The sequence below is a fragment of the Jannaschia sp. M317 genome (assembly GCF_025141175.1).
In the GTDB taxonomy this organism is placed as follows: Bacteria; Pseudomonadota; Alphaproteobacteria; order Rhodobacterales; family Rhodobacteraceae; genus Jannaschia.
Window position 1 is genome coordinate 2,168,328 of sequence record NZ_CP081155.1, and the last position, 113,281, is coordinate 2,281,608.

Consider the following 113,281-nt stretch of genomic DNA (forward strand, 5'->3'; position numbering starts at 1 on the left):
GCTGCGGATCATCGCCAACCTCTTCCCCGAGGATCTGCACCTTGTGCTGCCCGCAGGCGTGGAGCTTGACACCCTGGCCGATCTCGAAGGCAAGCGCGTCGGGATCGCGCAGGCCGGATCCGGCACGCAGGTCGCCGTGCTTCAGATGCTGGAAATCTGGGGCATCACCCGCGACAACATCGACGAGGCGGAACTGAACCAGAACCAGTCAGCGGAACGTCTGGCCGATGGTCAGCTCGATGCGTATTTCTATGCTGCCGGCTGGCCGGTTGCCGCGATGGTGCAGCTTGCCTCGACCAAGGGTATGGCGCTGCATTCCTTCAGCGACGAAGATCTGGCCAAGATCAACGCGGTCATCCCCGCCTATATTCCGTCGGTCATTCCCGGCGGCGTCTACGAAGGGATCGACACCGACACCAAGACGCCTGCCGTCTCGGCTCTGCTGGTGACCTCGTCGGACCTGAGCGAAGAGCTGATCCATGGCATCACCGAGGCGATGTGGAACGACAGCAGCCGCAAGATGCTCGACAATGGCCACGCCAAGGGCAAGCAGATCACGCCTGACAGCGCGCTCAACGGAATGGAAAGCCTGGGCGTGCCGCTGCACCCCGGAGCAGAGCGTTTCTACCGCGAAGCCGGTCTGCTGAAGTAATCGGCCCAACATCCGGGGCGGCCATTCGCGTGGCCGCCCACCCCCCATTGGCATCATGTGCAAGGAAGACATCGCGATGAGTACGCCCAGCGAAGACGGTACATTAAGCGCGGAAGAGCTTGCGGCGATTGAAGCCAAGTACGACGAAGGCGCCGCGACGCGCCAGGTCGGGCAGAAAGCGGCGCTGCTGCTGCGCGTGGTCGCGCTGGTCTTTGCGATCTACCATTACCTGACCGCAGGCTTTGGCCTGCCTGCCGACCACTGGCATCTGGGTTGGCACCTGTCCGGTCTGTTCATTCTGACCTACGCCCTGCACCCGCTGGTCAAGACCCGGAACAGCCTGACTTTCCGCACCGGTTTCGGCCGTATCGACGGCATCCCGATCTACGATATCCTGCTGATGATCCTGGGCGTTGCGGCGGCGCTGTATGTCGGGGTCGCCTGGCGCGGACTGCCGGCGCTTGGCATCTCGGAGATGACCTTCCGCATGGGCAATCCGAACACCTATGACGTGGTGTTCGCCTGCATCCTGATCGTTCTGGTCCTGGATATCGCACGGCGCACGTTGGGCTGGGTCCTGCCAGCGATCATCAGTCTCTTCATCGTCTACGCCCTGTTCGGGCGGTATTTTTCCGGCCTGCTCCAACATCCGGGCGTGGGGTTCCAGACCTTTGTGTCGTCGATGTATTTCCCGCAGGAAGGCATCTTTGGCGTGACCTTGTGGGTCGTCTCGACGATCGTGTTCCACTTCGTGCTGTTCGGCGTGATCGCACAGCGCACCGGGCTGGGTCAGTTGTTCATTGACAACGCGACGATCCTGGCCGGGCGCTATACCGGCGGCCCTGCCAAGGTGTCGGTCGTCTCGTCCGCTTTCTTCGGCACGATTTCCGGGTCTTCGGTGGCGAACACCGTCTCGACAGGCGCGTTGACCATCCCGAACATGAAACGGCTGGGCTATCCGGCGCATTTCGCGGGCGGGGTCGAGGCCGCGGCCTCGGCAGGGGGCCAGATCACGCCCCCGATCATGGGTGCGGCCGCCTTTATCATGGCGGAGTTTCTGGAGCTTCCCTACACCACCATCGTGATCGCCGCGATCTTTCCCGCGGTGCTGCATTACGTAGGCGTCTTTACGGTCGTCCACCTGATGGCACGCAAGCTGGGCCTCAAGGGGCTCGCCAAGGAGCAGCTGCCGCAACTGGCCGCCGTCTGGCGGGAAGGCTGGGCCAATGTCGTGCCTCTGGTCGGCCTGCTCTGGGTGCTGTTCAGCGGCTATACGCCTTATATGGCGGCCTTCTGTGGCATATCGTTGGCCGTTGTCGCGGCATGTCGCGGATGCGGGAACCGATCACGATGGTCTACGCCCTGGCTTTCGCGGGTTTTGCGATATGGAAGTTCATGGGCGGCGGTTTTGAGCTTTCGACCACCATCCTGCTTGTGCTGGGCACGGTTCTGGCCACGCTGAACCCGCAACGGCGCGTGTCCTTGCCGGAAATGTCCGTGTCCGTCGAAACCGGGGTGAAATACGCCTTGGCGGTCGGCGCAGCCTCTGCTGCGGTGGGCATCGTGGTCGGGGTCATCAACACCACCGGCGTCGGGTTCCGCATCGGCTTTATGGTGACGCAGGGCACAGGGACCCTGGCCGCCGATATCTACAACCTGCTGTCGTTCGGTGACTTCGCTCTTTTTGCGGTCGAGGATCTGCAGCTGTTCCTGTCGTTGGTCTTCATTGCTATCGCCTGCATTCTGATGGGGGCGGGGGTGCCGACGACGGCGCTGTATATCATGCTGGTTTCGGTCGCCCAGCCGGCGCTGGCGCAGCTTGGCGTGCCGCCAATCGCAAGCCATCTGTTCGTCCTTTACTACGGTGTCGTGGCCGAGATCACGCCACCAGTCTGCACCTCGGCCTATGCCGCCGCAGCCATCGCCAACGCGCCACCGTTCAAGACTGGCATCTCGGCCTTTACGCTGGGTCTGGGCAAGATCGTCGCGCCCATGGCCTTTGTCTACGCACCGGTTCTGCTGTTCGTGTCCTCGACCGGGTTCGACCTGTGGGAGTTCACCTATAGCGCGGCCAGTTGCATTGCGGGCGTTGTTGCCCTGTCGGCTGCGGTCGTGGGCTTTTGGCTGGTGCCGATGGGGGTGATCAACAGGATCCTCTGTGCGATTGCCGGGCTGGTATTCATCGCGCCCTCTCTCTCGGCGGACTTGCTGGCCCTGATCATCGCTAGCCCCGCGATCATCACACAGGTGATCGGACGCCATCAAAGCAGGGCCGTGGCGTCCTGAGATGCCGGACACACCGCTTCATATCGGGATCGTGGGTGGCGGAATCGTCGGCATCTGCACGGCCCTGGCCCTGCAGGAGGCGGGGCAGCGCGTCACCCTGATCGACCGCGACCCCCCGGGTCAGGCCACGTCCTTTGGCAATGCCGGGATCATTTCGCCCTGGTCGATCGTCCCGCAAGCCATGCCGGGGATCTGGCGGAAACTTCCGGGCATGCTCTTGCGCCCGGACGGACCTGCGGCCGTCTCCTTGCGGCACGGGCCGGGGTATCTGCCCTGGCTCGCGCGGTTCCTGCGGCAGAGCACGCCGGACCGGGTGCGCGCGGCCTCGGATGCGATGCACTATCTCTGCGCGGATTCCATATCGCTTTACCGGCATCATCTTGGCGGCACCGGGCATGAGGACCTGATCGCGGATGCGATATATGTGCATGCGTTCCGTGATGCCGCGGCAGCGGACCTCGATGCGCAGGGCTACAGGATTCGCCGTGATGCCGGTGCGCAGATCGAGGCAATCGGCACCGCAGACCTCCGCGACCTGGAGCCGGACCTGGCCCCGGACTTCAAGGCCGCGATCCTCATCAGGGGGCAGGCGCGCGCGCGCGATCCCGGACGTCTGGGAACCGTGCTGGCCGAAAAGATCGCACGGCTGGGCGGGGCCGTCCTGCGTGAAACCGTGCTGGATCTGCGCCCGATCGACCGTGCCTGGCAGGTCGTCACAGACGCCACAACGCATCGGTTCGACAAGGTGGTGATTGCCGCCGGTGTCTGGTCGGCCGAAATCCTGAAGCGTCTGGGCCTGCGCGTGCCACTTGCGGCGGAACGCGGATACCACGTCGCCTATTCGGAAACCGCGGCACGGCTCAACAACTCGGTCATGGACGTGAGCGCGATGGCGGTGGCCAGCACGATGACCGGGGGCCTGCGGGTTGCAGGCACGGCTGAATTCGCGGGCATCTCTTCGCCGCCCAGTCCCAGACGGGTCAGGAACCTGCAACGGATCGCGGAAAGAATGGTGCCGTCCCTGAAGGGAGAAACGTTCAAATCATGGATGGGCATCCGGCCCTCGTTTCCCGACAGCCTTCCGTTGATCCAGGAATTCGCGCAACATCCCGGCCTGATCGGGGCCTTCGGCCACAGCCATTATGGGCTGATGATGGCACCTAAGACGGGCCGCATCGTGGCAGATATCGTGCGCCGGGCCCGGATCAACATGGATCAATCTGCCTTTGGCATAGAACGCTTTTAGCTGGATGGCTGCCTTGCGCACGCCGTCAGGATCACGCGGACCACCATGACCATCTGTCGGACGAACGGTCCCGGTTTGACCGCCCAGACGGCGTGACACTGACGTTCTGCGTCAGTCTTGCCGCGCAAGACTGACCGACTGCGCCCCCTGTCGGGCACGTTTTTGCTTGCCTCCGGGGGTTTCGGACCACACCTCCGAATGGACAGTCGCAGGAGGGGCGCATGCGTGACCAGATGATCGAGATTTTCAAGGCCGGTGTGCGCCGCGCCGATCCCGAGGCCGCCGTGACGTCCGCCCTGGCAGAGGCAGAGGCCCCCGATCTTGTCCTTGCATTGGGCAAGGCCGCCGTTGCCATGGCGCGCGCAGCCTTGATCCGGTTCCCCGGGACCGAGTGTCTTGTGGTCACCAACCCCGAGAACGCCGCAGACCTGTCCGGCGCACGGGTCTTTCTGGGCGGGCACCCGGTGCCGGATGCGGGTTCGGAAAGGGCGGGACAGGCCCTGCTGGATGCAGCCCGCGATCTGGGTCAGGGGCAGACGGCCTTGATCCTCGTCTCCGGTGGGGGGTCGGCCCTGGCGGTGGCCCCGGTCGAAGGTGTGACGCTTGCGGAAAAGGCCGAGGTTTCGCGCCTGTTGCTGGGGGCCGGGCTGGATATTCGGGCGATGAACCTGGTGCGTCAGAACCTGAGCCGGCTCAAGGGGGGGGGACTGGCGCGGGCCCTGGCACCCGCCAAGGGCCGCGCGCTGATCCTGTCGGATGTGGTGGGCGATGATCTGGCGGCCATCGCCTCGGGGCCGACGGTGCCGCCATTGGGGGACGCCGCCGCGGCGCGCCGTCTGTTGGAAGGCGTGGACCTCTGGACCCGCCTCCCGGCCAGTTGCCGCGAGGCGCTGACCCAGGGCACGGCACAGGACACCCCGGACCTGCCCGCGCGGCTGATCGGATCGAACCGTCTGTCTGCCGAGGCAATGCTGGCCGTGGCCCCGGCCGCCCGTCTCGACCCCGTGCCGTTGGAAGGCGACGTGGCCGAGGCCGCCGCCCGCGTCGTGTCGGCTGCGCAGGCGGGTCCGGGAATGACCCTCTGGGGGGGGGAGACGACGGTGGTTCTACGCGGCGACGGGCGTGGCGGGCGCAATCAGGAATTGGCTCTGCGGGTGGCGCAGGCGTTGGACGGGCTGGGCCGTCGCTGGGCTTTTCTGTCGGGCGGCACCGACGGGCGTGACGGGCCGACCGATGCGGCGGGCGCGCTGGTCGACGACGGCACCCTTGCACGGGCGCAGGCCGCAGGGCTGAACGTGGCCGCCCATCTGGCGCGCAACGACAGCTATCCGCTGCTGGCGGCGACGGGTGACCTGTTGATTATCGGCGGTACGGGCACAAATGTGGCTGACCTGCAAATCCTGCACGTCGCTGACTGACCCGGAGCCGCCGCCATGATCCTGAAGACCCTTGCCCTGGGCTCGCTTGGCCTTGCCATCGCCGTCGGCACCTATGTCCGTATGGCTCCGCTGGACCCCGATGTCTGGCATACGGACCCTGAAACGGCGGAACGACCCGGCACGCCGAACGATTTCCTGCTGGGACCGGGCGGCGATGTACCCGCCTTGGCCACGGACGTGGGGCCGACCGCCTTGTTCAACCGCCTGGACCGGGACCTGATGCGCCAGCCGGGGGTGTCCGTTCTGAAACTCGACCCGGTCGCGCATTTGTATACCTACGTGCAGCGCAGCAAGCTCATGGGATACCCGGACATCATCAACATCCGGGTCACGCCAGAAGGGCAGGGCAGCCGCCTCTCGATCTGGAGCAGGTCGCGCTATGGCCAGTCGGATCTTGGTGTGAACAAGGCGCGGGTCGAGGCCATGCTGACCCGCACTGGTCTGTCCTAGGGCGCACCCGCCGTCCGGTCGCGCAGCTGCCCGACATCGGTCAGGCCGGTTTGCGCCATGGCGATGCTCATCTCGTCGCTCAACACATCCCAAAGCCGGTGCAATCCGGCCTCGCCACCCGCCGCGATGGCGAATTGCAGAACCCGTCCGAAAAACGCGAAATCCGCTCCCTGGGCCAGCGCGCGCAACACGTCTTCGCCGGACCGCAGGCCGCTGTCGTAAAACAGCGGAAAGTCGGGGCCGACCGCCTGTCGGATCAGGGGCAGGCGGGTGATCGGTGGCGGCGCGCTTTGCAATTGGCGCGATCCGTGGCTGGAGACCTGAATGGCATCCACGCCCGCCGCCTGAAGCGCCACGGCGTCATCCACGTTCAAGACACCCTTGACCACCAGCTTGCCGGGCCAGGCGTCGCGCATCCGCGCCAGCGTGTCCCAATCGGCGCGCGCGCGGCTTTCGGTGCGGTCAAAGGCGTAGCCGTCCATCTGGAAATTGGCCATCTGCGGCTTGCCAGCCCAGACCTGCGACAGCGACCAGTGGGGGTGCAGCGCGAAATCCACGAACTGCCGGGGGCCGATCGAGAATGGCATCTTGAAGCCATGGCGCAATTCGCGCGGGCGGCGGCCCACTTCGGGGACATCGACGGTCATGACAAGGGTGCGATAGCCAGCCGTCTTGGCCCGTTCGATCAATTTGAACGTGCCCGCCCCGTCGCCGGAAAAGTAGAGCTGGAACCAGGCATGGCCGTCGGCCACCTCGATGATCCGTTCCAACGGGGTCGAGGCGACGGTGCTGACGCCGTGGGGCACGTGATAGCGTGCCGCCAGGCGCGCCAGCATCAGGTCGGCACCGGGCGCGCTCAGGTTGCACATCCCCATGGGGGCGATGCCAAAGGGGCGCTGTGCCTCTGCTCCGAACAGGTCGACGGCCAGATTGCGGCTGGAGACATCGCGCAGGATGCGCGGCTCCAGCGTCAGCGCGGCCAGCGCGGCGCGGTTCTGCGCCGCCCCGCTTTCATCGCCCGCCGCCCCGTCGATATAGTCAAAGACCATCCACGGCAGACGCCTGCGCGCCAGCCGCCGCGCATCCTCGGCCGAATGGATATCCGCCGCCCCCAAGTCAGACGCCCCCGGTGCGGCGCATCAGGTGCTGCTCTGGTTCGGGCCCGCGCTGCGATAGACATGCACCGCGCAGGGCGCGTGGCGGACGACGCGCGCGGCGGTGGACCCCAGTAGATAGTCGCTGAACCCCGGTTTGTGCGATCCCAGCACGATGCAATCGACGCCGTGCTGCGTCGCGTAGTCGATGATGCTGCGATAGGTGTGGCCTACGATCATTTCGGCGGTCACCCCGTCCAGCGCCTCGGTCCGCTGGGTCAGCAGGGCGCGGGCGCGGGCCTGCCCCTCCTGAATCACGCTGGCGTCAAGGTAGGCCGCAACCGAGCTTTGCGCCGCCTCGTAGACATGCAGCGCGACAATCTGGCCCGAGGTGCCCGCAAGACAGCGCGCAATGGCGAGAGTGTGGTCCGAGATGCCGTGATCCAGCGCCATCGGGACGAGAACCTTGTCATACATAGCGTGCCTCCTTGTCGGTGTGTCGTGTCAGGCCCAGGGGTCCAGAATGATCTTGGGCACCGCTGCCCGACCGCTTCGCAGATCTCCGAACGCCTCTGCACCCTGCGCCAGCGGGCGCAGTTCGGTCCAGTCCAGAGCGCCCAGCCGCCCGTCGAAAATCGCCGCGGCGGTGTCGCGGAAATCCTGTGCGGTATAGGTATAGGTGCCGATGAAGGTGATTTCCTGCAAGGTGGCGCGGCGCACATCCAGGCCGGGCGCGTCATCCCCCAACCCGACATGGGCAATCACCCCGCCCGGTTCGACGCAGGCGGTTGCGGCCTTGCGGGTCACGCCGAACCCCACCGCGTCGATCACCATGGCAAACTGGCCTGTCGCCTCTGGCACCACGACCTCGCCGCAGCGGTCGCGCAGAAAGGTGCGGCGCGCCTCCGACGGCTCTGCGATGGTGATGTCGGACAGGCCCATGGCCCGCAAGGCCAGCGCCGCCGCCAGCCCGATCGCGCCGCCCCCGATGACCAGGGCCCGGCGTTCCATCGCCGGGTGCAGCGCCGCAAGCGCCAGGCGCGCGGCATGCCAGCTTACGGCCAGCGGTTCGGCCAGGGCGGCGCGGGCCAGGGGCACGCCCTCGGGCACCTCGACCAGGTTTCGCGCGGGCATGGCGACATATTGGGCAAAGGCCCCTTCGCGCGGCTGCATCGAAATGATCTGCCGCTCCGGGCAAAGGTTCTCGCGCCCGGCACGGCAGGCGGGGCAGGTCATGCAGGTCACCAGCGGGTTGACCGTGACGCGGGTGCCGTCCATCGGCCCGCCCTCGATCACGCCTGCGGCTTCGTGGCCCAGGATCAGGGGCGCGGGGCGGCGGGCGTCGTGGCCCAGATAGGCGTGCATGTCCGACCCGCAGATGCCCACGGCGGCGACCTGGATCAGGTGTTCGTCCGGGGCAGGGGTGGCGTCCGGCACGTCGCGGAATGCCAGCGTTTCGACCCCTTCATAGACCAGTGCCTTCATTTCGCGGTAAACCCCCCATCGACCATCAGAACCTGCCCCGTGACATAAGACGACGCCTCGGAGCAGAGGAACAGGATCGGCCCGTCGATATCGTCCAGCCGGCCATTGCGGCCCAGACAGGTCTGGGCCGCGTTGCGCCCGGCGCGGTCCGGGTCGTCGAACACCGCCGCCGTCAATTCGGTCGGAAAGAACCCCGGCCCGATAGCGTTGGCGGTGATGCCATGGGGGGACCAGGCCTCGGCCATGGCGCGGGTCAGTTGGCCGATGCCGCCCTTGGTCGCGCCATAGGCGATGCCGCCGGGAAAAGCGCGCGTCGTCTGGAGCGACGCGAAGTTGACGATCCGGCCCCAGCCCTTGTCCTTCATCGGCCCGATCAACGCCCGGCTGAGGAAGAAGGGGGCCGACAGGTTCAGCGCCAGCGTCACGTCCCAGCCGTCTTCGGTCACGTCGTCGGCGGCCTGTCGGGTATTGATGCCGGCGGCGTGGATCACGATGTCGGGCGCGCCGAAGGGGGCCGCGATGGCGGCGGCCAGATCGTTCAGGCCGTCGCGATCCGCCACGTCGCCCACAACCCGCGCGGCCCGCGCGCCGATATCAGCGCACATCGCGTCCAGGGCTTCCGCCCGGCGTGCGACCCCCACGACACGCGCCCCGGCCCCGGCCAGGGCCACGGCGGCCCGCCGCCCGAGGCCGGAGCTGGCCCCGGTGACACAAGCCACCCGACCAGTCAGATCGAACAGGGGGGCCGCCACGTCCATCACTCCTCCGCGGTCAGATCGAAGTTTTCGCCGGGGAAGTACTTGGCCAGCCGCACGTCGGCGGCGCGGGCATGCCCCTCCATCCCTTCCAGCCGGGAAATGCGGGCGGTTGCGATGGCCACGTCCTTCGACGCATCGCGCGTCGTCCGCTGCCAGGTCACGATCTTCATGTACTTGTGCACCGACAGCCCGCCGGTATAGCCAGCGGCCCCCGAGGTCGGCAGCACGTGGTTGGTGCCCGATGCCTTGTCGCCGTAGGACACCGTAGTTTCCTCGCCCAGGAACAGCGATCCGTAGCAGGTCAGAGTCTCCAGCCACCAATCCAGATCCTCGGCCTGAACGGTCAGATGTTCGGGGGCGTATTCGTCGCTGCAGGCGGCCATGTCGGTGCGGTCGGGGCAAACGATGACCTCGGCGTAGTCGCGCCAGGCGGCCTCCGCGTTCTGGCGGTTCAGGTCGGGCAGGTCGGCGATCAGGTCGGGCACGCGGGCCATGACGTCCACCGCCAAGGCACGGTCGTCGGTGACCAGCCAGACCGGAGAGTTGTAGCCGTGTTCGGCCTGCGACACGAGGTCGGTGGCCACGATGTGCGGGTCCGCCGTCTTGTCCGCCAGGATCAGGCTGTCGGTCGGGCCCGCGATCATGTCGATGCCCACGCGCCCGAACAGGATGCGCTTGGCCTCGGCGACGAACTGGTTGCCGGGACCCACCAGGATGTTCGCCTTCGGCAGGCCGAACAGGCCAAAGGTCATCGCAGCCACGCCCTGCACGCCGCCCATGGCCATGATCTTGTCGGCCCCGCAGATGTGGGCCGCATAGACGATGGCCGGTGCCACGCCGACGCCGGGGCGGGGCGGGGAACAGGCGGTGATATGCTTGCAGCCCGCGACCTTGGCCGTGGTCACCGTCATGATGGCGCTGGCGATATGGCTGTAGCGCCCGCCCGGAACGTAACATCCTGCCGCATCCACGGGGATCGCCTTTTGCCCGGCGACGAAGCCCGGCGAGATTTCCATTTCCACATCTGCCACCGTGCTTTTCTGCAACTCGGCAAAGCGTTTGACGTTGTCGTGGGCAAAGCGGATGTCGGATTTCAGTTTCTCGGGCACCAGGGCGATGGCCGCGTCTATCTCGTCCTGCGACAGCAGCACGCTGCCCTCGTAGCGGTCGAATTTGGCGGCGTATTCCATCGCCTTGGCATCGCCGCCCGCCTCGATATCAGACAGGATCGACACCACCGTGTCATGGACGTCCGACGCGCCGGACGCTGCGGTCAGGGTCGCCTTCTTGAGATACTCGCGGGTCATCGGTCTAGGGTCCTATTTATAGATGTCTGGAAGCAGGGTCGTCGAGACGGCCGGCACGTATGCGATGAACAATACCACAACGAACATGCAAAGCACGAAGGGCACTGCGCGCGCCGCGATCTTGAGGATCGATTCACCGGTGATCCCCGAGACGACGAACAGGTTGAGGCCCAGCGGCGGCGTGATGAATCCCACACCCAGGGCCGTGATCATCATGATGCAGAACTGAATTTCGTTCATGCCGATGTTTTCGGCCAGCGGTTGCAGGATCGGGGCCAGGATCACGATGTTCGGTGTCGTCTCCATCACGCAGCCGGCGGCGATCAGGATACCGATCATCAGCAGGATCAGAACCCAGGGCTCATTGGTCAGGCTCGTGGCCGAAGCGACGAAGCCTTGCGGGACGCCCATGATGGCCAGCGCTTCGGCCAGGGGGGCCGAGAAGGCGATGATCGGCAGGATCACCCCGTTCACCTTGGCGGAACTGATCAGCATCGCCGGGAAATCCGCGAACCGCAGGGTGCGCAGCCCGAAGCCCATCAGGATCGTGACGATCACTGCCGTGGCCCCCGCCTCGGTCGGGGTCAGCCGGCCCGAGAAGATGCCGTAGAAGATGATGCCGGGAACGATAAAGGCATACCAGCCGGACTTGAGCGACTGGCCCAGGTTGCTCAGCCATTCGCCGAAGGTCAGGTTGCCGCCGCCCTCGTAGGAATGGATCCGGTTCATCACGAGGTTGGTGATCAGGATCGCAAACAGGATGCACAGACCGGGGATCAGCGCGGCGAGGAACAGCGTCGAGGCCGAGATACCCAGCACCAAGCCGATGATGATGTAGGCGATGGATGGCGGGATCAGGATGCCCGTGCAGGCCCCCGCTGCCACCAGCGCGCAGGCATAGGGCCGGGGATAGCCCGCCTCGACCAGGCGCGCGATGGTCATGCGGCCCACGGCCGCGGCCCCCGCCGCGTCCGAGCCGGAAATCGCGGCGAACATGCCGCAGACCAGCACCGTGGCAGAGCCGAAGCCGCCCTTGGTGAAACAGGTCAGCGCCTCGGCCACGTCCAGGAACTTGCGACTGAGCCCGGTTCGGACCAGCACGTCCCCCGTCAGGATGAACAGCGGAATGGCGGTCAGCGCGAACGCGTCGATCCCGGTGAACAGCCGCTCGCCCACCAGGCTCAGCGGCAGGTCGCCCGACATCAGCAGCATCAGGATGGCCGAGCTGCCGATCGCGGCCCAGACCGGCACGGCCAGCGCGATCAACGCGACGAAAATGAGGACCGGCAGGTAGAAATCCCATCCCAGCTCGACGGTCTGCGCAGCGGTGTTCCAAAGCATCTTGCAGCCCCCTCAGTCGAACAAGGTGTCGCCTTCGTAGACGGGCTGGCCCGTCCGGAAGGACACGTAGTCACGGTGGAGCGACTGGATCAGACGCCAGATCATCAGCCCGAAGCCCAGCGGCACGGCCATCAGAAACCACACCTTGGAAATCCGAAGCCCATCGGTCACCGACCCGAACTTGGCCGAGACATGCACAGATTCGAACGACCAGTAGAGCGCGATGACCGCCACGATCATCATCATGATGTCCCCGAACATGTAGAGCAGGGCCTTGGGCCGCTGCGGCAGGTAATGCATGATGACGTCGATGCGGATATGCGCGCGTTCCTTGACCGCGGCGGCCGCCCCGACCCAGGCCAGATAGATGAACGAATAGCGGACGATCTCCTCTCCCCAGATGGAGGAGTAGGCGAATATCTCTCGGCGCAGCACCTCGATCGCCATGGTGATGACCAGCATCACGTAGAAGATCAGCAGCAGCCAGCGTTCGGCGTTTTTGTCGATCACGCGCAGGCGGTCCATATCCGGTCCCTCCGGGCTCCACGGTCGGCACGACTTGCCCGCAACGGGGCCATGCGATCCGTGCTACGAATGGAAAGTCCGGGCACCCGGAAAGGGGTGCCCGGCAAAGGCGTCAGGCGTCGTGGACGTAGTATTTGCCCTGCGTGCCCGCGGCCTCTTCCATCATGTCGAAGGCCTCCATCGAGCCTGCGAGGTCGACTTTGAACTCGTCCCATTCGGACCGTTGGTAGCCGCCGGCGTCCTTCCATTCGGCCAGCTGATCGTCGCTGAGCGAGTGGAACTCGACCCCGGCCTTGACCAGTTCGGCCATGGCATAGGCCCGCGCCGAGGGCACCTTGGCCAGGTTCTGGTGCGCGGTCATCTCCGAGCCCCACATGATGCCTTCCTGCACGTCGGCGGGCATCGAGTTGAACCATTCCAGGTTGCACGAATAGACCTGACTGTCCGGCACCGCCTGGGTGAAAGTCACGTGGCTCAGGATATCCTTGAAGCCGAACACGAACAGCGCGCCGACCGACGGATCGAGGGCGTCGGCCACGCCCTGCTGGATCGCCGAGGGCGTTTCCCCCCAGGCCACCGGCGTCGGGTTGGCGCCGACCATGCGGTAATACTGCTGCAACATCGCGGAACCGGGCACGCGGAACTTCACGCCGCTCAGGTCGCCCGGTGTCAGAACCGCACCTGCTCCGCCTTTGCGCACGGCCACGACGCGCGGGTCGATATTGACGTAGAACAGGGGCTTGAAACCGTTTTCTTCGATCTTGGGCGTGACGTTCGAATTCCAGAAATCCGAGGTCACGAGGTTGGTGAACCGCTGATTGGACCCGCAAAGGTAGGGCATGTTGATCAGGTCGACCGTCGAGGCAAACGGCGCGAAGTTCGACAACGAATGCTGCGCCGCCTGGATCGTGCCGCCCTGGACGGCCTGCACCAATGCGCCACCCGCGCCCAGCTGTCCGCCGGGGGCCAGCTTGACATAGACCTTGCCGTTGGTGGCGTTCTGGATGTTCTCCTTCAGGTCCAGCTGCATGATCGGATAGCTGCGCGACGCGCCCAGCACATAGGCCGTGGCGATCGTCATCTTGTGCTCTGCGGCGTTCTCGCGCTCGCGCTCCTCGTTGGCGGCTTGCGCGGCGGCCTCCGTGGACCAGAGCGTGCCGGCGGCTCCGGCGACGACTGCGGCGGTGAACCCGGTCGTGGACGCGATCTTCAGAAAGTTGCGGCGCTCGACCGAGGCCAGCTCCGTGCGGTCTTTAGTATCCATTTGGTCTCCTCCCATGAAACCTATTGGCTGCCGTCCTCCTGCGACCGGTCAGCCTCCTTCTTCAGGATCGCAACGACGAAAAGCAGCGACGCGACGAACAGGACCAACATCTCTCCGACGTCCCCAAGGAACGCATTGTTCGCAAAAGCCCCGAGCGCCACGTTCAGAAAGAACAGGGCGAACACGATGAATGAGCCGATGAGAAACACGGGCGAGCCTCCAACTCTGTCTGATCCCAAGAATACTGTAAGCGCTTACAGTCGATTCTTGCAAGCGCTTACAGTCACGATCTGCAAGGGCTTGCAGAAACAGGGCTGCGGGGCCTTGTTCTAGGCAGTATGATCGGACCAACCGTCCAGAGGACCCGCCGCAGATGTTTGTGCCGCCACCGATTCCCACGCTCGAAGATGTTGCCCGCGTGGCTGGCGTGTCGACCGCGACGGTCTCGCGCTGTCTCAATGGCAAGGGCATGGTGTCGGCCAAGTCGCGCGACAAGGTGATGCAGGCGGTCGAGGCGCTAGGCTACACGCCCAACTTCGGGGCCCGCGCCATGGCCGCCAAGCGCACCCATACGATCGGCGCCGTGATCCCGACGATGGAAAACGCCATCTTCGCGCGTGGACTTCAGGCGTTTCAGGAAACGCTGCACGGGCACGGCTACAACCTGCTGCTGTCCAGCAGCGCCTACCGCCCGGAATTGGAAGCAGAGCAGATCCGCGCCCTGATTGCGCGCGGGGCCGATGGTCTGCTGCTGATCGGCTATGCACGAGACGCGGCGGTCTACGACATGCTGTCGCGCCGGGGGATTCCCACCATGCTGGCCTGGGCGTCCCTTCCGGATAGTCCGCATCCCTCGGTGGGCTTCGACAATCGCGGCTCCATGCGGCACCTGGCGGATGCTGTGCTGGGGCTGGGGCACCGGCGCATGGCCGTGATTTCCGGCATCGTTGCGGGCAATGACCGCGCGGCCTGCCGTCTTGCGGGCATTCGCGACAGCTGGACGGCCCATGGCTTCGACCTTGCCGATCTGGCCGTGATCGAGACGCCCTATGGCGTCGAAAACGGGGCCGCTGCGCTGGCTCAGCATATGCAGGCTGCGACCCCGCCCAGTGTCGTGATGTGCGGCAATGATGTTCTGGCTGCGGGCGCGATTGCGCGGGCGCGCGACATGGGGCTGGATCTGCCGGGGGATCTGTCGATCACCGGGTTCGACGACATTGAACTTGCGCGCCTGGTGACGCCCGCTTTGACGACGGTCCATGTTCCGCACCGCGAAATGGGCCGCACCGCCGCGCGTGAGCTTGTCAACCTGATCGAGGGGCGCTCCGGACAGACCCGGACCGAGCTTGCGGCCACTGTGGTGATGCGCTCTTCGCTGGGCCCGCCCGCGTCCTAGCCGCGTGGTTCCATTGCCTGCATCCCAGCCCGACGGCCTTCACGCCACCTGACCGCAACGGTTCTCGAAACGACAACGCACCGTCACGCGCGACGACACAGCACCGCGTGCAGGTTAATGTGGCAGCGGACTACCCCGTTTCCCATTGCATGAGCCCGAGATGACCGTCCCACCCCGCCTTGCCCTGATCCACGCCACGCGCCTGTCCATCGACCCGGTCGAGGATGCGGCGCGGCGGCTCTGGCCGGAGGCGGAGACGGTGTCCCTGCTGGACGAGGCCCTGTCGCGGGACCGGCAGCGGGACATCGGCCTGACGGATGCATTGTCGGACCGGATCGGCGTGCTGGCGCGTTATGCCGAAGGGGCAGGGGCGGCGGGGATCCTGTTTACCTGCTCTGCCTTTGGTCCCGCGATCGAGGCCGCCGCCACCCGCGCCACCGTCCCCGTGCGCAAACCCAATGCCGCGATGTTCGATGCGGCTCTGGACCACGGCCCGCGCATCGTCCTGCTGCACAGCTTCGCCCCCTCGGCCCGCACCCTCCTGCCGGAGTTGGAGGCCGCGGCCCTTGCGCGTGGCGTCACGATCCAGGCCCAGGCGCGTTTCTGTCCCGATGCGATGGCGGCAAAGGCCGCAGGCGACATCGCCCGCCACGACCAGCTGATTGCGGATGCAGCGGCGGCGGTTGATGGGGCCGACGTGATCCTGCTGGCCCAATTCTCGATGGCGAGCGCGGCGCCTGCGGCGCGGGCCCGCACCGGCACGCCGATATTGACCAGCCCCGAAGCCGCCATCCTGGATATGCGCCGCCGTCTGTCGCCCGTGGGCAGTTGACGTCCAGGTGTCAGGCGGGCGCGGGCAGCCAGCGCCGACCGGGACGATATTTGGTCAAGCTGATTTCCCCGTGACGACGGTCGCCCAACCGCAGGGTCGCTTCGCGCAACACTTCGATCCCGTCACCCGCATCGCGCGGCAGGGCGGCCCCGTCCAGCGGGCGGCCTACCGTCACCCGATAGGGCTGCACGTCCTTGTTCAGCGTTTCGTGGAACAAGGTGATGTCGCGCAACGTCGGGTGAACCGCGTCGAAGGCATAGAACATGGCCGAGTTGCGCGCGCAGATATGCACCGGGATCACCGGCAGCCTGAACTTGCGCGCGATCATCGCGGCCGAGGCCATCCAGGGGCGCTCATGCAGTTGCAGGCCACGCCGTTTCGCCAGCCGCCCCGACGGAAAGATGACGCCCAGTCGCCCGGCGTCCAATGCCTCCCGTGTCAGCTTCATCGTTTCGCGGGTCTTGGCCACCGTGCGCAGATCTTCGCGCCATTCGACGGGGACGATGATGTCGGCAAACTGGGGCACGACCCGCAGGATGTCGCTGTTGGCATAGTAGAACGCATCGGGCCTGCGACGCAGCAACAGGTCGTGCAGGATGATCCCGTCCGCAATGCCGGTCGGGTGGTTCGCCACGATCAGGGCAGGCCCGTCGGTGGGCACGTTGTCCAACCCGGTGACGGTGACGCGACGGGCGATGCGTCGCGCCAGGTCGGCCATGATCTCCGGCACGGTCTGGTCGATATAGTGCGTCCCGATCTCGACCGAGCGTTGATAGGCCAGCAGCCGGTCCAGGATGGGCCAGGCCGCGCGGGCCGGGATCGAGCCGTTGAACAGCCAGGGGGCTCGTTCGGCGATGAGGGGATCGAGACGGTCGCGCATGGTGCCTCCCACCACAGAGGTATGACGGGCGTGTGACGCCGCGTCCTTTCTCTGCTCATCTAGGTGGCAGGGTAGGGCAATTCCACTCAAAACGCCATCCGCGACCGGGCGGGCGGGGGCCCGCTTGGCGTTGGCGGATCGTCACCGAAGCGTCACGCCCAGGTGATCCGCGCGTCACGCTTTGGCGGTCTGACACGCGCATCGACCCTCAAACCCCGGAGCCCCCATGCGCCCCCTTTTCCTGTCTGCCCTGACCGTCCTCGCCAGCCCGGCCCTGGCGGAACCCTTTGCCATCGTTGCCCTGGGCGATGCGCCCTATGGGGATCCGGCCGAGGTCTATGCCCCCTTCGAGACGCTGATCGACACGATCAACGCCACTGCGCCCGATCTGGTGCTGCATGTGGGCGACACGAAATCCGGCGGGACCGAATGCTCCGACCAGATGCTGGACGATCAACTGGCCTTTCTGAACCGGTTCGCCGCGCCCACGCTCTATGCGCCGGGTGACAACGAATGGACCGACTGCCACCGCGCCAAGGCGGGCGGTTTTGATCCGCTCGACCGTCTGGACCGGATCCGTCAGACCTATTTCGCCGCGCCCGAAACCAGCTTTGGCATGGCCCATGTCACCGTCGAAAGCCAGGCCGACGCAGGCTACCCCGAGAACGCGCGCCTGATGCACAAGGACGTCATGGTGATGACCGCCCATGTCGTCGGGTCCAACAACAACTTCGAGGTGCGCGACCCCGCCGCCGTGGCCGAATTCTTTGCCCGCGACGCAGCCAATGTCACCTGGTTGCGCGACAGCTTTGCCGCCGCGCAGGAGGCCGAGGCGCTGGTGCTGGCAATTCATGCCGACATGTTCGAATTCGACTTTGGCCCCGCCTGGTCGCCCGAAGGCTGGCTGCGCCACTCCGGCTTCCAGAATTTCGGACCCGCGCTGATCGAAGAGGCGGCGGCCTTCGGCAAGCCTGTGCTGCTGATCTACGGCGACAGCCACCGGTTTCGACAGTCCCGGCCCTTTGCCGACGGCGCGCCGAACCTGATGGCGGTCGAGGTGCCTGGCGCCGCGAACATGCACGCCCTGACGATCGGCGTGGATACGGATGCACCAGGTATCTTCAGCGTCTCGCTGCTGCGGAACCCGGCGCTGGACGGATAATGTGCGGGCGGCGCGGGGCCTTCTCCGCGCCGCTACCGACCGCCCGAGACGTCCAGCACGCTATCGGTGACATAGCTGGCGTGATCGCTCAGCAGCCAGAGCACGGCGCGCGCCACTTCGTCCGCCGTGCCCGCGCGGCGCATCGGCAGGCTGGGGGCCAGGCGGTCGACGCGATCCGGCTCTCCGCCCTTGGCGTGGATATCCGTGGCGATGATGCCCGGCCGAACGGCGGTGACGCGAATGCCACGCGGGGCAAGTTCCTGCGCCAACCCCTTGGAGAAGACCTCCAGCCCGCCCTTGGTCGCGGCGTAGTCGACGTATTGGTTCGGGCTGCCGAACTTTGCCGCCACGGACGAGATGTTGACGATGGCCGCCCCCTCGTGCATCCGCCGCGCCGCCTGACCGGCGACCAACATCGGTGACGTCAGGTTCACCGCCACGATCCGCGCAACCCGGGCGGCGGTGAATTCGGTGACTGGCTGCGCCCGGTCCAACACGCCCGCGTTGTTGACCAACCCATCCAGACGATCATGGGCCGCATCGAACTGTGCGAACAGGTCGGTGACCGTCTCAGGATCACTCAGGTCCGAGCGGAGCAGAGAGACCCGCGCGCCCCTGGCCCGCGCGGCCAGGGCGGTGGCTTCGACCCCGGCCCGGTTGCCGTTGTAGTGCAGCGCCAGATCGTGATCTGAGGCGGCCATCACGGCAGTCGCGGCCCCGATCCCCGAGGAGGCGCCCGTGATCAGCAGGGTCTTCCGGGTCATGTCTGTCCCTTTCGGTTGCGGCCGGGCGGTCAAATCCTTGGAAGGATTTGATCAATTTCTTCCAAGAAATTGACCCGGTCGAGGGGGCGGTGTCAGGCCAGCATCCGATCGATCATTTCGCCCAGATCGCGACTCGTCTCGGCGTGTTGCAGCCTTTCCAGCTGCGCACGGATCAAACCCTGCCGATCCGCGTCGTAGCGTCGCCAGGTGTCAAAGGCCGTCGACATCCGCGCCGTTGTTTGCGGGTTCGACGCGTCAAGCTTCAGCAGCCAATCCGCCAGGAACCGATAACCAGACCCGTCGGCGGTGTGGAATCCCGCAGGATTGCCCGACGTCAGCCCTCCGATGACGGACCGGAACCGGTTCGGGTTCGTCATATCGAAATCGGCATGCCGGGTCAGACCGGTTGCGACGCCCACCGCGCGGTCAGGGGCAGCATGGGCGACCTGGGCCGTGAACCACTTGTCCATGACCAGGCGGTCGTGCTGCCAATCTGCCTCGAACTGCCCCGCGACCGACGGATCACCCGCCTCCAGCAGGCAGGCAAAGGCGGCCATGCGGTCGGTCATGTTGTCCGCCGCGTCATAGGCCGCCCGCGCCGCTGCGCCGTCGTCCAAAAGCGTCTGGAACTTGAGCAGCTGCGCCGACAGCGCCCGTTTGCCCGCGTCCTCTGCCTTCGGGTCGAAGGGGCCGAGGATGTGCATGGCGTCGCGCAACACGGGCAGGTCGTGGGCCAGCCGCCCGGCGACGGCCACCGCCGCCGCCTTCCGGGCGGCATGGATCGCGTCGGGGTCCGGCACCACGCCCATCTGGTGCAGGGTCTGCGCCAGATCGTCCTCGGAAGGCAGGCCAAGCGCCAGCGCGCGGAACGCCGGATCGGCGGTGTCGTCGCAGGCCAGCGTCGCCACGGCATCCAGCCAGGCCGCGTCGAACCCGGCGCCTTCGGTCACCGCGCGAATGATACGCGACTTGGCCAGTGTCCGCCCGGCTTCCCAGCGGTTGAACGGGTCGCTGTCGTGGGCCAACAGGATCAGGCGGTCCGCCTCCGGCTGGTCGAAGTCCAGCACCACCGGCGCTGAAAAGCCGCGCAGCATCGAAAGGACGGGGCGGTCTGGCAGGGCCACCTCCAGCGTGGCGGTGGCCTCTGACAGCTCGAAAACCTCGGTCGCACGGACCTCTTTGCCCCGTGCATCCAGCAGGCCCCAGGCCAGCGGGATCACCATCGGGGCCTTATCGGTCTGCCCCGGAGTGTCGGGAACGTCCTGTCTGATATCAAGACGATAGAGGCCGTTGTTAAAGTCCTCGCGCAGTGTCACGCGCGGCGTGCCCGCCTGCGAATACCACAACTGGAACTGCGTCAGATCGCGGCCTGTCACCTCTGCGAAGCAAGCCAGCCAATCCTCGATCGTGCAGGCCTGTCCGTCATGGCGGTCGAAATACAGCTGACAGCCGGCGTCGTAGGCGTCCGGCCCGATCAGGGTGCGCAGCATGCCGATGACCTCGGCCCCCTTGTCGTAGACGGTCGAGGTGTAGAAATTGTTGATCTCGACGAAGCTTTCGGGCCGAACGGGGTGCGCCAGCGGGCCCGCATCCTCCCGGAATTGGCGGGTGCGGAGTTTCAGGACATCCGAAATGCGTTTCACAGCCGGATCGCGCGCGTCGCAGGTGAACTGCTGGTCGCGAAAGACCGTCAGCCCCTCTTTCAGGCACAGTTGAAACCAGTCGCGGCAGGTGATCCGATTGCCGGTCCAGTTGTGGAAGTATTCGTGCGCCACGACGCTTTCGATCCACTCATAGGTCGCATCGGTCGCGGTGTCGGGACTGGCCAGGACATAGGCGCTGTTGAAGACGTTCAGGCCCTTGTTCTCCATTGCCCCCATGTTGAAATCGTCCACCGCGACGATGTTGAACACCGACAGGTCGTAGGCGCGGCCATAGACCTCCTCGTCCCAGGCCATGGACCGTTTGAGCGCGTCCATCGCATAGCCGGTGCGCCCCTCGTCGCCCGGGCGCACCCAGATGTTCAGCGCCACCTCGCGCCCGTCCATCGTGGTAAAGGTGTCGGATGTCGCCACCAGGTTCCCGGCCACCAGGGCGAACAGATAGGTCGGCTTGGGCCAGGGATCGTGCCATTTGCCTGGCGCGACCTCATCACCGTTGGACAAGAGGACGGGCAGATCCGCCTCGATCTCCACGTCGTAGGTGGCCATCACGTCGGGGCAGTCCAGCATCCAGGTGATGCGGCGGAACCCCTCGGCCTCGCACTGGGTGCAATACATGCCGTTCGACATATAGAGCCCGTCAAACGCCTTGTTCGTCTCGGGTGAAATGCGCACCACGGTTTCCAGCAGAAAGGCATCGGGGGCGTCATGCAGGGTCAGGGTCGTGTCGGTTACGGTATAGCGATCCTCGGCCAGCGGCTCTCCGTCCAGCGCGAGAGAGACCAGATCCAGCTGTTCGCCATTCAGAACCATCTCGCCCGGACCCTGCCTCCGACAGGTCAGGCGCGCCATGACCTCGGTCGCCCGCGGATCGAGGCGGACATGCATATCCACATGGGTGACGGTGACTGGCACCGGCGCATAGTCGGAGAGGTGGATCGTCTGGTCCGGGGACGAGGGGGTGGCGTCGCGCATGGGGGTCTCCTTTGGCGTCAAGCTAGGGTCGGGGAAAGGCGGGGACCAGAGCGAAAAGCACCGTGACTTGACCGGCCACGGCGCTAATTCCCGGGTCGGGCGACGGCGGGGGCAGGCGATGGGCCGAATGACACGCAAGGGCGATTTGCCCACCAAGACGTGCCAGACGTGCGGTCGGCCCTTTGCCTGGCGGCGCAAATGGGCGGATGTCTGGGACGAGGTAAAATACTGCTCGGACCGGTGTCGCCGAAAGCGGTAAAAAAATCTTACCAATCCTGTTGCCGATAGGAAACTTCTGCGTTAGATGCGTCACAACATCTCAGGAGGCTCCCATGACCCGCATCGACAAATCCGGCCTTCAGGTCGCCCCCGAACTGGCCACCTTCGTCGACAACCAGGCATTGCCGGGCACCGGGATCGACGCGCAGGCGTTCTGGTCCGGTTTCGCCCAGCTTGTCGGTGATCTCGCCCCGAAGAACGCCGCTTTTCTGGCCGATAGAGAGGCCATTCAGGTCAAGATCGACGACTGGCACCGCAGCCGTGCCGGTCAGCCCCACGACGCCGCAGCCTACACCGCGTTTCTGCACGAGATCGGCTACCTCGTCCCCGAAGGTCCCGATTTCACCATCGAGACCGCCGGAGTCGATCCCGAAATCGCCAGCACTCCGGGCCCGCAGTTGGTCGTGCCGATCACCAATGCGCGCTATGCGCTGAATGCGGCGAACGCGCGTTGGGGCAACCTGTATGACGCGCTTTATGGTACGGACGCCATCGGTGATGCGCCGATGGGCAAGGGATATGATGCGGCGCGCGGTGCGCGGGTGATTGCCTGGGGCAAGGATTTCCTTGATCGCGCGGTACCGCTTGCCTCCGGCTCTTGGGCGGAAGTGACGGATCTGGGCGTGTCGGGCGGTGCGCTGACCGGTGTGACCCTGGCGAACCCGGATGCCTATCGCGGCTGGGTCGATGACAATGGCACCCTGCGTATCCTTTTGCAGAACAACGGCTTGGGTGTCATTCTTGTCCTGACCCGCGATGGCGCCATCGGTCGCGACGACCCCATGGGGCTGGATGCAATCCACCTGGAATCGGCCCTATCGGCCATCATGGACTGCGAGGATTCGGTCGCCTGCGTCGACGCCGAGGACAAGGTTCAGGCCTATTCCAACTGGCTGGGCCTGATGCGTGGCGACCTGAGCGAAGAGGTATCCAAAGGGGGCACCACCTTCACCCGGACGTTGAATCCGGACATGGAATTCAACGGTCCCGACGGCGTGTTCTCGGTCAAGGGCCGCGCGCTCATGCTCATCCGTAATGTGGGCCACCTGATGACCAACCCGGCCATCCTGCTGCCTGACGGCTCCGAAATCCCCGAAGGATTGATGGACGCCGCGATTACCACGCTGATCGCGATGCACGACCTGGCGCGCGACGGGGGCAATTCCGTCACCGGCTCCGTCTACGTCGTCAAACCCAAGATGCACGGCCCCGCCGAAGTGGCCTTTGCGGACGAGATCTTCAGCCGGGTCGAGGCGATGCTGGGCCTGCCTGCGAATACCGTCAAACTGGGCATCATGGACGAGGAGAGGCGGACCTCTGCCAACCTCAAGGAATGTATCCGCGCCGCCAGGTCGCGCGTGGCCTTCATCAACACGGGCTTCCTGGATCGCACCGGGGACGAGATCCACACCAGCATGGAAGCGGGGCCGATGCTGCCCAAGGGCGAGATGAAATCGACCCCCTGGATCGCGGCCTACGAAGACCGCAACGTCGACATCGGCCTGGCCTGCGGGCTGAAGGGGCGTGCGCAGATTGGCAAAGGCATGTGGGCCATGCCCGACATGATGCAGGCTATGCTGGAGCAAAAAATCGGCCACCCGAAATCGGGCGCGACCTGCGCCTGGGTTCCGTCGCCCACCGCCGCCACATTGCACGCGACCCATTACCACGCGGTCGACGTTCTGGCCCGCCAGGATGAACTGGCAGCAGGCGGCGCGCGCGGCACGCTGGCCGATCTGCTGACCATCCCGGTGATGGAGGGGCGCAACCTGTCCGACGCCGAGGTCACAGCCGAGATCGAGAACAACGCCCAGGGCATCCTGGGCTACGTCGTGCGGTGGGTCGACGAGGGGATCGGTTGTTCCAAGGTGCCGGACATCAACGATGTGGGCCTGATGGAAGACCGCGCCACCTGCCGGATTTCTTCGCAGGCGCTGGCCAACTGGTTGCACCACGGCGTCGTCACGCCCGACCAGGTCGAGGCGGGCATGCAGAAGATGGCCGCAAAGGTCGACGCCCAGAACGCGGGAACCCCCGGCTATGTGCCGATGGCGCCCGGTTTCGACGGGGTCGCCTACAAGGCGGCGCAGGACCTGGTGTTCCAGGGTCGCGTCCAGCCGTCGGGCTATACCGAGCCGGTGCTGCACCGCCGCCGGTTGGAGCTGAAGGCCAGCTGACCGTTCCGCTGCCGGGGCGCGGGGGGCGGCGTGAACCCCGCCCTACGGTCCCGCGCGTCAGCCGTAGGGCGGGGTTCACGCCGCCCTCCCACATTACAGGAGAGACCATGACCGATCTGACTCAATCCCAGGCCCGCACCATCATCGATGCCACCTTTGCCAAGGGGCAGGAAATGGGACTGAATCCCCTGTCCGTTGCAGTGCTGGACGCCGGGGGACATCTGAAGGCGTTCGACCGCCAGGATGGCGCCTCTCCGGGGCGGTATGGCATCGCGCAGGGCAAGGCCTATGGTGCCGTCATGCTGGGGATGCCCGGCTCCGCGCAGATGGCCCGCGCCGAAAGCCAGGCCTATTTCATGGCCGCCGTGAACGGCGTCTTCGGCGGGCAGGTCGTGCCGGTGCCGGGGGGCATCCTGCTCAAGGACGGGGACCGGGTGATCGGGGCCGTGGGCGTGACCGGCGACACCTCGGACAACGACGCCGAGGCCGGGCTGGCCGGGATTGCCGCCGCCGGCCTTACGGGCGCAGCCTGACGCGCAGGGCCTCTGGCCCGCGCAACCCGACCCGGCGCAACCAGCGAGGCGGCGGGCCATCCAGCACCACATCCGGATAGCGGGTCAGCAGGACGCGCAGCGCCTCTGCCACCTCTGCGCGGGCCAGTTGCAGGCCCAGACAGACATGCGGGCCAAAGCCGAACCCCAGATGCGGGTTCGGCAATCGGGTCGGGTCGAAGTGTTCCGGTGCCTCGATCCGGTCCGGGTCATGGTTCGCTGCCAGCAGAAAGGCCGTGATCTTGTCACCCTTGGTCAGGCGAACGCCCTGAAAATCGCAGGTCTCGCGGACAAAATGCAGCTTGGTCATCATCACCGGCGACCAGAAACGCATCGCTTCCTCCACGAAGGTCGCCATTCGCGCCGGGTCGGACAGACTCGCCCTCAGCTCCGGGCGGTGCATCAGCGTGAGCAGGCAATCGTTGATCAGGTGCACCGTCGTCTCGTGCCCCGCCACAAACAGCATCATGACCATGGCCAAAAGCTCTTCCTCGCTCAGCCGGTCCCCGCCGTCCCGCGCCGCGACCAGGTCCGACATCAGGCCTGCGCGCGGATGCAGCCGCACATCCGCCAGCTGCGCGCGGATCAGACGCATCACCCCACCCATCCGCAGCAGCGCGATCAACATCTGAGGCGCACCCGTCGCCCCCGACAACGGGGCCAGCCCGCGCCGCAGCGCGGGGCGCGCGGCCTCGGACAGACCAAGCAACTCGCAAATCACCTCAAACGGCAGGGGGCGGGTGTAGTGCGGCACCAGATCAATGGGGCGCGCGGGATCGATCCGATCCAGCAGCACCTCTGCCCGCGCGGCGATGGCCGGGCGCAGATCGTCCATCGCGGTCCGCGCAAAGGCGGCAGACACGAGGCGGCGCAGGCGCGCGTGATCATCCCCGTCCTTCAGGATCATGGTCTGCAGCAGTGGCGCGATGCGGCGGGGCATCCACCAGAAACTTTGCGCCAAGGATTTGCCCGTGGCGCCGCGGCTGTCGCGAACGAAGCGCGCGTCATCCTTCAACAAAGCCCGCGCTGCGGCGTCGGTGGTCGTCATCCAGACCGGCCCGATCAGGGGCAGGCGCATCCGGGCAACGGGTCCGTCGGCCCGCAGTCGCGCCAGGGCAGAAACCGGATCGGTCAGAAAAGCGGTGCTGCGCAGATCAATCATGCACAACAGATAGGCATTTGTCAGATCGTGCGCCAGCGAAGGCGGACCCGTGCTTTGGCGCCGCTATGCGCGGGCGCGCAGGCGCGGTAGACATTCGGCAACCGGAGGACCTCAATGCGCCCGATCGTCGGCATTATTTCGAACCACTACCTGATCAACGATCAGTATCCTGCCCACGCCAATGGCAAGATGAATACCGATGCCGTGGCCGAGGTCGCGGGGGCCATGCCGCTGTCCTTTCCGGGCGACCCGGATGCCGTGACAATCGAAGAACTGCTGGAGGTATTCGATGGCTTCCTGCTGACCGGGGGGCGCCCGAACATCCACCCCGAGGAATACGGCGAAGAAGAGACCGAGGCGCATGGCACCTTTGACCGGGGTCGCGACCGCGTGGCCCTGCCGCTGATCCGCGCCTGCGTGGACCGCGGGCAGCCGGTCCTGGGCATTTGCCGCGGCTTTCAGGAACTGGCCGTTGCCATGGGGTCGACCCTGCACCCCGAGATCCGTGACTTGCCGGGCCGGATGAACCACCGCATGCCACCTGACGGCACGATCGAGGAAAAGTTCGCCCTGCGCCACGAGGTGCGCTTTACCTCGGGCGGCCCGTTCGCGCGCCTGATGGGGGCAGAGACGGTGATGACCAATACCCTGCACGGGCAGGGGGTCAAACAGGCGGGGCCGCGCGTCAAGGTCGACGGCTGGGCCCCCGACGACACGCCCGAAGCGATCTGGATCGAGGGCGCGCCGGGGTTCGCGATGGCGGTGCAATGGCACCCTGAATGGAACGCCGGAGACGACCCCGTCTCGCGCCCTTTGTTCGAGGCTTTTGGCGCCGCCTGCCGCGACTGGCGTGCCGGGCGGACGGCCCCCCTGCGCGCGGTCGGCTGACGGGCGTTTCGGCGAAAGCTCTGTCCCCTCAGCCGTAGGTCTCCAACATCTGCAGCAAGTCGTCGTGGGTGTTGATCTCGTCAACCGGCTTGTCCTGCCGCCAGCGCAGCATGCGCGGAAAACGCAGCGCCACGCCGGACTTGTGCCGCGTGCTGCGTTGTATCCCCTCGAACCCGATTTCGAACACCAGCTCGGGCGGCACCTGTCGCACGGGGCCAAAACGTGCCTGCGTGTTGCGCCGCACCCAGGCGGTGATCTTGCGGAATTCTGCGTCGGTCAGGCCGGAATAGGCCTTGGTAAAAGGCACCAACTCGTTCCCTTTGGCCACCGCAAAGGTGAAATCGGTGTAAAGGTTCGCGCGTCGCCCATGCCCGGCCTGAGCGTAGATCATGACGGCGTCGATAGTCAGGGGGTCCAGCTTCCACTTCCACCAGTCGCCGCGTTTGCGCCCGACGTGGTAGGCGGAGGTCTTGCGCTTCAGCATCAGCCCCTCGGCCTGGGCGTCGCGCGCGCCGGCGCGGGTCTTGGCCAAGGCATCCCAGCTTTCGAACGGCACCAGCGGCGACAGGGCGACGGGGCCCTCGGGCGGCAGGCCGGCGAGCATCGCCTGCAGCCGCGCGCGCCGCGCCGCGAAGGGCAAGGCGCGCAGGTCTTTGCCCGCGTCCTCGAGCAGGTCATAGGCGCGCAGGATCACCGGGGCCTCTGCCAGCAGTTTTTTCGGCACCGTCTTGCGCCCGATCCGAGGTTGCAGGGCGTTGAAGCTGCGCGGCTGCCCGGTCGCCGCATCCCAGACCAGGACCTCTCCGTCGAGGACCGTGCCGTCCGGCAGGAAATCGCCCGCCCGCGCAAACTCCGGGAAGCGGTCGGTCATCAGCTCCTCGCCGCGCGACCACAGATGATGGGTGCCGCCGCGCAAGATCAGCTGACCCCGGATCCCGTCCCATTTCCATTCCGCCAGCCAATCTTCGGGCGGGCCCAGATCGTCGGGATTATCGTCCAGCCCATGTGCCAGGCAAAACGGATAGGGTCGGCTGAGATCCGCGTCAGGGTCGGGGGCGGTGATCAGGGCACCGTAGCTGGTCGTCTCGGGCGTCCATTTGCCCATCAGGCGATGCGCCAGCTCTGCCTCCGGGATGGCGGTGGCTTGCGACAGGGCGCGGGTCATCAGCTTTTGACTGACACCCACGCGAAATCCGCCCGTGATCAGCTTGTTGAACACGAACCGTTCTGCCCCTGCCAACCGGTCCCAGGCGTCTTCGACAAAGGCGCGTTTGTCGCTGTCGTCCGCCGACGACAGCGCGCGAATGTCGGCGATCCAATCCGACAGCGGCCGATCCGCCTGTCGTGCGGGGGGCGGCAGGACCAGGTGCATCGTTTCGGCCAGATCGCCCACGACGTCATAGCTGGCGCGGAACAACCAGTCCGGCAGCCCCGCCTTGGCCGCGGCCCATTCCGCAAGGCGCGTGGCCGTCACGGTCCGCTTGGGCCGCCGCCCGGACAGAAGTGCGATTGTCCAGAGGCGGTCGTCCTCGGGGGCCTCGCGAAAGTAGTCCGCCAGCGCAGCGGTCTTGACCGAGGTCTTGGTCGTCTGGTCCAGCGCCGTGAAAGCCTGCGCGAACCGTTTCATGTCAGCACCTTCTTGAGCCGCAGCAGCGCCGCCTCTGCCGCGGCCGACCGCCCCACGGCCAGATGATAGACATGCGGCACGCCATGTTCCACAAAGGTCGAAACCCGCGCGCCGTCTTCGCGCAGGCGTCGGGCGATGGCCTGTCCGTCGCGTTCCAACACCTCGCGCGATGACAGTTCGATATGCACGGGCGGCGCGTTCGGATATCGGCCGAGGATCGGCGACAGGCGCGGATCACGCGCATCGGCACCGGCGACATAGGCCGCGCGGCACCGGGTCAGAAAGGCGGCGGGCATCAGCATCTCGTCACACTCCGGCGCGTCGCGGCCTTCGCGCAGGTCAACGGCGGGCGAAATCAGGGTGACGGACAGCGGCGGTTTTTCCCGCGCCAGCATGTCCTGCAAGACGACCAGCGCCAGATTGCCGCCCGCGCTGTCCCCTGCCAGGTGGAACGGGCCGGGCATGGCGCGGGCCACGGCGGTGCAATCGTCCGGCGCGGCGGGAAACGGGTTTTCGGGTGCCAGGCGATAGTCGGGCAGCCAGACCTCCAACCCGGTTTCCTGCGCCATGCGGTCGGCAAAGGCCGCGTGGGTCTGGGGCGATCCGATGATGAACCCGCCCCCATGCAGCCAGAGCAGCCGCCCGCGTGCCTCCGCAGGCCGCGACACACGGGTGCGGATACCTGCCACATCCTCCCACACGACAGAGGCGGCGGCCGGGCGGGCGTTTAGACGGGCGCTGATTTCGAACAGGGTCCGCTGCGCCGCGATGGGCAGAGGCAGCGCCAGAAGAGGGCGATCGATGTAGCGCGTGGTCATCCGGCGCAGGCGGTCGAAGGCACGGCTCATGCGGCGGCCTCCGCCCCGCCTGCCTGGCTGTCGGGCTGGTCCAGGTTTTCGCCTTCGTATTCCGTCTTGACCACTGCGGCATCATAGCCCTGCTCGGACAGCCATTGTTGAAAGGTCGCGGTATATCCGTGGGTTGCGAATATACGCTCTGCCCCCGTTTCGCGGATCGCGGCATTCAGCCCGGCCCAGTCGGCATGGTCCGAGATGACAAACCCCCGGTCCGCCGCCCGCCGCCGCCGCACCCCGCGCAGGGCCATCCAGCCAGACGCGATGCCGGTGGACACCGGGCCGAACCTGCGCAGCCAGTTGCCCGCCAGGGCCGACGGCGGGGCGACGATCAGGGCACCGGGATACGACTTGAGGTCGGTGTCGGGCGTCACGCGTATCGTGTCGGGCAGGGGCAAGCCTTGGGCGCGCAGCACCGCGTTGGTGTTTTCGACCGCCGCGTGGGTCAGGATCGGCCCGATCGAGGGGTCGACCATGGCCATGACGCGCTGTGCCTTGCCCAGCGAATAGGCCCCGATTGCCGCATGTTTGCCCTCTGCGCGGCAGGTCTGCCACCAGGCGTTCAGTTCGGATGCCAGCTCGGCTTCGGGGCGCCAGTCAAAGACCGGCAGGCCAAAGGTGCATTCGGTGATGAAGGCGTGGCAGCGCACCGGCTCGAACGGTTCCGACAAGGGGTCCGGGCCGGTCTTGTAGTCGCCCGAAACGACCCAGACCTCGCCTTTGTGCGCGACACGGATCTGGGCAGATCCTGGGACGTGGCCCGCGGGGTGAAAGCTGACGGTGGCGTCGCCGATCTGTCGGCTTTCGCCAAAGGCGATCCCCTCTAGCGTAATGTCGCCCAACCGGTGCCGCATCACCGGCGCCGCAGCGTGGGTGGCCAGATAGCGGGCGTGGCCCGGTCGCGCGTGGTCCGCGTGACCATGGGTGATCAGCGCCCGGTCGACGGGACGCCAGGGATCGATGAAGAAATCACCGGCGGGGCAATAGATGCCTTCGGAGCGGAATTCGAGAACCATGGGCAGAGGATAGCGCGCTCTGCGCGCGAGACGAGTGGGCGTGACGCCCCGGGCTTGATCGTTCCAGAGGGGAGGCAGGGCGCGGGGGGGGTACAAGGAATATCCACACGGGCGAAGCATAAACGGCACGGCCACGTCAGACCCTGTTCCGTCGCTGTCCGGTCCAGATGTTCCGCCGCATCCTGCCCAACGGGCGATGCCGACTGATCCCTTGCCCGCGCGACCGAGGCCGCCCGAGACAGGCGCAGCGGGTCAGCTATCGGGGGCGTTCAAAGTCAGTTCGCCCTCTTCCTCCAGGCGGCGGATTTCGCTGACGATGGCGGACATGGCCTCTTCGGCGGCGTCGGTGGCTACCTTGCCACCCTCGGCCATGTCTTCGCGCATCTGGTCAGCCAACCTGCTGGAGATGGAGCCGAGGATGAACTCGACGACCGGGGCCAGATCGGGCGGGGCCCCGGCCAGGGCCTGGGTGACAACGGCGGCATCAACCCCACGCAGGACGCGCGGCACGTCGCGCGGGTCGATACGATCTGGAATATTCTCGAAACTAAAGATTTCCGCACGGACGCGCACGGCGAAATCCGGGTCGCTTTCGTCCAGACGGTCCAGCAAGGCACGGCGAATGCCAGAGGTGGCGGCGTTGAGGATGTCGCCCACGCGCGCCACCGCGGCGGTGTCAAAGGCGGGGGGTTTGCGCGCGCCGCTTTGGCGACCCAATGCGTTGCCGATCATGGAAACAGCCTCGGGGGAGACGTCCTCCGTCCGGCCAAAGGCCACGGCGATACCGTCGCACCGGTCCTGGGGCAACGTCCCCAAAAGCAGCGCGGCCTTGGCCGGGGGCAGCTTGGACAGCATGATGGCGCAGACCTCGTCGCTTTCGTCTTGCATCATCGCGGCCAGGATGCCGGTATCAAGGTTGGCAACCTCGGCCCAGGCGGCCTGACCCAGTGACCCGACGGCCCCGCCGAAGTCCGCCAATAGCGCCTCGACCACCTCGAGAGACAGGCTGCCGTCCATCAAGGTCAGGATGCGGTCGACGTCGCGCGGGAAATGCAGGCCGATGGAATCAAGCTCGGACGCGAATTCCGCGACTGTCTGGGCCAAGGTTTCCCGATCGACGAAGCGCAGCGAGGACATGTCGCGGACCAATTGTTTCTGCTGTTCGGCCGGTAGGCTGCGAATACCCGGATCGGCCCCGCCGGTGATCAGCAGCCGTACGATGACGGCCGCCTTTTGCCCCTTGGTCAGCCCCCGACGACGGGCAGAGGGCGGCAGGTTGACAGGGCTGAGATCGGACATGGCAGACGGCTCGCGCAAAGAAGCTGTGCCGTGTTATCGCCCGCGCCGTCTTAACAAAACGTTGCGGGCGCGCCGATCAGTGGGAATAGCCGCGCCCGGTGCGCAGCGCCTCGGCCAGCGACGTCTCGGCCCAGGTGCCCCGGCCACCGGCCTGCCGGATCATCGCGAGCTGCAGTCGCGCGCCGTCGGCGTCGCCCTGTTCGACCAGACCCTGGCCCAGATAGCTGCGCGCCAGCCGGTAGTCGGGATCAATGTCCAACGCCGCTTCATAGAGGGCACGGCCCGCGTCGAAATCGCCCGCCTTGCGCGTGGCAAAGCCGCGCAGGGTCAGGACCTCGGGCGTGTTTGCGCGGGTGACGGCGGCCAGGACGCGCAGCGCATCGGCAGGGCGATCATAGGCCACCAATTCGCGCGCGGCGTCGATGCGGGTGGCATCGTCAAGACGGCTGTCGCGGCTATCGACGCAGGCCTGATGCGTGTCGTCCCAAACCTGCGCCCCGGTGCAATCCGCAGAGGTCTGCGTCTGGACCGGCGGGGTCGGGTCCTCACCCGCGGCAAAGGCGGCAAGGGGCAGGCAGGTCAGCAGGGCGAGGGGGCGGATCATGGGGGGTCTCCGGCAAGGCAAAGGGGCGGCACCCTCAACTAGGTGCCGCCCCTTTGCCATTCGTCAAGACACGAGCCTGCGAGATCAGCCGATCAGGCCTGCGGTTTCTTCGGCCCCGATCATCAGGTTCAGGTTCTGGACAGCGGTGCCGGAGGCCCCCTTGCCCAGGTTGTCGAGCACGGCGATCACCGTCACGCGCCCTGCGCCGTCGCCCTGAACCGACAGGACCATCTGGTTGGTATCGTTGACCATCTGCGGATCGACCCGCGCGCCTGCCGCCTGCACCGATACAAAGGGATCGCCCGCGTAGAAATCGCGCAGCGCCGCCTCGATCCGGGCGTGTCCGGCGACCTGGCCGGGCAGAAGATCGGCGTGCAAATGCAGTTGCACCGCCATGCCCTGCGCATAGGCCCCGACCGACGGCTGGAACAGGGGTTTGCGGGTCAGATGTCCGTATTCCATGATTTCGGGCACGTGTTTGTGGCTTTGGCCCGTTGCATACAGGAAATAGGCCGGGGCGGTGCCGTCCTCGTACTCCGCGATCAGGGACTTGCCGCCGCCGGTATAGCCGGACACGCCGGTCAGCACCGCCGCGCTGTCGGGGGACAGGATGCCCGCGTCGACCAGAGGCCGGATCATGGAAATCGCGCCGGTTGCGAAACAGCCCACATTGGCGACCCGCCGCGCGTCGCGGATGCGCGCCCGCTGGCCCGGCAGTTCGGGCATGCCATAGGTCCAGCCCTCGGCCACGCGGTGCGCGGTCGAAGCGTCGATGATCCGGGTGTCGCCTGCCAGCGTCACCGCCTGGCGCGCGGCATCGTCCGGCAGGCAGAGGATCGCAACATCGGCTGCGGCAAAGGCGTCGCGGCGCGCGCCTTCGTCCTTGCGGCGGTCCGCATCAACCGAGACCAGACGGATATCGTCGCGCGCCGCCAGGCGGTCACGGATCTGCAGGCCGGTGGTTCCGGCTTCGCCGTCGATAAATACGGATGTGGGCATGGCTTCGCCTCCGTCGCTGGGGTCAGGCTGGGGATAGGCGACCGGCGGGGCGCTGGCAAGCGCGGTGGACATCCGAACACTCCCGAAAGACAGGCAGTTGCGGGCCCGCGACCCCGAAGGGCGGTGGTTCCCGGAGCCGCGCGGCACCCGATTGCGCCACGCGGCGGGCCACCGGTGGTCCGGGGGAACCTGCTGCGGCGGTCGGGCGTCACCCCGACCGCAGATGTCATGACAGCGACGTATATCGGGCAGAGCGGTTAAGGATCCATGAACATCGGCCCAGACGTTGCACCCGCGCGGGCAGGGGGGTAGGGGCATGGCCCATGCGTATTCTCTTTCTTGGCGATGTCATGGGGCGTGCGGGCCGCACTGCCGTGACCGAACGGCTGCCCGGTCTGCGCGCCGACTGGCGGCTGGACGCGGTGGTGATCAACGGAGAGAACGCCTCCTCCGGGCGGGGGCTGAACACGGCGCAGGCCAAGGCGCTGTTCGCTGCCGGGGCGGATGTCGTGACCCTTGGCGATCATGCCTTCGACCAAAAGGACATGATGCAGGCGATCGGCGAAGACAGCCGTATCCTGCGCCCGATCAACTACGCCAAGGCGGCCCCAGGGGCGGGGGCGCGGATCTTTGATATCGGCGGCAAGAAGCTGCTGGTGGCGCAGGTTCTGGGCCGGGTGTTCATGTCGCGCAACTATGACGATCCGTTCGATCCCGTTGACCGCATTCTGAAGGCGCATCCCCTGGGGCGCGCAGTGCAGGCGATCCTGATCGACATGCATTGCGAGGCGACGTCGGAAAAGATGGCGATGGGCCATTTCTGCGATGGGCGCGCATCGGTCGTGGTGGGCACCCATACCCATGTGCCCACGGCGGATGCCACGATCCTGCCTGGCGGCACCGCTTATCAGACCGATGCGGGCATGTGCGGCGACTACAATTCGGTGATCGGCATGCATAAGGCGGAGCCGCTGCGCCGCTTTGTCGTCGGCATGACCAAGGACCGGTTCGAGCCGGCCAATGGCGAAGCCACGCTTTGCGGGCTGTTTGTTGACACCGATGAGACTACGGGTCTCGCCCGTGAGGTGGTGCAGGTCCGTGTTGGCGGACGGTTGTCGCAATCGGGGCCGCAGCGCCCTGCATGACGCTTTGCGTCACGGCACGGATGTGGTTCTGCTTGAGGTCGCGGCGCGCCTTGCGTCGAAACCGGAGAGACGCGGATGACCTGGTTTGATCTGCCGCAGATGACTCAGGCCTGGGTCACGCTGGCCACGCTTGCGGTCATGCTGATCCTGTTTGTGCGGGAAACCTATCCGACCGAGGTTGTGGCCATGGCCGGGGCCGCGTTCCTGCTGGTCATGGGCATCCTGCCCTACGACGCGGGCATCGAGGTCTTGTCGAACCCGGCCCCCTGGACGATCGCCGCGATGTTCCTGTTGATGGGGGCGCTGGTGCGGACTGGCGCGCTGGATTGGTTCACCCGCTTTGCCGAGGCCCGCGCGGCGACGCAGCCAAAGTTGGCCATGGGCATCCTTTTGGGCTTCGTCCTGGTTGCGTCGGCCTTTGTGGCCAATACGCCCGTCGTGGTCGTGATGATCCCGGTCTTTGTGCAACTGGCTGGAACCTTGGGCGTCATGCCATCCAAGCTGTTGATCCCGCTGAGCTATGCATCGATCCTGGGCGGCACGATCACCTTGATTGGCACCTCGACCAACCTGTTGGTGGACGGGGTCGCGCGGGCGCAAGGGTTGGAGCCGTTCACAATCTTCGAGGTCTCGCCGCTGGCCATCCCGGTGGCGCTGGCGGGGTTGGCGTATCTTTATGTGTTCGGCCGCCACCTCTTGCCTGACCGGACCTCCATGGCGGCGATGCTGGGCCGCAAGAAGGGCGCGAAGTTCTTTGCCGAAGCCGTGATCCCGCCCGAGTCGAACCTGATCGGCCGCGAAGCGCTGGACGTGCAGTTGTTCAAGCGGCCCGGCGTGCGCCTGATCGACGTGCTGCGTGGCGATGCATCGTTGCGGCGCGATCTGAAGCAGGTGACGCTGGAGGTGGGCGACCGTGTCGTCCTGCGTACCGAAATGGCGGAGCTGCTGACGTTGCAAAGAAACAAGTCGCTGAAGCGGCTGGACCAGGTGGGCGCGGTCGAGACATCCACCGTCGAAGTGTTGATCACGCCGGATGCCAAACTGGTCGGGCGGCGTCTGGGCGCGTTGCGCCTGCGGCGGCGCTACGGGGTCTATCCCCTTGCGCTGCACCGTCGGGATCGGAACATCTCGGGCCAGTTGGACGAGGTGGTGCTACGCGTCGGTGACACGCTGCTGCTGGAGGGATCGGCCGACGATATTCATCGCTTTGCCCAGGATGTGAACCTGGTAGAGGTGAACCAGCCGACGGAGCGGGCCTATCGTCGGGAACAGCTGTGGATTCCGATGGCCGCCGTCTGCGCAATCGTCATCCTGTCGGCCTTCAACCTGGCCCCGATCTTTGCGTTGGCCGTGGTCGGCGCTGTCCTCGTGCTTTTGACCCGCTGCGTTGACGCGGAGGAGGCCTTTGGCTTCGTCGACGGACGCCTTCTGGCGATGATCTTCGCAATGTTGGCGGTGGGAACGGCGTTACAGGCGTCCGGCGCGGTGCAGATGATCGTGGACTGGATTTCACCTGCGCTTGCCGGCTTGCCGCCCCCCGCCCTGATCTTTGCGATCATGGCGATGACGATGGTGTTGACGGAACTGGTCAGCAACAATGCCGTGGCGGTGGTCGTCACGCCGGTGGCGATTGCCTTGGCGCAATCGCTTGGCCTTGATCCGCGCCCCATGGTCGTTGCGGTGATGGTGGCGGCCAGTTGTGCCTTTTCAACACCCATCGGCTATCAGACGAACACGTTGGTCTATGGACCTGGGGGCTACCGGTTTACGGACTTCGCCAAAGTGGGTATCGGCATGAATGTCATCGTGGCCCTGGTCTCGGCGGCGTTGATTCCCCTGATCTGGCCGCTCTAGGTCGGATGCCTGCCCCTTTCGGAGGTCCAATGCGCCCCTCGCTTCTGCTACTCGCCCTGCCGTTCCTGTCTGCCTGTGTCGTGGAGGGCAGCGGCATCGGGCCCGCGGCCGAGCCGGGAAAGCTGGGCATCGTTGACGCGGTTGCCTCGCCCTCGCGCCTGGTCGTGCGTCTGTCCGACGGCACCCGCTGCGTCGCACCGCGCCCCGAAGAGGCGCGCGCCGGCTGGTCCGGCGTCACCGCCGAGTGTGGGTATGCGCTGCCGTTCCAGGTCACCTTCAAGCAGGGCGGCGCGCCGACCCGGTTCCTGATCGAGGATCCCAGCGGCATCCCGCAGGCCGAAGACGGTCGCCCCGGTCCCCGTGCCGAGACCTTCATCACCGATGTCGATGGTCAGCGCCGTCTGTTCATCACGCCGCTGGGGGACAACGTCCAGTTCAACCCGGCCACCTGATCCTTGGGGCCGGGGGCTATTCCCCGGCCATCCGCAGGCTGTCGCGATCAGGCGGAGAGGCGGGTTTGCGGCCCGCTGGAAACGGCCGTCCCTGGGCCTGCAGGCGTGACAGCGCGTCATTGAGGCGACGCCGTGCCGCTTCGGCCCCGGTCGCGTCCAGCATTTCCCCCGCAAAGACGGCCTGCAACCAGGGCCGGTCCATCAGGTCCAGCTTGCGCATGAGATTGCCCAGCCAGACCGGATCGTGCTGCCGCGCCCGCCAGAGTTTGGCCCAGCCGAGCGTCGTCAGGTCGGTTTCCGCCGCCGCCTGGACGACCGGCAACAGCAGGTCCATCGCCTCCAGCCGTTCGCGCAGACGCGCGCCGCCGTGGCGCGCGGGCAGTTGGGTGATGTGCGGGCCCCGGAACAGGCTGGCGTGCATCGCATCCGGTGTCTCGGTCGGGTCGGACAGCAGATAGACCTGCTGCGCCGCGTCCAGGGCGTCGGGCGCATAGCCATAGCGCGGCCCGAACGACAGGGCGCGGTCGCGATGAAACCGCGTTTCCCACGGGACCAGCGCGGGGTCGCGGGTGGCATAGGGGGCGATCAGGACCACGGTCGCGCCGGGGGCCGCAAGGCTGTAGGTCGCGGCCCCGTACCCGGCTACCCCCGTCCCGAGAAAGATCACCCGGTCGTAGTCGTCGAACAGCCCCTCGTCGGTCATCTCGTCGAAGAAGTCGATGACCTCGGGCGCACGATACCAGGTGCGCCCGTCTGCCATCAGCGTCAGGGTTGCCCAGCCTTCCGACCGGGCCTGGCGGACGCTCCAGGGCAGGTGCTCGGGGCGGGCGGCGACGGTATCCCGGCTTTCGAATTCCACGATCAGCGTTTCGTTGCCGGGGCGGAACTGCGCGACATGGGCCTGGCCCAGGTCGCGCGACCAAGCCTCCTGCGCCGCTGTGTCGGGCGCGGGGCGGGGCGGGTCGTCCGGGGCAGGGGTCTGGTCGTCCATCTCGCATCCTGTTGTCGGGGCCGATGCCGCAGGGTCGATGCATTATAGGTCGAATTTTCCTAAAGTTCTGGCACAAAGTTGCCTCTTTTGCCCGATACTTGCGCGGTATTGTTCGCAGAACGGCGACGACCGCGCGATTGCGGTGGCACCGTTTGGCCATTGGTATCAATCGGAGGGTTCATGCCCCGCCCCGTTTTGTCCGAGTCTTTGCCCCCTTGGCGGCGTGGCCGCAGTGGCGCGTCAGTTGGCGGACCGATGACATGACGGGTTCGTCGGTCACCCTGCGACACCTCTGCGGGTCCGACCGGGATGGCGTCCGCCTGCTGGATGTTCTGGTCGGGGCCAGGTCAGGCGATGGCCATCCGGTCTGGTTGACCTTTGCTGGGGGCACGCCGGTGGGGCGGTTGACCGCGCGCAACGGCCTGAACCTGCAAGACGCGACACGGGTGCAGGGCGGCCTGTTGGTGCGCGCCCGGTGGACGGGCGGGACGGCTCTGCCGTTGCCGTTGGATGGTCCGGCTGCGACCGTGTCCTTTGCTCAGCCCGAGCCGGAGATCATGGCGGGGCGGCGTGTCCTGCTGGCTGTGCGCGGGGCGGAGACGCCTCGGGATGTGGCCGATTGGCTGCGCTACCACGCGGCACAGGGCTGTGACGGGGCGGTGATCCTGGATCTGTCGGGGACGCTGGCGTCCGACCTGCGCGCCGCTCTGGCTCATGGAATCGCCGGGCCGGATCGGGTGGTGATCGTAACCTCGCCGCTGCCGCTTTCGGCATCTGATGGAACACTGGCCGAGCCGATCGTTCTGGAGGCGTTGCGATGGCGGTTCCTGCAGGCCGCGTCTGCGGTCATCCACTTGCGGGTTTCCGATGTCTTGGCCGAGGCATCTGCCGACACCTTCGCGCAGACGCTTGCCGCTGCCGAATTCGGAGCGCTGCCTCTGACGGGGCGGGCGATCGTGCCTTGGGCAGTTCCCCGAGGCGAGGGCGCGCGTCACGGCGATCACTGTTGCATCGGGCCTGACACGCCGGGGCTGCGCAGCTGGGCCTGCGACCCCGCCCGCCTGCCGGCGCAGGCCCCCTGGCGGACCGAGGATATTGGTGGCCTCGACCTGTCGGGCGCACGCGCGCTGACCTTTGATCGGGCGCTGTATCTGGACGCGGGGACGGTGGGGCCGTCGAACCTGCGCGCGGATCCGGGTCTTGTCCGTCGGGCGCGGCGCAGTTTCGATCACATGCCGCTGTTGCCGGACAGTGACGCGTCCCCGGCTCTGCCAGCGGCTCTGCCGGGGCGCATCCTGTTGGTTTCGGCGGTCGATGTCGGGACATCGGATGACGCGCTGCTGGCCTGGGTGGCGCAGCATCGACAGGTCGGAGTCGACGATCTGTTGGTCTATGACTGCGGTGCGCTGCCGGTGGTGGCCGAAAGGTTGGCGCAGCTGCACGCCAAAGGGGTGTTGCGGACGCTGCCTGCGGTGTCAGGGTCGGCGGCCCGTCAATCTGCAGACAGCCACCCGTTGCGCGCCCGTGCCGGTTGGGTGATGTGGCTGGACATCGGGACGGTTCTGACGACGATCCCGCCGGGACCGCTGGCCGCCGTTCTGCCCCGGTTCGGCATGGCCGACCTGATTGCCATGGATGCACCGGACGGGCAGGGGCCGCGCTGTCTGTGCCGCAATCTGCCGCCCTATCAGGCGCTTGGCGCGCAGGGGCCAGAGGGTATGAATGACGCGCAATGGTCTCGGCAAAGCCCGGTCGACGCGATGGGGCACCCCTGGGCACCTGGCGCGCAGGGTGCGACGGACGACACCGCGCCGCTACGCTTGCGCCAGCCTCGGGATGTGCCGGGGATCAGGGCCGCCGTGGCCGACCTGTTGGCGCGATTGGACGCGGGCTAGCCATCGCAGACTTCGCGCAGGCGTTGCCAGGACGGGTCGTCCAGGGCCGGGATCATCTCTCCGGGGGCATCGGCACCCAGCGATTGACCCGTGGCCACCTGATAGGGTCCCCAATCCAGCGCCGCCGCGTTGAAGCCGCTGCGCAGCACCGATCCGTTCGCCAGCGGCGGTGCGTCCAGCAGCAATCCCTCGATGTGCTGGGTGATGTCGGCGGGGGCGATGGTTCCGGCAGTCAGCATCCTGATCAACGACAAGGGGCCGACGTCGCGCAGAAAGTCGACCAGTGGCGGCGACACCCGTGCCGTGATCGCCGCGGCCAGAACGTGCCCGGCCGCCAGGTTGGGATCGTCCTGGGTCACGAGAATTCCGTCCGACAGCACCAGTAACCCCCCCGGCAGGGCCAGGGCCGGATGCGGCAGGTCGCGCAGCACCTCCAGCCGGGCGGGGGTCGTGGGCAGGATGCGCGCCTGCAACTGCTCCAAAGCCTCGCGCCCGGTGATCGTCTCGCAGGGCGGGCCGGTCAGCAGCGTCAGTTCATCAAGCATCAGCCGACCGATTTCGACCCGCTTCGACGGAGGCAAAAGCCCCGCCGCCTGATCACGCAACGCCCCCGGAAGCCAGGTGATCGCAAAACCCACGGCCAGACCCAGACCCAGACCGGTCAGGACCCTGCGCAGGCGGCCGGGCCGTTGGCGCCCGCGGCCCACGGCGGCGACGACACGGTCGAGGGCGGCGATCATCTCCGGCTCTTCGATCTCCAACTCTTCGTCTTCGCGGCGGCTGGGGGCGTAACGGGCGGGCACCTCGGTTCCGTTCAGCCGCACCAACGCGGGCAGGGACCAATGCGACAGCGCGCTGCCACTTCGGTCTTGCACGACCAGTTCCGCCTCGCCGATCGAGACGTAGACCTCCTGCCGCTGTGCACCCGCATCAGGACGCCACAGGCCCGTGGTTTCTAACCGGTCAAGCCCTTCTATCGCGGTCATTTTCCTGCCGCCCGCTCCCGAAGGACGAATTTCTGGATCTTACCGGTCGACGTCTTTGGCAACGGGCCAAAAATCACGGCCTTTGGTGTCTTGAACCCGGCCAGACGCGCACGCACAAAGGCGATCAGGTCCGCTTCGCTGACGTCGGATCCCGGTTTCAGTTCCACAAAGGCGCAGGGCACTTCGCCCCATTTGTCGTCGGGCCGCGCAACCACGGCGCACAGGTCGACCGCCTCGTGATGCATCAGCGCGCCTTCGACCTCGACGCTGCTGACGTTCTCGCCGCCCGAAATGATGATGTCCTTGGCCCGGTCCTGGATCTGGATATAGCCGTCCGGGTGTTTGACTGCGATGTCGCCGGACCGGAACCAACCGCCGGCGAACGCCTCCTGCGTGGCGTCGGGGTTGCGATAATAGCCCTTCATGACGGCATTCCCGCGCAAGGCGATCTCTCCTTGTGTGGCGGCGTCGGCGCGGACGGGGGCGCCGTCGTCGCCAAAGACCTCCAAGCCTTCCATCATCGGAAAGGCCACGCCCTGCCGCGCCTTGAGCGCGGCCTGTTCAGGCGCTGCCATCGCATCCCAATCGCCCGGTTGCCAGACGTTTTCTGTCACATGTCCGTAGGTTTCCGTCAGGCCGTAAACATGGGTCACGTTGAAGCCCAAGGCCTGCATCTTGCCCAGGGTCGCCGCAGGGGGCGGGGCCCCGGCGGTGAAGACCTCGACGTGTTGGTCGAAGGTCCGCCGCTGATCCTCGGGCGCATTCACCAACGCGTTCAGCACGATGGGCGCGCCGCCGAAATGGGTCACCCCTTCGTCCGCAAGGGCGTCGAATATCGCGGGCGCGGACACGTCCCGGCAGCAGACTACGGTGCCGCCCACCAGCGGCATCATCCAGGCATGGCACCAGCCGTTGCAGTGAAACATCGGCACAATGGTCAGAAGACGGGGATAGAGCACCATGCGCCAGCTGACGACGGTGCCCATGGTGATCAGATAGGCCCCGCGATGGTGATAGACGACGCCCTTGGGCCGCCCCGTCGTACCGGAGGTGTAGTTGAGGGCCAGACTTTCCCATTCGTCCTGCGGCAGGTGCCAGTCAAAGGCAGGGTCACCGCCCGCAATGACGTCCTCGTAGGTTGGATGCTTTCCCGACGCGGGATGGCCAGCCGCCGGATCCGGAACCTCGATCAGGGCGGGCGGATCGTCCAGCGATGCCGCTGCCGCCTCGGCCAGGTCCAGGAACTGGCTGTCGACCAACACGACCTTCGCCCCCCCGTGCCCAAAGATGTAGGCCACCGTGTCCACATCCAGCCGAGTGTTGATCGTGTTCAGAACCGCCCCGCAGGCGGGCACGCCAAAGGCAGCCTCGACCTGTGCGGGCACGTTGGGCAGCAGTGTCGCGACGACATCGCCGGGCACGACCCCGCGCGCCGACAGGGCCGAGGCGAGGCAGGTGACCCGGTCTCGATAGTCGGCATAGGTCCGGCGGGTCGCGCCGTAGACCAGCGCTTCGCGCCCCGGCCAGATCTGCGCCGCCCGGTTCAGATGCGACAGAGGTGTCAGCGCCACATGGTTGGCCGCACATCTGTCCAACCCGGTTTCGTCCCTCAACCAGCCCATCGCATACCTCCCCGTATTGCGCCGCCTCATCCTGCGGTCGATAGTGAGTCAGCCGGACCTGGAGGACAAGAGCAATGGACAACCGACCGGCCTTTGCCGCGCTGCATATACTGGCCGCCATGGCGGTGCTTGGGTTCGTCGACCAATACGTCAAACTGCTCGCGCAGGAGACGAGCCTTTGGTCGTTCCACATCCTGCGCACCATCATGATCTGGGCAATCGTGGGTGCCTGGCTGCTGGTGACCGGTCGTCGCCTGCGGGTGCGCAACTGGCGCGGACTGATCGGGCGGTCGGCTTCCATGTCGACGGCAATGATCATCTATTTCGGCGCGCTTGGGTTTTTGCCGGTCGCACAGGTGGCGGCGGGTCTGTTTACCGCGCCGATCTGGGTTCTGGTGTTTTCCGTGGCGTTCTTCGGACTGCGCATCGGGCCGATCCGGGTTCTGGCGGTCGCAATGGGGTTCGCGGGCGTCGTTCTCGTGCTGTCGCCGGACCCGGCCACGGTTTCACCATTCGTGTTCCTGCCCGCGCTGGCCGGCGCCTTCTATGCGCTGGCGGTTATCGCGACGCGGGAATGGTGCGCGGGCGAGGGGGCCGTGGAACTGGCGTTGGGGATCTTTACCTTCATGGGCCTTTGGGGTGTCGGCGGGGTGCTGGTGATGGGGCATGGCACCGATTACCTGACCCTGGGTTGGGTATCGCCCACACCATTGGTCCTGGGCCTGAGCCTGTTGCAGGCGGTCGGCAGCCTGCTGGGCGTGGTCCTGTTGACGCGCGGCTACCAACTGGCCGAGGCTTCGCTGGTGTCGGTGTTCGAATATTCGCTGCTGCTCTTCTCAGCCGTCTTTGGCTGGCTTATCTGGGGCGACATGCTGGGGCCGCTGGGTTTTGCGGGTCTGGCGTTGATCGCCTGCGCGGGCAGCCTGATCGCCCTGAGGGGGGAGCGGCGGGCGGCGGCGTGATCCGCCGCCCGTGCCTTACCGCAACGTCCAGGTCTGCTGGGACGAGGTGCCGCGCTTTTCCTGCATGACGACGACATTGCCGCGAATATAGAGCAGCTTGCAGTCCCTCTCGAACTCCAATCCGTCGATCCGGGTGCGATGGCACAGGGCACCTTCGTTCCAGACCCATCCGCCGCTGATCCGCGATCGGTCGCGTTGGCCGCCGATCCCACCGTTTCCGGCAAAGATCAGCGTGCCGCCAAAGTCGTCCACCAGCGTTCGGTCCGCCACGAATTGCCGGAACGCCCGTTCCGAAGAGATCCGCGTGAAATCAAGGGCCTGAGCAGCCCCTGTGCTGGCGATGATGGCCGCAAGGGCCAAGGCTAGAGGTTTCATTTCCCGTTCCCATTCTTTTGGGGGGCTTCACCGATGATCTTGCCGGTGGATTGGGGCGGGTCTGTGAAACAGTCGGGATCGTTTTGCGAAACGATCACGGCAAAAGTGGATAGGGGCGCGTTAAGGTTAACGCGCCCCTGGTGACGCTGCCTGGCATTCTTCTCGGCGAAAATACTCCACGGGGGTGTGGGGGTGTGAAACCCCCACTCCGCCCGTGCGGCCGGGTTCAGGCGGCGCGGGCCTGATCGCTGCCGTAGAAACTGCGCCCGTCTTCGGCCATCTGCCGCAGCAGATCGGGCGTGGCGAACCGGTCGCCGTGGGTCGCGGAGAGCGTGTCGCAGGTCTCCGTCGCCCAGGCCGCGCCCACGATGTCCAGCCAGCTGAACGGGCCGCCCGACCAGGGCATGAAGCCCCAGCCCAGGATCGCGCCCACGTCGCCTTCGCGGATGTCTTCCAGCACGCCTTCCTCCAGCGCGCGCACGGCCTCCAAGACCTGGGCCAGGATCATGCGGTTCTGGACCTCGTGCAGCTCCGGCTGTTGCTCGGCCAGGGGATAGCGGGCACCCAATTCGGACCAGAGACCCTGACGCTTGCCCTTGGCATCATAGTCGTAGAAGCCCGCACCCCCCTTGCGGCCCAGACGGCCCGCGTCGGCAAAGGCGAACAGCACATCGTCAACCGCGCCATCGGGATAGGCATCGCCCATCGCCGCCCGCGTCGCCTTGGCGATCTTGACGCCCAGGTCGATAGAGGTCTCGTCCACCAATTGCAGCGGGCCCAGTGGCATTCCCAGCAGCTTGGCGGCGTTTTCGATCAGGGTCGGATTGACCCCCTCGGCCACCATGCGGATGCCTTCGTTGATGTAGGGGATAATGCAGCGGTTGGCGTAGAAGAACCGCGCATCGTTGACGACGATCGGCGTTTTGCGGATCTGGCGCACGTAATCCAGCGCCTTGGCCACCGCGCGGTCGCCGGTCTGCTTGCCTTTGATGATCTCGACCAGCAGCATCTTGTCGACGGGGCTGAAGAAGTGGATGCCGATGAACTGCTCGGGCCGCGCGCTGGCGCGGGCCAGATCTGTGATGGGCAAGGTAGAGGTGTTGGTGGCGAAAATCGTATTCTCGCCCACCACGGCCTCGATCTTTTGCGTCATCTCGGCCTTGACGCCCACGTCCTCGAAGACCGCCTCGACGATCAGGTCGCAGTCCTTGAGCGCATTCAGATCGGTGGTCGCCGTGATGCGGCCCAGCACCTCGGCCTTCTTCTCCTCGGTGACCTTCTTGCGGGCCATGCCCTTGTCCAGAATGCCTTCGGAATAGGATTTGCCCTTGTCGGCGGCGGCTTGTTCGCGGTCGATCAACACCACTTCGATGCCCGCATTGGCAGAAACATAGGCGATGCCCGCGCCCATCATGCCTGCGCCGATCACGCCGACCTTGCTGACCTTTTCATCGGCGACATCCGGGCGGTTGGCCCCCTTTTCCAACGCCTCCTTGTTGATGAAGAGCGAGCGGATCATCGCCTCGGACGAGGGGTTCATCAGGACGTGGGTGAACCAGCGTGCCTCGATCTTGAGCGCGGTGTCAAAGGGCACCATGGCCCCTTCGTAGACCGACGACAGCAGCGCCTTGGCCGCCGGATAGACGCCCTGCGTCTTGCCGTTGACCATGGCCGATGCGCCCACGAAGGTCATGAAACCCGCCGGGTGATAGGGCGCACCGCCGGGCATCTTGTACCCCTTGGCGTCCCAGGGTTTGACGAGGTCGGCGTCCTTGGCGGACAGAACCCAGGCGCGGGCGTCGGCCATCGGATCGGCGCTGACCTCATCGATCAGGCCCGCGGCCTTGGCTTTTCTCGGATCGCTCAGCTTGCCCTCCAGCAGGAAGGGAGAGGCGGCCATCGCGCCCATCTTGCGCGCCAGGCGGGTCGTGCCGCCCATGCCGGGGAAGATGCCGACCAAAATTTCGGGCAGGCCGATCTTGGCCTTCGGGTTGTCAGCGGCAAAGATGCGGTGGCAGGCCAGCGGGATCTCGAACCCGATGCCCAACGCGGTGCCCGGCAGGACACAGGCGACAGGCTTGCCACCCTTCAGCGTCTTGGGGTCCATGCCCGCACGCTCGATCCTGCGCAGGATGCCGTGGGACTTCATCAGACCTTCCATCAGACCTGCCGCCGGATCATCGCCGGACATCGCCTTCATCTTGGCGATGACGTTCAGATCCATGCCGCCCGCGAAAGTGTCCTTGCCCGAGGTGATGATGACGCCCTTCACGGCCTCGTCGGCCAGCGCCTGCGTCACGCAGGCATCCAACTCGTCCCAGCCTTCCAGGCTGAGCACGTTCATCGATTTGTTTTTGACGTCCCATGTGATCGTGGCGATGCCATCAGCGTCGGTAGAAAGGGTAAAGTCGGTCATCGGAATCTCCGTGTATGTCGGGGGCGGGCGTTGGGGCCGCGCGGGTATCAGGTGTCGATGGACGCGCGCGGTTCGCTCAGGTCCGGATGCAAGAGGTTGATTTTCGTCGGGTCCACTTCGGTCAGAATGCCGATGCCCCGCCAGAGGTGGTCCTGGATTTCCAGCGTCATGCGCCCTTGGTACGGCGGCACCAGATAGGTTCCGCCGTTCAGCACGAATGTCATGTGCCGACCGATGATCCGTGACGGAGAGGCCACGTCGAATTCCGCCGACAGACAGACCCGGTGATAGGCGCTGGCCCCCATATCCAGAAGCCGCTGCTTGGCCAGGCGCGACGTTTCGGCCAATTCTTCGGGCGCGCGCACGATCTGTTGGCGGTCGCTGTAGATCATCGTGTGCGGGTAATGCATCATCTGCGCGACACGGTCGTGATCCTCGGACCACATCGCTTCGGACACGGTGTCCAGATGCCGCTGATAGATGTCCCTGGCGCTTTGGCTCATTGGTCTTTCCTTGTTGTCGGCGGCCCGCCGCGCAGGTCATCCTCGGACAGTTGTTCCCACCCATGTGACGGACTGATGACCCCGGCATCCGCGTTGCGGACATAGGCCCGCAGCCCGGCGCACAGCCAGCGACCGTTCACCCGTTCCAGGGCCATGTCGGCCTCGTAGGGCGGAATGACGTAGGTGCCACCACGCAGCACATAGGTCCGGTGCCGGCCCACAATCCGATCCGGATTGAGGGGGTCGAATTCCGCCGCCAGGCAGAGCCGGTGATACCCCTGCGCGCCCAGCCTCTCGAGGCTATCGCGCTGCGATCTGAGCGACAGGATCATCTGTTCGGCGTTCTCGACCTGCACACCCTTGTCGTTGGTCTCCATCCGGCTGGGGAACAGTAGATGGCGGCAGACACCCTCATAATCGCGCGCCCACAGAAGGTTTGTCACCTCGTCCAGGTTCGTCTGATAGATGTCGGCCGCCGTGGTCATCAGACCCGCTCGATGATGGTGGCGGCCCCCATGCCTGAGGCGACGCACAACGTGGCCAGACCGGTTTCCTTGTCCGACCGCTCCAACTCGTCCAGGAGGGTGCCGATGATGATGGCCCCCGAGGCACCCAGCGGATGGCCCATCGCGATGGCCCCGCCGTTCACGTTGAGTTTCGAGTGATCCACGTCGAAGGCCTGCATGAAACGCAGCACGACCGACGAGAACGCTTCGTTCACCTCGAACAGGTCGATGTCGCCGATAGCCATGCCGTTGTCGGCCAGGATCTTTTCCGTGACGGGCACCGGACCGGTCAGCATGATGGTCGGATCGGTCCCGATCTTGGCGGTGGCGCGGATGCGGGCGCGGGGTGTCAGACCCCATTTCTCGCCGAACGCCTTGCTGCCGATCAGCACACCTGCCGCACCGTCCACGATGCCCGACGAATTGCCGGCGGTGTGGATGTGGTTGATGTGGCCGAGGTGCGGATACTTCATCAGCGCGACCTTGTCGAAACCGGGCATGACCTCACCCATGGCCTGGAACGCGGGGTTCAGCGCGCCCAGCGACTGCATGTCTGTGCCGGGGCGGATGTATTCGTCGTGGTCCAGGATCGGCAGGCCGTTGATGTCACGCACAGTGATGATCGACCCGTCGAAGCGCTTCGCCTCCCAGGCGGCGAGGGCGCGTTTCTGGCTTTCGACGGCAAAGGCATCGGCATCGTCGCGGCTAAATCCGTATTCGGTTGCGATGATGTCGGCGCTGATGCCTTGGGGCACGAAATAGCTGTTCATCGCGATCGAGGGATCGACCGCAACGGCGGCTCCGTCCGAGCCCATGGGAACACGGCTCATCATTTCGACACCGCCGGCGATATAGCCGTCGCCGGCCCCGCCGCGCACCTGGTTGGCGGCCAGGTTCACCGCCTCCATTCCGCTCGCGCAGAAGCGGTTGATCGACAGGCCGGGGATGCGTTCATCCAGGTCCGAGGCCAGAACGGCGGTCCGCGCCAGGCAGCCGCCCTGTTCCATGACCTGCGTGGCATTGCCCCAGATCACATCCTCGACGGCGTGGCCTTCGAACCCGCTGCGCGCCTTCAGAGCGTCCAGAACCTGCGCCGACAGCCGCGCGGCGGTCACTTCGTGCAGGCTGCCATCCTTGCGGCCCTTGCCGCGCGGGGTGCGGATGGCGTCGTAGATATAGGCGTCGGTCATCGGGGTCTCCTCACAGCCCGCGGTCGGAGGGCCGACCGGGCATTAGATCATAGGGATGTTTCCAGCCGGGCAGGGCGGCGATGCGATCCAGCCAGGCGTCTATATGGGGCCAGTCGGCGCGGTCGAAGCCGAAGGGTTCGGGGTAAAAAAGATAGCCGCAGCACGAGAGGTCGGCGTTGGTCAGACCATCGCCCACGATCCAGTCGCGCCCCTCCAGATGACGGTCGAGCGTCTCGTAAGCGGCCTTCAGGCGGCCACGCGCAAAGGCGATGACCTCGGCCGGCCGCTTGTCCTCGGGCAGGAAGTTCATCAGGAACCGGGTCATCCCGGCCTGCGAGCTGAGCTTGTGATTGTCCCACAAGACCCAACGCAGTACTTCGTATCGATCGGGCCCCTGGCCACCGAATTTTCCGGTCCTGTCGGTGATCCATTGCTGAATGGCACCCGATTGGCTGAGCCGGGTGTCGCCGTCGACCAGTACCGGGGCCTCGCCCATCGCGTTCTCGGCGCGCCATTGGGGTGTGCGGGCCTGGCCACCAAAGAAATCGACGAAGACCGGTTCCCAATCCAGCCCGGACAATTCCAGCGCCAGCGCGGCCTTGTAGCTGTTCCCGCTCTCTCCGAAGCAGTGAAGCTTGATGGTCATGTGCCGCGTCCTCCCTGACGTACGGTGCCTGTTGCTACGATCGGAGCGGGGGTTTCACACCCCCGCACCCCCGTAGTGTATTTTCGCCGAGAAGAAGACCGGGGCCTCTTCCGCGTTAGTGGCGCGTTAACCTTAACGTGCCATGAAGATCTCGCGGCACAGGCTGGAGAGCCGTCGGCCGTCCGAGGAGAAGCCGTCTGGTTTCTCTCCGGCCCCCTCAAGTACCTTGCACGACCTGGTGACAGGGGGCCGGTTTTCTTCTCGGCGAAAATACTCCCGCCGGAGGCTCCCGTCCGGTCAACCTGCCGTGTCCTTCGCCTCTCTTTTTGCCAACATGTCTTTATGCAGCCGCAAGCGATGCGGCAGGTTTTCGCGGTGGGTGACGCTGTCGAAGTTCTCGAACAGGAACGACAGCGCCTCGCCCTCGCTCAGACCGGCCTCCTCCGCGAAGCTTCGCAAGCGGCGGTATCCGGGTTCGGACATCTGCGCGGGGAAGCGGCGGGTGAGGCGTTGAGGTCTGGGCATGGGCTCTCCTTCGTAGGGCGGCGTTCACGCCGCCCTCCGGTTTCAGAAGGCGGTGGAGTCGAGGGCCATGACGACCTCCGGTCCGGTCTGGATACGGGCCAGGTGCATCGACGTGGCTGGCAGTTGCCGGGCCATGTAGTAGCGCCCGGTCGCGATCTTTGCCTCAAGGAAGTCGCGGTCTGCACCGTCTTCCTTCAGTTTTTCCATCGCGGCCTTGGCCATCTTGCCCCACATCAGGCCCAGGACCACATGCCCCATCATGTGCATGAAGTCGTAGGACCCCGACAGCGCGGCGTTCGGGTTTTTCATCCCGTTCCGCATGAAGTACATGCCCGCCGCCTGCAGATCCTTGGACGCGGCCTTGAGCGGCTCGACGAAGCCCTTCATCGCCTCGTCGTCCTTATGCTCGGCGCAGAAGCCCTTGATCAGATCGAAAAAGGCCATGACATGCTTGCCGCCGTCCTGGGCCAGCTTGCGCCCGACCAGGTCCAGCGCCTGCACGCCGTTGGCGCCTTCGTAGATCATGGCGATGCGGGCGTCGCGGACGAATTGGGACATGCCCCATTCCTCGATGAAACCGTGGCCGCCATAGACCTGCTGGGCGTTGGTGGCCATCTCATAACCCTTGTCGGTCAGAAAGCCCTTGAGCACGGGGGTCAGCAGCGAAACCAGCCCCTCGGCGTCCTTGTCGTGCATCCGCATGTCGCGGTCGATCATCGTCGCGCCCCAGTAGGTAAAGGCGCGGGCCCCTTCGACGAAGCTTTTCTGCTCCATCAGGTTGCGGCGGATGTCCGGGTGCACGATCAGCGGGTCGGCCGGGCCGTCAGGATTCTTGACGCCGGTGACGTCGCGCCCCTGCAGCCGGTCGACGGCATAGGCAAGCGCGTTCTGATAGGCGATCTCTGCCTGGGCATAGCCCTGCAAGCCGACGCCCAGACGCGCCTCGTTCATCATCGTGAACATGGCCCGCATGCCCTTGTGCAGGTCGCCCAACAGCCAGCCGGTGGCCCCGTCATAGTTCATGACACAGGTGGAATTGCCGTGGATGCCCATCTTTTCTTCGATCTTGCCGACCGAGACACCGTTGCGGGCACCAAGGTTGCCGTCGTCATCGACCATGATCTTGGGCACGATGAACAGCGACACGCCCTTGATGCCTGCGGGGGCATCCGGGGTCTTGGCCAGGACCAGGTGGACGATGTTCTCGGCCATGTCGTGATCACCGGCGGAGATAAAGATCTTCTGTCCCGTGATCTGATAGGATCCGTCATCTTGCGGCACGGCCTTGGTGCGCATCATGCCCAGATCGGTGCCGGCGTGTGGCTCCGTCAGGTTCATGGTGCCGGTCCACTCGCAGGAGTTCATCTTGGGCAGCCACTTGGCCTTTTGCGCATCGGTGCCGTGGGCCGCGATGGCCGACGCGGCGCCGTGGGTCAGGCCGTAGTACATGTTGAAGGCCATGTTGGCCGCCGACAGCACTTCGCCCACGATGGTGTAGCTGATGTAGGGCAGGCCCTGGCCGCCGTATTCCTCGGCTGCGTCCAGCGCGGTCCAGCCGCCATCGCGGAGCTGATCGAAGGCGTCCTTGAACCCGTCGGGCGTGCGCACGACACCGTTTTCCAGGGCGCAGCCCTGCTGATCGCCGACCGCGTTCAGCGGGTGAATGACTTCGGTGGCCAGGGTGCCCACGGCGTCCAGGATGGCGCCGGTAAAGTCGCGATCCATGTCAGCATAGCCCGGAACGTCCTGCTCCGAGATCTTGAGCAGATCGTGCAGAACGAACTGCATGTCCTTGGTGGGGGCGGTGTAGCTGGGCATTCCTGTCCTCCTGTCAGGTCGAACCCCTGAGGGTCCGTCGTATGTCTTAGCCGGCCTTGCGGGGCTGCATCTGGGCGAGCATCTTTTCGCCCCAGCGCAGCTGTTCCTCCAGGTCGGCGATGGCGGTGTTGAGCTCGTCCCGCTGGGCCACCATCTGGGCCAGGCGAGCACGGCCCACGTCGTAGGTGCGGGCGAACTGGGTGAACTGTCCGTCGCCCAGATCGTAGAGATCGAGAAGCTGCCGGATTTCTTCCAGCGAGAAGCCGAAGCGCTTGCCGCGCAGGATCAGCTTCAGCCGGGCGCGGTCACGGCGCGTGAACAGACGTTTCTGTCCCTGGCGCTGCGGAAACAGCAGCTCCTTTGCCTCGTAAAAGCGAAGCGTGCGGGGGGTGACGTCATAGGCGTCGCACATTTCACGGATCGTCATCAAAGCGTCGGACATTCCCAGGTCATCCTCGAATAGGGTCGCAGTTCGGTGGTGCCGAGATGCAAACCTGAAACCGCTGATACAAGACTGGGTGACGTTTACGTAACTCGGACGTTACGTCAAATCAAAGTTTACGTAACTTCCCATCGCGTCAATCGGGTTTCGCGACATTTTGTGACCTTGCGGAACCCGCCATTGGCGCGCGGATTTTAACAAAAGTTAGGCCATTGAAGACGGTTTGGACGCGCTCAGCGCGGCGATTCGCAGTGAGGCGCGGGCCTTCCCTCAGGACGCGCCCTTGAGATCCGCCTTGACTTTGTCGCGCAGCACGGAAAGCTCCGCGATGGCGGCTTCGAGGTGGCGCTGGCGTTCGGCCAGCTCTTCCAGCTGACCGTCGGCCAGCTTGATCCAGGCTTCCATCTGCATGCGGCCTTCGGGGTCCGCATCGTAAAGCTCCAGCCATTGACGGATTTCTTCGAGGGAAAAGCCGAACTTGCGGCCCCGCATGATCAGTGTCATCCGCGCCACCTCGCGCGGGTGATAGAACCGCGACCTGCCGTCGCGCTCGGGAAACAGCAATTCGATGTATTCGTAGTGGCGCAGCGTGCGGGGCGTCACGTCGAACCGCGCGCACATCTCTTTGAAAGTCAGCTTGTCCGGCATTGATCCCCCCTGCGAGGGGTCAGATTGGCATGGGTTTCCGATCCTGTCCATCAAGGGCTTGCCGGGGTGCCGGGCCTGCGGCAAGGGTAATCCATGACCAATGACAGCATTCAGGACGCCCGTGCCCGCGCCGCGCGTCAGTTCATCTCCGCCTTGCCCCATTGCCGGGCACTGGGCATGGAATTGCAGGACATCGCCGAAGGCATGGCGGCCATTTCGCTGCCCTGGTCCCCTGATCTGGTGGGCGAGCCATCGACCGGTGTGATCCATGGCGGTGCCGTGTCGACCCTGATGGATACCTGCGGCGGGGCGGCGGTGCTGTCGCATCCCGCATCGCCCATTTCCACGGCGACGATGGACCTTCGGATCGATTACATGCGTGCCGCGCGTCCCAACCAGACGATCACGGCACGGGCCACCTGCCATCACGTGACCCGCTCTGTGGCCTTTGTGCGGGCGGAGGCGTTTGACGAAGACGGCGAAGGGCCGGTAGCCGTCGCCAACGGCGCGTTCACCGTGAGTTTTCCGAAATGAAGCGCCCCGAACCCATTCAGGTCGTCAAGCAGCGCCGCGATGCAGCCTTGGCGGCCTTGGTCGAGGGCGTTCCCTATATCCGCTTTCTGGGCATCACCTTCGACCGGCGCGGCGATGAGCTGACGGGTGTGCTGCACTACGATGACAAACTGATCGGCAATCCAATCCTGCCGGCGCTGCACGGCGGCGTCACGGCGGCTTTTCTGGAGGTGACGGCGATCGTCACGCTAAGCTGGGCCATGCTTTGGGACGACCTGGAGGAAGGGCGCCTGGATGTCGCAACCCTGTCGCATGAAACCTTGCCGCGTTTGCCCAAGACGATCGATTTCAGCGTCGATTACCTGCGATCCGGCCTGCCGCGCGACGCCTATGCACGGGCGCGTATCAACCGGTCCGGTCGGCGCTATGCCTCGGTGCACGTCGAGGGGTGGCAGGACAATCGCGACAAGCTGTTCGCCCAGGCAACCGGTCATTTCCTGATGCCCCGGCGCGAGGGGTGAACGCGACCCCGGACCTGACCCACCGGCGCATTCTCAAGATCGCCGTGCCGGTCGTCCTGTCCAACGCGACGGTGCCGATCCTGGGGGCAGTGGACACCGGCGTCGTCGGACAGCTGGGCGAGGCCGCGCCGATCGGGGCGGTGGCGGTCGGGGCGATCATACTCACCTCGGTCTATTGGATCTTTGGCTTTCTGCGCATGGGGACGACGGGCCTTGCGGCGCAGGCACTGGGCGCGTCCGATCACGCCGAACTGGTCGCCCTGCTGATGCGGGCATTGTTGATCGCAGGCGCGGCGGGTCTGGTCCTGATCCTGGGGCAAGGGGCGATCTTTACGGCGGGTTTCGCCCTGTCCCCGGCAGAGCCCTTGGTCGAAGACCTGGCGCGCGACTACATGTCGATCCGCATCTGGTCGGCACCGGCGGCGATTGCGGTCTATGGCATCACCGGGTGGCTGATCGCACAGGAACGGACCGGCGCGGTTCTGGCCGTGCAGCTGGCGATGAACGGGGTCAATATCCTGCTGGACCTTTGGTTCGTTCTGGGCCTCGATTGGGGGGTGACCGGCGTGGCCTGGGCCACGTTCCTGGCGGAATGGTCGGGCGCGGCGCTTGGCCTGTGGTTCTGCCGCGCGGCGTTTCGGGGCGGCGCCTGGCGCGATCGGGCACGGGTCTTCGACGGCGGGCGGCTGCGGCGGATGGCTTCGGTCAATGGCGACATCCTGATCCGGTCAGTCCTGTTGCAGGCGACCTTTGTGACCTTCGTGTTCTGGGGCGCGGATTTCGGGACCGAGACCCTGGCCGCAAATCAGGTCTTGCTGCAATTCGTCTATATCACCGCCTACGCGCTGGATGGTTTTGCCTTTGCGGCAGAGGCGCTGATCGGGCGGTATTTCGGCGCGGGCGACCGGGCGCGGTTGCGGCGGGCGGTTCTGATGACCGGGGGCTGGGGCGTAGGGACCTCGGCGCTGGTGGCCCTTGGATATGCGCTGGCGGGCGGCTGGGGGATTGCGGTGATGGCGGTGGATCCGGGCGTGCGGGCGGCGGCGTCGGCCTATCTGCCCTGGGCGGTGCTGGCCCCGCTCCTGGGGGTCTGGCCGTTCATGCTGGACGGCGTATTCATCGGGGCCACCAGAACGCGGGACATGCGCAACATGATGGTGCTGAGCTTTGTCGCCTATGTCGCGGCCTTGCTGGTGCTGGTGCCCTGGCTGGGGAACCACGGGCTCTGGGCGGCGCTGATGGTGTCCTTTGCGGTGCGCGGGATCACGCTGGCCGCGCGCTATCCGGCGCTGGAACGGGCGGCGGCCTGAAGCCCGCCCTACGGCTGACGATCGTGAGGGTAGGGCGGGCTTCAGGCCGCCCTGGTTTCCGGGCCGTGCGCAGGGCTCAAAGCCAGCGGTCCCGGTCGGTGCCTACGGCCTCGGCGACATTGGTGAACCCGTCGCGGGCAAGCAGGCGGTCAAGGCCGGTGGCCACGGTCGCGGGCAGGGTGATGCCTTCGAACACGAGCGCGGTATACAGCTGCACGGCAGAGGCACCGGCGCGGATCTTGGCATAGGCCTGATCGGCGGTCGCCACGCCGCCCACGCCGATCAACGGCTTGTCCGTCAGGGTCGAAAGACGGGCAAGGACACGCGTCGATGTCTCGAACAAGGGGGCGCCGGACAGGCCGCCCGCCTCTGTCGCATGGGGCGACGACAGGCCCGTCCGGTTCAGCGTCGTATTGGTCGCGATGATGGCATCGACGTCCCTGGCCACGGTGGCGATGTCGGCCAGTTCCGCGTCGGTCAGGTCCGGTGCGATTTTCAGAAAGACGGGAATGCGACGGGGCAGGGCGTCGCGGGCCGCGATGACGCCGGACAACAGCGCCGAAAGCGCCTCGGCACCCTGCAGATCGCGCAGACGTTCGGTGTTCGGGCTGCTGACGTTGACGGTCGCAAAATCCACATGCGCGCCGCAGGTGGTCAGGACGCTGGCAAAATCCAGTGCCTTGTCGGCGCTGTCCTTGTTGGCCCCGAGGTTCAGGCCGATGACGGTGCCCTTGGGGCGCGCGGCCAGACGGGCGGCGATGGCCTCTGCGCCCTCGTTGTTGAAACCGAAACGGTTGATCGCCGCGCGGTCCTGCGTCAGGCGGAACAGGCGTGGTTTGGGGTTTCCGGGTTGCGGGCGGGGGGTGGCGGCCCCGACCTCCAGAAAGCCGAAGGCGCATCCCGCCAGGCCCGTCAGCGCGGTTGCATTCTTGTCGAATCCGGCCGCCAGCCCCACCGGGTTTGGCAGATCCAGCCCCGCCACCGTCGTGGCCAGGCGCGGCGACGTCAGCGGCCCGCCCTTGGGCCCGAGACCCAGGCGCAGCGCCTGGATCGCCAGACCATGCGCCCGTTCCGGGTCGACCCGGTGCAGCGCAGACAATGCCAACCGGTCGATCATGCCATGCCCGCCGGAAATTGATGCGCCCCATCCACCAGCGGCAGCGGTTGCGCCCAGGCCACCTGATCGAGGCGCAGCGGCGCGTAAAGGTGCGGGAACTCGGCCCCGCCACGGGACACTTCCCACCGCAGGTTGTCGGCCACGGCGGCATCGTCGACGCCGATCAGCCACAGCCCCTCGACGTCGGCGAAATGTCTGGCCGCGGTTTCGGCCACCTGCCCGGCAGTGGAGAAATGAATATAGCCGTCGGCCAGGTCAATCGGCGCGCCCTGGGTGGTACCATCGGCGCGCAGCGCCTGCCATTCGGGCGTTCTGAAAAGCTTGTAGATCATGGCTCCGCCCTCTGCCGTCTGCATCTCGCCGCGTCAAGTTGGCCGGGACGTCATATGCCTTTGACAGTGGCGTGAGACCTGCGCACCATCGCGTCATCCAACTAGGGGGTTTTACCAATGAACCGACTTCTCACGGCAACGGCCGCACTTGCGCTGACGACCGGGATGGCATCTGCGGATGGCCACGCGGCCTATACGCTGCACGTCCTGCATATCAACGACCTGCACAGCCGGATCGAGCCGGTCAGCAAGTACGACGGCACCTGCGGTGCCGAGGACGACGCGGCGGGCGAATGTTTCGGTGGCGTGGCGCGGATCAAGACCTTCATCGATGGCAAGCGCGCAGAACTGGCGGGAGAGAACGTCATCGTGCTGGACGCGGGCGACCAGTTCCAGGGCTCGCTGATGTACACGACCTACAAGGGCGACGTGGAAGCCGAGATGATGAACGCCATCGGCTTCGACGCCATGGCCGTGGGCAACCACGAATTCGACGACGGCCCGGCGCAGCTTGCCGAATTCGTGGACGAGGTGGATGTGCCGCTCGTCTCCGGCAACCTGGACCTGAGCCAGTCGAACCTGCTGAACGGCAAGATCGAGGATCACCTGATTCTCGAGATCGGCGGCGAGAAGATCGGCATCGTGTCTGCGCTGGCGACCGACACGGTCGAAACCTCCAGCCCCGGCCCGAACGTCATCTTTCAGGACGAAATCGACAGCCTGCAAGCTGACGTCGATGCCCTGACAGAGATGGGCGTGACCAAGATCATCGCCCTGACCCATGTCGGCCTGCCTGCGGACAAGCGCATCGCCGAAGGGACGACCGGTCTGGACGCCATCGTGGGCGGTCACAGCCACACCAAGTTCTCGAACTCCGAAGAGGGGGCCGAGGCCTATCCGACCGAGGTGAACGGCGTGCCGATCGTGCAGGCCTATGCCTATTCCAAATACGTGGGTCACCTGACCCTGGCGTTCGACGGCGAGGGCAATGTCATCGACGCCTCCGGCGACACCTATCTGCTGGACGCCTCGGTCACCCCGGACGAGGGCATCGCCGCCCGCGTGGCCGAACTGGCCGGTCCCATCGAAGAGCTGAAGTCCACCGTCATCGGTGAGGCGACCGACGTCATCGAAGGGTCGCGCGACGTCTGCCGCGCCGTGGAATGTGCCATGGGCAACCTGGTGGCCGACGCCATGCTGGACCGCGTCAAGGACCAGGGCGTGACCATCGCGATCCAGAACGGCGGCGGTCTGCGTGCGTCCATCGACGGGGGCGAGATCACCATGGGCGAAGTTCTGACGGTCCTGCCGTTCCAGAACACCTTGGCGACCTTCAGCGCGACGGGCCAGGACATGATCGACGCGTTGGAAAACGGCGTGGGCCAGGTCGAGGACGGTGCAGGCCGCTTCCCGCAGGTTGCTGGCATGTCGTTCGCCTTTGATCTGTCGGCCGAACCGGGCAGCCGTGTCAGCGACGTCATGGTCGGCGGCGCGCCCATCGACCCGGCGGCGACCTATCAGGTGGTGACCAACAACTATGTCCGCAACGGCGGCGACGGCTATGGCATGTTCGCCGACGCCGCCGATGCCTATGACTTCGGTCCGGGTCTCGAAGTGGTGGTGGCCGACTACATCGCCGAACTGGGGGGCACCTACACGCCCTATACCGACGGGCGCATCGCTCTGAAATGATGTGTTCTGCCACCTAGGCAGGCGGTTCCGTTCTTAGAAAATGACAATGCCGGGTGGAAACATCCGGCATTGTCGTGCATCTGCTTTGCGTGCCGTGGCGGACGGCACCAATCGAGGACAGGCGCATGCGAATTGCACCCCTGCACGGCGCGCGATGATCGCGCCGCAACCCCAGAACCAGACGGCCCGGATTGAAGCGATCGAACGGTTCCAGCTGGGCGCGAACGCGCACTCCGAAAAGATGGATTCGTTGGTCGAGCTTGCAGCACAGATCACTGATTGCCCCATCGCGCTGGTCTCGATCGTGCACGAACAGGATCAGAGGTTCGAGGCGGTCTGCGGATTGGACATCGACGGGACGCGCCTCGAATCCTCGATCTGTTCGCACGCCATCCTGCAAGAAGAGTTGCTGGAGATCCCCGATTGTCGTCTGGACATGCGGACGCGGGACAACCCCCTGGTCACCAACGCAGAAGACCCGCTGGTCTTTTACGCGGGGGCGCAGATCGCCACGCCAGAGGGGATCACGCTGGGCACGCTGTGCGTGCTGGACCGCAAACCGCGGCGGCTGGGTGATCATCAACGTCGGGCGCTGCGCATCCTTGCGAAGCAGGCGATGCATCTGCTCGAACTCCATGACGCGATGCGCGTCGCCGACAGCTTGCGGCGCGAGGCGGATCACCGGGTCAAGAATTCGCTCAGCTCCATCTCGGCGGTTGCCCGGATGAGCGCGGCGCTGGCCGATAGTGACGAGGTGCGCGCGGCGCTGGAACAGGTGCATACCCGCATCGAAGCAACCGCCCGCCTGCACGGAGAACTGTATCGTCAGGACATGGGCGAGCACGATATCGAGGTGTCCGACTATCTGGACAGGGTCATGGGGCATCTATTCGAAATCGCCGCGCCGGATGTCGATGTGTCCTTTGCCTTTGAACCCGTCCGTCTGCCCAGCCAATCGGCGGCGGCCCTAGGGTTGTTGGTCAACGAAATGGTCAGCAACGCCTTCAAGCACGGCTTCCCCGAGGGGACGGCCGGGCGAGTGTCCGTCACGGGCAAACGGATTGGCCGCGACCGCTATGCGCTGGCGTGCGAAGACGACGGCGTGGGGGCCGCGGCGGCACCCAGCACCTCTGGCCTGGGGGGGCGGCTGATGGCGGCCTCGGCGCGGCAATTGGATGGTGAGGTGGAAACCGGGCCGGGCCCAGGCGGTCGGGGATACGTCGCGCAGGTTGTGCTGACCCTGCCCGGGGCCTGATCCATGTGCGGCCGTTATGCGCTGACCCTGCCGCAAGAGGCGATGGTGCAGATGTTCGACGCAGCTCCGGCGAATGACCTGCCACAGGGGCCGCGTTGGAACGTCTGTCCAACGACCCAGATCCCGGTGGTGCGTGCGGGGGGCGAGGGCCGGGCGCTGGTGTCGATGCGGTGGGGGTTTCTGCCGCACTGGTATACGTCGCCCACGGATGGCCCGCTGCTGATCAATGCCCGCGCCGAGACGGTGGCCGAGAAGCCGGCCTTTCGCACGGCGTGCCGGGAACGTCGCTGTCTGATCCCTGCCGACGGGTTCTATGAATGGACCAAGGCGGCGGATGGCACGCGGCTGCCGTGGTATTTCACGCAGGCGGACGGGGCCCCGATGGTCTTTGCCGGGATCTGGCAGGACTGGGGGCCGGAAAACCTGGCCACCTGCGCGATCGTCAGCTGCGCCGCCGGGCCGACCATGTCCGAAATCCACCACCGGGAGCCGGTGACCCTGGCCCCGTCGGATTGGGGCCTGTGGCTGGGCGAAGAAGGCAAGGGAGCCGCGCGGCTGATGCAAGCCGCCCCGGAAGGGCGGGTGCGCAGGCACCGGGTGTCGCGCGCGGTGAATTCGAACCGGGCCGAGGGACCGGAGTTGATCGAGCCGCTGATCGACGAGGACGACATCTGACCCCTGAATGTGGCGCGACCCGCGCTTGGGACGCGGGCCGACCAGTCTTGGAGAGAGAGACGAGAGATCCGACCGGAGGATCGAAGGGGGGAGGGTAGATCAACCCCTGCCGGATCGTCGCCTTGGGTTCAGGCTGCCCGTCAAATGCGGCACGAATGCGGCGAGGGGGCGCCCAAGTGAAGGAAATCCGCCCGAATTGGGCGGATTGTTTCTTTTCTGGCGCTCTTGGCCGATGTCACCGAAGGTCCGGCGGCGTCGCCTCGGCCCCAAGATCGGCGGTCACCGTGTCCAGTGCGATCACCTCGGTCCGCTTTTCGCCCAGACGGCGCAGGGTCACGGTGCGGTCCTCGACCTCTTTCTTGCCGATGGCGAGAATGACGGGGACCTTGCCCAGCGAATGTTCGCGGACCTTGTAGTTGATCTTTTCGTTGCGGATGTCCGCCTCGGCGCGCACGCCTGCGCGGGTCAGGGCCGCCACGACCTCGGCCACGTAGTCATCTGCCTCGGACACGATTGAGGCGACGACGACCTGCCGCGGGGCCAGCCAGAACGGCAGTTTGCCCGCGTGTTCCTCGATCAGGATGCCGATGAACCGCTCAAAGCTGCCCAGCGTGGCGCGGTGCAGCATGACCGGGCGATGCTTGTCGCCATCCTCGCCGATATAGGTCGCGTCCAGACGTTCCGGCAGGACGAAATCGACCTGATGGGTGCCGCATTGCCAATCGCGACCGATGGCGTCGGTCAGCACGAATTCCAGCTTGGGACCATAGAAGGCCCCTTCGCCGGGGTTGACCTCCGGCTCGATGCCGGCGGCGCGGGTGGCGTGCAGCAGGGCGGTTTCGGCCTTGTCCCAGACCTCGTCCGACCCGGAGCGGACCTCGGGGCGGGTCGAGAATTTCACCTTGAAATCGGTAAATCCCAGATCGCGATACATCGACGACAGAAAGTCGATGTAGACGCGCGTTTCGCTTTCGATCTGGTCTTCGCGGCAGAAGATGTGGCCATCGTCCTGGGTGAAGCCGCGCACCCGCATGATGCCATGCAGGGCTCCCGACGGCTCATAGCGCGCGCAGGACCCGAACTCGGCCATGCGCAGGGGCAGGTCGCGGTAGGATTTCAGGCCCTGGTTGAAGATCTGCACGTGGCAGGGGCAGTTCATCGGCTTGAGCGCGTTGACCGCCTTTTCGCGGGCATGTTCCTCGTCCACTTCGACGATGAACATGTTTTCCTGATACTTTTCCCAGTGGCCCGATGCGACCCAGAGCTTGCGGTCCACGACCTGCGGGGTGTTCACCTCGACATAGCCGCCGGCGCGTTGCTTGCGGCGGACGAAGTCCTGCAACGTCGTGTAGATCGTCCAACCGTTCGGGTGCCAGAAGACCTGGCCCGGGGCCTCTTCCTGCATGTGATAGAGGTCCATTTCGCGACCAAGCCGGCGGTGATCGCGGGCCTCTGCCTCCTCCAGAAACTTCTGGTGGGCCTTCAGGTCCTCGCGATTGCGAAAGGCGATGCCATAGATGCGCTGCAACTGCGGACGCGTGTTGTCGCCCAGCCAATAGGCAGAGGACACGCGCGTCAGTTTGAAGCCGTCCGCCGGAATCTGGCCCGTGTGTTGCAGGTGCGGGCCACGGCACAGATCCTGCCAGTCGCCGTGCCAATACATGCGGATCGGCTCGTCGCCGGGAATCCGGTCCAGCAATTCGACCTTATAGGGCTCGCCGCTGTCGACGTAATGCTGGCGGGCGCGGGCGCGGTCCCAGACCTCTGTGCGGACCGGGTCGCGGGCGGCAATGATACGCTTCATCTCGGACTCGATCTGGCCCAGATCCTCGGGGGTGAACGGCTCTTCGCGGTCGAAGTCGTAGAACCAGCCGAAATCGCGCACCGGGCCGATGGTGACCTTCACGTCCGGCCAGATCGCCTGCACGGCACGGGCCATGACATGCGCCAGGTCGTGGCGGATCAGCTCCAGCGCGGGGGCCTCGTCCTGCATGGTGTTGATCGCTATGGCGGCGTCGGTCTCGATCGGCCAGGCCAGATCCCAGTGCACGCCATCGACCTGTGCCGAGATCGCCTTTTTGGAGAGAGACTTGGAGATTCCCTCGGCCACCTCGCGCGGGGTGATCCCGGTGGGATATTCGGCGGCGCGGCCATCGGGGAAGGTCAGGGTGATCTGGGACATCGCATGTGTCCTCCGTCGTTTTGGCGCCCACGGAACGCCCGGTTGCGGGGTAATTGTGCGGCGCTTTTGGCGGCGGGTTTGATCGGCGTCAAGGCGCGGCGGCGGCGCGGGGCGCAAACTGCCCCCAACAACCCGAGGAGGCTGCCATGAATACGATCCTAGTTGCGAGCGACCTGAGCGCCCGATCCGACCGCGCGGTCCTGCGCGCCGCCCACCTTGCCGCAGAGGAAGGGGCCGATCTGATCGTGCTGCATGTCGTGGACGAAGACCTGCCCGGGGCCCTGCTCCAGACCCGCTGCGAAGAGGCGGAAACGGTGCTGCGCGCCATGATCGGCGAAAGCGCGGTGCTGGTCGATCTTGCCGTGACCGTCCTGGTCGAGGCCGGACATCTGGACCGGTTGCTGCCGCAGATCGTGCGCGATCGAAAGGTGGATCTTGTGGTGCTGGGCACCCACCGCAGCCGGGGCCTGGCAGAGATCCTGGGCGCACCGACCCTGACCCGTCTGCTGCGCGGGGTGGAGGTTCCGGTGCTGGTCGCGACGGGCCGGACAGAGGTGCCCTATGACAAGATCACCGTCGGCTGGGATTTTTCGCCCGCCAGCGCGGCGGCGGCGACATTGGCCCGCAGGCTGGCCCCTGAGGCACAGATCACGTTGGTCCACGCATGGCAGGACGCCTGTGCGGGCGTGCCCTATGCCTTTGAGACGGGCGGCACGGTTTCCCCTTTGGCGTTGGAGCAGTTGACCTCTGAGATGGCGCGCGAGGCGGTCAAGCTGTCGGATGGCGGCCCTGCGATGGGGTGCGAGTTGGTGGTCGGCCCGGCAGGACATGTGATGCACAAACGCGCCGAGGCAGGCGAGGCGGATCTGATCGCCCTGGGCCGCCACGCCCGCAGCGGGATCGCGCGGCTCTTGCTTGGTGCCACGGCCGAGGATCTGGCCGTGCATGTGCCCTGTGATGTGCTGATCGCGCCACCTGAATAACGGTTGCGCTGTCCGTAATCTGCGACGCGGGTGATCGCGCGCCGGATCATACCGGTGCGCGGGACCGTGTCGCGCCGTCCGCTGTGCAACGGGGCGAGGCCCCGAAATCCGCGCGCGGCCCGGGATGGGACGCGCATCGTCGCCGCCTGACCGGATGCGCGCGCGGGGTTGCCCTTACGGCGGACGCGTGAAACAGGAAGGAGCCAACCGATATCCCGCACCCGGAGAGACCCGATGGAGATTCGTGAGGCCCTGACCTTCGATGATGTTCTGCTTGTTCCTGCTGAAAGCCAGGTTCTACCCGGCACTGCCGACACCCGCACGCGGGTCACCAAATCCATCGCGCTGAACATCCCGCTGCTCAGCTCGGCCATGGACACCGTGACCGAGGCGCGCATGGCCATTGCCATGGCCCAGGCGGGCGGTATGGGTGTGATCCATCGCAATCTGGACATCGAAACCCAGCAAAAAGCCGTGCGCCGGGTCAAACGGTTCGAGAGCGGGGTGGTCTATAACCCGATCACCCTGACCCCGGATCAGACCCTGGCCGACGCCAAGGCGATGCAGGAACGCTATCGTATCACCGGGTTCCCGGTCGTGCGCGAGGGACGCGTTGTCGGCATCGTCACTAACCGGGACATGCGCTTTGCCACCGACGACGCGACGCCTGTGCATGCGATGATGACCTCTGACGATCTTGCCATGGTGCAGGAGCCGGTGAACATCGCCGAAGCCCGCAGCCTGATGCACGCGCGCCGGATCGAAAAGCTGCTGGTCGTCAACAAGGACGGCAAGTTGACCGGTCTGATGACGATCAAGGATCTGGAACAGGCGGTGCTGAACCCGCAGGCCTGCAAGGACAACCTGGGCCGGCTGCGGGTCGCCGCTGCGACGACTGTGGGCGATGCGGGGTTTGAGCGCTCCGAAGCGTTGATCGCGGCGGGTTGCGACCTGATCGTGGTCGATACCGCGCACGGTCACAGCGAAGGCGTGGGCATCGCTGTCGACCGGATCAAACGTCTGTCGAACGACGTGCAGGTCGTGGCGGGCAACGTCGCCACCGCCGAAGGGACGCGCGCCCTGATCGGTGCAGGTGCGGATGCGGTCAAGGTGGGGATCGGTCCCGGGTCCATCTGCACCACGCGGATCGTCGCGGGTGTGGGTGTGCCACAGCTGACGGCCATCATGGACAGCGCCTCGGCGGCAGGGGACGTGCCGATCATCGCGGACGGCGGCATCAAGTTCTCGGGCGATTTCGCCAAGGCGATTGCGGCGGGCGCCTCTTGCGCGATGGTCGGCTCGATGATCGCGGGCACGGACGAAAGCCCGGGAGAGGTGATCCTGTATCAGGGCAGGTCGTTCAAATCCTATCGCGGCATGGGGTCGATGGCCGCCATGGCACGGGGGTCTGCGGATCGCTATTTCCAGAAGGACGCCGCCTCGGACAAGCTGGTCCCCGAAGGGATCGAGGGGCAGGTGGCCTACAAGGGTAGTGCGGGCGCGGTGATCCACCAACTGGTCGGCGGATTGCGTGCGGCGATGGGCTATACCGGCTGCGCGACGGTCGACGACATGCGCGGATCCTGCCGGTTCGTAAAGATCACCGGCGCGGGCCTGAAGGAAAGCCATGTCCATGACGTTCAGATCACCCGCGAAAGCCCGAACTACCGTGCCAGCTGAGGGCATTGTCGCCGCCCCTGTGACGGGGGCGGACGGGGCGCTCTGGTGTCTCCGGGACGGTGCGGTCACCTTTCCGGCAGCGGTGTTCGCACCCCTGACCGGAGCAGAGATCGCGGCCAGGCTGGACGCGGCGGGGGCCACGGCCCCGGAGGCTGCGTTCAACGCCTTTCTCTTTCGGGGGAACGACGGTGCCTTGACGCTGATCGACGCTGGCTGCGGGGCCGAGATGGGCGCGCAAGGCGGGGCCTTGCCCGGCCGACTTGCCGCCTTGGGGATTGCGCCGGGTGACATTTCCCGCCTGGTCCTGACCCATCTGCATGGCGACCACTGCGGTGGTGCGCTGGATGGGGACGTGGCGGTTTTCCCGAACGCGGAAATCCTGCTTCACCCCGCCGAGGACGCCTGGGCCAAGGCCCAGGACCGCACCGGCGCGCGGTTCCTGAGGGCCTATGGCGACCGCGTCGTCACGGTCGAGGAAGGGGCCGTGATCTGTCCGGGTCTGTCGGTCTGGGCCCCGTCTGGCCGCGGTCATATCCGGGGACACACACCGGGACACATCGGCCTGTGCGTTGGGACCGACCTGGTGATCGCAGGCGACATTCTGCACGCAGAGGCCCTGCAGCTCGCGGATCCGGACGTAAGCGTCACCTACGACGAAGACCCGGCCGAGGCCCGCGCCAGCCGCTGGGCCGCGCTGTCCACGATTGCGCGCGGTGGCCTGCGGTTTTCGGGCGGGCATGTCCTGGGCCCCGACAGTTTTGCACGTCTCACCCGCGCCGGTGACGGTTTCACCAAGGTGGCAGCATGACGCCCGGTGCGCGCGTTCAAGCCGCCATCGAGGTGTTGGAGGCTGTCCTGGCCGGTGCCCCCGCCGAGCGGGAGCTGACGGCCTGGGCCCGTGGCAGCCGCTATGCCGGGTCCAAGGACCGCGCCGCCGTGCGTGATCACGTCTTTGACGCGCTGCGTCGCCTCCGCTCTGCCGCCTGGGCAGGTGGTTTGGGCGATGTTCCGCCCGAAGCGATGCAGGCCCGTCCCCTGATGGCTGGGCTGCTGCGGACGCAAGGAATTGATCCGGAGGGGCTTTTCACAGGTCAGGGACACGCGCCAGCCGCTTTGGATGCCCTGCCGGAACCCGGGCCCGCGCCCGAGGCGATTGCCCTGGATTGCCCCGATTGGTTGCTGCCGCTGATGCGCGACGCCCTGGCCGATACCACCGGACCGATATTGTCGGCGCTGCGCGACCGTGCCCCGGTGATCTTGCGCGCCAACAACGTGCGGATCGACCGTGACGCCCTGCGCGCCCGTCTGGCCGCAGAAGGTGTCGAGACCTGTCCCCATCCCCTGTCCCCCTCCGCCCTGGAGGTGGAGGGCCCGGTGCGCGGTTTGGCCATCAAGCCCAGCTTTCTCGAGGGCCTGTTCGAATTGCAGGACGCCGGATCGCAGGCCCTGATCGACCGGCTGCCGGATCCAAGGGGGCAGCGCATCCTAGATCTCTGTGCCGGCGGTGGAGGCAAGGCCCTGGCCCTGGCCGCGCGTGGCGCCGACGACGTTACCGCCCATGATATCGACCCAGGCCGCATGCGCGATCTGCCCGCGCGCACCGCCCGCGCCGGGGTCCATATCGCACAGACGATCGAGCCGGAGGCAGAGGGGCCGTTTGACGGCGTGATCCTCGATGTTCCCTGCACCGGATCCGGCAGTTGGCGCCGCGCGCCCGAGGCAAAGTGGCGGCTGACCCGGGACAGGCTGGACGAGCTGACCGCGCTGCAGTCACAGATCCTGGACCGCGCCGTCGCGTTGACGCGACCGGGTGGCTGGCTGGCCTATATGACCTGCTCTCTGCTGGATTCGGAGAATGACGCCCAAGTCGCCGCCGCCTTGTCGCGGCATCCCTCCCTGCAGGAGGATTTGCGCTGGCGCTGCACGCCACTGGACAGGGCTGACGGCTTCTTTCTGTCTGTTTTGCGAAAGGTCTAGGGCTGTTCCGGGCCTGCGTGTTAGCCTTCCGTTCTACTGCTGTTAACGCCGCCTTAACCTATGCGGTAGATACAGATGGGCATCGAATCTGTGGTGGTAGGGCCCGATATCGGGCCGCATGGGGCGGGGGCGTGTGAGCGAAACTATTATCAATCCGCGCCGATTGCGCACCGGGACCGTGGTCCTGCTTGCCTTGGGAATTGCTGCACTGGTGGGGGCTTTTGCGACCCAACGGACGGAGGTTCAGGCGCTTTTGCTTGCCGCGGCCGTGGCCAGTCTTGTGATCGTGATCGGCATGCACGGTCTGCTGGCCTTGGGTCGGATTCTGGCACGGCGGCGGCTGCGGATCGTGATGGATTTCCTCCAACACGATAGCGCCCCCGGTTTTTGCACTGACGAAGAGGGGGCGATTTTCGCACAGAACCGCGCCGCGCTTGATCGGTTCGGAAGCCAGGCGCAGGTGACGATGTCCCGAGCGTTGCAGACATTGTTTGCCAATCCGGATGCCGTCGTGCACCGCCTGCGTGCCGCCGCACAGGACGGTGCTTCGGCGCGCGAGGATGTGGTGACCCGTCGCGGCCACGTAAGGCTGGCCTTGCACCGTATCCCGGGCGGCTATCTCTGGCGGCTGGAGGATCTGGTGGAACGCGCCCCGCGTGGTGGCGACGGGATCGGCTTGCCGATGCTGACCTTTGGATCCAGCGGGACGATTCTGTTCATGAACGAGGTTCTTCGCAGCCATCTGGGACGGCGGGCCAAACGTCTGCGCGACGTGTTTGAACACGTGCCATTGCGCAACGGTTTCGTGAACCGCCTGCAAACCAAAAACGGATGGGAGACGGTGCGCGTCGTGCTGTCCGGCGCGGTCAATGGCCGGCAAGAGGTTTTCGTGATTCCGGTGGGTGAGGCAGCGGATGGTCGGGTTGCGCTCGACGCGCTGCCGGTCGCGTTGCTGCGGCTGGACGCCGAAGGACGCGTGGTCTTCGCCAATCGGCCCGCGCGTGATTTGCTGCCTGCAGCCGCCGAGCAGGAAGAGGTTCGCCTGGCCGCCATGGTCGAAGGACTTGGACGATCCGTGCGCGAATGGGTGAGCGAGGCCGCCGCCGGGCGCGGTCTGTACCGGCCGGAAATCGTGCGCGTTTCGGCTGCTTCGACCGAGACGTTCCTGCAGATCACGCTGGGCCGCCCGTTGGAGGATGGCGACGGCGGCCTGATCGCGGTGCTCAACGACGCAACAGAGCTCAAGACCATGGAGGCGCAATTCGTCCAAAGTCAGAAGATGCAGGCCATCGGTCAGCTTGCGGGGGGTGTCGCCCATGACTTCAACAACCTTCTGACAGCGATTTCAGGCCATTGTGATCTATTGCTGCTGCGTCACCGGGAAGGGGACGAAGACTATGCCGACCTGACCCAGATCACTCAGAACGCAAACCGCGCCGCGGCGTTGGTGGGTCAACTGCTGGCCTTTTCGCGCAAACAGACGCTGGAAATGCAGCAAGTTGATCTGCGCGATACCTTGGGCGACCTGACGCACCTTTTGAACCGTCTTGTCGGGGAACGGGTCCAGTTGCGGCTGGACCATGACCCCGCGCTGATCCCGATAAGGGGGGATCGGCGGCAGTTGGAGCAGGTGCTGATGAACCTTGTGGTCAACGCCCGTGATGCGATGCCCGACGGCGGCGAAATCCGGATCGAGACCGAGTGTCGCTATCTGGACAAGCCGATGACGCGCGACAGGGTCACCGTGCCCGCCGGTCAGTACGTGGTCGTCTCAGTCCGCGATGAGGGCAACGGCATTCCACCTGACAAACTGCCCCGCATTTTCGAGCCGTTCTTCACGACGAAACGGCCGGGCGAGGGCACGGGACTTGGCCTCTCCATGGCGTACGGGATCGTAAAGCAGTCTGGTGGCTACATTTTCGCCGACAGCATTCTGGGCGAGGGGGCCTGTTTCAGTCTCTATTTCCCGGCCGACGGCGACGCAGGTCAGGTCCGTAGCGACCAACAACCTGCCAACTCCCTGGATGCGCCGCGCCTTGCGCTCCGCCGGCCAGCTTTGGTTTCCGTCCCAAAAGAAGACAGCCTGGCGGCCACCGGCTTCGAGGATAGCGTCTCCCTGTCACCTTTGACGGGGTCGGAGCAGCCCGATCTGGCGACCCCACTGCCTGAGGCAAAGCGCGAGGCGCATGCAATTGGTGGCGTCCAAGGCAAAGCAGATATCCTGTCCACTGAGCCGGCGGAGACATTGCCCACAGATATCATCGCGCGCGTCGTCGCCGAGACACGGGAGGGCAACAACGCGACCGACGATGAGCCTTCGGACCGGCGCCAGGTCGTGCTGCTGGTCGAGGACGAGGCCCCTGTCCGCGCCTTCGCGTCCCGCGCGCTTCGCTTGCGTGGGTACACTGTATTGGAGGCGGCCTGCGCCGAGGATGCGCTGGACGTGCTGACCGATCAGAGCCTTGAGATCGATCTCTTTGTGACGGACGTGATGATGCCAGGTATGGACGGGCCCAGCTGGGTCCGAGAGGCGCTGAAGGACCGTCCGAAAGTGCGGACGGTCTTCATGTCCGGCTACGCCCAGGATGCCCTGTCCGAGACAAGTCAGCCAGTCCCGAACGCGGTGTTTCTGCCGAAGCCCTTCTCTCTTTCGGACCTCACGCGCACCGTCGACAGAGCCCTGCACTGACGGTCGTCACAGATCGTCAGACAAACTCCGCCAGAGCGCGAAATCATCAGCCCGTTCCAACCGCAACCTGTCGCGGAGCGGTTCGGAAAGGTTGGTTGAGCCAGGTGGTGACACATTTCGGCGCGCAAAGCCGGGCAAGGGGCCCAAGCGCTCCGTCAGGAAAGCGAGAAAGTCATCGGGCCTGTCATACCGGAACAGGTGGTTGACGCCCCCTTGCAGGAACTTTGCCTGTGCTCCGACTTGCGCGAAATCGGGTGGCTCCGACGAGAGGTAGGCCGTCACGAACGCGTCGAAACCCATGCCAGCGGTCGAGTTCGGCTGCCCGATCAAGGCAGCGCGCTGGCGATACCGAAACCAGCTGCCCAGCCAGTCCTCCGGCTCCCGCATGACCGCTACCAGATCCAGCGGACGGCGGCCCTTTTGTTCAAAGAAATCGGACAGTTCTCGTCTGTATTTGCGAACGTTGCAGTGTTTCAGACCCGGTGGGTTCATGATTGCCGCGTCCGCCATCGGGGCCAAAGCCGCCTCCAACGCCGTGGTCCCTGTCTTGGGAACAGCCAGCAACACCAAGCGCTGCTTCCAGAAAACCAACATGTTCCTGCCTTCCTTGATCCCTCAGCCCGGTAACCTTTTCTTAACCCCGACGGCGCTAGCCTGAGGATGCCCCGGATCGGGCTTGCAAATGTTCTGCTTTTGTATCAAAACAAAAACCTAGAACAGGACGTGAACATAAACCACGATTGCCGCCCCTGCGGCAGCATGTAACAAGGGCGGATCACATGGCAACGGCGAACCTTCTCGACATGGCTGAAAAAAAGAACGCTGACAAACAGAAGGCGCTGGATAGCGCGCTGGCGCAGATCGAACGACAGTTCGGCAAGGGCTCCATCATGAAGCTCGGGGGCCAGAATCAGATGGCCGATATCGAGGCCACCTCGACTGGATCGCTGGGCCTGGACATTGCGCTTGGCATCGGCGGTCTGCCCAAGGGCCGTATCATCGAGATTTATGGCCCCGAAAGTTCGGGCAAGACGACGCTGACGCTGCATTCGGTCGCTGAAGAGCAGAAAAAGGGTGGTGTTTGCGCCTTTGTCGACGCCGAACACGCGCTGGATCCGCAATACGCCAAGAAGTTGGGTGTAAACCTTGACGAGCTGCTGATTTCGCAGCCTGACACCGGCGAGCAAGCGCTGGAAATCGTGGATACCCTGGTTCGTTCGGGCGCAGTCAGCCTGGTCGTTGTCGATTCGGTTGCCGCTCTGACGCCCAAGTCCGAGCTTGAGGGTGACATGGGCGACAGTTCCGTCGGTGTGCATGCGCGGCTGATGTCGCAGGCCATGCGCAAACTGACCGGATCGATCAACCGGTCCAAATGCATGGTTATCTTTATTAACCAGATTCGGATGAAGATTGGCGTCATGTTCGGCTCGCCCGAGACGACGACAGGCGGCAACGCGTTGAAGTTCTACTCCTCGGTCCGTCTCGATATCCGCCGGATCGGCGCAATCAAGGACCGCGATGAGGTTGTAGGCAACGCGACCCGCGTCAAGGTCGTCAAGAACAAGGTTGCGCCGCCGTTCAAGCAGGTCGAGTTCGACATCATGTATGGCGAAGGTATCTCCAAGATGGGAGAGTTGCTGGACCTGGGTGTCAAGGCGGGCGTGGTCGACAAGTCCGGGGCCTGGTTCAGCTATGGCGATGAGCGGATCGGGCAGGGTCGTGAAAATTCCAAGCAATTTTTGCGCGACAATCCCGCAATCGCGTTGGAGATCGAGGACAAGATTCGCGCCGCTCACGGTCTCGACTTCCAGATGGGCGAGGACGACAAGGACGATATCCTCGACGGATGATCGGTCGCCCTCAGGGATGGGGCCGTCAATCCCCGCCAGGGTGCGACGGCACCTCGGAGAGAATACCTGGGAGGGGTCGTCCGACGGGACGGCCCCTTTCGCGTAACGCCCCCTGTGGACAGCCCTGCGGGGCGAGGCTAGGAAGCCTGCGCACGCAAGGGATTTGACGATCATGGCCAGCCTCAACGACATCCGCTCCACGTTCCTCGACTACTTCGCCCGGAACGGCCACGCCGCCGTCGACAGCTCCCCTTTGGTGCCGCGCAACGATCCGACGCTGATGTTCACGAACTCCGGCATGGTCCAGTTCAAGAACGTTTTCACCGGGGTTGAACACCGCGACTACAACCGCGCCACTACCAGCCAGAAATGCGTCCGCGCAGGCGGCAAGCACAACGATCTCGACAATGTCGGCTATACCGCGCGCCACCATACATTCTTTGAGATGTTGGGGAACTTCAGCTTTGGCGACTACTTCAAATCCGATGCGATTCCCTTTGCCTGGGAGCTTTTGACCAAGGATTTCGGGATCGACAAGGACCGGTTGCTGGTCACCGTCTACCATACCGACGAAGAGGCGGCGAACATCTGGAAGAAGGTCGCTGGCCTGCCGGACGAACGGATCATCCGCATCGCCACCGACGATAACTTTTGGCGCATGGGCCCGACCGGTCCCTGCGGTCCCTGTACCGAGATCTTCTACGACCACGGCGACCACATCCCTGGCGGCCCTCCGGGATCGCCTGACGAAGACGGCGACCGCTTCATCGAGATCTGGAACCTCGTTTTCATGCAGAACGAGCAATTCGCCGATGGCACGATGCGCCCGCTGGAGATGCAGTCGATCGACACCGGCATGGGGTTGGAGCGGATTGGCGCCTTGCTGCAGGGCAAGCACGACAACTATGACACCGATCTGATGCGTGCGTTGATCGAGGCTTCGGCCCATGCCACCTCGACGGATCCGGATGGGTCGAACAATGTGCACCATCGGGTGATTGCGGATCACCTGCGGTCGACGGCCTTTTTGATCGCGGACGGGGTGATGCCGTCGAACGAGGGACGCGGCTATGTGCTTCGCAGGATCATGCGCCGCGCCATGCGCCACGCGCATCAGGCCGGTGCCGCCGATCCGTTGATGCACCGTCTGGTGCCCGCGCTGGTGCAGCAGATGGGGCAGCATTACCCGGAACTTGGCCGCGCCAAGGCCCTGATCGAGGAAACGCTGCGCGGCGAGGAAGAGCGTTTTCGCACCACGCTCGACCGTGGTTTGCGTCTGTTGGAGGACGAGGTCGGCAAACTCCCCGGTGGTGGTACGCTGGGCGGCGAGGCGGCATTCAAGCTTTATGACACCTACGGCTTCCCGCTGGACCTGACGCAGGATGCGCTGCGTGAAAAGGGCCTTTCCGTCGATACCGATGGTTTTGATGCGGCCATGGCCGAGCAAAAGGCCCGCGCGCGCGCTGCCTGGGCCGGGTCCGGCGAACAGGCCGATGCGGCGATCTGGTTGGATCTGGCTGACGAACATGGCGCGACAGAGTTCCTGGGCTACGATACCGAAGTGGCCGAAGGTCAGGTCATTGCGATCGTCCAGGACGGTGTCGCGATGGACAAGGCCGCAGCTGGCGACAGCATCTCGGTGGTCGTGAACCAGACCCCTTTCTACGCGGAATCGGGTGGTCAGATCGGTGATACCGGCGTGATCCGCACCGAAACGGGCCGCGCTCGTGTGACCGACACGCGCAAGGCAGCAGGCGTTTTCATACACGTGGCCGAGGTGGAGGACGGCGAAATCCGCCCTGGGCAAGCTGCCGAATTGATGGTCGACCACGCGCGCCGCTCTGCGATCCGGGCCAACCATTCGGCCACGCACCTGTTGCACGAGGCCCTGCGCGACGCGCTTGGCGATCACGTGGCGCAACGTGGGTCTCTCAACGCGGCGGATCGACTGCGGTTCGACTTTAGCCATGGGCAGGCCGTGACGGCCGAGCAACTGACCAAGGTCGAAGCAGATGTGAACGCCTTCATCCGCCAGAATACAGAGGTCTCGACGCGGATCATGGAACCGGACGCAGCCCGTGATCTGGGCGCGCAGGCTCTGTTCGGCGAAAAATACGGCGACGAAGTACGCGTGGTTTCCATGGGTAAGCTGGACGGATCCGGCAAGGGCAGCGATGGGCGCACCTATTCGATCGAGCTTTGCGGGGGCACCCATGTCACCCGAACCGGCGAAATCGGGGCCTTTGTCGCACTCGCCGATCAGGCCAGCAGCTCGGGCGTTCGCCGGATCGAAGCTCTGACCGGGCAGGCCGCGATGGACCATCTTAGGGCCCAGGATCGGCGCGTGTCAGAGCTGGCCAACCTGTTCAAAGCCCAGCCCGACGAGGTCGGTGCAAGGGTCAAGGCGCTCATGGATGAGCGCAAGCAGCTGCAGAACGAGGTTGCGCAACTGCGCCGTGAGGCTGCCATGGGGCAGGGCGGTGATGCGAAAGATATCAACGGGATACAGGCCGTTCTTCAGGTGATTTCCGGTGTCTCGGGCAAGGATCTCGGCCCGATGATCGACCAGCAGAAACAGATGCTTGGGTCCGGCGTCGTTGTCCTGATCGCTGACACCGGGGCCAAGCCTGCGGTTGCAGCTGGGGTGACCAAGGATCTGACGGACCGGATTTCCGCAGTCGATCTGGTCAAGGCCGCGGTCGAGGCGCTCGGCGGACGCGGTGGCGGTGGCCGGCCCGAGATGGCGCAAGGCGGGGGCGCGGATATCGCCCAGGCCGAGGCCGCGCTGGCGGCGGTAGAGCAGGTGATCGCCGGGGCCTAGTGCCCCGTCGTTCCAGAGAAGACCTGCATCACGATGATCCCGGCAATGATCAGACCCAGTCCGATCAGGGCCGGGGTATCGAGGCGTTCGCCAAACCAGACCCATCCGATCACGGCGATGAACGCGATGCCAAGTCCTGACCAGATGGCGTAGGCGATGCCCACCGGAACCGTCTTCAGCACAAGCGCCAGCAACCAGAAGGACGCCGCATAGGCGACCACAACCACGACCGAAGGCGCAAGCCGACTGAACCCGTCCGAGGCCTTCAACGCTGTTGTTCCGACCGTTTCTGTCAGGATCGCCAGGACAAGATAGACCCAGTGCATGCTACCTCCCAATATAGCGGTCGCGGCGATGGTTCACCGCGATGATGAGGTTGACGATCACGGCCCCAAGCAACGAGGCGGCCACCAACCAAGGATCGAGCACCAGCGCCGCGCCCGCGAACAAAAGCGCATCAAACCCCAGTTGGACCCATCCCGCCTGCACCCCGAACCTTTCCTGGACCCAAAGGGCCAAGATGCCGATCCCGCCAAGCGACGCCCCGTGCCGGAAAATCACGATCAGCCCCATGCCGATCACCGCTCCGGCCAAGGCACTAGCGACCCAGGGCGACAGGCTTTCGATCGCCAGAGCCTGCGGCAACAGGGCGGATATGACCGAAACCAGCGTGACCGCGATGACGGTCTTGGCCACGAACACCGGACCCATGCGAAGCCAACCCAGCACGTAGAACGGCAGGTTCAACAGAAAGAACCAGAGGCCAAAGGACCAATCCGTCACGTAGCTTAGCAAGACGCCCAGTCCTGCGGTCTGTCCTGTGACCAGGCCGTCCGCGGTCAACAGCTGCACCCCAAGCGCGCAGAGAGCGGTGCCAAGGATCAAGGCCTGCGCATCTTCCAAAAGACTGTGCCTCAGGGCGCGGTGTGGTTCGGTGTCTGTTGCCATGGACCGGGCGTAGAAAAGGGGCAGGCTGATGTCCAGCCTGCCCCTGTTTCTTCTCGGCAGAAATACTCTGGGGGTCCGGGGGCAAAGCCCCCGGCGGATCGGCCCCGCAGGGGCCGAAACGATCCCGTGATCTTACAGAGCGGCCTGCAGGTTTTCGTCGATCTTCTCGAGGAAGCCCATGGTGGTCAGCCACTTCTGATCCGGGCCCACCAGCAGGGCCAGGTCCTTGGTCATGTGACCGGATTCCACCGTGTCCACGATCACCTTTTCCAGCGTCTCGGCAAAGGACATCAGTTGGGCGTTGCCGTCCAGCTTGGCGCGGTGCTTCAGGCCCCCGGTCCAGGCAAAGATCGACGCGATGGAGTTGGTCGACGTCTCTTTGCCGGCCTGGTGCTGGCGATAGTGGCGGGTGACGGTGCCGTGGGCGGCCTCGGCCTCCACGATCTTGCCGTCCGGCGTCATCAGCTGCGAGGTCATCAGGCCAAGCGAGCCGAAGCCCTGCGCGACGGTGTCCGACTGAACGTCGCCATCGTAGTTCTTGCAGGCCCAGACGTAGCCGCCGGACCACTTCATCGCGGAGGCGACCATGTCGTCGATCAGGCGGTGCTCATAGGTGATGCCAGCGGCTTCGAACTTGTCCTTGAACTCTTCGTCAAAGACTTTCTGGAACAGGATCATGAACTGGCCATCATACTGCTTCATGATGGTGTTCTTGGTCGACAGATAGACCGGGTAGCCGCGCTTGAGGCCATAGTTCATGGAGGCGCGGGCGAAGTCGATGATCGACGCGTCGAGGTTGTACATCGACATGAACACGCCCGAGGACGGCGCGTCGAAGACTTCGTGCTCTTCCACGGTGCCGTCTTCGCCGACGAACTTCATCGACAGCTTGCCCGGTCCGGGAAATTTCATGTCGGTGGCACGGTACTGGTCGCCAAAGGCGTGACGGCCGATGACGATGGGCTGGGTCCAACCCGGAACCAGGCGCGGCACGTTGGAACAGATGATCGGCTCGCGGAAGACGACGCCGCCCAGGATGTTGCGGATGGTGCCGTTGGGCGAACGCCACATCTTCTTGAGGCCGAACTCCTCGACCCGTGCCTCGTCTGGCGTGATCGTCGCACATTTCACGCCGACGCCGATTTCCTTGATCTTCTCGGCGGCGTCGATGGTGATCTGGTCGTTGGTATCGTCACGGGCCTCGATGCCCAGATCGTAGTAGAGCAGGTCCACATCCAGATAGGGCAGGATCAGCTTCTGCTTGATGAAGTCCCAGATAATGCGGGTCATCTCGTCGCCGTCGAGCTCGACGACGGGGTTTTCTACCTTGATCTTGGTCATGGTGGCCTCGTTTGGGTGTGTCTGACGCGTCCCTAGCGCAAAGACGGCCTCGATGCCAGACTGTATGCCGTCGCATACCGAAGAAGTTTCACAACCACGATGTCGCGGCCCGGTCCGTGTGCATTTGACCGGGCCGCACCGCCCCCGCGTCGTGCAAACATACGCGAGGGCGACCTTGCCGATCCGGGACCGCGACGTCCGGGGTGGATCGGCCGAGGGCTTATTCGGCGGTGATCACGGCCATGACCAGATTGCCGTCGACCCGAACGGGGCCGTCTTCGACTGCGCCAAGGGTGTATTCAAAGATGCCCGTGGCGGTGCCGCCCGTCTCGCCGTGGACCATCAGCATCAGCATTTCGCCGGGCGCGACCGCTTCGGTCAGGATGGCGGCGACATCATTTGTGGCCCCGGCGCGGATCGGTGCGTAGGCCACGACCGGGCCGGGCTTCATCTCGGCGTCGGTGCGGTGCACGACCAGCCATCCGTTTTCCATCGCGGTGATTTCCATGGCCGACACGACGCCGTTGGCGACAGATTGGTCGGCTGCGGTCACCGAGGGGGCCATGGCATGACCATCGGCCAGGGCTGCGCCCGCGATCAGGGTCAGGGCGGCGGCTGTGGTGGCGAAGGTTTTCATCATGTCTCTCCTGTTGAGTTGTGCCAGCAGACACGCGAACCCAGCAGAGAGAGTTTCAGCCGATGCGCTTTTTTTCGAAATAATCCGTCACGCGCCCGATGAGCCAGGCCCAGAGACCGGGCGCGGCGGGGGCGATCCTGGGCTGCATGCGCGCGGTGAACTGGGCCAGATCGACCTTGTATTCGGTCCAGGACCCGCCACCGGTCGCCAGGTTCAGGTTCGGCGGCTGGAACCGGTCCAACGCCTTGGCAAAGCGCGCATCCGGGGTTTCACAGGCCTCGAACTCTTGCCAGAGCGACAGGAACGCAGCCCCTTGGGTTGCGGGCAACAGTCCGAAAATCCGGGCCGCTGCCTTTGCCTCGGCGGCGTCTTGCGCGGCAGTATCCTCGGCCCCCGCGCCGAAAAACGGCACATCGCCCGCATCGATTTCCACCAGGTCGTGCAGCAGCAACATGCGGATCACCCGATCGATCGCGACGCCCTCGGGCGCATGATCGGCCAGGGTCATCGCGAACAACGCCAGGTGCCAGGAATGCTCGGCCGAGTTTTCATAGCGACTGCCGTCCACGACGCGCGTTGCGCGGGTGATCGAAGCCAGCCGCCCGGCGTCCATCAGGAACGCCATGCGCGCATCCAGGTCGTCGTCAGCCAAGGCTTTTGGGGTCCGATTTCGCGGCGATGTCGGCGGCCCGTTTCTTCAACATCCGGTTGGCGCGCAGCGCCGCGCGCTGCACCCGGACGGATGTGATGAAGGCTTCCTGCAAGGTCTGCGAACTATCGCCCAAGGTCTGCGCCATGATCGATATGATTTCTTCGTCGCCGGTGCGTTCGACATGGGCGATCACGTCGGACGCCAGCTTGTCTGCGAGTTTATCTGCGATGGACATGGGATCAGTCTTGCCGCATTTTCGATGGATCGCCAAGCGTTTGTGCGCCCAAACGATACCATTGCACGTCCGACGCCTGGCGGTCGGGCACCTGGGTGCGGGCAAGGGCACCCGCCCGCGCCGGGTGCCGGGCACGCGAAACACCCGGCTCAGTCGATTTGCCCCGAACCAGGGGCAGGCGCATTACCTTGTCGTCTCGGTCAGGCGCCGCGTGACATAATCCTTCACGCTGCCGATCATCGGATCCATGTGCGGATCTTCAAAGAAGTGGCCGGCACCGTCCATCTCCTGATGGGTGATGGTGATGCCCTTTTGCTCGTGCAGCTTGTTCACCAGGGCCGTCGTATCGGCAGGCGGGGCGACGCGATCCGTGCTGCCGTTGATAATCAGGCCGGACGCGGGGCAGGGGGCGAGAAAGCTGAAATCGTAGCGGTCGGCAGGGGGCGAGACCGAGATGAAGCCCGTGATCTCGGGCCGGCGCATCAACAACTGCATGCCGATCCAGGCCCCGAAGGAAAAGCCCGCGACCCAGCAATGCTTGGAATTGGCGTTCATCGATTGCAGGTAATCCAACGCCGAGGCCGCATCCGACAGCTCGCCGATACCCTGGTCGTATTCGCCCTGACTGCGCCCTACACCACGGAAGTTGAAGCGCAGGACAGTGAAGCCCATTTCCAGAAACGCGTAATGCAGGTTGTAGACGACGCGGTTGTTCATCGTGCCGCCGAACTGCGGGTGCGGGTGCAGCACGATGGCAATGGGCGCATCCTTGACCTTCTGCGGATGGTAACGGCCTTCCAGGCGGCCTTCGGGTCCGGGAAAGATCACTTCGGGCATCGTCACTCCTCAAGCGGGTCAGTTGACGGGGACAGGGTGCGGGCGATAAGCCCGCGGAACCCCTGCACCCGCGGTCCCGGAGAGTTATGCCCGCCCCGCGCGAAGGTCAATCGGAGGCTGCAATGAAGCTGAGCACAAAGGGACGCTATGCGATGGTCGCGCTCGCCGATCTGGCGATGCAACCCGAAGGCGTGCTGTCGTCGCTGGGCGACATCTCGCGGCGCCAGGATGTATCGCTGCCTTACCTGGAACAGTTGTTCGTCAAACTGCGCCGCGCCGATCTGGTGATGTCCGTGCGTGGCCCCGGCGGAGGCTATCGATTGGCGCGACCGGCGACCGAGATCCGGGTGTCCGACATTCTAGAGGCCGTGGACGAGACGGTCAGCGCGCTGCAAACCGGGGCGGGGGCCAAGGGTGCCGTGTCCGGGTCGCGCGCGCAGTCATTCACGAACCGCTTGTGGGAATCCCTGTCGGCGCATGTCTACGTCTTCCTGCACCAGACACGGTTGTCAGATGTGGTCCAGAACGAGCTGACGCCCTGTCCGGCGGTCCCGAACCTGTTTGAGGTCGTGGACGACTAACCCCCGGCGGGGCGCAGCCCAACGCGCTGCACAGGCCACGCCGAAGTATTTTCGCCGACAAGAAGGAGGGTCGTGATGGCCGAGCGGGTCTATCTGGACTGGAACGCGACGACACCGCTGCGGCCCGAGGCGCGCGCGGCGATGGTCGGCGCGATGGACGTGTTGGGAAATCCGTCCTCGGTTCATGCCGAAGGGCGCGCAGCCAAGGCGGTGGTGGAGCGGGCGCGGGCGCAGGTTGCGGCAGCCTTCGGGGCCAGCGGATCGGACGTGGTGTTCCTGTCGGGGGCGACCGAGGCGGCGGCGCTGGCCATGGTCGGTCGCGGTCTGGCGACGGCCCCGGTGGAACACGAGGCGGTGGCGGCCTGGGGCGACGGCGCCTTGACCGTGGATGCGGCCGGGCGCGCTAACCTTGTTGATCCGTCAATGTCGGCGCTGCAGCTCGCGAACTCCGAGACCGGGGTTATGCAAGACCTGCCGCCGGGTCTGGCGGTCAGCGACATGACCCAGGCCTTTGGCAAAGTCCCCGTGGCCTTTGACTGGAGCGGTGTCGACATGGCCTTGATCTCTGCTCACAAGTTGGGTGGACCCAAGGGGATCGGTGCGCTGGTGATCCGCCGTGGTCTGGATGTCGCCGCCCAGATCCGGGGCGGCGGGCAGGAAATGGGGCGGCGGTCCGGGACGGAAAACCTGATCGGAATTGCCGGGTTCGGGGCCGCAGCAGAGGCGGCGGTGCGCAATCTGGAGGCAGGGGCCTGGGACAGGGTTGCCCAACTTAGAACTTTTCTAGAAACAAGTCTTGAGGGTTCCGACAACCTGACTATTTTAGTCGGAAAGGAATCGCGCCGCCTGCCGAACACCGCCTGCCTGATTACACCGGGCTGGAAAGGGGAGACGCAGGTGATGGCGTTGGACCTGGCCGGGTTTGCCGTCAGCGCGGGCTCTGCCTGTTCCAGCGGCAAGGTACGCGAAAGCGCTGTTTTGCGCGCAATGGGATATGGTCCGGGCGAGGCTGATTGCGCGATCCGCGTCAGCCTCGGCCCGGATGTGACAGAAGCCAGCGTGGGACGGTTCGTCGAAACCTTCCTGCGATTGAGAAACAGGAGACGGGCATGAGCTTGGACGAAGTGCAGGTGAAAGACGGCGTGGACGCCGAAACCGTCGAGCAGGTGAAGGCCCTTTCGGGTACCTACAAGCACGGCTGGAACACCGAAATCGAAATGGAATATGCCCCCAAGGGCCTGTCCGAAGATATCGTGCGCCTGATCTCTGCCAAGAACGATGAGCCGGAGTGGATGCTGGAGTGGCGGCTGGAAGCCTATCGCCGGTGGGTCCAGTTGGAAGAGCCGACCTGGGCCATGGTCGACTATCCCAAGATCGACTTTCAGGACCAGTATTACTACGCCCGCCCCGCGTCGATGACCGAAAAGCCGAAGTCCCTGGACGAGGTCGATCCCAAGCTTTTGGAAACCTACAAGAAGCTGGGCATTCCGCTGAAGGAACAGGCGATCCTGGCCGGGGTCGAACCCGCCCCCGAAGACCGCAAGGTCGCGGTGGATGCGGTGTTCGATTCCGTGTCCGTGGGGACGACCTTCAAGGCCGAGCTTGCCAAGGCAGGCGTGATTTTCTGCTCCATCTCCGAGGCGATCAAGGATCACCCCGAGCTGGTGAAGAAATACCTGGGCTCGGTCGTGCCGCAGTCGGACAACTATTATGCGACGCTGAATTCCGCCGTCTTTTCGGATGGCAGTTTCGTCTACATCCCCAAGGGCACCCGCTGCCCGATGGAGCTGTCGACTTATTTCCGCATCAACGCAGAGAACACCGGCCAGTTTGAGCGCACGCTGATCATCGCCGAGGAAGGCAGCTACGTCTCCTACCTGGAGGGATGCACCGCGCCGCAGCGCGACGTCGCCCAGTTGCACGCCGCCGTGGTCGAACTGGTCCTGCTGGACGATGCAGAGATCAAGTATTCCACCGTTCAGAACTGGTTCCCCGGCGATGAGAACGGCAAAGGCGGTATCTACAACTTTGTCACCAAGCGCGCCGACTGCCGGGGTGCCCGGTCCAAGGTGATGTGGACGCAGGTCGAAACCGGGTCCGCCGTGACCTGGAAATATCCGTCGTGCATTCTACGCGGCGACGACAGCCAGGGCGAATTCTATTCCATTGCCATCGCCAACAACTATCAGCAGGCCGACACCGGCACCAAGATGGTGCACCTGGGCAAGAATACCAAGTCGCGCATCGTGTCCAAGGGGATCAGTGCGGGCAAGGCGCAGAACACCTATCGCGGCCTGGTCTCGATGCACCCCAAGGCCAAGAATTCGCGCAACTATACCCAGTGCGACAGCCTTCTGATCGGATCGGAATGCGGGGCCCACACGGTGCCCTACATCGAGGTGCGCAACAATTCCTCGCGCGTGGAACACGAGGCGACGACGTCCAAGGTGGACGACGATCAGCTGTTCTACTGCCGGTCCCGCGGCATGGACGAGGAAGAAGCCGTGGCCCTGGTGGTCAATGGGTTCTGCAAGGAAGTGTTGCAGGCCCTGCCGATGGAATTCGCCATGGAGGCGCAGCAGTTGGTCGCCATCTCACTTGAAGGATCCGTGGGGTAAGTCGCGGTGACGCGCGCGATGCTGTGGACGGCGATCATAACGGGCCTCTTTTGTGTGGGGTTCTCGATCGTCATTGCCTTGGTCACGCGCGTTATCGGCACCTTGCCTGTCGAGGGCATCAGTTTTGTATCTGGTTTTCTGGGCAGCCTGATCGCCCAAACAATCGTCGCGCGCATCGGTGCGGGCAAGTGAACGTCGCGCCGCAAGGTGCTGAGAGGAAAAGAAAATGCTGAAGATCAAGAACCTGCACGTCAAACTCGAAGAAGAAGACAAGCAGATCCTCAAGGGCATCGACCTGACCGTGCCCGCAGGCGAAGTCCACGCGATCATGGGGCCAAACGGGTCCGGTAAGTCCACGCTTTCCTATGTTCTGTCGGGTCGTGATGGCTATGAGGTGACCGAGGGGGCCGCGACGCTGGAAGACGCAGACCTGCTCGACATGGAGCCGGAAGAGCGTGCCGCCGCCGGCCTCTTCCTCGCGTTCCAGTATCCGGTCGAAATCCCCGGCGTTGGCAACATGACCTTTCTGCGCACGGCCGTGAATGCCCAGCGCAAGGCACGCGGCGAAGAGGAGCTGTCGGCAGGCGACTTCCTCAAGGTGATCCGCGCCAAGGCGAAGGATCTGAAGATCGACGCGGACATGCTGAAACGTCCCGTCAACGTCGGTTTTTCGGGTGGTGAGAAGAAACGGAACGAAATCCTGCAAATGGCCATGCTGGAGCCGAAGATGTGCATCCTGGACGAGACCGACTCCGGTCTTGATGTGGATGCGATGAAACTTGTGTCCGATGGCGTGAATGCCCTGCGGTCGCCCGACCGTGGGTTCCTTGTGATCACGCACTATCAGCGCCTGCTGGACCATATCAAACCCGACGTCGTTCACATCATGGCCAACGGCCGCATCGTCAAATCCGGCGGGCCGGAGTTGGCGCTGGAAGTCGAGCAGAACGGCTACGCTGACATTCTGAGCGAGGTGGCCTGATGCTGCCCGCTGCGAAACAGACCGCGCTCGATGCGCGCCTGACAACCCTGACCGGGCCGTCGGGCGAAGGCTGGCTTGGCCGCGCCCGGAGCCAGGCCCGCGAAAGGGTCGAGGCCACTGGCCTGCCGACCCGTCGCGACGAATACTGGCGTTATACCAACCCGGAGGCTCTGACCGCCGCCGCACCGTCCGTGGACGGCGTTCACGGTTTGACCGATGCCTTCGACGGGGTCGACGCCTTTGTGATCACGGTTTTCGATGGCGTGATCACAGTCCCCGAAGGCAGGCCCGACGGGCTGGAAATCGCAACCCTTTCGCAGGTCGCGTCGACCGATATCCACTGGTCGCGCGATATCTACGGGGTGCTTGAGGCCAAGGGGTCGGACCCTGTCAAACGTCCATTGGCCGCGCTGAACACGGCTTTTGCCTCGGACGGCCTGTTGCTGCGCGCAACGGGGCCGGTGGCGCGTCCGGTTCTGATCCAGTTCGACGGAACGGCCGACCCGGTCCTGCACCATGTCATCAAGATCGACGCCGGTGCCGATCTGACGCTGCTGGAAACCGGTACCGCCGGTGCGCGCGCCAATCAGGTGACCGAGATGGATATCGCCGATACAGGCGCGCTCCACCACGTTCGGATTCAGGGGCCCGACCACGCCCGCCATGTGAACACTCATATTTTCGCGCAGATGGGCGAGGGCAGTGTTCTGAAATCATTCACGCTTTCGGCGAACGGTGCAATGACCCGCAATGAGGCGGTGATCGAGTTGACCGGTGCCGACGCGCGGGCAACCGTGGCCGGTGCCGCCTTTGGCAGGGGCGATTTCCACCACGATGACACCGTGTTCGTGACCCATGACGCCGAACGCTGCGAAAGCCGTCAGGTGTTCAAAAAGGTTCTTCGCGACGGCGCGACCGGCGTGTTTCAGGGCAAGATCCTCGTGAAGGAAGGCGCCCAGAAAACGGATGGTTACCAGATTTCCCAAAGCCTGCTGCTGGACGACGACAGCGTCTTCCTCGCCAAGCCGGAGTTGGAGATCTATGCCGACGATGTCGCCTGTTCGCACGGGTCCACGACCGGTGCCATTGACGAGACGGCGCTGTTCTACCTGCGGTCGCGCGGTGTGCCCGAGCGGGAGGCGACCGACCTTCTGGTCCTGAGCTTCCTTGCCGAAGCCCTTGAAGAGATTGAAGAAGAGAGTCTGCGCGACCACGTCTCCGATCGTCTTGCGGACTGGCTTTCCCGCGTCTGATGTCAGCGGCACAGGACATTCTGCGCGCGTGGATTCGACCACGCGAGGTCATGATGCGTCGACTGCAAGGCGTGGATGAGCGGATCGCGTTCGTCTACCTTGCGGTCGGCTCGGTCCTTGGGTTCGTGGCACAGCTTCCCGGGCTTGTCCGGCGCGCCCAACTGTCCGATCCGGAGTTCGAGGCCCTTTTGACGGAAGAAAGCGCGCGGGTTGGCGTGGCCATTCCGACGGACATGGCCGATGCCAAGTTCGAGGCGCTGTTTTCGGGGGCGGTCATGGCCTGGATCTTTATCGTCCCGATTGCCTTCTACGGCCTCGCCTTCGTGTCTCACATCGGCGCGCGGCTGTTGGGGGGGCAAGGGACCGGTCTGAGGGCCCGTGCGGCGCTGTTCTGGTCGTTCCTGGCGGTGATGCCTGGCCTACTCCTTCTTGGTCTCACGGTCGGCTTTGTCGGGCCGGGCCCAGCACAAGCCGTGGTTTTTTCTATTACGTTGAGCGGATTCTTCTGGATCTGGCTCAACTCTCTCTATGTCGCGGAGCGGCCCCATGTTTGACGTCGATGCAATCCGTGACCAGTTCCCAATCCTGAGCAGGAAGGTGAACGGCAAACCGCTTGTCTACCTCGACAATGGGGCGTCGGCGCAAAAGCCAAAGGTCGTTCTGGATACCATCCAACGCGCCTACGCCGAGGAATATTCAAACGTTCACAGAGGTTTGCACACTCTGTCCACAATCTCGACCGAGAATTACGAGGCGGTGCGCGGCACCACCGCCCGGTTCCTTGGCGCGCCGAGCGAGCACCACATCGTCTTCACCTCCGGCACGACAGAGGCGATGAACCTGATCAGCTATGGTTGGGCGGCGCCCCGGTTGCAGGCGGGTGATGAGATCATCTTGTCGGTGATGGAACACCACGCGAATATCGTGCCCTGGCATTTCCTGCGTGAACGCCAAGGCGTCAAGTTGGTCTGGGTGGAACCGGATGCAAAGGGGGACCTTGATCCGCAGGCGGTTCTGGACGCCGTGACCGATCGGACCAAGTTGATTGCAATTACCCACCTTTCCAATGTGTTGGGAACCGTTGTTGATGTAAAAACCATTTGTCATGAGGCACGCGCCCAGGGCATTCCGGTGGTTGTCGACGGCAGTCAGGCGGCTGTTCACATGCCTGTGGATGTGGCCGATATGGGCTGCGATTTCTACGCGATCACGGGCCACAAACTCTATGGCCCGTCCGGGTCGGGCGCGGTCTATATCCGGCCCGAGCGGATGGCCGAGATGCGGCCGTTCCTTGGCGGGGGCGACATGATCCGGGAAGTGCATCGTGACACGGTCACTTGGAACGATCCGCCGATGAAATTCGAGGCCGGCACGCCTGGCATCGTTCAGACCATTGGCCTGGGGGCCGCGTTGGAATGGATGATGGGCGTGGGCATGGATGAGATTGCGGCGCACGAGACGACGCTGCGCGACTATGCGCGGTCCCGGCTGGACGGGTTGAACTGGCTGGATGTGCAGGGGCAGAGCGCGGGCAAGGCAGCGGTCTTTTCGTTCACCTTGCAGGGGGCGGCGCATGCCCATGATATTTCGACCGTGCTTGACAAAAAGGGCGTCGCGGTGCGCGCGGGGCACCATTGTGCGCAGCCTTTGATGCAGCATCTGGGTGTGACGGCCACCTGTCGCGCCAGCTTTGGCGTCTATAACACGACGCAAGAGGTCGATGTTCTGATCGACGCGCTGGAGCTTTGCCACGATCTCTTTGCCTGAGCGGTGTTGACCTCCGCGGCGGGTCGGCGCCAGATCGTTTCATGTTCAGGACTCAGTTGACGCGCCACCCGATTGCCTTCGATCCGCAGGCGGCACGGGATCTTTTGGCGCGTGTCGAGGTGCCGTCCGATGTCCGCCCCCTGGTCGAGGGCGTGGCCGGGTGCAGCCCCTATCTTGCCAGGCTCATGCAGCGCGAGGCGTCCTTTCTCGACACGGTCTGGGATCAATCCGCCGACGCCGCTTTCGCCGCGCTTCTGGCAGAGGTCGAGGGGATCGAAGGTGATCCGAAGGTGGCCTTGCGACAGGCCAAACGGCGCGCCGCCCTGTTGGTGGGGCTGGCAGAAATCGGGGGCGTCTGGCCGGTGATGACGGCAGCAGAGGCATGGACCCGGTTTGCCGACGCCGCCTTGCACAAATGTCTGACGTATTCCGTGGCCCGGATTGCCCCCCATCTGCCGGGCGTCTGTGGTGGTCTGGTCGCCATGGCCATGGGCAAGATGGGAGCGTTCGAGCTCAATTATTCCAGTGACATAGACCTCGTGCTGCTGTTTGACGAAACGCTGTACGATCCCGGCGACTATGGTGAGGTCCGGGTAAAGCTGCTGCGCGCTGCGCGGCTTGCCATGGCGCAGATGTCGGACATCACGTCGGACGGTTATGTCTTTCGCACCGATCTACGCTTGCGGCCCGATCCGGGGTCGACGCCGATTGTCATGTCGATGGAGGCCGCCGAGCGTTATTTCGAGGCGATGGGGCGCACGTGGGAACGGGCCGCCTGGATCAAGGCGCGTCCGGCGGCTGGCGACCTGGACGCCGGGGCGCGGTTCCTGGAGCGGCTGAGGCCCTTCATCTGGCGACGACACCTCGATTACGCCGTCGTCCAGGAGGCGCATGACATGCGGCTGCGCATTCGGGATCACAAGGGGCTGACCCAGGCCTGGACGATCGCGGGGCATGACCTGAAGCTGGGTCATGGCGGCATCCGGGAGATCGAGTTTTTCACCCAGACCCATCAGATCATATCGGGCGGACGCGATCCGTCCTTGCGGGTGCGGGGGACGTTGGACGGGTTGGACCGCCTGGTCGATGCGGGCTGGGTCCGGCTGGATGTCGCGGCAGAGCTTGGGACGCAGTACCGCTATCTGCGCGAGGTAGAACATCGGTTGCAGATGGTACAGGACGCACAGACCCACCGGATGCCGAAGGACGACGAGGGGCTGCGCCGCATTGCCTGCTTCATGGGGGCCGCCGATTGCGAAGGCTTTCTGGCCGACCTGACGACGCGCATGCGCGGGGTCGAGGGGATCACCGACCCGTCGTTCAGACCTGGCGAAGCCGCGCCGGAGCCGGACCCGATCGAGGGCGCAGAGGCCGTGACGGCCCGGTGGGACACCTATCCCGCGCTGCGATCCAGCCGGGCACGCGACATCTTTCGCAGGTTGCGCCCCGCGATCCTGACGGCGCTGGCACGGGCCGCCCGACCGGAAGAAGCCCTGGCGGCCTTTGACGATTTTCTGCGTGGCCTGCCTGCGGGCGTGCAGATCCTGTCGCTATTCGAGGCGAACCCGGTGCTGGTCGATCTGACGGCTGACATCTGTGCGATTGCGCCGGATCTTGCGCGATACCTGTCCGGCAACGCGGGCGTTTTCGATGGGGTCATCGGCGGGGCCTTCCTGGCCCCCTTGCCGGATCGCTATGATCCCGCGCCGCATGACCCCACGGACTACGAGGGGGCGCTGACCCGTCTGCGGCTTTGGCACCGAGAGGCGCATTTCCGCATCGGCGTGCATCTGTTGCGTGGTCTGGCCGACCCTTCTGAGGCGGGGGCCGCCTATGCGCGGTTGGCCGAGGCCACGTTGAAGGCCTGCTGGGACGTGGCCGAGGCAGAGACAGCGCGCCGCTATGGGCGGGTGCCCGGCCTGCGACTTGCGGGGCTTGGGATGGGCTCGCTCGGGGCGGGGCGGCTGACGGCGCGGTCCGATCTGGATCTGGTGGTGTTGCACGACGGGGCGGCCAAGGACGCCGTGTCGGACGGGCGGCGGGGGCTGGGCGCGGCGCAATGGGCGGCGAAGTTCACGCAGGTCCTGATCACCGCGTTGAACGCGCAGACGGGTGACGGTCGTCTCTACGAGGTGGACATGCGTTTGCGGCCGTCCGGGCGACAGGGGCCTGTGGCCACCGCGCTATCGGGCTTTCGCAGTTATCAGGCGACCGAGGCGTGGGTCTGGGAACACATGGCGCTGACCCGCGCGCGTGCGGTTGTGGGCGATGCGCAGACCTGCGTCGCGGCCGAGGCTGCGCGCAACGCGGTTCTGGACGCAGGTCGCTTTGATGCCGCCACGGTTCTGTCGGACCTGGCAGCCATGCGCCACCGGTTGGAAGGCGCGGGACGCACGGGGCAGGGGTTGTCGGTCAAATCGGGTGCCGGACGGATGCAGGACATTGAACTGGCCGCTCAGGCGCAGGCGATGCTGGCCTGCACCGGGGTCCGCGCGACCTCGGCGCAACTGGCCTGCGACGGCTGGCTGACCGAGGTGGAGCGTGCGATCCTGATCGAAAGCTACCGCAGGCTGTCGGACGCGCAGCAGGTTCTGCGGCTCTTGACGCCAAAGGACCCGCCCGAGGATCTGGGCACCGGGGGTGATGCCTTTCTGGCCACGACCCTGGGTGTGTCCGATGCGGCGGACGTGGTGCGGCTGTGCGATGCTGCGGCGACGGCGGCCGCCGAGGTCATTGACGGCGCGCTTGCCCGTGCCGGGGCGGCGGACTAGACGGGCGCAAGCACGGAGCATCCAATGGCCCACAAACCCGGACAAAGCGCGGACGACCCCAAGGCCCTGATCCACGAAGCCTATCGGATGGAGGGTATCGGCATGGCGGAATGTCGCACGATCTTTCTGGATTGGGCGCTGTCCTTTGGCGGTGAGACCGGGCCTGCGATCGACCGGCTCTTGACGCTTCACGACGCGCCGGATCACCCGATGACCGAGGTGTTGCGCGAAGGCCAGGCCAGCCCCGCCCGCACCGGTCGGCGCGGCGGTCGCGCGGCGCGGCTGGGCTAGTCCGCCTTGGCGCCCCGTTCGCGGTAAGGCGTCGTGCCATAACGTGCGCGGTAGCATTTGGAGAAGTGCGAAGGCGAGGTAAAGCCCGAGGCCAGCGCGACGTTGATGATCGACATATCCGTCTGCATCAACAGGTTACGCGCCTTTTCCAGCCGTAGATCCATGTAATACCGCTTAGGCGACCGGTCGAGATAGCGGCGAAACAGACGCTCCAGCTGGCGGGTCGACATGCCGACGTTGGTGGCCAGGATCGACGGGCTGATCGGGTCTTCGATGTTCTGCTCCATCTCGCGGATCACTTGCGACAGACGGGGGTGCCGCACGCCGATCCGGGTCGGGATCGACAGGCGTTGGGTGTCGCGGTCGGTGCGGATCGAGGAATAGATCATCTGATCGGCCACCAGCGCGGCCAGATCCTCGCCGTAGTCCCGGGCGATCAGGTGCAGGGCCAGATCCACCTCGGCGGTGCCGCCTGCTGTGGTGATGCGCTTGCCGTCTATGGTGAAAACCGCCTTGGTCAGTTCCACGTCCGGGTAATCTTCGGCAAAGCTGTCGTGGTTCTCCCAGTGGGTCGTGGCGCGCTTGCCATCCAGCAGCCCCGCCTCGGCCAGGGTATGGGCTGCGGTGCTCAGCCCCGCCACGGTGATGCCGCGACGCGCTTCGCGGCGCAGCCAGGACAACAGGCGTTTGGTGTTGGCGCGGGCCACGTCAACGCCGCCTACGATCATCAGCATGTCATCGCGCCCGACCTCGCCCAGGTCGCGATCCAGAACGAAGCTGGTGCCAGCCGAACAGCTGACCGTTCCGCCGCCATCGCCCATCAATTCCCAAGTGTAAAGCTTTGCGCCCGCCATGCGATTCGCAATCCGCAGCGCATCGACGGCGCTGGCCAGCGAGATCAGCGTGAACTTGTCCAGCAGGGCAAAGACGACATGGTGCGGCTTTGATGGCGTTTCGATCTGCGCCATGGCAAGCGCATCAACGGCGGATCGGGTCCCGTCCTGCTGGTCTCGTGCCATCTTGTCTCCTGCGGTGAAAGGCCGCCGCGGCTGCCTGTCAAACGGCAAATACGACTCTTGCTCCGGGATCAAGGAATTCCGCACGCGGAGCGCTGGCCCTGCCTGAGAGTTTGCGCTATCGGAAGGCCCTCAGACGACCGACCGGAGGAATGAACATGGCGTGGTCGAAAGCCGATTGGAGAGCGAAGCCCAGGGTCCAGATGCCCGATTATCCGGATGCCGCCGCCTTGGCCGCGGTAGAGGAGAAGCTGTCGCGTTATCCGCTGCTGGTTTTCGCCGGTGAAGCGCGGACCCTGAAGTCCGAACTGGCCGCGGCCGGCCGGGGCGAAGCCTTCCTGCTGCAGGGCGGCGATTGCGCCGAAAGCTTTGCCGAATTCTCGTCCAACAACATCCGCGACACCTTCAAGGTGATGTTGCAGATGGCGATGGTTCTGACCTTCGGGGCCAAGGTGCCCGTGGTCAAAGTGGGTCGCATGGCGGGTCAATTCGCCAAGCCCCGGTCCGCCCCGACCGAGGTGAAGGACGGCGTCGAGCTGCCCAGCTACCGCGGCGACATCATCAACGCGTTGGAGTTCACGCCCGAGGCGCGGATCCCGAACCCCGACAAGATGCTGGAGGCCTATACCCAGGCCGCCGCGACGCTGAACCTGCTGCGCGCCTTTTCCAAGGGCGGCTTTGCCGATGTGCATGAGGTCCACCGTTGGACGCTTGGCTTTGCCGGTGGGGAACGAGCCGAACAGTATCGCGATATGGCCAACCGGATTCAGGATACGCTGGATTTCCTGACCGCTGCCGGGCTGACGTCCGATCGCAACCCGGATCTGTCGACGGTGGATTTCTATACCTCGCACGAGGCGTTGCTGCTGGAATACGAACAGGCGCTGTGCCGCCAGGACAGCCTGACCGGCGATTGGCTGGCCGGGTCCGGCCACATGATCTGGATCGGCGACCGCACGCGGCAGCCGGACGGGGCCCATGTGGAATTCTGTCAGGGTGTGTTGAACCCCATCGGGTTGAAGTGTGGCCCCACGACCACCGCCGAGGACCTGAAGGTCCTGATCGAAAAGTTGAACCCCAAGAACGAGATGGGTCGCCTGACCCTGATCGCGCGCTTTGGCGCGGGCAAGGTGGCCGAACATCTGCCGCGCCTCATCAAGGCGGTGCAGGAGATGGGCGCGAATGTCGTCTGGACCTGCGACGCGATGCACGGAAACACGGTCAAATCGCCGTCCGGCTACAAGACGCGGCCCTTCGACAGCGTGCTGTCCGAAGTGCGGGAGTTCTTCGCCGTCCACCGCGACCACGGCACCATCCCCGGCGGGGTTCATTTCGAGATGACCGGCCAGGATGTGACCGAATGCACCGGCGGCGTCCGCGACATCACCGACGAGGATCTGTCGGACCGTTATCACACCGCCTGCGACCCGCGCCTGAACGCGTCGCAGTCGCTGGAACTGGCGTTCCTGGTGGCCGAAGAGCTGTCGGCCATGCGCGAAGAGCGGCAGCGCGCCGCCTCCTGATTGGGCAGCATTCGACGCGAAGGTGTCGTTAAGTTTAGGCAAGGGGGCGGTCTGCGGGCCGCCCCTTTCGCGCTTCTACTTCACCACGCGCAGGTAGGGACGGGGGGACGGGCCCGCGGCATAGGGCGTGGTGCCTTCGGCCAGTTCCATCGGCAGGCCGGTCACCTCCTGCGACAGATGCGCGGCACCCAGGCGGGCAAAGGCGCTGTTGCGGTCCGATTTCAAGACGTGCAGCCGTTCACGCAGGATCGAAAAGCGGTGCGGCGGTTCCGGGTCGAACCTGTCCAGCGCCAGACAGCTGATCGCCTTGGTCACCGCCCCCGTCCGGTCCTGCAATGGCAGGATCAGCATCCGGCCGTGGGTCAGGCCGCTATCGGTCTGGCTGACCATGTCCAGCTCCAGCGTGGCAGGGGCTTCGAACACCTGTTCGACCAGGTCGATGGCCCGGTCGCGCTGCGCCACTTCGAAAAAGGCCCGCACCGGCAGGCCGCGCACTTCCATGCCCATCAGACTGTTCATGACGCGCCCGCCCAGGCGCACGCGCACTGTTCCGGGGCGGACCCGATCCAGGATCATCGAATGACCCAGCGTCAGCGACATGGCACGCGGGTCCAGCGCGTCGCGGCGCGGCAGGTTGCGGCCAGAGCGGAGCGACGACCAGTAGCGCCAGGCCTCCTCCAGCAAGGGTGACTTGCGCATCATGCGCGCCCCCGTCATGTCCAGTATATCGGCATCCCGATCCGAGACCCCGCCGTCAAAACCATCGAGACCTGACATCGGTCCACCTTTCGCTTGGCCCCAAGTTGACCGCTTCACGGCCAAATTGCGACGAAACCCGCCACCCGATGTCAGAATTAGGGCAGCTTGCCTTAAAATGCCCGTAATTCCTTTACCTCTGGTTAACGCCGCTTGCTTGCCGGATGGCGGTGCAGGGGGTAGGGCGGGGCGATGAAATCCATGACGGGATATGCGGCGCTCGATGTGGGCGGACGCCGGTGGGACATCCGCTCGGTCAACGCGCGGGGCTTCGATTTGCGCCTGCGCCTGCCCGAAGGCCTGCCAGAGTTGGAGCCACTGGCCCGCAAGATGGTCGGTGCTGTGGCCCAGCGAGGCAACGTGACCCTGTCCCTGCGACTGGCCCCCGTATCAATGTCGGCAGCCCGGCTGGACCCCGACCGGCTGTCACAGGCGTTGCAGGCCATCGCAGAGGTCGAGGCAGCGGCGCAGGATCAGGGCCTGCCACTGGCCCCCACGACGGCGGTCGGGATCCTGTCGCTGCGCGGCCTGTGGGACACCCACGAAGAGGCAGACATCCCGCCGCGCGCTGACCTGCGGGAGGAGCTGACCCAATTGCTTGCCGCCTTCACCGCTGATCGCGCGCGGGAAGGGGACAGTCTGCGCCGCGTCGTCGCCGATCAGGTCGACCAGATTGCGGCGCTGACCGCCCGGGCCGACGGCATGGCCCCCGAACGTCGCGCCCATATCGCGCGGACCTTTGCCGAGGCCACGGCCCGCCTCACGGCCGCCACCGGGGCCGGGATGGACCCGGACCGCGTGGCGCAGGAAATCGCCGCCTTGGCCGTAAAGGCCGATATCGCCGAAGAGCTGGACCGACTGACCGCCCACATCGCGGCCGCCCGCGATTTGCTGACGCAGGACGGCCCCGTCGGCCGCCGCCTCGACTTTCTGACGCAGGAATTCAATCGCGAAGCCAACACGCTGTGTTCCAAGGCCGGCATGGCGCGGTTGACGGCGATCGGCCTGGACCTCAAGACCGTTATCGACCGCCTGCGCGAGCAGGTGCAGAACCTGGAGTAGACGCCCGTGGAGCAATCCCCCCAAGGCAATCGCCGCGGCTTGGCCGTGATCCTGTCCAGCCCGTCGGGGGCCGGAAAATCGACCCTGGCCAGACGGTTGATGGCCTGGGACCCATCGCTCAGCTTCTCCGTCTCTGCCACCACCCGCGCGCCGCGCGCGGGAGAGGAGGACGGCGTGCATTACTATTTCCGGTCGCGCGAAGAGTTCGGGACACTCGTGCTGGACGGAGAGATGCTGGAACACGCCGAGGTGTTCGGTAATCATTACGGCAGCCCCCGCGCCCCGGTCGAAGCCGCGCTGAGCGCCGGGCGCGATGTTCTGTTCGACATTGATTGGCAGGGTGGCCAGCAGATCCGAAACTCCGCCCTGGGCCGCGACGTCGTGTCGATCTTCATTCTGCCGCCATCCATTCCCGAGTTGGAGCGCCGCCTGCGCGACCGTGGTCAGGACGACGACGCGGTCATTGCTGACCGGATGCTGAAATCCGAGGCAGAGATCAGCCATTGGGCGGAATACGATTACGTCCTGGTCAACGATGATATCGACGCCGCTGAAACACGCCTGCGCACCATCCTCAGCGCAGAGCGTCTGCGCCGGGACCGACAGCCGTGGCTGACCGATTTCACGCGCAGCCTGTCGACCGAATTCAGGGAGAGGACGCCATGATCTATGCACTCGACGGCATCACGCCGGACATCGACGACAGCGCCTGGTGCGCGCCGGACGCCAACCTGATCGGGGCGATCACGCTGTTGGCCCAGGCAAATGTCTGGTTTGGCGCAACGCTGCGCGGCGACAACGAACGCATCACCGTCGGACGCGGATCGAACATTCAGGAAAACTGCGTTCTGCACACCGACATCGGGTTTCCGCTGACCATCGGGGCGGATTGCACGATTGGCCACAAGGCCATGCTGCACGGCTGCACCATCGAAGACGGGTCGCTGATCGGCATGGGGGCCACAGTCCTGAACGGGGCGGTCATTGGCCAAGGCAGCCTGATCGGAGCAGGCGCGTTGATCACCGAGGGCAAGGTGATCCCCCCCGGCAGTCTGGTCATGGGGAGCCCCGGCAAAGTCGTGCGGGATCTCGACGATGCGGCGCGTGCCGGGCTGCTGGCCTCGGCCCGGCACTACGTGGCGAATGCCGCGCGGTTCCGCGCGGGGCTGAAACAGGTCTAGACCAACAGGCTCAGATGGCTGTCGTCCGCGCTGACCGAGATGGGACGGCGCAGGCGGCGGCAGTCGCGCGCCAGTATGCCGAACTGCACCTCCGACCCCTTGAGGTCGTCGGGCAGGGTTCCGCGTCCCAATCCTTGCCAAAGCGGCGCGTCGATTTTCAACCGCTTTGCATCGACGTGGAAAACCCAGGCGTTCGGGTTGCGCGACACTTCGACCGTGGCCCCCCAGGGGGTTGCCACCTCCAGGCAGTTCAGCGCGAGGCAGGCCAGCCGCATTTCGCTGCGCGGATGATCGTCCGTGTCGGTCCATTTGATGCGCGTTCGGGTGTCGCGATACATCGCATGAAGCACGTCCTGCACCTCGCGCGCGGACACCTGCGGGCCGGTCCCGGCCTTGCCAAAGGCAAGCCGGAAAAACGCGATGCGCGCCAATGCGGCATCCAAAGAGGCGCGGATCAGCGCGATTTCCTCCCCTCCGCCGCCAGAAAGCTCCAACAATTCCAGGCCGTTCCCGATGGCTCCGATCGGGCTGACCAGGTCGTGACACAGGCGTGAGCCAAGCAAGGCGACAAGATCGGGCTCGCCCTCAGCGTCGGAATCGTTACCTTTGGACGGAGTATGTCGGCTCAACGGAGGCCCCCTGTGTCGCAAGATCTGAATGGAATGCTGGAACCCGGCATGATGGTCCGCCACCCCGACGCGCCCGACTGGGGTTTGGGGCAGGTGCAGTCCAACATCGGGTCGCGCATCACCGTGAATTTTGAAGAAGTCGGCAAGCAGGTCATCGACGGCACGCGCATCCTCCTGTTGCCAGTGTTCGAATGACCCGAAGCTATCTGCGTTAAGGTTAAGGAAGTATTGATCGAGCGCAAGGCGCATTGGATTCCGGCTGTCGTCTTGCACCGATTGGTCCGGACGGCTACCTGCGAGGCATGGACGACAGGTTCACTCTGACGATTACCCGCGATCCGGCGCAGGTGCGCGCGGCGCAGGCGCTGCGGCACGCGGTCTTTGTCGAGGAACTGGGCGGTGCCTCGCCCGGGCCCGAAGGTCTGGAAGCCGACGCCTACGACAGCCGCTGCGATCACCTGATCCTGACCGACCGGACGCGGCCCGATCTGGGTGTCGTGGCAACACTGCGCCTGGGCTATGGCGCGGCCTATACCGAGACGGAATTCGATCTGTCGAAGGTGCGCGCGACCGGTCGTCTGCTGGCCGAGCCGGGACGAACCTGTCTGCATCCCGACTATCGTGGCGGGCCGACGGGAATGCTGTTGTTTCGTGGCATGCTCGATCATCTGCGCCGTCAGGGCATCGGGTTTCTGGTCGGCACGGCGTCGTTCCACGGGGCCGACCCGGCGCAGCATCTGCCCGCCCTGCGCCGTCTCCGGCAAGAGGCGCTGGCCCCGGACCCGCTGCGCCCGGTGGCGCGGGGGGCAGGCGCGCTGACGATCAGTGGCACGGCGGAACGGGGCGCGATGCGGCAGGTGCCCTCGCTGATCAAGACCTATCTGCGGGCCGGTGCCTGGATCGGCGACGGGGCCTGGATCGACCACGCCTTCAACACCGTCGACGTATGCGTCCTGCTTGACATGAACCGCCTGCGTCTGCCGCCGGATCGGCGCGCGGACCTGTGGCAAGCGGCCCGTCTCGATGCCTGACCCGTTCCGGATCTGTCCGTGACCTGGGACGGCGCGCCGCATCCCCCGACCCCGCCGATCGGTCCGCTGGGCTGGCTGCGGGTCCTGGCGCGCGGTGTTCCTGCGGTCCTGGTGGTCTTTGGTGGGTTGCTGATCCTGCTGTTGGTCCGCCTGGCAGAACGCCCGATCTTTGGTCTTCACCGCCCCGTCACGCCCCATATCACGCGGGGCGTCTGCCGCCTGACGCTTGCGATCCTTGGGATCCGGCGCAAGGTGCGCGGGGCCGTGATGCAGGGCACGGGGGCTGTGGTTGCGAACCATGTGTCCTGGCTGGATATCCTTGTGCTGAACGCGTCGAAACGGATCTACTTCGTCTCCAAGTCCGAGGTGGCGGGGTGGCCGGGTATCGGCTGGCTTGCGCGGTCCACGGGCACTGTTTTCATTCGGCGCGACCCGCGCGAGGCACGCGATCATGCCCGCGTGATCGAGGACCGCCTGCGCGCGGGCCATCGCCTGCTGTTCTTCCCCGAGGGGACCAGCACCGATGGCATCCGGTTGCTGCCCTTCAAGACGACGTTGTTTCAGGCCTTCTTCAGCCCGGATTTGCCGGCGGACATGCAGGTGCAACCGGTCACTTTGGGCTACCACGCGCCACGCGGCGCGGCAGAGACGTTCTATGGCTGGTGGGGCGACCAGAGCACGGGGGAACACATGCTGCAGGTTCTCTCGGCGCCAAGGCAGGGGTCTGTTGATGTGATCTACCATGCGCCGCTGCGTGTTCGGGATCATGCCGGGCGCAAGGCGTTGGCGCGCGCCGCCGAGGACGCGGTGCGAAGCGGAATGCAGGAGGTCGACGTGCTGCGGATCGACGCGGACTAAGCGATCGTGCCTTTCGAAGCAGTCGATCCGAATGCGCGAAGATTCAGTCCGTCTGCCGGGGCCGTCACGCGCGCAAGGGTGCGGTCAGGTCCGCCAGCCGCGCGGCCGGGTCCTCTGCGGACCAGATTTCCTCGCCGAGCGCGATGAAATCCGCCGCCTGAGACAGCATTTCGATCGCCGCCAGATCCAGCGCGCCTTCGGCGACGACCGGTACTTCGATCATTTCGGACCACCACTGGAACAGCGCCGCCTCGGCCCGTTCGCCCGAGCCGAGCGTCGTTTCCCCCACCGGCCCAAAGGCCACGTAGTCGGCCCCGGCCTCGCCCGCCGAAAGGCCGGTGTGGCGCGAGGCACCGCAATAGGCTCCGATGATCGGGTCTTCGCCCCAGTCGGCGCGCAGTTTGCGCAGCGCGCGCGGATCGGTCAGGTGGACCCCGTCAAGGCCTAGTCGATCCACCAACGCGGCATGGTCGGTGATCACCAGCGGCACGTCAAAGCGATGCGCGACCTCTCGGCAGGCATCGGCGGCACGGATCACGCGGTCCTCGTCCCGGCTGGCAAGGTTCAGGCGCAGGCAGGCGATTTCCGCAGTGTCCAGAACGCGGGCCAGTTGATCGGGAAAGGTGGCGTCGATTTCCGGCGGGGTCACCAGATAGAGTTGCGGCATATCGGTCATTGGCTTGTCCCCTCAGGCATTGCGCCCAAGTATCCGGCGACCGCCCGCCCTGCAAGTCAGAGCAGCATCAGCACCGCCCCCATCAGCGCCATGCCCACCGCCGGATAGGCCCCGTCCATCCAGATCAACGACCAGCTTCTTTGACCAAACATGACGTTCGTCGCCATCCAGGGCACGGCCACGAAAAGGCCCAGGCCCAACCCCGTGATCATCCCTCCGCCCACGTTGTCGATGCCGGAGCTGGCCAGCACGTGCCGCAGCATTCCGGCCACGATCACTGCACAGACAAAGCTGCCGATATAGGGCTTCGGGTCCTTCCGGTTGACGGTATCCTCGGTCAGGCCCGAGGCGGCCATCCAGGGTTTGGCGATGATCCCGTACCAGACCGCGCCCCAGATCCAGGCCGTGACGGCGGCGGCAATGACAGCGAGAAATCCCATGGTCTTCTCCTTCTTGGATGTGCCGGGACAGTGTGCCGCGCGGTGCGACACTTTGGAAGCCGTTGCACTGGGACCCGACCCGCGCTAGGCGGCGGCCATGACAGATCCGCGCCCCGCCTTCGTCCTCGTCCGCCCGCAGATGGGCGAAAACATCGGTGCCGCCGCCCGTGCCATGCTGAATTTCGGGCTGGAACATATGCGCGTCACCGCCCCCCGCGACGGCTGGCCGAACGAGCGCGCCGTGGCCTTGGCCTCTGGCGCGGGGCGCCTGCTGGACGATGCGATGGTGGTCGACACGACCGAGGCGGCAGTTGCCGATTGCACCTTTGTCTTTGCAACCACGGCCCGCGACCGTGACCTGACCAAACCGGTCTACACCCCCGAGGCCGCCATGGCCGAGGCCCGGACCCGCGGCGCACGTGGCGAAAAAGTCGCCGTCCTGTTCGGGCCGGAACGCGCGGGGTTGGAAAATGATGACATCGCGCGGGCCAATGCCATCGTGTCGGTGCCCACGAACCCGGATTTCGCCTCGCTCAACCTGGCGCAATGCGTGCTGCTGATGGGCTATGAGTGGCGGCGCGCAGCCACCGGTGCGACCGGGATGGAGGTAGAGCTGGCTGGCACCGATTGGGCCAACCACGCCGAGACCGAGGCCCTGGTGACCCACTACGAAGAGCGGCTGGAACAGGCGGGGTTCTTCTTTCCCGAGGCCAAGGCCCCGGCGATGAAGCGCACCCTGCGCAACCTTTGGTCGCGGATGCCGATGACGCGGGCCGATGTGCAGGTGTTCCACGGGATCATGCGGCAGATGGTGCGCTGGAAGGAACGCGGGTAGGGGGCTCTGCCCCCCGTCGCCTGCGGGCGCCCCCCCGAGGTATTCCGGGCCAGAGGAAGATAGGGACCTGCGACCATCCGGGAGGTGCAGGTCCGGCGGAAACACCCTAGATGAGGGACAAGAACGCAAGACGGGGGCCAGCATGGCAAAGCGTGCGATATTCGAGGACGTGGCACAGGCGGACAAGCCCATGGCCAAGGGCGGCGTGATCGACGCGGCGCGGCGTGGGTCGCGGGCGGCGGCACGAGTCTGGCTGGTGATCTTGTTTGCCCTGGTTGTGGTGATGATCGCCGTGGGCGGTTTGACGCGCCTGACGGACAGCGGCCTGTCCATCACGGAGTGGAAGCCGGTGACCGGGGCCCTGCCACCGATGTCCGCCGAAGCCTGGGCGGCGGAATTCGACCTGTATCGTCAGATCCCGGAATACCAGTTGCAGAACAAGGGCATGACCCTGTCGGAGTTCCAGTTCATCTATTGGTGGGAATGGGGCCATAGGCAGCTGGGGCGTGTCATCGGGTTGGTCTGGGCGCTTGGCTTCTTTGGCTTGCTGGTGACGCGCAAGATGCCCGTCGGCTGGACCGGGCGGTTCCTTGCGCTTGGCCTGTTGGGCGGCGCGCAGGGGGCGATCGGCTGGTGGATGGTGTCGTCCGGGCTGCAGGGCGGGATGCTCGACGTGGCCTCTTACCGGCTGGCGACCCATCTGGGGTTGGCCTTTGTCATTCTGGGGCTGATCGCGTGGTTCACCCTGTCGATGTCGCGCCCCGAGGCGGCCCTGTTGCAAGCCCGCCGGGATCGGCACGGCGGGTTGATGACCTGGGGCACGGTCCTGCTGGGGCTGACGTTCCTGCAGGTTCTGATCGGTGCACTGGTGGCGGGGATCGACGCGGGCCGCAATTACATCGATTGGCCCCTGATGGCGGGCGGGTTGACCCCGCCGGGCATGTGGGACCTGCAGCCCGCATGGCGCAACCTGTTCGAGAATGACGGCACGGTGCAGTTCTTTCACCGGCTGACCGGATACCTGTTGTTTGCCGTGATCCTGGCCGCCTGGTGGCGCGCGCGGCGATCGGCGTATCGCGCCACGCAGGGGGCCTTTGCCGCCGTGCTGGGCATGGCCGTGCTGCAGATGGTGCTTGGCATTGTGACGGTCATGAATTCCTCGCCCTGGCACCTGGCGATCCTGCATCAGTTGGGCGCTGTCGCCTTGCTGGTCCTGGTGGTCCGGGCGCGTCATCGCGCCAAATATCCTTTGTCTCAATCCGTGAGGGGCTGATGCCTGCATACGACGATCTGCTGGCCTTCCAGCGCACCACCGAAGCTTTGGCCCAGGTTGCCGGTCGCACCGGCTGGGATCAGGAAGCGATCATGCCACGCGGCGCCGCGCCGCAGCGCGCCGAGGAAATGGCCGCCCTGGAAGAGGTGCTGCATGCCCGCCGCACGGACCCGCGTCTGGGCGATTGGCTGCACGAGGCGCATGCCAAGGATGCGGTAGCCGATGCCAACCTGCGAGAGCTGCAGCGCAGCTATGCGCGCAACCGCAAGGTGCCTGCGAAACTGGCCGCCGAGATCGCGCGCGTCACCTCGCTGGCGCAGGGGCAATGGGCCGCTGCCCGCGCGGCAGAGGACACGGCAGCCTTTCTGCCGGTCCTGTCCGACGTCGTGCGCCTGCGCCGCGAAGAGGGCGCGCATCTGGCCGAGGGGGGCGACGCCTACGACGCCTTGATGCAGGATTACGAGCCGGGCGGGTCGGCGGCGACCATGGCCGCGATGTTCGACCGGATGCGCCCACGTCTGGTCGCGCTGCGGCAGCAGGCGCTGGACGCGGCCCCGGCCCCGCATCTGTCGGGCCATTTTCCCAAGGCGCAGCAGCTGGCGCTGGCGCAGGAAATTGCCGCTGCCTTCGGCTATGACTTCGACCATGGGCGGCTGGATCTGGCGGTCCATCCCTTCAGTTCCGGTTCCGGCATGGATGTTCGGATCACGACGCGGGTGGATGAGGCGGATCCGTTCAACTGTCTCTATTCGACGATCCATGAGGTCGGGCATGCCTGCTATGAGCAGACGGTCGACCGCGCGCACCTGCTGACGCCGATTGGCAACGGCGTGTCCATGGGGGTGCACGAAAGCCAGTCGCGCAGCTACGAAAACCAGATGGGCCGCTCCGAGGCCTATTGCGGCTGGCTTTACGGGCGGATGCGGGACGTCTTCGGCGACATCGGCGTCGCGTCCGAGCGGGACTTTTACCGCGCCGTCAACGCCGTCCACTCCGGCTATATCCGGACCGAAGCGGATGAGCTGCATTACAACCTGCATGTCATGCTGCGCTTTGATCTGGAACGCGCGCTGATCCTGGGCGAGCTGGAGGTCGCGAACCTGGAGGAGGCCTGGAACGCGCGGTTCCTGTCGGACTTCGGCGTGGCGGTCGACAAGCCGTCGAACGGCTTCATGCAGGATGTGCATTGGTCGGTGGGCCTGATGGGGTATTTTCCGACCTATTCGTTGGGCAACCTTTATGCGGGCTGCCTGCTCTCGGCGCTGCGCGGCGATGTGCCGGACCTGGACGCGTCGCTGGCCAATGGCGACCCGTCGCCCGCGACGGCGTGGCTGGGCGAAAGGGTGCAGCAATTCGGGGCCCTGCGCACCCCCGAAGACACGATCCGTCAGGCGACGGGCGAGACCCCGACCGAAGAGCCGCTGCTGACGTATCTGGAAGCGAAGTTCGGCGACCTCTACGGCTGAGTCGCCCGGAACAACGGTTGCCCGTCGATGCGGTAGCCGTTGATCAGGCCGCGTGCTTCGTCACTGGTCAGCCACGCGCCGAAGCGCGTGGCCTGCAGCGCTTTGATGGCAGGGTGTTTGTCAGGGTTCACAGGCAGATAGGCGTAGGTGTTCAACAAGATTGCGTCGCCTTGGTGCAGCACCACGAGATCGCCCTTGTTGCCGAAGTTCAGCCAAGACCCCCGGTCCGTCAGAACGTAGCCGCCCATTGCGGCAGCGACATTCAGGGTGGACCCCATGCCGCTGCCGGTTTCGCGATACCACGCGCCCGAGGGGGGCGCGGGCCACAGGCCGCGCTCCGTCTTGTGGGTGCCGCTGTCGTCGCCGCGGCTCAGAAATGGGGCACCTGCGGTGGCGATGCGCGTCAGGGCGGTTTCGATATCCCTGCTGCCGCTGACGCCGGCGGGGTCGGCGGCGGGACCGATCAGGATAAAATCGTTGGACATGATTTCGGTGCGTGTGGTGCCGTGTCCTTGAGCCAGCCATGCCTGTTCCGCCGCAAGGGAATGCACCAGCACGGCATCCACATCCCCCGCAGCACCCAGCCGCAACGCCTGTCCGGTGCCGACAACGATCAGCCGGACGTCCAGGTCCAGCGCCTGCCTGGCTGCCGGCAGCAGCACCTCGGCCAGACCGGAGTTTTCAAAACTTGTCGTCACCGCCATTCGCATGTCTTCGGCACGGACGGGTAAGGCGAGGCAGAGCAGAACAAGAACGCGGATCATTCCAGGATATCTCCGGCGAGGAAGGCGCGGGCAAGGCCCGTATCGGGGCGGTTGAAAAAACGCGCGGCAGGCGTGTCCTCGACCAGTTTGCCGTGGTGCAGCAGCAGCACGCGGTCCGCCAGACGCCGGGCCTGACCCAGGTCGTGCGTGGCGAGGACACGGGCGCAGGGGGCCTGGACCAGCAGGTTTTCGACCAGCCGCGTGTGCCGCCCGTCCAGATGCGCCGTCGGCTCGTCCAGCAGCAGCAGGCGCGGCCCGGCGATCAACGCGCGGGCCAGCGCCAGCAACTGCCGCTCGCCGCCCGACAGGCGGCTGGCGGGCAGGGTGGCGCGATCGGTCAAATGGGTTCGGTCCAGCCAGGCGTCGACCGGGGCGGTGGATTGCCCGGCGATCCGCAGCGGATAGGCCAGGTTGTCCCGCACCGATCGGCGCAGCAGGACCGGGTGCTGAAACACGAACCCCAAGGCGCGATCATCGTCGCACAGCCGCTGACCTGCGCCAAGCCGGTCCAACCCGAACAAGGCCCGTAGCAGCGTCGTCTTGCCCGCACCGTTCGGGCCCAGAACGACGGTGGTGCCGTCCCCGATCTTCAGGTCGATCGGTCCCAATCGCCGCCGCACCTGCGCAGCCTCCAGCCTTACCATCGGCCCCGCCTTTCGGTTCGGGCCAGCGCATGGACGCCCAGGTTCACCGCCAGCGCGATGCCGAGCAGGATCAGGCCCAGCCCAAGCGCCAACGCAAAGTCCCCGCGCGAGGTTTCCAGCGCGATGGCCGTGGTCAGCACGCGCGTCACCTGGTCGATATTGCCACCAACGATCATGACGGCACCGACCTCTCCGATGGCACGACCGAACCCCGCCAGAACAGCGGTCAGCAAGGCACGACGCCCATCCCACAACAGCGTGCGCAGCCGCTGTGCGGGTGTGGTGTTCAGCGCGATCAGCAGGTCGTGGTATTCGGCCCAGAGCTCACGCAGCGTCTGATGCGCGATGGATGCGATGATCGGCAGCGCGATGATCAGTTGCGCCAGGATCATCGCCCAGGGCGTGTAAAGCAGCCCAAGCGCACCCAGCGGACCGGACCGCGACAACAGCAGATAAAGCGTCAGCCCCACCACGACCGGCGGCAGCCCCATCAAGGCGTTCAGCGTGGCAATCACCGCACGCCGTCCCGGAAACCGCCGCAGCGCCAGCCAGGCCCCGAGCGGCAGGCCGATGGCAGCAGCGATGACAATGGCAGAGACCGTGACGAACAGCGATCGCGCAGCAATGGCATAGAGATCGCCATCGCCCGTAACCAGCAGCGTCAGGGCTGCGAGAAAGGCGCGTCCGATGTCTTCCATCAATCCGTTTCGCGTGGGGGCCACGCAAAACGGGGCCGGGTGTCAGGCGGCGGATTTCTCCGCATGTGCGCCGTAATACAGGCCCACGACGTGTTCCGCCTCTGCAAAGAACAGCCAACGCTGCACGAAAATGCCCGCGAGGTGAACGATCACCGCGACCGCGGCCATGGCGTGATGCATCGGAAACAAGGTCAGCAGAACTGGCAGGCCGGTCATCAGCGCCAGCGCGATGATCCGCAGCTTGACCGCGTGCTTGCGCGCGACCTGAAAGACCATCTCATGGGTCAGGTAATTTTCGCCCGTATGCGGCTTCTCCCACAGGCTCATGCGCCCCTTGAGGCCGGTGGCGGTGTTCATGGTCGACCCCGTTTCGGCAAAGCGTTTGTCGCCCGCCATCCAGTGCCAGATCGTGATCCCACCGCAGACCAGAAGCAGGACCGAAGCCAGCGTCACGTTGCCGGACAAAAGCGCCCCGCCCGCCAGCGCGCAGCTGAGAAACATCAGCGGCGTGGCAGGGATCTGGTTCCAACGGGGAATGGTCCTGAGCTGGCCGTAGATCATCGAGGTGGTGAAGACGGTGAACAGGCTGAACGCCGCGCCCAGCCAACCCAGCGGGGTCAGGGTGACGCCCGCAAAGATCTGACCGATGGCATAAATCCCCATCAGGATCAGGGCGATGACCGCCGACCAGCCTTCGCGCGACAGCCAGGAGGTGCGCCATTGGCTGAAGCTCTTGATCGCGTTTTTCGGATTGGCCAGGTGGAAGGTCGCAGACAGCAATCCGCCGACGGCCAGGGCATAGGCGATGAGGTAGAAAACAAAGGCAACCCAACCGGTTACGGCAGGAAGACCCAGGCCCAGAAAGAACAACAGGCCGAAACCCGCGCCGGACAGCGAGGAAAAGACGATGACGGAGGGGGCGGGATGCATCAGATCTTCTCCAGCGTGCGGTCGACCCAGGCGAGGAAGCCCTTCGGCTCTTCGGCGACGGGGGCGAGGTAGGGGGCCAGGATGTCTTCGGCTCCGGGGGTCATGGCAGGGGCCTGGATGCGGTCCTTGAGCCGGGGGGGCAGATATTGGTTCACGGGCTTGGTGCCCTGTTCGGGCATCAGGTCCATGCCCCCGCGTTCGGCCACCAGTTTCGAGACATGGCTGTCGGGATCGGCCAGGTCGCCAAAGTGACGCGCGCCCGCGGGACAGGTCCGCACGCAGGCAGGTTGCCGGTCCACTTCGGGCAGGTTTTCATTGTAGATCCGGTCGACGCACAGCGTACATTTCTTCATGACACCAGCATCTTGGTCCAATTCCCGCGCGCCATAGGGACAGGCCCAGGCGCAGAGGCCGCAGCCCATACAGGCGTCTTCGTTGACCAGAACGATGCCGTCTTCGGCGCGCTTGTAGCTGGCACCCGTCGGGCAGACGGTGACGCAGGGGGCGTCGTCACAGTGCAGGCACGATTTCGGGAAATGGGTGGTCTGGGCCAGGCCGGTTTCGGGCGTCGACTGAAAGCTGTGGATACGGTTGAGAAAGGTGCCCGACGCCTCGCCGTAGGGGTCCTGATCGGACAGGGGCGCGCCGTAGTTCTGGGTGTTCCAGCCCTTGCAGGCCGTGACGCAGGCGTGACAGCCGACGCAGGTGTCCAGGTCGATGACGAGGCCGAGCTTCTTGTCGGTGGTTTGCGGCAATGCGGTCATTCGGATGCCTCCTGTGCTGACAGGGCTGGGCGGGGGGCGGCCAATTCGAAGGGGCGCCCCCCATGGGTCTGTTCGGCCCGGTGACGGGGGGCGGATGCGCGGGTGATCCACGTCGGATATCGGTCTGACATCACTGGGCGCACGGTCGCGGTGTGAATTGGGTGAAAGAGTGCGCTCATTTCACTTGCCACGCCAGCTTGTCCGGTCCCTGGCCGACCGGCGACGCCTGTTTGCCGGTATTCGGACGCGAGGTCAGGTCCGCAGGGGCGGCGACCTTTTCGATCTTTACCTTCAGGTCGAACCAGGCGGCCTGACCGGTGATCGGGTCCGAATTCGACCAGCGCATGCCGTCCTGTTTCGGCGGCATCAATTCGTGGATCAGGTGGTTCAGAAGGAAGCCCTTCTTCACCTCGGGGGCGTTGTCGTGCAGCGCCCAGGCGCCCTTGCGCTTGCCGATGGCGTTCCAGGTCCAGACCGTGTTTTCGTTGAGCGCGGGCATATGGGCGACGGGCACCGTGATTTCGCCATGGGGCGAGGTCACGCGGGCCCAGCCGTCCTCGGCGAAGCCGTGCTGTTCCCAAATCTTCGTCGGCACATAGAGGGGGTTGCGGCCATGGATCTGGCGCAGCCAGGCGTTCTGTGTGCCCCAGGAATGATACATCGCCATGGGCCGCTGGGTCAGGGCGGTGACGGTGAATTCGTCGTTCTCGCCGTGGTGCCCCTCGGTCGCGTCCCACCAGATCGGCAGCGGGTCCATGGTGGCCTTGATCCGCTCGCGCAGGTGATCGGGGGGCTGGCGGTCGCCGTGGCCTTCGGCGGCCAGCTGGAAGCGGCGCATCGGTTCGCACCACAGCGTGAACAGATAGGGGCTGGCCTTGTCGAACAGACCGATTTCAACCGCCCAATCCTGATAGGCCTTGTTCCACGGCTTGTAGAACTGCGCCTCGTCAGGGATGTGGGCAATCGCATAGCCGCCGTTGTCGATATAGGCCTGCAACTGATCGGGATTCGGTGCGCCGCGCCCCATCTCGGTGCCGTCGCCACGGAAACCCATCAATGGGCCGACGCCGGGGCGACGTTCATGGCTGACGATATAGTCGGCGTAGTCCTTGAACTTGGCGCTGCCGTCGTCCTTGACGAAACCGGGCAGGCCCATCTTGGCCCCCAGTTCGATCAGCGCGGTCTGAAAGCCTTTGACGTTGCGGTCTGGCTCTACCACCGGCCAGCGGATTGCGTCGGCTGCCGCCTCCGCCTCGCAGATGGGGCGGTCCAGCAGGCTGATGCAGTCGTGGCGTTCCAGATAGGTCGTGTCGGGCAGGATCAGGTCGGCATAGGCCACCATCTCGGACGAATAGGCGTCCGAGTAGATGATATGCGGAATGACATAGCTGCCGTCGTCTTTCTTGTCGGCCAGCATCTTCATCGTGCCCGACGTGTTCATCGAAGAGTTCCACGCCATGTTCGCCATATAGAGGAACAGCGTGTCGATCTTGTACGGGTCGCCCGCATGCGCGTTCGATATCACCATATGCATCATGCCATGGGCCGACATCGGGTTTTCCCAGGTGAAGGCCTTGTCGATGCGGGCCGGGCTGCCGTCGTCCTTCAGCGCCAGATCGGCGGGGCCGTGGACGAAACCCAGATGCGGGCCGTCCAGCGGTGCGCCGGGGGTGACCTTGCAATGCGGTTTCGGGTGGGCCGTCGCGGGTTTGGGGTAGGGCGGTTTGAACCGGAAACCGCCGGGGGTCTCGACCGAGCCGATCAGGATCTGCAGCATGTGCAGCGCGCGACAGGTCTGGAACCCGTTGGCGTGGGCGGAAATCCCGCGCATGGCGTGGAAGCTGACGGGACGACCGGTCATGGTCTTGTGGGTGCGACCCCGGAAATCGGTCCACTCCTGCTCGATCTCGATAGCCTCGTCGAAGGCGACGCGGGCGATCTCGGCGGCCAGGGCGCGGATGCGGCCCTCGGGGATGCCGACGCGGTCGGCGACCTTGGCGGGGGCGTATTGCGGGTCGAGATATTTCTCGGCCATGTGCTGGAAAACGGTGCGGTGGGTGACGCCGTCCTGGTCCCAGGTGCCGGTCAGATCGGGGTCCAGATCCTCGGCGTCGAAACAGCGGGGGCGGTTTTCGTTGCGGCACCAGACCAGCGCGTGGCCGTCATCGTCCTTGAGCGGCAGGCCATGGCCAGGGCCAGGGCGTGCGTCGATCAGGACGGGGGCGTCGGTAAACTGGCGCAGATAGTCGAGGTCGATCTTGCCGGCCTTGAGCAGGCAATGGACGAGGCTGAGGATCAGCAAGCCGTCTGTGCCCGGGGTCACGCCGAACCAATCGTCTGCGACGGCGTTGTAGCCGGACCGGATCGGATTGACGCCGACGACGCGGCCGCCGTGGCCCTTCATCTTGCCGATGCCCATCTTGATCGGGTTGCTGTCGTGATCCTCGGCCACGCCGAACAGGATGAACAGCTTCGTCCGCTCCCAATCCGGCTGTCCGAATTCCCAGAAGGCGCCGCCCATGGTGTAGATGCCGCCCGCCGCCATGTTGACCGAGCAGAAGCCGCCATGCGCTGCGTAGTTCGGCGTGCCGAAGGCCTGCGCCCACCAGCTTGTGAAGGATTGCGATTGGTCGCGCCCGGTAAAGAAGGCCAGCTTGGATGGATCGGTTTCGCGGATCGGGGTCAGCCAGCCAGCGGCGATGTCATAGGCCTCGTCCCAGGAGATTTCCTCGAACTTGCCTTCGCCACGCTCGCCCACGCGTTTCATGGGGTTGCGCAGGCGCGAGGGCGCGTTGTGCTGCATGATGCCCGCGCTGCCCTTGGCGCAGAGCACCCCCTTGTTCACCGGGTGATCGCGGTTGCCTTCGATATAGGCGACCTTGTCGCCTTCGTCGGTCTTTTTGATGTGCACGTTGATGCCGCAGCGGCAGGCGCACATGTAACACGTGGTCTTGCGGATCTCGTCCCCGACCTTGGGCGATAGGTTCAGCTTGGGCTGGTTCATGTGGTTGTCCCCTGGTCGATCTGCGCGGAAGTCACGGCAATCATGTCGAGAATGTCATCAGCAGTGCACCCGCGTGACAAGTCGTTGGCTGGTTTGGCAAGACCCTGCAGAACCGGGCCGATGGCGGTGGCACCGCCAATGCGCTGTGCGATCTTATAGCCGATGTTCCCGGCGTCCAGGTCGGGAAAGATCAGCACGTTGGCCTGACCCGCGACAGGGCTGCCGGGTGCCTTGGAGGCGCCGACGCCCGCATCGAAGGCGGCGTCGAACTGAAGCTCTCCGTCGATGGCAAAGCTGGCGGTCTGTCGTGCTTTCTCAAGCGCTTGCGTGACCTTGTTCACACGGGAATGCGCGGCGCTGCCCTTGGTGGAAAAGCTGAGCATCGCGACCTTTGGGGCCTGATCCAGCAGGGCCTGCGCAGAGGCGGCGGCCTGATGGGCGATTGCGGCCAGCTGATCCGCGTCGGGGTCGATCACAAGGCCGCAGTCAGAGAAGATCACGCCGGCGCCCGGGCGCGTCGGGTGGCTGTCGGGCAGGACCATCAGGAAAAAGCTGGACACCATCGGGGCGTCCGCGGCGGTGCCGATCATCTGCAGGGCGGCGCGCACGGTGTCCGAGGTGGTGGCCACGGCCCCGCCTATGGTGCCGTCGGCCAGCCCCTCGCGGACCATCAAGGCGGCCCAGATCAACGGGTCGGAAATCGCGGCCTCGGCCTGTTCGGGCGTCGGGTTACGCTTGGCGCGGGCGGTCAGAAAGGCCCGGGCCATGGCCGCGCGGCGCGGGCTGGTTGCGGGATCTTCGAGGGTGACGCCATCGGGCAGGTCGGTGCCCGCGGGGGCCAGCAAGGTGACCCGGGCCAGGCCCTCGGCCACGGCGCGGCCTGCGGCATCCTGCACGCGGGGGTCCGTGCCTTCGGGCAAAACGATGTGGTGGCAGGCGGCGCGGGCCCGGTCGCGGAGCGTGGTGAGAGGCGACATTCAGGCGGCTCCGGTCTGGGGGGAATCATTTGCGCAAAAAGACGGCGAGAGGTTCCCGCCGTCTTTGATTATCGTTTCAGAACAGATCACTCGGCGGCGACGTTCATGTCATCCTTGGAGATGCCCGCCACGCGGACCGGCTTCTTCATGGCGTCACGGCGGAACGGCTCGCCCAGTTCCTGGTTGAGGATGACCTCGATCAGGGTGGTTTCGTTGTTGTCCATCTGATCCTTGATCGCCTGGTCCAGCGCTGCCGTCAGCTCGTCCATGGTCTTGACCTGAACGCCCTTCAGGCCACAGGCCTGCGCGATGCCCGCATAGCTGACCTTCATGTCCAACTCGGTGCCGACGAAGTTGTCGTCGAACCAGAGCGTCGAGTTCCGCTTTTCGGCGCCCCACTGGTAGTTGCGGAACACGATCTGCGTGATGCCGGGCCATTCGTCGCGACCGATGGCCGTCAGTTCGTTGACCGAAATGCCGAAGGCACCGTCACCGGCAAAGCCCACGACCGGCACGTTCGGCTGACCGATCTTGGCACCGATGATGGCGGGCAGGCCATAGCCGCAGGGACCGAACAGGCCGGGGGCCAGGTATTTCCGGCCCGCGTCGAAGTCGGGATAGGCGTTGCCGATGGCGCAGTTGTTGCCGATGTCCGACGAGATGATCGCCTCGCGGGGCAGGGCCTGCTGGATGGCGCGCCATGCCTGGCGGGGGGACATCCAGTCGGGGCGGGCGTCGCGGGCACGCTCGTTCCAGGTGGTGCCGGGATCGTCCTGCTCGTGATCCAGCGACGAAAGCTCCTGCTTCCAGGCGGATTTGGTCTGCGCGATCTTGGCCTTGCGGTCTTCGCGGCCTGCGTCGCCTGCCCCGTCGGACAGCTTGTTCAGGATGCCGGTCGCGACCTTGGCGGCGTCACCGACGATGCCGACCGATACCTTTTTGGTCAGGCCGATGCGATCGGGATTGATGTCGACCTGGATGATCTTGGCGTCCGCAGGCCAGTAATCCATGCCGTAGCCCGGCAACGTCGAGAACGGGTTCAGGCGCGTGCCGAGGCAGACGACGACGTCGGCGTCCTTGATCAGCTGCATCGCCGCCTTGGAGCCGTTGTAGCCCAGCGGACCGGCAAACAGCGGGTGCGAACCGGGGAAGGCGTCGTTGTGCTGATAGCCAACGCAGACCGGCGCATCCAGACGTTCGGCCAGGGCCATCGAAGCGGCGATGCCGCCCTTGGACAGGACCACGCCCGCGCCATTCAGGATCACCGGGTTCTTGGCGTCCGAGATCAGCTTGGCCGCCGTTTCGATCGAGGTTTCGCCGCCCGGCGAGACTTCGAAGTTGATCGGCTGCGGGATTTCGATGTCGACGACCTGGGTCCAGAAATCGCGCGGGATGTTGATCTGCGCCGGACCGGACAGGCGGTGCGCCTTGGAAATCACGCGGGCCAGCACTTCGCAGATGCGGGTGGGGTCGCGGACTTCTTCCTGGTAGGCGACGCAGTCCTTGAACAGGTTCATCTGCTCCATTTCCTGGAAACCGCCCTGACCGATGGTCTTGTTGGCGGCCTGCGGCGTGACCAGCAGGCACGGCGTGTGGTTCCAGTAGGCGGTTTTGACCGACGTGACGAAGTTGGTGATGCCAGGGCCGTTCTGCGCGATCATCATCGACATTTCGCCGGTGGCGCGGGTGTAGCCGTCGGCCATCATGCCGGCGGTCATCTCGTGGGCGCAGTCCCAAAAGGTGATGCCCGCGGTCGGGAAGATGTCAGAGATGGGCATCATGGCCGACCCGATGATCCCGAAGGCGTGGCGAATGCCGTGTGCCTGAAGGGTTTTGACGAAGGCTTCCTCGGTGGTCATCTTCATAGCGGGCTCTCTCCAGTGCTATTAATGAGACGTATCGTCTCTATTTTGGCCTATACTGAAGCCACTCTATGACCAGCGTCAAGCACTCAGTAGGTCCAGATCACAATGCGACCTATGGCCAGAGGGTGCGCGGAACGCAGATTCAGATGATTGGCGACGGGGTCAGCGCAGCGCTTTCCTGAGCGATCCGGCGCAGCCCCTCGGGTATGTCGCGTTCCGCAATCGAGGAGTAGGCCAGCCGGTAGTGGGTGCCCGGATCCTGCGCCGCGCCAAAAAACGGGCCTGCGGGTTCGATCAGGACCTTCCGGTCGCGCAGCCGTTGCGCCAGCACGGCGGCCGAAACACCGGGCGGGGTCTGCATCCAGAAAGAAGAGCCGCCAAACGTGTTGGACCCGGCCACGGTCAGCCCCAGTTCGCGCATTGCCTGTTCCGCCACGGTGCGGCGATCGCGGTAGGCGCGGGACATCTTGTGGACTTGTGCGTCGTAGTGGCCCTGGGACAGGAAATAGGCCGCCGCGCGCTGGATGTGGCCCGGCACGTGCCGCATGACCAGCGACCGCAGGCGGCGCACCTCCTGGACCAGGGGCGCGGGACCGACGATGTAGCCCAGGCGCAGGCCCGGAAACAGCGATTTGGCGAAGCTGCCGATGTAGATGACCCGGCCCGCGCGGTCGAGGGACTTGAGCGCCGGCGAGGGAGAGGTGGCGAAGGACATCTCGAATTCGTAGTCGTCTTCGACAATCAGAAAGTTGTCGCGGTCGGCGCGGTCCAGTATTTCGCGGCGGCGTGCGACCGGCAACGTCACAGAGGTGGGGCAGTGGTGCGAGGGCGTCACGAACAACACATCGGTCTGCGCGGGCACCTGTTGCGGTGGCAGGCCTTGACCGTCAATCGCTACGGGGCGGACGTTGCATCCGGAATGTTGCAGGATCTGGCGCAACGGCGGATAGCAGGGGTGTTCAACCGTCGCGGTACGGCCAGGTCGCAGCAGCGCCTCGGCAATCAGCCAAAGCGCGTTTTGCGCCCCCATGGTCACCAGCACCTCTTCGGGGTGGGCGGCGATGCCGCGCCGGGGCAGGATCAGACGGATGACCTGTTCCACCAGTTGCGCGTCGTCACGTTCATAGCTGTCCGAGGTCAGCGCGTCGAAATCCCGCGCCCCCAACGCCTGAAGCGCGCATTTGCGCCAGTTCTGGTGATCGAAAAGCCGCGCGTCCGCCTGACCGTAGATAAAGGGGTAGCGATAGCGGCGCCAATCTTCGGGGCGGGTCAGGACGGCCTCGGTCGGGGCCTGTTGGGCGAAGGCACGGGACCAATCGACCCTGCTGCCGGAGGGCATATGGCTGGGTGCGGACAGGCTGGGCGGGCGCGGGGCCGTGTCGGAGACGAAATAGCCGGATCGCCCGCGCGCAGAGAGGTAATCGTTGGCGACCAGTTCTGTATAGGCCAGCGTCACGGTGATCCGGCTGATACCCAGGTGCCGCGCCAACCCGCGAGAGGAGGGCATCCGGTCGCCGGGGCGGAACCGTCCAGACAGGATGCCGCCGGTCACCAGTTCCTGCAACTGCCGTTGCAGCGTGCCCTGGTGCAGCGGGTCGAGGATGAAGGTTTCCACGGCTATGGCCATATCTGGACCTATAGACTGGACAGACTGGACTGAAAAGGCTGCGGGTGTTTGATTGTCGCGCCGCAGGCTGCGGGCCTCGGCATCTCTGGAGTGCGGCTATGGGGTAGCCGCAGCAGTCTGAACCGAGCGGCGGGACGTGGCGCTGGCCGCTCCGCTTGCTGGGCTGTCGCAAGGATAGGATGCCGCCCCCGGTATGGGGGCGGCGAAAACCTTAGCCGAACACCTTCGTCAGTGCGCGGTCGACCGCGTCGGTGATCTGGTCGATGTCGTCTGCGGTGGCGATCAGAGCGGGGCTGAAGCAGAGCGTGTTGTTGAAACCCGGCAGCGACCGGTTGGTCGCGCCGATGATGACACCCTGCGCCATGCAGTCGGCAACGACGGCCTGCACCATCTTTTCGTCCGCAGCCTCACGCGTTTTGCGGTCGGCGACCAGTTCGGCCCCGAGGAACAGGCCCTTGCCGCGCACCTGGCCGATGACGGCATGCTTTTCCATCAATGCCTCGAGGTTGGACAGCATGTGTGCGCCCATGGCGGTGCAGTTTTCCAGCAGGCCCTCGCGCTCGATGATGGCCATGTTGGCGATGGCTGCCGCCGGGCCCGCCGCACAGCCGCCAAAGGTCGAGACGTCGCGGAAGTAGTGCAGCTTGTCCGAGGGGTCGTCCTTGAACATGTCGAAGACGGCTTCGGTCGTCACCATGCAAGAGATGGCAGCGTAGCCCGAGGCGACACCCTTGGCCATCGTCACGAAGTCCGGCTTGATGCCGTAGTGCTGATACCCGAACCAGGTGCCGGTGCGGCCCACG

107 protein-coding genes and 1 pseudogene (2 of these 108 only partly in view) are annotated in these 113,281 nt (G+C 65.4%); 50 read left to right on the plus strand and 58 right to left on the minus strand.

The features are described from left to right. The 5 genes and pseudogenes from K3551_RS11125 to K3551_RS11145 all read left to right on the plus strand — a co-directional run. Positions 1 to 652, plus strand: the 3' portion of a protein-coding gene (locus K3551_RS11125) for a TAXI family TRAP transporter solute-binding subunit (RefSeq protein ID WP_259913204.1). The gene continues 359 nt to the left of window position 1, outside the view; 652 of the gene's 1,011 nt are visible here — the last part of the coding sequence; its start codon lies off the left edge, out of view; the stop codon is at positions 650 to 652. A gap of 76 nt (positions 653 to 728) precedes the next feature. After that, positions 729 to 2,938 (plus strand): annotated as a pseudogene (locus tag K3551_RS11130) (TRAP transporter permease). 1 nt (position 2,939) lies between these two features. Beyond that, entirely contained in the window at positions 2,940 to 4,184 is a 1,245-nt protein-coding gene (locus tag K3551_RS11135; protein WP_259913206.1) for an FAD-binding oxidoreductase, read from the plus strand. Positions 4,185 to 4,405: 221 nt separating this feature from the next. Then, complete coding sequence (locus K3551_RS11140) at positions 4,406 to 5,602, plus strand: glycerate kinase (protein ID WP_259913208.1); 1,197 nt, start codon at positions 4,406 to 4,408, stop codon at positions 5,600 to 5,602. A 15-nt stretch (positions 5,603 to 5,617) separates the two neighbouring features. Further along, positions 5,618 to 6,073, plus strand: coding sequence for a DUF1499 domain-containing protein (locus K3551_RS11145; RefSeq protein ID WP_259913210.1), 456 nt, complete (start codon positions 5,618 to 5,620; stop codon positions 6,071 to 6,073). Here the strand turns inward: K3551_RS11145 and K3551_RS11150 are convergent. The 9 genes from K3551_RS11150 to K3551_RS11190 form a co-directional block, all read right to left on the minus strand. After that, a complete protein-coding gene (locus K3551_RS11150; protein ID WP_259913211.1) occupies positions 6,070 to 7,188 on the minus strand; it encodes an alpha-hydroxy acid oxidase in 1,119 nt (372 codons plus the stop codon). The two genes, K3551_RS11145 and K3551_RS11150, sit on opposite strands and share 4 nt — an antisense overlap. A gap of 24 nt (positions 7,189 to 7,212) precedes the next feature. Further along, a complete protein-coding gene (locus tag K3551_RS11155) occupies positions 7,213 to 7,644 on the minus strand; it encodes a universal stress protein (protein WP_259913212.1) in 432 nt (143 codons plus the stop codon). A gap of 27 nt (positions 7,645 to 7,671) precedes the next feature. Further along, a complete protein-coding gene (locus tag K3551_RS11160) occupies positions 7,672 to 8,652 on the minus strand; it encodes an alcohol dehydrogenase catalytic domain-containing protein (protein WP_259913213.1) in 981 nt (326 codons plus the stop codon). Beyond that, complete coding sequence (locus tag K3551_RS11165) at positions 8,649 to 9,404, minus strand: SDR family oxidoreductase (RefSeq protein ID WP_311199792.1); 756 nt, start codon at positions 9,402 to 9,404, stop codon at positions 8,649 to 8,651. Before K3551_RS11165 ends, K3551_RS11160 begins: the two co-directional genes overlap by 4 nt. Before the next feature lie 5 nt (positions 9,405 to 9,409). Beyond that, positions 9,410 to 10,717 (minus strand): histidinol dehydrogenase, encoded by a 1,308-nt coding sequence (gene hisD / locus K3551_RS11170; RefSeq protein ID WP_259913216.1) that lies wholly within the window; start codon positions 10,715 to 10,717, stop codon positions 9,410 to 9,412. A gap of 12 nt (positions 10,718 to 10,729) precedes the next feature. Then, on the minus strand, positions 10,730 to 12,058 hold the full coding sequence (locus tag K3551_RS11175; protein ID WP_259913218.1) for a TRAP transporter large permease: 1,329 nt from the start codon (positions 12,056 to 12,058) through the stop codon (positions 10,730 to 10,732). Positions 12,059 to 12,070: 12 nt separating this feature from the next. Next, positions 12,071 to 12,583, minus strand: a complete 513-nt coding sequence (locus K3551_RS11180) for a TRAP transporter small permease (protein ID WP_259913220.1) — start codon at positions 12,581 to 12,583, stop codon at positions 12,071 to 12,073. A gap of 112 nt (positions 12,584 to 12,695) precedes the next feature. After that, on the minus strand, positions 12,696 to 13,847 hold the full coding sequence (locus K3551_RS11185; RefSeq protein ID WP_259913221.1) for a TRAP transporter substrate-binding protein: 1,152 nt from the start codon (positions 13,845 to 13,847) through the stop codon (positions 12,696 to 12,698). Between the two features lie 20 nt (positions 13,848 to 13,867). Then, positions 13,868 to 14,056, minus strand: coding sequence for a hypothetical protein (locus K3551_RS11190; RefSeq protein WP_259913222.1), 189 nt, complete (start codon positions 14,054 to 14,056; stop codon positions 13,868 to 13,870). Positions 14,057 to 14,220: 164 nt separating this feature from the next. Here K3551_RS11190 and K3551_RS11195 point away from each other — a divergent pair, with 164 nt between their 5' ends. Together K3551_RS11195 and K3551_RS11200 are read left to right on the plus strand one after the other, a co-directional pair. Beyond that, positions 14,221 to 15,243 (plus strand): LacI family DNA-binding transcriptional regulator, encoded by a 1,023-nt coding sequence (locus tag K3551_RS11195; protein WP_259913223.1) that lies wholly within the window; start codon positions 14,221 to 14,223, stop codon positions 15,241 to 15,243. 160 nt (positions 15,244 to 15,403) lie between these two features. Continuing rightward, on the plus strand, positions 15,404 to 16,075 hold the full coding sequence (locus K3551_RS11200) for an aspartate/glutamate racemase family protein (RefSeq protein WP_259913224.1): 672 nt from the start codon (positions 15,404 to 15,406) through the stop codon (positions 16,073 to 16,075). Positions 16,076 to 16,085: 10 nt separating this feature from the next. Here K3551_RS11200 and K3551_RS11205 read toward each other — a convergent pair whose 3' ends face one another. Further along, complete coding sequence (locus K3551_RS11205; RefSeq protein ID WP_259913225.1) at positions 16,086 to 16,955, minus strand: 1-acyl-sn-glycerol-3-phosphate acyltransferase; 870 nt, start codon at positions 16,953 to 16,955, stop codon at positions 16,086 to 16,088. Positions 16,956 to 17,181: 226 nt separating this feature from the next. On the opposite strand from K3551_RS11205, the gene K3551_RS11210 reads away from it, so the two are divergent. Further along, positions 17,182 to 18,117: a metallophosphoesterase gene (locus K3551_RS11210; RefSeq protein WP_259913226.1), complete on the plus strand. Its 936-nt coding sequence runs from the start codon at positions 17,182 to 17,184 to the stop codon at positions 18,115 to 18,117. Between the two features lie 32 nt (positions 18,118 to 18,149). Here K3551_RS11210 and K3551_RS11215 read toward each other — a convergent pair whose 3' ends face one another. Next, positions 18,150 to 18,881 carry an SDR family oxidoreductase gene (locus K3551_RS11215; protein ID WP_259913227.1) on the minus strand — a complete coding sequence of 244 codons (732 nt, stop codon included), beginning with the start codon at positions 18,879 to 18,881 and terminating at the stop codon, positions 18,150 to 18,152. 92 nt (positions 18,882 to 18,973) lie between these two features. Further along, positions 18,974 to 21,517: an aminopeptidase N gene (pepN, locus tag K3551_RS11220; protein ID WP_259913228.1), complete on the minus strand. Its 2,544-nt coding sequence runs from the start codon at positions 21,515 to 21,517 to the stop codon at positions 18,974 to 18,976. A gap of 127 nt (positions 21,518 to 21,644) precedes the next feature. Between pepN and K3551_RS11225 the strand changes: the two genes are divergently transcribed. The 3 genes from K3551_RS11225 (at position 21,645) to K3551_RS11235 (ending at position 24,506) form a co-directional block, all read left to right on the plus strand. Continuing rightward, positions 21,645 to 21,776, plus strand: coding sequence for a DUF2256 domain-containing protein (locus tag K3551_RS11225; protein ID WP_311199793.1), 132 nt, complete (start codon positions 21,645 to 21,647; stop codon positions 21,774 to 21,776). Positions 21,777 to 21,849: 73 nt separating this feature from the next. After that, positions 21,850 to 23,973, plus strand: a complete 2,124-nt coding sequence (locus K3551_RS11230; RefSeq protein ID WP_259913232.1) for a malate synthase G — start codon at positions 21,850 to 21,852, stop codon at positions 23,971 to 23,973. 107 nt (positions 23,974 to 24,080) lie between these two features. Further along, positions 24,081 to 24,506, plus strand: a complete 426-nt coding sequence (locus K3551_RS11235) for a heme-binding protein (RefSeq protein WP_259913234.1) — start codon at positions 24,081 to 24,083, stop codon at positions 24,504 to 24,506. Here K3551_RS11235 and K3551_RS11240 read toward each other — a convergent pair. Continuing rightward, positions 24,490 to 25,686: a cytochrome P450 gene (locus K3551_RS11240; protein WP_259913235.1), complete on the minus strand. Its 1,197-nt coding sequence runs from the start codon at positions 25,684 to 25,686 to the stop codon at positions 24,490 to 24,492. The two genes, K3551_RS11235 and K3551_RS11240, sit on opposite strands and share 17 nt — an antisense overlap. A gap of 114 nt (positions 25,687 to 25,800) precedes the next feature. On the opposite strand from K3551_RS11240, the gene K3551_RS11245 reads away from it, so the two are divergent. Beyond that, complete coding sequence (locus K3551_RS11245; protein ID WP_259913238.1) at positions 25,801 to 26,574, plus strand: gamma-glutamyl-gamma-aminobutyrate hydrolase family protein; 774 nt, start codon at positions 25,801 to 25,803, stop codon at positions 26,572 to 26,574. A gap of 28 nt (positions 26,575 to 26,602) precedes the next feature. Here the strand turns inward: K3551_RS11245 and K3551_RS11250 are convergent, their stop codons facing one another. The 6 genes from K3551_RS11250 to argC form a co-directional block, all read right to left on the minus strand. Beyond that, on the minus strand, positions 26,603 to 28,201 hold the full coding sequence (locus tag K3551_RS11250) for an ATP-dependent DNA ligase (RefSeq protein WP_259913239.1): 1,599 nt from the start codon (positions 28,199 to 28,201) through the stop codon (positions 26,603 to 26,605). Further along, positions 28,198 to 29,049 (minus strand): alpha/beta hydrolase, encoded by an 852-nt coding sequence (locus tag K3551_RS11255; RefSeq protein WP_259913244.1) that lies wholly within the window; start codon positions 29,047 to 29,049, stop codon positions 28,198 to 28,200. Before K3551_RS11255 ends, K3551_RS11250 begins: the two co-directional genes overlap by 4 nt. After that, positions 29,046 to 30,071, minus strand: coding sequence for a ligase-associated DNA damage response exonuclease (locus tag K3551_RS11260; protein ID WP_259913248.1), 1,026 nt, complete (start codon positions 30,069 to 30,071; stop codon positions 29,046 to 29,048). The genes K3551_RS11255 and K3551_RS11260 overlap by 4 nt, the downstream gene beginning before the upstream one ends. Before the next feature lie 252 nt (positions 30,072 to 30,323). Continuing rightward, positions 30,324 to 31,370: a flagellar motor switch protein FliG gene (locus K3551_RS11265; protein WP_259913249.1), complete on the minus strand. Its 1,047-nt coding sequence runs from the start codon at positions 31,368 to 31,370 to the stop codon at positions 30,324 to 30,326. A gap of 76 nt (positions 31,371 to 31,446) precedes the next feature. After that, positions 31,447 to 31,974, minus strand: coding sequence for a tetratricopeptide repeat protein (locus K3551_RS11270; protein WP_259913250.1), 528 nt, complete (start codon positions 31,972 to 31,974; stop codon positions 31,447 to 31,449). An 84-nt stretch (positions 31,975 to 32,058) separates the two neighbouring features. After that, positions 32,059 to 33,045, minus strand: coding sequence for an N-acetyl-gamma-glutamyl-phosphate reductase (argC, locus tag K3551_RS11275; RefSeq protein WP_311199727.1), 987 nt, complete (start codon positions 33,043 to 33,045; stop codon positions 32,059 to 32,061). A gap of 251 nt (positions 33,046 to 33,296) precedes the next feature. On the opposite strand from argC, the gene K3551_RS11280 reads away from it, so the two are divergent. The 3 genes from K3551_RS11280 to K3551_RS11290 all read left to right on the plus strand — a co-directional run bounded on the left by K3551_RS11280 (position 33,297) and on the right by K3551_RS11290 (position 36,424). Continuing rightward, positions 33,297 to 34,118, plus strand: a complete 822-nt coding sequence (locus K3551_RS11280) for a TIGR00282 family metallophosphoesterase (RefSeq protein ID WP_259913251.1) — start codon at positions 33,297 to 33,299, stop codon at positions 34,116 to 34,118. 75 nt (positions 34,119 to 34,193) lie between these two features. Continuing rightward, positions 34,194 to 35,972: an SLC13 family permease gene (locus K3551_RS11285; protein WP_259913252.1), complete on the plus strand. Its 1,779-nt coding sequence runs from the start codon at positions 34,194 to 34,196 to the stop codon at positions 35,970 to 35,972. A 29-nt stretch (positions 35,973 to 36,001) separates the two neighbouring features. Continuing rightward, positions 36,002 to 36,424 (plus strand): hypothetical protein, encoded by a 423-nt coding sequence (locus tag K3551_RS11290; protein WP_259913255.1) that lies wholly within the window; start codon positions 36,002 to 36,004, stop codon positions 36,422 to 36,424. A gap of 16 nt (positions 36,425 to 36,440) precedes the next feature. On the opposite strand, the gene K3551_RS11295 is transcribed toward K3551_RS11290, so the two are convergent. Continuing rightward, positions 36,441 to 37,415 carry a phosphoadenosine phosphosulfate reductase gene (locus tag K3551_RS11295; protein WP_259913257.1) on the minus strand — a complete coding sequence of 325 codons (975 nt, stop codon included), beginning with the start codon at positions 37,413 to 37,415 and terminating at the stop codon, positions 36,441 to 36,443. A 260-nt stretch (positions 37,416 to 37,675) separates the two neighbouring features. On the opposite strand from K3551_RS11295, the gene K3551_RS11300 reads away from it, so the two are divergent. Beyond that, on the plus strand, positions 37,676 to 39,310 hold the full coding sequence (locus K3551_RS11300; protein ID WP_259913259.1) for a glycosyltransferase family 2 protein: 1,635 nt from the start codon (positions 37,676 to 37,678) through the stop codon (positions 39,308 to 39,310). On the opposite strand, the gene K3551_RS11305 is transcribed toward K3551_RS11300, so the two are convergent. Beyond that, positions 39,307 to 40,296 (minus strand): hypothetical protein, encoded by a 990-nt coding sequence (locus K3551_RS11305; RefSeq protein ID WP_259913261.1) that lies wholly within the window; start codon positions 40,294 to 40,296, stop codon positions 39,307 to 39,309. The genes K3551_RS11300 and K3551_RS11305 overlap by 4 nt on opposite strands. Beyond that, entirely contained in the window at positions 40,293 to 41,918 is a 1,626-nt protein-coding gene (locus K3551_RS11310; RefSeq protein ID WP_259913263.1) for an AMP-binding protein, read from the minus strand. Before K3551_RS11310 ends, K3551_RS11305 begins: the two co-directional genes overlap by 4 nt. A gap of 74 nt (positions 41,919 to 41,992) precedes the next feature. Here K3551_RS11310 and K3551_RS11315 point away from each other — a divergent pair, with 74 nt between their 5' ends. Continuing rightward, positions 41,993 to 42,880, plus strand: coding sequence for a DMT family transporter (locus tag K3551_RS11315; protein ID WP_259913266.1), 888 nt, complete (start codon positions 41,993 to 41,995; stop codon positions 42,878 to 42,880). Between the two features lie 15 nt (positions 42,881 to 42,895). Here K3551_RS11315 and K3551_RS11320 read toward each other — a convergent pair whose 3' ends face one another. The 10 genes from K3551_RS11320 to K3551_RS11365 all read right to left on the minus strand — a co-directional run bounded on the left by K3551_RS11320 (position 42,896) and on the right by K3551_RS11365 (position 51,949). After that, positions 42,896 to 43,255: a hypothetical protein gene (locus K3551_RS11320; protein ID WP_259913267.1), complete on the minus strand. Its 360-nt coding sequence runs from the start codon at positions 43,253 to 43,255 to the stop codon at positions 42,896 to 42,898. Between the two features lie 226 nt (positions 43,256 to 43,481). Beyond that, entirely contained in the window at positions 43,482 to 45,671 is a 2,190-nt protein-coding gene (locus K3551_RS11325) for a 3-hydroxyacyl-CoA dehydrogenase NAD-binding domain-containing protein (protein WP_259913268.1), read from the minus strand. Positions 45,672 to 45,718: 47 nt separating this feature from the next. After that, a complete protein-coding gene (locus K3551_RS11330; protein ID WP_259913270.1) occupies positions 45,719 to 46,174 on the minus strand; it encodes a hypothetical protein in 456 nt (151 codons plus the stop codon). Continuing rightward, the gene (locus K3551_RS11335) at positions 46,171 to 46,659 is read right to left on the minus strand and encodes a hypothetical protein (protein ID WP_259913271.1); all 489 of its coding nucleotides are present in this window, start codon (positions 46,657 to 46,659) and stop codon (positions 46,171 to 46,173) included. Before K3551_RS11335 ends, K3551_RS11330 begins: the two co-directional genes overlap by 4 nt. Beyond that, positions 46,659 to 47,870: an acetyl-CoA C-acetyltransferase gene (locus tag K3551_RS11340; protein ID WP_259913272.1), complete on the minus strand. Its 1,212-nt coding sequence runs from the start codon at positions 47,868 to 47,870 to the stop codon at positions 46,659 to 46,661. Before K3551_RS11340 ends, K3551_RS11335 begins: the two co-directional genes overlap by 1 nt. Positions 47,871 to 47,880: 10 nt before the next feature. Continuing rightward, complete coding sequence (locus K3551_RS11345; RefSeq protein ID WP_259913274.1) at positions 47,881 to 48,516, minus strand: glutathione S-transferase family protein; 636 nt, start codon at positions 48,514 to 48,516, stop codon at positions 47,881 to 47,883. Positions 48,517 to 48,813: 297 nt separating this feature from the next. Then, positions 48,814 to 49,041 carry a hypothetical protein gene (locus tag K3551_RS11350; RefSeq protein ID WP_259913276.1) on the minus strand — a complete coding sequence of 76 codons (228 nt, stop codon included), beginning with the start codon at positions 49,039 to 49,041 and terminating at the stop codon, positions 48,814 to 48,816. A gap of 42 nt (positions 49,042 to 49,083) precedes the next feature. After that, a complete protein-coding gene (locus tag K3551_RS11355; RefSeq protein ID WP_259913277.1) occupies positions 49,084 to 50,859 on the minus strand; it encodes an acyl-CoA dehydrogenase C-terminal domain-containing protein in 1,776 nt (591 codons plus the stop codon). A 46-nt stretch (positions 50,860 to 50,905) separates the two neighbouring features. Continuing rightward, positions 50,906 to 51,301 carry a MerR family DNA-binding transcriptional regulator gene (locus K3551_RS11360; protein WP_259913278.1) on the minus strand — a complete coding sequence of 132 codons (396 nt, stop codon included), beginning with the start codon at positions 51,299 to 51,301 and terminating at the stop codon, positions 50,906 to 50,908. A gap of 270 nt (positions 51,302 to 51,571) precedes the next feature. After that, positions 51,572 to 51,949, minus strand: coding sequence for a MerR family DNA-binding transcriptional regulator (locus K3551_RS11365; protein ID WP_259913279.1), 378 nt, complete (start codon positions 51,947 to 51,949; stop codon positions 51,572 to 51,574). A 93-nt stretch (positions 51,950 to 52,042) separates the two neighbouring features. Between K3551_RS11365 and K3551_RS11370 the strand changes: the two genes are divergently transcribed. Genes K3551_RS11370 through K3551_RS11380 form a run of 3 tightly spaced genes read left to right on the plus strand, consistent with a single transcriptional unit; the run spans position 52,043 to position 54,293 of the window. Further along, positions 52,043 to 52,483 carry a PaaI family thioesterase gene (locus tag K3551_RS11370; protein ID WP_259913280.1) on the plus strand — a complete coding sequence of 147 codons (441 nt, stop codon included), beginning with the start codon at positions 52,043 to 52,045 and terminating at the stop codon, positions 52,481 to 52,483. Further along, a complete protein-coding gene (locus K3551_RS11375) occupies positions 52,480 to 52,983 on the plus strand; it encodes a PaaI family thioesterase (RefSeq protein WP_259913282.1) in 504 nt (167 codons plus the stop codon). Before K3551_RS11370 ends, K3551_RS11375 begins: the two co-directional genes overlap by 4 nt. Beyond that, positions 52,980 to 54,293: an MATE family efflux transporter gene (locus tag K3551_RS11380; RefSeq protein WP_259913283.1), complete on the plus strand. Its 1,314-nt coding sequence runs from the start codon at positions 52,980 to 52,982 to the stop codon at positions 54,291 to 54,293. Before K3551_RS11375 ends, K3551_RS11380 begins: the two co-directional genes overlap by 4 nt. A 76-nt stretch (positions 54,294 to 54,369) precedes the next feature. Here the strand turns inward: K3551_RS11380 and K3551_RS11385 are convergent, their stop codons facing one another. Next, a complete protein-coding gene (locus K3551_RS11385; protein ID WP_259913285.1) occupies positions 54,370 to 55,410 on the minus strand; it encodes a quinone-dependent dihydroorotate dehydrogenase in 1,041 nt (346 codons plus the stop codon). Further along, a complete protein-coding gene (locus tag K3551_RS11390; protein WP_259913286.1) occupies positions 55,407 to 55,742 on the minus strand; it encodes a DUF952 domain-containing protein in 336 nt (111 codons plus the stop codon). The genes K3551_RS11385 and K3551_RS11390 overlap by 4 nt, the downstream gene beginning before the upstream one ends. Before the next feature lie 117 nt (positions 55,743 to 55,859). Here K3551_RS11390 and K3551_RS11395 point away from each other — a divergent pair, with 117 nt between their 5' ends. The 3 genes from K3551_RS11395 (at position 55,860) to K3551_RS11405 (ending at position 59,364) form a co-directional block, all read left to right on the plus strand. After that, entirely contained in the window at positions 55,860 to 57,434 is a 1,575-nt protein-coding gene (locus tag K3551_RS11395; RefSeq protein ID WP_259913287.1) for a bifunctional UDP-sugar hydrolase/5'-nucleotidase, read from the plus strand. Positions 57,435 to 57,588: 154 nt separating this feature from the next. Further along, positions 57,589 to 58,689, plus strand: coding sequence for a histidine kinase dimerization/phosphoacceptor domain -containing protein (locus K3551_RS11400; protein WP_259913288.1), 1,101 nt, complete (start codon positions 57,589 to 57,591; stop codon positions 58,687 to 58,689). A gap of 3 nt (positions 58,690 to 58,692) precedes the next feature. Then, positions 58,693 to 59,364 (plus strand): SOS response-associated peptidase, encoded by a 672-nt coding sequence (locus tag K3551_RS11405; protein ID WP_259913289.1) that lies wholly within the window; start codon positions 58,693 to 58,695, stop codon positions 59,362 to 59,364. 235 nt (positions 59,365 to 59,599) lie between these two features. Here K3551_RS11405 and thrS read toward each other — a convergent pair whose 3' ends face one another. Continuing rightward, complete coding sequence (gene thrS / locus K3551_RS11410; protein WP_259913291.1) at positions 59,600 to 61,546, minus strand: threonine--tRNA ligase; 1,947 nt, start codon at positions 61,544 to 61,546, stop codon at positions 59,600 to 59,602. 146 nt (positions 61,547 to 61,692) lie between these two features. Between thrS and K3551_RS11415 the strand changes: the two genes are divergently transcribed. The 5 genes from K3551_RS11415 to K3551_RS11435 all read left to right on the plus strand — a co-directional run bounded on the left by K3551_RS11415 (position 61,693) and on the right by K3551_RS11435 (position 68,875). Further along, a complete protein-coding gene (locus K3551_RS11415) occupies positions 61,693 to 62,529 on the plus strand; it encodes a universal stress protein (protein ID WP_259913292.1) in 837 nt (278 codons plus the stop codon). 234 nt (positions 62,530 to 62,763) lie between these two features. Beyond that, the gene (guaB, locus tag K3551_RS11420) at positions 62,764 to 64,209 is read left to right on the plus strand and encodes an IMP dehydrogenase (RefSeq protein WP_259913293.1); all 1,446 of its coding nucleotides are present in this window, start codon (positions 62,764 to 62,766) and stop codon (positions 64,207 to 64,209) included. Continuing rightward, positions 64,199 to 65,017 carry an MBL fold metallo-hydrolase gene (locus tag K3551_RS11425; protein WP_259913294.1) on the plus strand — a complete coding sequence of 273 codons (819 nt, stop codon included), beginning with the start codon at positions 64,199 to 64,201 and terminating at the stop codon, positions 65,015 to 65,017. The genes guaB and K3551_RS11425 overlap by 11 nt, the downstream gene beginning before the upstream one ends. Continuing rightward, positions 65,014 to 66,186 (plus strand): RsmB/NOP family class I SAM-dependent RNA methyltransferase, encoded by a 1,173-nt coding sequence (locus tag K3551_RS11430; RefSeq protein WP_259913295.1) that lies wholly within the window; start codon positions 65,014 to 65,016, stop codon positions 66,184 to 66,186. Before K3551_RS11425 ends, K3551_RS11430 begins: the two co-directional genes overlap by 4 nt. A 133-nt stretch (positions 66,187 to 66,319) precedes the next feature. Next, positions 66,320 to 68,875, plus strand: a complete 2,556-nt coding sequence (locus K3551_RS11435; RefSeq protein WP_259913296.1) for an ATP-binding protein — start codon at positions 66,320 to 66,322, stop codon at positions 68,873 to 68,875. Between the two features lie 6 nt (positions 68,876 to 68,881). On the opposite strand, the gene K3551_RS11440 is transcribed toward K3551_RS11435, so the two are convergent. Further along, the gene (locus K3551_RS11440; RefSeq protein ID WP_259913297.1) at positions 68,882 to 69,469 is read right to left on the minus strand and encodes a gamma-glutamyl kinase; all 588 of its coding nucleotides are present in this window, start codon (positions 69,467 to 69,469) and stop codon (positions 68,882 to 68,884) included. 185 nt (positions 69,470 to 69,654) lie between these two features. Here K3551_RS11440 and recA point away from each other — a divergent pair, with 185 nt between their 5' ends. After that, positions 69,655 to 70,725 (plus strand): recombinase RecA, encoded by a 1,071-nt coding sequence (gene recA, locus K3551_RS11445; protein WP_259913298.1) that lies wholly within the window; start codon positions 69,655 to 69,657, stop codon positions 70,723 to 70,725. 172 nt (positions 70,726 to 70,897) lie between these two features. Next, positions 70,898 to 73,546 carry an alanine--tRNA ligase gene (gene alaS / locus K3551_RS11450; RefSeq protein WP_259913299.1) on the plus strand — a complete coding sequence of 883 codons (2,649 nt, stop codon included), beginning with the start codon at positions 70,898 to 70,900 and terminating at the stop codon, positions 73,544 to 73,546. Here alaS and K3551_RS11455 read toward each other — a convergent pair. From K3551_RS11455 to K3551_RS11485, 7 genes are all read right to left on the minus strand, one after another. Further along, positions 73,543 to 73,872 (minus strand): multidrug efflux SMR transporter, encoded by a 330-nt coding sequence (locus K3551_RS11455; protein WP_259913306.1) that lies wholly within the window; start codon positions 73,870 to 73,872, stop codon positions 73,543 to 73,545. The genes alaS and K3551_RS11455 overlap by 4 nt on opposite strands. 1 nt (position 73,873) lies before the next feature. Then, positions 73,874 to 74,494 carry a YitT family protein gene (locus K3551_RS11460; protein ID WP_259913308.1) on the minus strand — a complete coding sequence of 207 codons (621 nt, stop codon included), beginning with the start codon at positions 74,492 to 74,494 and terminating at the stop codon, positions 73,874 to 73,876. A gap of 132 nt (positions 74,495 to 74,626) precedes the next feature. Beyond that, a complete protein-coding gene (locus tag K3551_RS11465; RefSeq protein ID WP_259913310.1) occupies positions 74,627 to 75,835 on the minus strand; it encodes an NADP-dependent isocitrate dehydrogenase in 1,209 nt (402 codons plus the stop codon). A gap of 220 nt (positions 75,836 to 76,055) precedes the next feature. Next, complete coding sequence (locus K3551_RS11470; RefSeq protein WP_259913312.1) at positions 76,056 to 76,472, minus strand: hypothetical protein; 417 nt, start codon at positions 76,470 to 76,472, stop codon at positions 76,056 to 76,058. A gap of 55 nt (positions 76,473 to 76,527) precedes the next feature. After that, positions 76,528 to 77,124 (minus strand): HD domain-containing protein, encoded by a 597-nt coding sequence (locus K3551_RS11475; RefSeq protein ID WP_409197373.1) that lies wholly within the window; start codon positions 77,122 to 77,124, stop codon positions 76,528 to 76,530. Then, positions 77,117 to 77,359 (minus strand): hypothetical protein, encoded by a 243-nt coding sequence (locus K3551_RS11480; RefSeq protein WP_259913314.1) that lies wholly within the window; start codon positions 77,357 to 77,359, stop codon positions 77,117 to 77,119. Before K3551_RS11480 ends, K3551_RS11475 begins: the two co-directional genes overlap by 8 nt. A gap of 183 nt (positions 77,360 to 77,542) precedes the next feature. Beyond that, on the minus strand, positions 77,543 to 78,196 hold the full coding sequence (locus tag K3551_RS11485) for an alpha/beta hydrolase (protein WP_259913316.1): 654 nt from the start codon (positions 78,194 to 78,196) through the stop codon (positions 77,543 to 77,545). Between the two features lie 122 nt (positions 78,197 to 78,318). On the opposite strand from K3551_RS11485, the gene K3551_RS11490 reads away from it, so the two are divergent. From K3551_RS11490 to K3551_RS11535, 10 genes are all read left to right on the plus strand, one after another. After that, entirely contained in the window at positions 78,319 to 78,777 is a 459-nt protein-coding gene (locus tag K3551_RS11490) for an Rrf2 family transcriptional regulator (protein WP_259913318.1), read from the plus strand. Between the two features lie 75 nt (positions 78,778 to 78,852). Then, entirely contained in the window at positions 78,853 to 79,890 is a 1,038-nt protein-coding gene (locus tag K3551_RS11495) for a cysteine desulfurase family protein (RefSeq protein WP_259913320.1), read from the plus strand. Further along, positions 79,887 to 81,395: a Fe-S cluster assembly protein SufB gene (sufB, locus tag K3551_RS11500; protein WP_259913321.1), complete on the plus strand. Its 1,509-nt coding sequence runs from the start codon at positions 79,887 to 79,889 to the stop codon at positions 81,393 to 81,395. Before K3551_RS11495 ends, sufB begins: the two co-directional genes overlap by 4 nt. A 6-nt stretch (positions 81,396 to 81,401) precedes the next feature. After that, entirely contained in the window at positions 81,402 to 81,587 is a 186-nt protein-coding gene (locus tag K3551_RS11505) for a hypothetical protein (RefSeq protein WP_259913323.1), read from the plus strand. A 34-nt stretch (positions 81,588 to 81,621) separates the two neighbouring features. After that, positions 81,622 to 82,377, plus strand: coding sequence for a Fe-S cluster assembly ATPase SufC (gene sufC, locus K3551_RS11510; protein WP_259913325.1), 756 nt, complete (start codon positions 81,622 to 81,624; stop codon positions 82,375 to 82,377). Then, positions 82,374 to 83,630: a Fe-S cluster assembly protein SufD gene (gene sufD, locus K3551_RS11515; RefSeq protein ID WP_259919583.1), complete on the plus strand. Its 1,257-nt coding sequence runs from the start codon at positions 82,374 to 82,376 to the stop codon at positions 83,628 to 83,630. Before sufC ends, sufD begins: the two co-directional genes overlap by 4 nt. A 53-nt stretch (positions 83,631 to 83,683) precedes the next feature. After that, positions 83,684 to 84,184: a YIP1 family protein gene (locus K3551_RS11520; protein WP_259913327.1), complete on the plus strand. Its 501-nt coding sequence runs from the start codon at positions 83,684 to 83,686 to the stop codon at positions 84,182 to 84,184. Further along, positions 84,177 to 85,397: a cysteine desulfurase gene (locus tag K3551_RS11525; protein ID WP_259913328.1), complete on the plus strand. Its 1,221-nt coding sequence runs from the start codon at positions 84,177 to 84,179 to the stop codon at positions 85,395 to 85,397. The genes K3551_RS11520 and K3551_RS11525 overlap by 8 nt, the downstream gene beginning before the upstream one ends. A gap of 41 nt (positions 85,398 to 85,438) precedes the next feature. Next, the gene (locus K3551_RS11530; RefSeq protein ID WP_259913329.1) at positions 85,439 to 88,168 is read left to right on the plus strand and encodes a glutamine-synthetase adenylyltransferase; all 2,730 of its coding nucleotides are present in this window, start codon (positions 85,439 to 85,441) and stop codon (positions 88,166 to 88,168) included. A 24-nt stretch (positions 88,169 to 88,192) separates the two neighbouring features. After that, complete coding sequence (locus K3551_RS11535) at positions 88,193 to 88,459, plus strand: hypothetical protein (RefSeq protein ID WP_259913330.1); 267 nt, start codon at positions 88,193 to 88,195, stop codon at positions 88,457 to 88,459. Here K3551_RS11535 and K3551_RS11540 read toward each other — a convergent pair. Further along, complete coding sequence (locus K3551_RS11540) at positions 88,456 to 89,427, minus strand: GlxA family transcriptional regulator (protein ID WP_259919584.1); 972 nt, start codon at positions 89,425 to 89,427, stop codon at positions 88,456 to 88,458. The two genes, K3551_RS11535 and K3551_RS11540, sit on opposite strands and share 4 nt — an antisense overlap. 206 nt (positions 89,428 to 89,633) lie before the next feature. On the opposite strand from K3551_RS11540, the gene K3551_RS11545 reads away from it, so the two are divergent. Beyond that, the gene (locus tag K3551_RS11545; protein ID WP_409197374.1) at positions 89,634 to 90,998 is read left to right on the plus strand and encodes a class II 3-deoxy-7-phosphoheptulonate synthase; all 1,365 of its coding nucleotides are present in this window, start codon (positions 89,634 to 89,636) and stop codon (positions 90,996 to 90,998) included. 75 nt (positions 90,999 to 91,073) lie between these two features. On the opposite strand, the gene K3551_RS11550 is transcribed toward K3551_RS11545, so the two are convergent. Beyond that, positions 91,074 to 91,775, minus strand: coding sequence for a PAS domain-containing protein (locus tag K3551_RS11550; RefSeq protein ID WP_259913332.1), 702 nt, complete (start codon positions 91,773 to 91,775; stop codon positions 91,074 to 91,076). Between the two features lie 171 nt (positions 91,776 to 91,946). Between K3551_RS11550 and K3551_RS11555 the strand changes: the two genes are divergently transcribed. Genes K3551_RS11555 through K3551_RS11565 form a run of 3 tightly spaced genes read left to right on the plus strand, consistent with a single transcriptional unit; the run spans position 91,947 to position 93,997 of the window. After that, on the plus strand, positions 91,947 to 92,816 hold the full coding sequence (locus K3551_RS11555; protein WP_259913333.1) for a YicC/YloC family endoribonuclease: 870 nt from the start codon (positions 91,947 to 91,949) through the stop codon (positions 92,814 to 92,816). A 6-nt stretch (positions 92,817 to 92,822) separates the two neighbouring features. Further along, a complete protein-coding gene (gene gmk, locus K3551_RS11560) occupies positions 92,823 to 93,482 on the plus strand; it encodes a guanylate kinase (protein ID WP_259913334.1) in 660 nt (219 codons plus the stop codon). Continuing rightward, positions 93,479 to 93,997 (plus strand): gamma carbonic anhydrase family protein, encoded by a 519-nt coding sequence (locus K3551_RS11565; RefSeq protein ID WP_259913335.1) that lies wholly within the window; start codon positions 93,479 to 93,481, stop codon positions 93,995 to 93,997. Before gmk ends, K3551_RS11565 begins: the two co-directional genes overlap by 4 nt. On the opposite strand, the gene K3551_RS11570 is transcribed toward K3551_RS11565, so the two are convergent. Continuing rightward, positions 93,994 to 94,626, minus strand: coding sequence for a histidine phosphotransferase family protein (locus K3551_RS11570; protein WP_259913337.1), 633 nt, complete (start codon positions 94,624 to 94,626; stop codon positions 93,994 to 93,996). The genes K3551_RS11565 and K3551_RS11570 overlap by 4 nt on opposite strands. A 33-nt stretch (positions 94,627 to 94,659) precedes the next feature. On the opposite strand from K3551_RS11570, the gene K3551_RS11575 reads away from it, so the two are divergent. The 3 genes from K3551_RS11575 to K3551_RS11585 all read left to right on the plus strand — a co-directional run bounded on the left by K3551_RS11575 (position 94,660) and on the right by K3551_RS11585 (position 96,515). Beyond that, the gene (locus K3551_RS11575; protein WP_259919586.1) at positions 94,660 to 94,821 is read left to right on the plus strand and encodes a DUF3553 domain-containing protein; all 162 of its coding nucleotides are present in this window, start codon (positions 94,660 to 94,662) and stop codon (positions 94,819 to 94,821) included. A gap of 107 nt (positions 94,822 to 94,928) precedes the next feature. Further along, a complete protein-coding gene (locus K3551_RS11580; protein ID WP_259913338.1) occupies positions 94,929 to 95,657 on the plus strand; it encodes a GNAT family N-acetyltransferase in 729 nt (242 codons plus the stop codon). A gap of 12 nt (positions 95,658 to 95,669) precedes the next feature. Continuing rightward, on the plus strand, positions 95,670 to 96,515 hold the full coding sequence (locus tag K3551_RS11585) for a 1-acyl-sn-glycerol-3-phosphate acyltransferase (protein WP_259919589.1): 846 nt from the start codon (positions 95,670 to 95,672) through the stop codon (positions 96,513 to 96,515). Positions 96,516 to 96,579: 64 nt separating this feature from the next. On the opposite strand, the gene K3551_RS11590 is transcribed toward K3551_RS11585, so the two are convergent. Next, the gene (locus K3551_RS11590) at positions 96,580 to 97,191 is read right to left on the minus strand and encodes a thiamine phosphate synthase (protein ID WP_259913340.1); all 612 of its coding nucleotides are present in this window, start codon (positions 97,189 to 97,191) and stop codon (positions 96,580 to 96,582) included. Positions 97,192 to 97,247: 56 nt separating this feature from the next. Then, complete coding sequence (locus K3551_RS11595; RefSeq protein ID WP_259913342.1) at positions 97,248 to 97,631, minus strand: DUF1761 domain-containing protein; 384 nt, start codon at positions 97,629 to 97,631, stop codon at positions 97,248 to 97,250. A 97-nt stretch (positions 97,632 to 97,728) separates the two neighbouring features. On the opposite strand from K3551_RS11595, the gene K3551_RS11600 reads away from it, so the two are divergent. From K3551_RS11600 to K3551_RS11610, 3 genes are all read left to right on the plus strand, one after another. Next, a complete protein-coding gene (locus tag K3551_RS11600) occupies positions 97,729 to 98,466 on the plus strand; it encodes an RNA methyltransferase (RefSeq protein ID WP_259913343.1) in 738 nt (245 codons plus the stop codon). Positions 98,467 to 98,608: 142 nt separating this feature from the next. Further along, on the plus strand, positions 98,609 to 99,739 hold the full coding sequence (gene ctaA / locus K3551_RS11605) for a heme A synthase (protein WP_259913345.1): 1,131 nt from the start codon (positions 98,609 to 98,611) through the stop codon (positions 99,737 to 99,739). Then, a complete protein-coding gene (locus K3551_RS11610) occupies positions 99,739 to 101,205 on the plus strand; it encodes a carboxypeptidase M32 (RefSeq protein WP_259913346.1) in 1,467 nt (488 codons plus the stop codon). The genes ctaA and K3551_RS11610 overlap by 1 nt, the downstream gene beginning before the upstream one ends. Here the strand turns inward: K3551_RS11610 and K3551_RS11615 are convergent. The 10 genes from K3551_RS11615 to K3551_RS11660 all read right to left on the minus strand — a co-directional run. Next, the gene (locus K3551_RS11615) at positions 101,196 to 101,969 is read right to left on the minus strand and encodes a substrate-binding domain-containing protein (RefSeq protein WP_259913348.1); all 774 of its coding nucleotides are present in this window, start codon (positions 101,967 to 101,969) and stop codon (positions 101,196 to 101,198) included. The genes K3551_RS11610 and K3551_RS11615 overlap by 10 nt on opposite strands. Then, on the minus strand, positions 101,966 to 102,613 hold the full coding sequence (locus K3551_RS11620; protein WP_259913350.1) for an ATP-binding cassette domain-containing protein: 648 nt from the start codon (positions 102,611 to 102,613) through the stop codon (positions 101,966 to 101,968). Before K3551_RS11620 ends, K3551_RS11615 begins: the two co-directional genes overlap by 4 nt. After that, positions 102,607 to 103,311 (minus strand): ABC transporter permease, encoded by a 705-nt coding sequence (locus K3551_RS11625; protein ID WP_259913352.1) that lies wholly within the window; start codon positions 103,309 to 103,311, stop codon positions 102,607 to 102,609. The genes K3551_RS11620 and K3551_RS11625 overlap by 7 nt, the downstream gene beginning before the upstream one ends. Before the next feature lie 42 nt (positions 103,312 to 103,353). After that, entirely contained in the window at positions 103,354 to 104,241 is an 888-nt protein-coding gene (locus tag K3551_RS11630) for a DmsC/YnfH family molybdoenzyme membrane anchor subunit (protein WP_259913353.1), read from the minus strand. Next, positions 104,241 to 105,005: a 4Fe-4S dicluster domain-containing protein gene (locus K3551_RS11635; RefSeq protein ID WP_259913355.1), complete on the minus strand. Its 765-nt coding sequence runs from the start codon at positions 105,003 to 105,005 to the stop codon at positions 104,241 to 104,243. Before K3551_RS11635 ends, K3551_RS11630 begins: the two co-directional genes overlap by 1 nt. A gap of 175 nt (positions 105,006 to 105,180) precedes the next feature. Further along, positions 105,181 to 108,009 (minus strand): molybdopterin oxidoreductase family protein, encoded by a 2,829-nt coding sequence (locus K3551_RS11640; protein ID WP_259913357.1) that lies wholly within the window; start codon positions 108,007 to 108,009, stop codon positions 105,181 to 105,183. Then, positions 108,006 to 108,986: a phosphotransacetylase gene (locus K3551_RS11645; protein WP_259913358.1), complete on the minus strand. Its 981-nt coding sequence runs from the start codon at positions 108,984 to 108,986 to the stop codon at positions 108,006 to 108,008. The genes K3551_RS11640 and K3551_RS11645 overlap by 4 nt, the downstream gene beginning before the upstream one ends. Positions 108,987 to 109,072: 86 nt before the next feature. Next, positions 109,073 to 110,851: a sulfoacetaldehyde acetyltransferase gene (gene xsc / locus K3551_RS11650; protein ID WP_259913359.1), complete on the minus strand. Its 1,779-nt coding sequence runs from the start codon at positions 110,849 to 110,851 to the stop codon at positions 109,073 to 109,075. Between the two features lie 142 nt (positions 110,852 to 110,993). Beyond that, complete coding sequence (locus K3551_RS11655) at positions 110,994 to 112,478, minus strand: PLP-dependent aminotransferase family protein (RefSeq protein ID WP_259913361.1); 1,485 nt, start codon at positions 112,476 to 112,478, stop codon at positions 110,994 to 110,996. Positions 112,479 to 112,689: 211 nt separating this feature from the next. Then, positions 112,690 to 113,281, minus strand: partial view of an aminotransferase class III-fold pyridoxal phosphate-dependent enzyme gene (locus K3551_RS11660; protein WP_311199729.1) — the 3' portion only. 803 nt of this gene lie beyond the right edge of the window; 592 of the gene's 1,395 nt are visible here — the last part of the coding sequence; its start codon lies off the right edge, out of view; the stop codon is at positions 112,690 to 112,692.

Coding starts and splice junctions, on each gene's coding strand:
- K3551_RS11135 (WP_259913206.1), top strand. CDS start 2,940: ATGCCGGACACACCGCTTCATATCGGGATCGTGGGTGGCGGAATCGTC.
- K3551_RS11140 (WP_259913208.1), top strand. CDS start 4,406: ATGCGTGACCAGATGATCGAGATTTTCAAGGCCGGTGTGCGCCGCGCC.
- K3551_RS11145 (WP_259913210.1), top strand. CDS start 5,618: ATGATCCTGAAGACCCTTGCCCTGGGCTCGCTTGGCCTTGCCATCGCC.
- K3551_RS11155 (WP_259913212.1), bottom strand. CDS start 7,644: ATGTATGACAAGGTTCTCGTCCCGATGGCGCTGGATCACGGCATCTCG.
- K3551_RS11160 (WP_259913213.1), bottom strand. CDS start 8,652: ATGAAGGCACTGGTCTATGAAGGGGTCGAAACGCTGGCATTCCGCGAC.
- hisD (WP_259913216.1), bottom strand. CDS start 10,717: ATGACCCGCGAGTATCTCAAGAAGGCGACCCTGACCGCAGCGTCCGGC.
- K3551_RS11175 (WP_259913218.1), bottom strand. CDS start 12,058: ATGCTTTGGAACACCGCTGCGCAGACCGTCGAGCTGGGATGGGATTTC.
- K3551_RS11180 (WP_259913220.1), bottom strand. CDS start 12,583: ATGGACCGCCTGCGCGTGATCGACAAAAACGCCGAACGCTGGCTGCTG.
- K3551_RS11185 (WP_259913221.1), bottom strand. CDS start 13,847: ATGGATACTAAAGACCGCACGGAGCTGGCCTCGGTCGAGCGCCGCAAC.
- K3551_RS11195 (WP_259913223.1), top strand. CDS start 14,221: ATGTTTGTGCCGCCACCGATTCCCACGCTCGAAGATGTTGCCCGCGTG.
- K3551_RS11200 (WP_259913224.1), top strand. CDS start 15,404: ATGACCGTCCCACCCCGCCTTGCCCTGATCCACGCCACGCGCCTGTCC.
- K3551_RS11205 (WP_259913225.1), bottom strand. CDS start 16,955: ATGCGCGACCGTCTCGATCCCCTCATCGCCGAACGAGCCCCCTGGCTG.
- K3551_RS11210 (WP_259913226.1), top strand. CDS start 17,182: ATGCGCCCCCTTTTCCTGTCTGCCCTGACCGTCCTCGCCAGCCCGGCC.
- K3551_RS11215 (WP_259913227.1), bottom strand. CDS start 18,881: ATGACCCGGAAGACCCTGCTGATCACGGGCGCCTCCTCGGGGATCGGG.
- pepN (WP_259913228.1), bottom strand. CDS start 21,517: ATGCGCGACGCCACCCCCTCGTCCCCGGACCAGACGATCCACCTCTCC.
- K3551_RS11225 (WP_311199793.1), top strand. CDS start 21,645: ATGACACGCAAGGGCGATTTGCCCACCAAGACGTGCCAGACGTGCGGT.
- K3551_RS11230 (WP_259913232.1), top strand. CDS start 21,850: ATGACCCGCATCGACAAATCCGGCCTTCAGGTCGCCCCCGAACTGGCC.
- K3551_RS11235 (WP_259913234.1), top strand. CDS start 24,081: ATGACCGATCTGACTCAATCCCAGGCCCGCACCATCATCGATGCCACC.
- K3551_RS11240 (WP_259913235.1), bottom strand. CDS start 25,686: ATGATTGATCTGCGCAGCACCGCTTTTCTGACCGATCCGGTTTCTGCC.
- K3551_RS11245 (WP_259913238.1), top strand. CDS start 25,801: ATGCGCCCGATCGTCGGCATTATTTCGAACCACTACCTGATCAACGAT.
- K3551_RS11250 (WP_259913239.1), bottom strand. CDS start 28,201: ATGAAACGGTTCGCGCAGGCTTTCACGGCGCTGGACCAGACGACCAAG.
- K3551_RS11255 (WP_259913244.1), bottom strand. CDS start 29,049: ATGAGCCGTGCCTTCGACCGCCTGCGCCGGATGACCACGCGCTACATC.
- K3551_RS11260 (WP_259913248.1), bottom strand. CDS start 30,071: ATGGTTCTCGAATTCCGCTCCGAAGGCATCTATTGCCCCGCCGGTGAT.
- K3551_RS11265 (WP_259913249.1), bottom strand. CDS start 31,370: ATGTCCGATCTCAGCCCTGTCAACCTGCCGCCCTCTGCCCGTCGTCGG.
- K3551_RS11270 (WP_259913250.1), bottom strand. CDS start 31,974: ATGATCCGCCCCCTCGCCCTGCTGACCTGCCTGCCCCTTGCCGCCTTT.
- argC (WP_311199727.1), bottom strand. CDS start 33,045: ATGTCCACCGCGCTTGCCAGCGCCCCGCCGGTCGCCTATCCCCAGCCT.
- K3551_RS11280 (WP_259913251.1), top strand. CDS start 33,297: ATGCGTATTCTCTTTCTTGGCGATGTCATGGGGCGTGCGGGCCGCACT.
- K3551_RS11285 (WP_259913252.1), top strand. CDS start 34,194: ATGACCTGGTTTGATCTGCCGCAGATGACTCAGGCCTGGGTCACGCTG.
- K3551_RS11290 (WP_259913255.1), top strand. CDS start 36,002: ATGCGCCCCTCGCTTCTGCTACTCGCCCTGCCGTTCCTGTCTGCCTGT.
- K3551_RS11295 (WP_259913257.1), bottom strand. CDS start 37,415: ATGGACGACCAGACCCCTGCCCCGGACGACCCGCCCCGCCCCGCGCCC.
- K3551_RS11300 (WP_259913259.1), top strand. CDS start 37,676: ATGACGGGTTCGTCGGTCACCCTGCGACACCTCTGCGGGTCCGACCGG.
- K3551_RS11305 (WP_259913261.1), bottom strand. CDS start 40,296: ATGACCGCGATAGAAGGGCTTGACCGGTTAGAAACCACGGGCCTGTGG.
- K3551_RS11310 (WP_259913263.1), bottom strand. CDS start 41,918: ATGGGCTGGTTGAGGGACGAAACCGGGTTGGACAGATGTGCGGCCAAC.
- K3551_RS11315 (WP_259913266.1), top strand. CDS start 41,993: ATGGACAACCGACCGGCCTTTGCCGCGCTGCATATACTGGCCGCCATG.
- K3551_RS11320 (WP_259913267.1), bottom strand. CDS start 43,255: ATGAAACCTCTAGCCTTGGCCCTTGCGGCCATCATCGCCAGCACAGGG.
- K3551_RS11325 (WP_259913268.1), bottom strand. CDS start 45,671: ATGACCGACTTTACCCTTTCTACCGACGCTGATGGCATCGCCACGATC.
- K3551_RS11330 (WP_259913270.1), bottom strand. CDS start 46,174: ATGAGCCAAAGCGCCAGGGACATCTATCAGCGGCATCTGGACACCGTG.
- K3551_RS11335 (WP_259913271.1), bottom strand. CDS start 46,659: ATGACCACGGCGGCCGACATCTATCAGACGAACCTGGACGAGGTGACA.
- K3551_RS11340 (WP_259913272.1), bottom strand. CDS start 47,870: ATGACCGACGCCTATATCTACGACGCCATCCGCACCCCGCGCGGCAAG.
- K3551_RS11345 (WP_259913274.1), bottom strand. CDS start 48,516: ATGACCATCAAGCTTCACTGCTTCGGAGAGAGCGGGAACAGCTACAAG.
- K3551_RS11350 (WP_259913276.1), bottom strand. CDS start 49,041: ATGCCCAGACCTCAACGCCTCACCCGCCGCTTCCCCGCGCAGATGTCC.
- K3551_RS11355 (WP_259913277.1), bottom strand. CDS start 50,859: ATGCCCAGCTACACCGCCCCCACCAAGGACATGCAGTTCGTTCTGCAC.
- K3551_RS11360 (WP_259913278.1), bottom strand. CDS start 51,301: ATGTCCGACGCTTTGATGACGATCCGTGAAATGTGCGACGCCTATGAC.
- K3551_RS11365 (WP_259913279.1), bottom strand. CDS start 51,949: ATGCCGGACAAGCTGACTTTCAAAGAGATGTGCGCGCGGTTCGACGTG.
- K3551_RS11370 (WP_259913280.1), top strand. CDS start 52,043: ATGACCAATGACAGCATTCAGGACGCCCGTGCCCGCGCCGCGCGTCAG.
- K3551_RS11375 (WP_259913282.1), top strand. CDS start 52,480: ATGAAGCGCCCCGAACCCATTCAGGTCGTCAAGCAGCGCCGCGATGCA.
- K3551_RS11385 (WP_259913285.1), bottom strand. CDS start 55,410: ATGATCGACCGGTTGGCATTGTCTGCGCTGCACCGGGTCGACCCGGAA.
- K3551_RS11390 (WP_259913286.1), bottom strand. CDS start 55,742: ATGATCTACAAGCTTTTCAGAACGCCCGAATGGCAGGCGCTGCGCGCC.
- K3551_RS11395 (WP_259913287.1), top strand. CDS start 55,860: ATGAACCGACTTCTCACGGCAACGGCCGCACTTGCGCTGACGACCGGG.
- K3551_RS11400 (WP_259913288.1), top strand. CDS start 57,589: ATGATCGCGCCGCAACCCCAGAACCAGACGGCCCGGATTGAAGCGATC.
- K3551_RS11405 (WP_259913289.1), top strand. CDS start 58,693: ATGTGCGGCCGTTATGCGCTGACCCTGCCGCAAGAGGCGATGGTGCAG.
- thrS (WP_259913291.1), bottom strand. CDS start 61,546: ATGTCCCAGATCACCCTGACCTTCCCCGATGGCCGCGCCGCCGAATAT.
- K3551_RS11415 (WP_259913292.1), top strand. CDS start 61,693: ATGAATACGATCCTAGTTGCGAGCGACCTGAGCGCCCGATCCGACCGC.
- guaB (WP_259913293.1), top strand. CDS start 62,764: ATGGAGATTCGTGAGGCCCTGACCTTCGATGATGTTCTGCTTGTTCCT.
- K3551_RS11430 (WP_259913295.1), top strand. CDS start 65,014: ATGACGCCCGGTGCGCGCGTTCAAGCCGCCATCGAGGTGTTGGAGGCT.
- K3551_RS11440 (WP_259913297.1), bottom strand. CDS start 69,469: ATGTTGGTTTTCTGGAAGCAGCGCTTGGTGTTGCTGGCTGTTCCCAAG.
- recA (WP_259913298.1), top strand. CDS start 69,655: ATGGCAACGGCGAACCTTCTCGACATGGCTGAAAAAAAGAACGCTGAC.
- alaS (WP_259913299.1), top strand. CDS start 70,898: ATGGCCAGCCTCAACGACATCCGCTCCACGTTCCTCGACTACTTCGCC.
- K3551_RS11455 (WP_259913306.1), bottom strand. CDS start 73,872: ATGCACTGGGTCTATCTTGTCCTGGCGATCCTGACAGAAACGGTCGGA.
- K3551_RS11460 (WP_259913308.1), bottom strand. CDS start 74,494: ATGGCAACAGACACCGAACCACACCGCGCCCTGAGGCACAGTCTTTTG.
- K3551_RS11465 (WP_259913310.1), bottom strand. CDS start 75,835: ATGACCAAGATCAAGGTAGAAAACCCCGTCGTCGAGCTCGACGGCGAC.
- K3551_RS11470 (WP_259913312.1), bottom strand. CDS start 76,472: ATGAAAACCTTCGCCACCACAGCCGCCGCCCTGACCCTGATCGCGGGC.
- K3551_RS11480 (WP_259913314.1), bottom strand. CDS start 77,359: ATGTCCATCGCAGATAAACTCGCAGACAAGCTGGCGTCCGACGTGATC.
- K3551_RS11485 (WP_259913316.1), bottom strand. CDS start 78,196: ATGCCCGAAGTGATCTTTCCCGGACCCGAAGGCCGCCTGGAAGGCCGT.
- K3551_RS11490 (WP_259913318.1), top strand. CDS start 78,319: ATGAAGCTGAGCACAAAGGGACGCTATGCGATGGTCGCGCTCGCCGAT.
- K3551_RS11495 (WP_259913320.1), top strand. CDS start 78,853: ATGGCCGAGCGGGTCTATCTGGACTGGAACGCGACGACACCGCTGCGG.
- sufB (WP_259913321.1), top strand. CDS start 79,887: ATGAGCTTGGACGAAGTGCAGGTGAAAGACGGCGTGGACGCCGAAACC.
- sufC (WP_259913325.1), top strand. CDS start 81,622: ATGCTGAAGATCAAGAACCTGCACGTCAAACTCGAAGAAGAAGACAAG.
- K3551_RS11520 (WP_259913327.1), top strand. CDS start 83,684: ATGCGTCGACTGCAAGGCGTGGATGAGCGGATCGCGTTCGTCTACCTT.
- K3551_RS11525 (WP_259913328.1), top strand. CDS start 84,177: ATGTTTGACGTCGATGCAATCCGTGACCAGTTCCCAATCCTGAGCAGG.
- K3551_RS11530 (WP_259913329.1), top strand. CDS start 85,439: ATGTTCAGGACTCAGTTGACGCGCCACCCGATTGCCTTCGATCCGCAG.
- K3551_RS11535 (WP_259913330.1), top strand. CDS start 88,193: ATGGCCCACAAACCCGGACAAAGCGCGGACGACCCCAAGGCCCTGATC.
- K3551_RS11540 (WP_259919584.1), bottom strand. CDS start 89,427: ATGGCGCAGATCGAAACGCCATCAAAGCCGCACCATGTCGTCTTTGCC.
- K3551_RS11545 (WP_409197374.1), top strand. CDS start 89,634: ATGGCGTGGTCGAAAGCCGATTGGAGAGCGAAGCCCAGGGTCCAGATG.
- K3551_RS11550 (WP_259913332.1), bottom strand. CDS start 91,775: ATGTCAGGTCTCGATGGTTTTGACGGCGGGGTCTCGGATCGGGATGCC.
- K3551_RS11555 (WP_259913333.1), top strand. CDS start 91,947: ATGAAATCCATGACGGGATATGCGGCGCTCGATGTGGGCGGACGCCGG.
- K3551_RS11565 (WP_259913335.1), top strand. CDS start 93,479: ATGATCTATGCACTCGACGGCATCACGCCGGACATCGACGACAGCGCC.
- K3551_RS11575 (WP_259919586.1), top strand. CDS start 94,660: ATGCTGGAACCCGGCATGATGGTCCGCCACCCCGACGCGCCCGACTGG.
- K3551_RS11580 (WP_259913338.1), top strand. CDS start 94,929: ATGGACGACAGGTTCACTCTGACGATTACCCGCGATCCGGCGCAGGTG.
- K3551_RS11590 (WP_259913340.1), bottom strand. CDS start 97,191: ATGACCGATATGCCGCAACTCTATCTGGTGACCCCGCCGGAAATCGAC.
- K3551_RS11595 (WP_259913342.1), bottom strand. CDS start 97,631: ATGGGATTTCTCGCTGTCATTGCCGCCGCCGTCACGGCCTGGATCTGG.
- K3551_RS11600 (WP_259913343.1), top strand. CDS start 97,729: ATGACAGATCCGCGCCCCGCCTTCGTCCTCGTCCGCCCGCAGATGGGC.
- ctaA (WP_259913345.1), top strand. CDS start 98,609: ATGGCAAAGCGTGCGATATTCGAGGACGTGGCACAGGCGGACAAGCCC.
- K3551_RS11610 (WP_259913346.1), top strand. CDS start 99,739: ATGCCTGCATACGACGATCTGCTGGCCTTCCAGCGCACCACCGAAGCT.
- K3551_RS11615 (WP_259913348.1), bottom strand. CDS start 101,969: ATGATCCGCGTTCTTGTTCTGCTCTGCCTCGCCTTACCCGTCCGTGCC.
- K3551_RS11620 (WP_259913350.1), bottom strand. CDS start 102,613: ATGGTAAGGCTGGAGGCTGCGCAGGTGCGGCGGCGATTGGGACCGATC.
- K3551_RS11625 (WP_259913352.1), bottom strand. CDS start 103,311: ATGGAAGACATCGGACGCGCCTTTCTCGCAGCCCTGACGCTGCTGGTT.
- K3551_RS11630 (WP_259913353.1), bottom strand. CDS start 104,241: ATGCATCCCGCCCCCTCCGTCATCGTCTTTTCCTCGCTGTCCGGCGCG.
- K3551_RS11635 (WP_259913355.1), bottom strand. CDS start 105,005: ATGACCGCATTGCCGCAAACCACCGACAAGAAGCTCGGCCTCGTCATC.
- K3551_RS11640 (WP_259913357.1), bottom strand. CDS start 108,009: ATGAACCAGCCCAAGCTGAACCTATCGCCCAAGGTCGGGGACGAGATC.
- K3551_RS11645 (WP_259913358.1), bottom strand. CDS start 108,986: ATGTCGCCTCTCACCACGCTCCGCGACCGGGCCCGCGCCGCCTGCCAC.
- xsc (WP_259913359.1), bottom strand. CDS start 110,851: ATGAAGATGACCACCGAGGAAGCCTTCGTCAAAACCCTTCAGGCACAC.
- K3551_RS11655 (WP_259913361.1), bottom strand. CDS start 112,478: ATGGCCATAGCCGTGGAAACCTTCATCCTCGACCCGCTGCACCAGGGC.